This is a genomic window from Microbacterium pasadenense, from assembly GCF_047246565.1.
Taxonomy (GTDB): Bacteria; Actinomycetota; Actinomycetes; order Actinomycetales; family Microbacteriaceae; genus Microbacterium.
Genome location: NZ_JBFOKN010000002.1, coordinates 284,940 through 395,262, shown reverse-complemented (window position 1 = coordinate 395,262; position 110,323 = coordinate 284,940). Strand labels below are relative to the sequence as shown.

General features: G+C 70.7%; 115 protein-coding genes, 5 tRNA genes and 1 other RNA gene (2 of these 121 only partly in view). 38 read left to right on the top strand and 83 right to left on the bottom strand.

What is annotated here, in order from left to right:
- The 7 genes from leuD to AB3M83_RS07975 all read right to left on the bottom strand — a co-directional run.
- Positions 1-419, bottom strand: partial view of a 3-isopropylmalate dehydratase small subunit gene (leuD, locus tag AB3M83_RS08005; RefSeq protein ID WP_412946786.1) — the 5' portion only. It extends 178 nt beyond the left edge of the window; the window shows 419 of its 597 coding nt (coding positions 1-419); it begins with the start codon at positions 417-419; the stop codon falls past the left edge of the window.
- A gap of 2 nt (positions 420-421) precedes the next feature.
- Entirely contained in the window at positions 422-1,867 is a 1,446-nt protein-coding gene (gene leuC / locus AB3M83_RS08000) for a 3-isopropylmalate dehydratase large subunit (protein WP_412946784.1), read from the bottom strand.
- A gap of 154 nt (positions 1,868-2,021) precedes the next feature.
- Complete coding sequence (locus AB3M83_RS07995) at positions 2,022-2,942, bottom strand: ABC transporter substrate-binding protein (protein ID WP_412946783.1); 921 nt, start codon at positions 2,940-2,942, stop codon at positions 2,022-2,024.
- 29 nt (positions 2,943-2,971) lie between these two features.
- The gene (locus tag AB3M83_RS07990; RefSeq protein WP_412946781.1) at positions 2,972-3,694 is read right to left on the bottom strand and encodes an ABC transporter permease; all 723 of its coding nucleotides are present in this window, start codon (positions 3,692-3,694) and stop codon (positions 2,972-2,974) included.
- Positions 3,691-4,371 (bottom strand): ABC transporter permease, encoded by a 681-nt coding sequence (locus AB3M83_RS07985; RefSeq protein ID WP_412946779.1) that lies wholly within the window; start codon positions 4,369-4,371, stop codon positions 3,691-3,693. The genes AB3M83_RS07990 and AB3M83_RS07985 overlap by 4 nt, the downstream gene beginning before the upstream one ends.
- A 4-nt stretch (positions 4,372-4,375) precedes the next feature.
- Positions 4,376-5,212, bottom strand: coding sequence for an ABC transporter ATP-binding protein (locus AB3M83_RS07980; protein ID WP_412946777.1), 837 nt, complete (start codon positions 5,210-5,212; stop codon positions 4,376-4,378).
- A gap of 89 nt (positions 5,213-5,301) precedes the next feature.
- Positions 5,302-6,393 carry a TerC family protein gene (locus tag AB3M83_RS07975; protein WP_412946774.1) on the bottom strand — a complete coding sequence of 364 codons (1,092 nt, stop codon included), beginning with the start codon at positions 6,391-6,393 and terminating at the stop codon, positions 5,302-5,304.
- 203 nt (positions 6,394-6,596) lie between these two features.
- Between AB3M83_RS07975 and AB3M83_RS07970 the strand changes: the two genes are divergently transcribed.
- Both AB3M83_RS07970 and AB3M83_RS07965 read left to right on the top strand, forming a co-directional pair.
- Positions 6,597-7,157 (top strand): RNA polymerase sigma factor, encoded by a 561-nt coding sequence (locus AB3M83_RS07970; RefSeq protein WP_412946771.1) that lies wholly within the window; start codon positions 6,597-6,599, stop codon positions 7,155-7,157.
- The gene (locus tag AB3M83_RS07965) at positions 7,154-8,233 is read left to right on the top strand and encodes a DUF4349 domain-containing protein (protein WP_412946769.1); all 1,080 of its coding nucleotides are present in this window, start codon (positions 7,154-7,156) and stop codon (positions 8,231-8,233) included. The genes AB3M83_RS07970 and AB3M83_RS07965 overlap by 4 nt, the downstream gene beginning before the upstream one ends.
- 43 nt (positions 8,234-8,276) lie before the next feature.
- On the opposite strand, the gene AB3M83_RS07960 is transcribed toward AB3M83_RS07965, so the two are convergent.
- Positions 8,277-8,352 (bottom strand) — tRNA-Glu (locus tag AB3M83_RS07960).
- 119 nt (positions 8,353-8,471) lie between these two features.
- Between AB3M83_RS07960 and AB3M83_RS07955 the strand changes: the two genes are divergently transcribed.
- Positions 8,472-9,110 carry an MBL fold metallo-hydrolase gene (locus tag AB3M83_RS07955; protein WP_412946767.1) on the top strand — a complete coding sequence of 213 codons (639 nt, stop codon included), beginning with the start codon at positions 8,472-8,474 and terminating at the stop codon, positions 9,108-9,110.
- A gap of 52 nt (positions 9,111-9,162) precedes the next feature.
- On the opposite strand, the gene AB3M83_RS07950 is transcribed toward AB3M83_RS07955, so the two are convergent.
- From AB3M83_RS07950 to AB3M83_RS07935, 4 genes are read right to left on the bottom strand one after another with little or no spacing between them, the layout of a single operon-like run.
- A complete protein-coding gene (locus tag AB3M83_RS07950) occupies positions 9,163-9,432 on the bottom strand; it encodes an HPr family phosphocarrier protein (protein WP_412946765.1) in 270 nt (89 codons plus the stop codon).
- 30 nt (positions 9,433-9,462) lie between these two features.
- Entirely contained in the window at positions 9,463-11,532 is a 2,070-nt protein-coding gene (locus tag AB3M83_RS07945) for a PTS fructose transporter subunit IIABC (protein WP_412946762.1), read from the bottom strand.
- The gene (locus AB3M83_RS07940; RefSeq protein ID WP_412946760.1) at positions 11,529-12,506 is read right to left on the bottom strand and encodes a 1-phosphofructokinase family hexose kinase; all 978 of its coding nucleotides are present in this window, start codon (positions 12,504-12,506) and stop codon (positions 11,529-11,531) included. Before AB3M83_RS07940 ends, AB3M83_RS07945 begins: the two co-directional genes overlap by 4 nt.
- Positions 12,503-13,285, bottom strand: a complete 783-nt coding sequence (locus AB3M83_RS07935) for a DeoR/GlpR family DNA-binding transcription regulator (protein WP_412946757.1) — start codon at positions 13,283-13,285, stop codon at positions 12,503-12,505. The genes AB3M83_RS07940 and AB3M83_RS07935 overlap by 4 nt, the downstream gene beginning before the upstream one ends.
- A gap of 362 nt (positions 13,286-13,647) precedes the next feature.
- Here AB3M83_RS07935 and AB3M83_RS07930 point away from each other — a divergent pair, with 362 nt between their 5' ends.
- Complete coding sequence (locus AB3M83_RS07930) at positions 13,648-15,768, top strand: hypothetical protein (protein ID WP_412946755.1); 2,121 nt, start codon at positions 13,648-13,650, stop codon at positions 15,766-15,768.
- Between the two features lie 68 nt (positions 15,769-15,836).
- On the opposite strand, the gene AB3M83_RS07925 is transcribed toward AB3M83_RS07930, so the two are convergent.
- Complete coding sequence (locus AB3M83_RS07925) at positions 15,837-16,610, bottom strand: hypothetical protein (RefSeq protein ID WP_412946753.1); 774 nt, start codon at positions 16,608-16,610, stop codon at positions 15,837-15,839.
- A 147-nt stretch (positions 16,611-16,757) separates the two neighbouring features.
- On the opposite strand from AB3M83_RS07925, the gene AB3M83_RS07920 reads away from it, so the two are divergent.
- Complete coding sequence (locus AB3M83_RS07920; RefSeq protein WP_412946751.1) at positions 16,758-18,770, top strand: DUF262 domain-containing protein; 2,013 nt, start codon at positions 16,758-16,760, stop codon at positions 18,768-18,770.
- Between the two features lie 23 nt (positions 18,771-18,793).
- Here the strand turns inward: AB3M83_RS07920 and AB3M83_RS07915 are convergent, their stop codons facing one another.
- The 8 genes from AB3M83_RS07915 to AB3M83_RS07880 all read right to left on the bottom strand — a co-directional run bounded on the left by AB3M83_RS07915 (position 18,794) and on the right by AB3M83_RS07880 (position 26,566).
- Positions 18,794-19,027, bottom strand: coding sequence for a hypothetical protein (locus AB3M83_RS07915; RefSeq protein WP_412946749.1), 234 nt, complete (start codon positions 19,025-19,027; stop codon positions 18,794-18,796).
- 64 nt (positions 19,028-19,091) lie between these two features.
- Positions 19,092-19,163, bottom strand: a tRNA-Gln gene (locus AB3M83_RS07910).
- Positions 19,164-19,237: 74 nt separating this feature from the next.
- Positions 19,238-20,752 (bottom strand): glutamate--tRNA ligase, encoded by a 1,515-nt coding sequence (gene gltX / locus AB3M83_RS07905; protein WP_412946746.1) that lies wholly within the window; start codon positions 20,750-20,752, stop codon positions 19,238-19,240.
- Positions 20,753-20,785: 33 nt separating this feature from the next.
- A complete protein-coding gene (locus AB3M83_RS07900) occupies positions 20,786-22,021 on the bottom strand; it encodes an MFS transporter (protein ID WP_412946743.1) in 1,236 nt (411 codons plus the stop codon).
- Entirely contained in the window at positions 22,014-22,781 is a 768-nt protein-coding gene (locus tag AB3M83_RS07895; RefSeq protein ID WP_412946740.1) for a fumarylacetoacetate hydrolase family protein, read from the bottom strand. Before AB3M83_RS07895 ends, AB3M83_RS07900 begins: the two co-directional genes overlap by 8 nt.
- Before the next feature lie 2 nt (positions 22,782-22,783).
- Positions 22,784-23,884, bottom strand: coding sequence for a branched-chain amino acid aminotransferase (locus AB3M83_RS07890; RefSeq protein WP_412946737.1), 1,101 nt, complete (start codon positions 23,882-23,884; stop codon positions 22,784-22,786).
- 50 nt (positions 23,885-23,934) lie between these two features.
- Entirely contained in the window at positions 23,935-24,987 is a 1,053-nt protein-coding gene (locus tag AB3M83_RS07885; protein WP_412946734.1) for a 3-isopropylmalate dehydrogenase, read from the bottom strand.
- Between the two features lie 31 nt (positions 24,988-25,018).
- Complete coding sequence (locus AB3M83_RS07880) at positions 25,019-26,566, bottom strand: MFS transporter (RefSeq protein WP_412947848.1); 1,548 nt, start codon at positions 26,564-26,566, stop codon at positions 25,019-25,021.
- 62 nt (positions 26,567-26,628) lie between these two features.
- Here AB3M83_RS07880 and AB3M83_RS07875 point away from each other — a divergent pair, with 62 nt between their 5' ends.
- Complete coding sequence (locus tag AB3M83_RS07875; RefSeq protein ID WP_412946732.1) at positions 26,629-27,171, top strand: TetR/AcrR family transcriptional regulator; 543 nt, start codon at positions 26,629-26,631, stop codon at positions 27,169-27,171.
- A gap of 150 nt (positions 27,172-27,321) precedes the next feature.
- Here AB3M83_RS07875 and serA read toward each other — a convergent pair whose 3' ends face one another.
- The 9 genes from serA to AB3M83_RS07830 all read right to left on the bottom strand — a co-directional run bounded on the left by serA (position 27,322) and on the right by AB3M83_RS07830 (position 37,360).
- The gene (gene serA, locus AB3M83_RS07870; protein WP_412946729.1) at positions 27,322-28,926 is read right to left on the bottom strand and encodes a phosphoglycerate dehydrogenase; all 1,605 of its coding nucleotides are present in this window, start codon (positions 28,924-28,926) and stop codon (positions 27,322-27,324) included.
- Positions 28,927-29,048: 122 nt separating this feature from the next.
- A complete protein-coding gene (locus AB3M83_RS07865; protein WP_412946726.1) occupies positions 29,049-29,396 on the bottom strand; it encodes a hypothetical protein in 348 nt (115 codons plus the stop codon).
- Positions 29,396-29,914: a hypothetical protein gene (locus AB3M83_RS07860; RefSeq protein WP_412946724.1), complete on the bottom strand. Its 519-nt coding sequence runs from the start codon at positions 29,912-29,914 to the stop codon at positions 29,396-29,398. Before AB3M83_RS07860 ends, AB3M83_RS07865 begins: the two co-directional genes overlap by 1 nt.
- Positions 29,915-30,019: 105 nt before the next feature.
- Positions 30,020-31,045, bottom strand: a complete 1,026-nt coding sequence (gene ilvC, locus AB3M83_RS07855) for a ketol-acid reductoisomerase (RefSeq protein ID WP_412946721.1) — start codon at positions 31,043-31,045, stop codon at positions 30,020-30,022.
- A gap of 45 nt (positions 31,046-31,090) precedes the next feature.
- Positions 31,091-31,600, bottom strand: coding sequence for an acetolactate synthase small subunit (gene ilvN, locus AB3M83_RS07850; protein WP_412946718.1), 510 nt, complete (start codon positions 31,598-31,600; stop codon positions 31,091-31,093).
- Between the two features lie 2 nt (positions 31,601-31,602).
- Positions 31,603-33,405, bottom strand: coding sequence for an acetolactate synthase large subunit (locus AB3M83_RS07845; RefSeq protein ID WP_412946716.1), 1,803 nt, complete (start codon positions 33,403-33,405; stop codon positions 31,603-31,605).
- A gap of 41 nt (positions 33,406-33,446) precedes the next feature.
- Entirely contained in the window at positions 33,447-35,177 is a 1,731-nt protein-coding gene (ilvD, locus tag AB3M83_RS07840; protein WP_412946714.1) for a dihydroxy-acid dehydratase, read from the bottom strand.
- 9 nt (positions 35,178-35,186) lie between these two features.
- Complete coding sequence (gene otsB, locus AB3M83_RS07835; RefSeq protein WP_412946712.1) at positions 35,187-35,954, bottom strand: trehalose-phosphatase; 768 nt, start codon at positions 35,952-35,954, stop codon at positions 35,187-35,189.
- Positions 35,951-37,360: an alpha,alpha-trehalose-phosphate synthase (UDP-forming) gene (locus AB3M83_RS07830; RefSeq protein ID WP_412946709.1), complete on the bottom strand. Its 1,410-nt coding sequence runs from the start codon at positions 37,358-37,360 to the stop codon at positions 35,951-35,953. Before AB3M83_RS07830 ends, otsB begins: the two co-directional genes overlap by 4 nt.
- Positions 37,361-37,431: 71 nt before the next feature.
- Here AB3M83_RS07830 and AB3M83_RS07825 point away from each other — a divergent pair, with 71 nt between their 5' ends.
- Positions 37,432-37,686 carry a hypothetical protein gene (locus tag AB3M83_RS07825; RefSeq protein WP_412946707.1) on the top strand — a complete coding sequence of 85 codons (255 nt, stop codon included), beginning with the start codon at positions 37,432-37,434 and terminating at the stop codon, positions 37,684-37,686.
- Here AB3M83_RS07825 and AB3M83_RS07820 read toward each other — a convergent pair.
- The 4 genes from AB3M83_RS07820 to AB3M83_RS07805 are packed head-to-tail and all read right to left on the bottom strand — an operon-like array spanning position 37,676 to position 40,454.
- Positions 37,676-37,804: a DUF8730 family Cys-rich protein gene (locus tag AB3M83_RS07820; protein WP_412946705.1), complete on the bottom strand. Its 129-nt coding sequence runs from the start codon at positions 37,802-37,804 to the stop codon at positions 37,676-37,678. The two genes, AB3M83_RS07825 and AB3M83_RS07820, sit on opposite strands and share 11 nt — an antisense overlap.
- Before the next feature lie 43 nt (positions 37,805-37,847).
- Positions 37,848-39,032, bottom strand: a complete 1,185-nt coding sequence (locus AB3M83_RS07815) for an acetyl-CoA C-acetyltransferase (protein ID WP_412946703.1) — start codon at positions 39,030-39,032, stop codon at positions 37,848-37,850.
- Positions 39,029-39,682: a 3-oxoacid CoA-transferase subunit B gene (locus tag AB3M83_RS07810; RefSeq protein ID WP_412946701.1), complete on the bottom strand. Its 654-nt coding sequence runs from the start codon at positions 39,680-39,682 to the stop codon at positions 39,029-39,031. Before AB3M83_RS07810 ends, AB3M83_RS07815 begins: the two co-directional genes overlap by 4 nt.
- A gap of 1 nt (position 39,683) precedes the next feature.
- On the bottom strand, positions 39,684-40,454 hold the full coding sequence (locus AB3M83_RS07805) for a CoA transferase subunit A (RefSeq protein WP_412946700.1): 771 nt from the start codon (positions 40,452-40,454) through the stop codon (positions 39,684-39,686).
- Between the two features lie 103 nt (positions 40,455-40,557).
- Here AB3M83_RS07805 and AB3M83_RS07800 point away from each other — a divergent pair, with 103 nt between their 5' ends.
- Complete coding sequence (locus AB3M83_RS07800; protein ID WP_412946697.1) at positions 40,558-41,355, top strand: IclR family transcriptional regulator; 798 nt, start codon at positions 40,558-40,560, stop codon at positions 41,353-41,355.
- Positions 41,356-41,357: 2 nt separating this feature from the next.
- Here AB3M83_RS07800 and AB3M83_RS07795 read toward each other — a convergent pair whose 3' ends face one another.
- Positions 41,358-42,779: a dihydrolipoyl dehydrogenase family protein gene (locus tag AB3M83_RS07795; protein ID WP_412946694.1), complete on the bottom strand. Its 1,422-nt coding sequence runs from the start codon at positions 42,777-42,779 to the stop codon at positions 41,358-41,360.
- A 135-nt stretch (positions 42,780-42,914) separates the two neighbouring features.
- Here AB3M83_RS07795 and AB3M83_RS07790 point away from each other — a divergent pair, with 135 nt between their 5' ends.
- The 6 genes from AB3M83_RS07790 (at position 42,915) to AB3M83_RS07765 (ending at position 47,698) form a co-directional block, all read left to right on the top strand.
- Complete coding sequence (locus AB3M83_RS07790; RefSeq protein ID WP_412946692.1) at positions 42,915-43,715, top strand: glycosyltransferase family A protein; 801 nt, start codon at positions 42,915-42,917, stop codon at positions 43,713-43,715.
- Positions 43,712-44,527, top strand: a complete 816-nt coding sequence (locus AB3M83_RS07785; protein ID WP_412946690.1) for an endonuclease/exonuclease/phosphatase family protein — start codon at positions 43,712-43,714, stop codon at positions 44,525-44,527. Before AB3M83_RS07790 ends, AB3M83_RS07785 begins: the two co-directional genes overlap by 4 nt.
- Positions 44,524-45,129 carry a DUF2238 domain-containing protein gene (locus AB3M83_RS07780; protein ID WP_412946687.1) on the top strand — a complete coding sequence of 202 codons (606 nt, stop codon included), beginning with the start codon at positions 44,524-44,526 and terminating at the stop codon, positions 45,127-45,129. Before AB3M83_RS07785 ends, AB3M83_RS07780 begins: the two co-directional genes overlap by 4 nt.
- Positions 45,114-45,329 (top strand): hypervirulence associated TUDOR domain-containing protein, encoded by a 216-nt coding sequence (locus AB3M83_RS07775; RefSeq protein ID WP_412946685.1) that lies wholly within the window; start codon positions 45,114-45,116, stop codon positions 45,327-45,329. Before AB3M83_RS07780 ends, AB3M83_RS07775 begins: the two co-directional genes overlap by 16 nt.
- A gap of 85 nt (positions 45,330-45,414) precedes the next feature.
- A complete protein-coding gene (locus AB3M83_RS07770; RefSeq protein WP_412946683.1) occupies positions 45,415-46,590 on the top strand; it encodes a MalY/PatB family protein in 1,176 nt (391 codons plus the stop codon).
- A gap of 25 nt (positions 46,591-46,615) precedes the next feature.
- Positions 46,616-47,698, top strand: a complete 1,083-nt coding sequence (locus tag AB3M83_RS07765) for a DNA polymerase IV (protein WP_412946681.1) — start codon at positions 46,616-46,618, stop codon at positions 47,696-47,698.
- 10 nt (positions 47,699-47,708) lie between these two features.
- Here the strand turns inward: AB3M83_RS07765 and AB3M83_RS07760 are convergent, their stop codons facing one another.
- Together AB3M83_RS07760 and AB3M83_RS07755 are read right to left on the bottom strand one after the other, a co-directional pair.
- A complete protein-coding gene (locus AB3M83_RS07760) occupies positions 47,709-48,152 on the bottom strand; it encodes a hypothetical protein (RefSeq protein ID WP_412946679.1) in 444 nt (147 codons plus the stop codon).
- Between the two features lie 146 nt (positions 48,153-48,298).
- A tRNA-Lys gene (locus tag AB3M83_RS07755) sits at positions 48,299-48,371 on the bottom strand.
- A gap of 94 nt (positions 48,372-48,465) precedes the next feature.
- Between AB3M83_RS07755 and AB3M83_RS07750 the strand changes: the two genes are divergently transcribed.
- Positions 48,466-49,299, top strand: coding sequence for an inositol monophosphatase family protein (locus tag AB3M83_RS07750; protein ID WP_412946677.1), 834 nt, complete (start codon positions 48,466-48,468; stop codon positions 49,297-49,299).
- Positions 49,300-49,866: a hypothetical protein gene (locus AB3M83_RS07745; RefSeq protein WP_412946674.1), complete on the top strand. Its 567-nt coding sequence runs from the start codon at positions 49,300-49,302 to the stop codon at positions 49,864-49,866. It begins immediately after the preceding gene.
- Here AB3M83_RS07745 and AB3M83_RS07740 read toward each other — a convergent pair whose 3' ends face one another.
- From AB3M83_RS07740 to AB3M83_RS07705, 8 genes are all read right to left on the bottom strand, one after another.
- Positions 49,867-50,547, bottom strand: coding sequence for a hypothetical protein (locus tag AB3M83_RS07740; protein ID WP_412946671.1), 681 nt, complete (start codon positions 50,545-50,547; stop codon positions 49,867-49,869).
- Positions 50,548-50,599: 52 nt separating this feature from the next.
- Positions 50,600-51,697, bottom strand: coding sequence for a ScyD/ScyE family protein (locus tag AB3M83_RS07735; RefSeq protein ID WP_412946668.1), 1,098 nt, complete (start codon positions 51,695-51,697; stop codon positions 50,600-50,602).
- Between the two features lie 210 nt (positions 51,698-51,907).
- The gene (locus tag AB3M83_RS07730; protein WP_412947847.1) at positions 51,908-52,966 is read right to left on the bottom strand and encodes a magnesium and cobalt transport protein CorA; all 1,059 of its coding nucleotides are present in this window, start codon (positions 52,964-52,966) and stop codon (positions 51,908-51,910) included.
- Between the two features lie 267 nt (positions 52,967-53,233).
- Positions 53,234-53,606: a transfer-messenger RNA gene (gene ssrA / locus AB3M83_RS07725) on the bottom strand.
- 156 nt (positions 53,607-53,762) lie between these two features.
- Positions 53,763-54,344, bottom strand: coding sequence for a DUF3618 domain-containing protein (locus AB3M83_RS07720; protein WP_412946665.1), 582 nt, complete (start codon positions 54,342-54,344; stop codon positions 53,763-53,765).
- On the bottom strand, positions 54,341-54,754 hold the full coding sequence (locus tag AB3M83_RS07715) for a phage holin family protein (protein ID WP_412946663.1): 414 nt from the start codon (positions 54,752-54,754) through the stop codon (positions 54,341-54,343). Before AB3M83_RS07715 ends, AB3M83_RS07720 begins: the two co-directional genes overlap by 4 nt.
- Positions 54,732-55,478: a hypothetical protein gene (locus tag AB3M83_RS07710; protein ID WP_412946661.1), complete on the bottom strand. Its 747-nt coding sequence runs from the start codon at positions 55,476-55,478 to the stop codon at positions 54,732-54,734. Before AB3M83_RS07710 ends, AB3M83_RS07715 begins: the two co-directional genes overlap by 23 nt.
- Positions 55,479-55,608: 130 nt before the next feature.
- The gene (locus AB3M83_RS07705; protein ID WP_412946659.1) at positions 55,609-56,025 is read right to left on the bottom strand and encodes an NUDIX hydrolase; all 417 of its coding nucleotides are present in this window, start codon (positions 56,023-56,025) and stop codon (positions 55,609-55,611) included.
- Positions 56,026-56,072: 47 nt separating this feature from the next.
- Between AB3M83_RS07705 and AB3M83_RS07700 the strand changes: the two genes are divergently transcribed.
- The 3 genes from AB3M83_RS07700 to AB3M83_RS07690 are packed head-to-tail and all read left to right on the top strand — an operon-like array spanning position 56,073 to position 58,453.
- Positions 56,073-57,545 (top strand): SDR family NAD(P)-dependent oxidoreductase, encoded by a 1,473-nt coding sequence (locus tag AB3M83_RS07700; RefSeq protein WP_412946657.1) that lies wholly within the window; start codon positions 56,073-56,075, stop codon positions 57,543-57,545.
- A gap of 7 nt (positions 57,546-57,552) precedes the next feature.
- Complete coding sequence (locus AB3M83_RS07695) at positions 57,553-57,783, top strand: putative acetyltransferase (protein ID WP_412946655.1); 231 nt, start codon at positions 57,553-57,555, stop codon at positions 57,781-57,783.
- Between the two features lie 4 nt (positions 57,784-57,787).
- The gene (locus tag AB3M83_RS07690) at positions 57,788-58,453 is read left to right on the top strand and encodes an SIMPL domain-containing protein (protein ID WP_412946652.1); all 666 of its coding nucleotides are present in this window, start codon (positions 57,788-57,790) and stop codon (positions 58,451-58,453) included.
- Positions 58,454-58,455: 2 nt separating this feature from the next.
- Here the strand turns inward: AB3M83_RS07690 and smpB are convergent, their stop codons facing one another.
- The 8 genes from smpB to prfB all read right to left on the bottom strand — a co-directional run bounded on the left by smpB (position 58,456) and on the right by prfB (position 65,100).
- Positions 58,456-58,932, bottom strand: a complete 477-nt coding sequence (smpB, locus tag AB3M83_RS07685) for an SsrA-binding protein SmpB (protein ID WP_412946649.1) — start codon at positions 58,930-58,932, stop codon at positions 58,456-58,458.
- Positions 58,933-59,008: 76 nt separating this feature from the next.
- A complete protein-coding gene (gene ftsX, locus AB3M83_RS07680; protein ID WP_412946646.1) occupies positions 59,009-59,923 on the bottom strand; it encodes a permease-like cell division protein FtsX in 915 nt (304 codons plus the stop codon).
- Positions 59,920-60,996 carry a cell division ATP-binding protein FtsE gene (gene ftsE / locus AB3M83_RS07675; protein ID WP_412946644.1) on the bottom strand — a complete coding sequence of 359 codons (1,077 nt, stop codon included), beginning with the start codon at positions 60,994-60,996 and terminating at the stop codon, positions 59,920-59,922. Before ftsE ends, ftsX begins: the two co-directional genes overlap by 4 nt.
- A 51-nt stretch (positions 60,997-61,047) precedes the next feature.
- Positions 61,048-61,827 carry an anti-sigma factor gene (locus AB3M83_RS07670; RefSeq protein ID WP_412946641.1) on the bottom strand — a complete coding sequence of 260 codons (780 nt, stop codon included), beginning with the start codon at positions 61,825-61,827 and terminating at the stop codon, positions 61,048-61,050.
- Positions 61,814-62,401 carry an RNA polymerase sigma factor gene (locus AB3M83_RS07665; protein WP_412946638.1) on the bottom strand — a complete coding sequence of 196 codons (588 nt, stop codon included), beginning with the start codon at positions 62,399-62,401 and terminating at the stop codon, positions 61,814-61,816. Before AB3M83_RS07665 ends, AB3M83_RS07670 begins: the two co-directional genes overlap by 14 nt.
- On the bottom strand, positions 62,398-63,054 hold the full coding sequence (locus AB3M83_RS07660; RefSeq protein WP_412946635.1) for a class F sortase: 657 nt from the start codon (positions 63,052-63,054) through the stop codon (positions 62,398-62,400). Before AB3M83_RS07660 ends, AB3M83_RS07665 begins: the two co-directional genes overlap by 4 nt.
- 8 nt (positions 63,055-63,062) lie before the next feature.
- Positions 63,063-63,881 carry a DUF4397 domain-containing protein gene (locus AB3M83_RS07655; protein WP_412946633.1) on the bottom strand — a complete coding sequence of 273 codons (819 nt, stop codon included), beginning with the start codon at positions 63,879-63,881 and terminating at the stop codon, positions 63,063-63,065.
- A gap of 106 nt (positions 63,882-63,987) precedes the next feature.
- Positions 63,988-65,100 carry a peptide chain release factor 2 gene (gene prfB / locus AB3M83_RS07650; RefSeq protein ID WP_412946630.1) on the bottom strand — a complete coding sequence of 371 codons (1,113 nt, stop codon included), beginning with the start codon at positions 65,098-65,100 and terminating at the stop codon, positions 63,988-63,990.
- 20 nt (positions 65,101-65,120) lie between these two features.
- Here prfB and AB3M83_RS07645 point away from each other — a divergent pair, with 20 nt between their 5' ends.
- Complete coding sequence (locus AB3M83_RS07645) at positions 65,121-66,404, top strand: MFS transporter (protein ID WP_412946629.1); 1,284 nt, start codon at positions 65,121-65,123, stop codon at positions 66,402-66,404.
- 9 nt (positions 66,405-66,413) lie between these two features.
- On the opposite strand, the gene AB3M83_RS07640 is transcribed toward AB3M83_RS07645, so the two are convergent.
- Genes AB3M83_RS07640 through AB3M83_RS07630 form a run of 3 tightly spaced genes read right to left on the bottom strand, consistent with a single transcriptional unit; the run spans position 66,414 to position 67,663 of the window.
- Positions 66,414-66,827 carry a pilus assembly protein TadG-related protein gene (locus AB3M83_RS07640; RefSeq protein WP_412946627.1) on the bottom strand — a complete coding sequence of 138 codons (414 nt, stop codon included), beginning with the start codon at positions 66,825-66,827 and terminating at the stop codon, positions 66,414-66,416.
- Positions 66,817-67,308, bottom strand: a complete 492-nt coding sequence (locus AB3M83_RS07635) for a TadE/TadG family type IV pilus assembly protein (protein WP_412946625.1) — start codon at positions 67,306-67,308, stop codon at positions 66,817-66,819. Before AB3M83_RS07635 ends, AB3M83_RS07640 begins: the two co-directional genes overlap by 11 nt.
- Complete coding sequence (locus AB3M83_RS07630; RefSeq protein WP_412947845.1) at positions 67,283-67,663, bottom strand: TadE/TadG family type IV pilus assembly protein; 381 nt, start codon at positions 67,661-67,663, stop codon at positions 67,283-67,285. The genes AB3M83_RS07635 and AB3M83_RS07630 overlap by 26 nt, the downstream gene beginning before the upstream one ends.
- A gap of 138 nt (positions 67,664-67,801) precedes the next feature.
- Between AB3M83_RS07630 and AB3M83_RS07625 the strand changes: the two genes are divergently transcribed.
- From AB3M83_RS07625 to AB3M83_RS13350, 7 genes are all read left to right on the top strand, one after another.
- Positions 67,802-69,400, top strand: a complete 1,599-nt coding sequence (locus AB3M83_RS07625; RefSeq protein ID WP_412946623.1) for a recombinase family protein — start codon at positions 67,802-67,804, stop codon at positions 69,398-69,400.
- 479 nt (positions 69,401-69,879) lie between these two features.
- On the top strand, positions 69,880-70,518 hold the full coding sequence (locus AB3M83_RS07620) for an HNH endonuclease (protein ID WP_412946622.1): 639 nt from the start codon (positions 69,880-69,882) through the stop codon (positions 70,516-70,518).
- A gap of 653 nt (positions 70,519-71,171) precedes the next feature.
- Positions 71,172-72,290 carry a hypothetical protein gene (locus AB3M83_RS07615; RefSeq protein ID WP_412946619.1) on the top strand — a complete coding sequence of 373 codons (1,119 nt, stop codon included), beginning with the start codon at positions 71,172-71,174 and terminating at the stop codon, positions 72,288-72,290.
- Positions 72,291-72,687: 397 nt separating this feature from the next.
- Complete coding sequence (locus AB3M83_RS07610; RefSeq protein WP_412946617.1) at positions 72,688-72,975, top strand: HNH endonuclease; 288 nt, start codon at positions 72,688-72,690, stop codon at positions 72,973-72,975.
- A 513-nt stretch (positions 72,976-73,488) separates the two neighbouring features.
- Positions 73,489-73,686, top strand: a complete 198-nt coding sequence (locus AB3M83_RS07605; RefSeq protein ID WP_412946616.1) for a hypothetical protein — start codon at positions 73,489-73,491, stop codon at positions 73,684-73,686.
- A gap of 67 nt (positions 73,687-73,753) precedes the next feature.
- The gene (locus tag AB3M83_RS07600) at positions 73,754-73,978 is read left to right on the top strand and encodes a hypothetical protein (protein ID WP_412946614.1); all 225 of its coding nucleotides are present in this window, start codon (positions 73,754-73,756) and stop codon (positions 73,976-73,978) included.
- On the top strand, positions 73,975-74,277 hold the full coding sequence (locus tag AB3M83_RS13350) for a DUF7169 domain-containing protein (protein ID WP_489672218.1): 303 nt from the start codon (positions 73,975-73,977) through the stop codon (positions 74,275-74,277). Before AB3M83_RS07600 ends, AB3M83_RS13350 begins: the two co-directional genes overlap by 4 nt.
- 229 nt (positions 74,278-74,506) lie before the next feature.
- On the opposite strand, the gene AB3M83_RS07595 is transcribed toward AB3M83_RS13350, so the two are convergent.
- From AB3M83_RS07595 to AB3M83_RS07560, 8 genes are all read right to left on the bottom strand, one after another.
- A complete protein-coding gene (locus tag AB3M83_RS07595) occupies positions 74,507-74,737 on the bottom strand; it encodes a DUF2188 domain-containing protein (protein ID WP_412946611.1) in 231 nt (76 codons plus the stop codon).
- A gap of 346 nt (positions 74,738-75,083) precedes the next feature.
- Positions 75,084-75,650, bottom strand: a complete 567-nt coding sequence (locus tag AB3M83_RS07590; RefSeq protein ID WP_412946608.1) for an HNH endonuclease — start codon at positions 75,648-75,650, stop codon at positions 75,084-75,086.
- A gap of 10 nt (positions 75,651-75,660) precedes the next feature.
- Positions 75,661-76,344 (bottom strand): DNA cytosine methyltransferase, encoded by a 684-nt coding sequence (locus tag AB3M83_RS07585; protein ID WP_412946605.1) that lies wholly within the window; start codon positions 76,342-76,344, stop codon positions 75,661-75,663.
- A 158-nt stretch (positions 76,345-76,502) separates the two neighbouring features.
- On the bottom strand, positions 76,503-76,784 hold the full coding sequence (locus tag AB3M83_RS07580; protein WP_412946602.1) for a hypothetical protein: 282 nt from the start codon (positions 76,782-76,784) through the stop codon (positions 76,503-76,505).
- 491 nt (positions 76,785-77,275) lie between these two features.
- Positions 77,276-77,413, bottom strand: a complete 138-nt coding sequence (locus tag AB3M83_RS07575) for a hypothetical protein (RefSeq protein ID WP_412947884.1) — start codon at positions 77,411-77,413, stop codon at positions 77,276-77,278.
- A gap of 40 nt (positions 77,414-77,453) precedes the next feature.
- Entirely contained in the window at positions 77,454-78,365 is a 912-nt protein-coding gene (locus AB3M83_RS07570; protein WP_412946599.1) for a type II secretion system F family protein, read from the bottom strand.
- Complete coding sequence (locus AB3M83_RS07565; protein ID WP_412946596.1) at positions 78,362-79,219, bottom strand: type II secretion system F family protein; 858 nt, start codon at positions 79,217-79,219, stop codon at positions 78,362-78,364. The genes AB3M83_RS07570 and AB3M83_RS07565 overlap by 4 nt, the downstream gene beginning before the upstream one ends.
- Entirely contained in the window at positions 79,216-80,379 is a 1,164-nt protein-coding gene (locus AB3M83_RS07560; protein ID WP_412946594.1) for a TadA family conjugal transfer-associated ATPase, read from the bottom strand. Before AB3M83_RS07560 ends, AB3M83_RS07565 begins: the two co-directional genes overlap by 4 nt.
- Before the next feature lie 89 nt (positions 80,380-80,468).
- On the opposite strand from AB3M83_RS07560, the gene AB3M83_RS07555 reads away from it, so the two are divergent.
- Positions 80,469-80,550: transfer RNA gene (locus AB3M83_RS07555), tRNA-Leu, on the top strand.
- A 48-nt stretch (positions 80,551-80,598) separates the two neighbouring features.
- Positions 80,599-81,384 carry a DedA family protein gene (locus AB3M83_RS07550; RefSeq protein WP_412946591.1) on the top strand — a complete coding sequence of 262 codons (786 nt, stop codon included), beginning with the start codon at positions 80,599-80,601 and terminating at the stop codon, positions 81,382-81,384.
- A 27-nt stretch (positions 81,385-81,411) separates the two neighbouring features.
- Here the strand turns inward: AB3M83_RS07550 and ku are convergent, their stop codons facing one another.
- A complete protein-coding gene (ku, locus tag AB3M83_RS07545) occupies positions 81,412-82,314 on the bottom strand; it encodes a non-homologous end joining protein Ku (RefSeq protein ID WP_412946588.1) in 903 nt (300 codons plus the stop codon).
- 60 nt (positions 82,315-82,374) lie between these two features.
- Between ku and AB3M83_RS07540 the strand changes: the two genes are divergently transcribed.
- Positions 82,375-84,822 (top strand): ATP-dependent DNA ligase, encoded by a 2,448-nt coding sequence (locus AB3M83_RS07540; protein WP_412946585.1) that lies wholly within the window; start codon positions 82,375-82,377, stop codon positions 84,820-84,822.
- A gap of 31 nt (positions 84,823-84,853) precedes the next feature.
- On the opposite strand, the gene AB3M83_RS07535 is transcribed toward AB3M83_RS07540, so the two are convergent.
- From AB3M83_RS07535 to murI, 5 genes are all read right to left on the bottom strand, one after another.
- Entirely contained in the window at positions 84,854-86,257 is a 1,404-nt protein-coding gene (locus AB3M83_RS07535; RefSeq protein ID WP_412946583.1) for an HNH endonuclease signature motif containing protein, read from the bottom strand.
- A 155-nt stretch (positions 86,258-86,412) separates the two neighbouring features.
- Positions 86,413-87,324, bottom strand: a complete 912-nt coding sequence (locus tag AB3M83_RS07530; RefSeq protein WP_412946580.1) for a cation diffusion facilitator family transporter — start codon at positions 87,322-87,324, stop codon at positions 86,413-86,415.
- Between the two features lie 68 nt (positions 87,325-87,392).
- The gene (rdgB, locus tag AB3M83_RS07525) at positions 87,393-88,013 is read right to left on the bottom strand and encodes an RdgB/HAM1 family non-canonical purine NTP pyrophosphatase (RefSeq protein WP_412946579.1); all 621 of its coding nucleotides are present in this window, start codon (positions 88,011-88,013) and stop codon (positions 87,393-87,395) included.
- Positions 88,013-88,756, bottom strand: a complete 744-nt coding sequence (rph, locus tag AB3M83_RS07520) for a ribonuclease PH (RefSeq protein WP_412946576.1) — start codon at positions 88,754-88,756, stop codon at positions 88,013-88,015. The genes rdgB and rph overlap by 1 nt, the downstream gene beginning before the upstream one ends.
- Positions 88,753-89,580: a glutamate racemase gene (gene murI / locus AB3M83_RS07515; RefSeq protein WP_412946574.1), complete on the bottom strand. Its 828-nt coding sequence runs from the start codon at positions 89,578-89,580 to the stop codon at positions 88,753-88,755. Before murI ends, rph begins: the two co-directional genes overlap by 4 nt.
- 38 nt (positions 89,581-89,618) lie before the next feature.
- Between murI and AB3M83_RS07510 the strand changes: the two genes are divergently transcribed.
- A complete protein-coding gene (locus AB3M83_RS07510; protein WP_412946571.1) occupies positions 89,619-90,959 on the top strand; it encodes a nicotinate phosphoribosyltransferase in 1,341 nt (446 codons plus the stop codon).
- Positions 90,960-91,046: 87 nt separating this feature from the next.
- On the opposite strand, the gene AB3M83_RS07505 is transcribed toward AB3M83_RS07510, so the two are convergent.
- From AB3M83_RS07505 to AB3M83_RS07495, 3 genes are read right to left on the bottom strand one after another with little or no spacing between them, the layout of a single operon-like run.
- On the bottom strand, positions 91,047-91,313 hold the full coding sequence (locus AB3M83_RS07505) for a DUF3039 domain-containing protein (protein ID WP_184216880.1): 267 nt from the start codon (positions 91,311-91,313) through the stop codon (positions 91,047-91,049).
- A 38-nt stretch (positions 91,314-91,351) separates the two neighbouring features.
- Positions 91,352-92,905: a hypothetical protein gene (locus AB3M83_RS07500; RefSeq protein ID WP_412946567.1), complete on the bottom strand. Its 1,554-nt coding sequence runs from the start codon at positions 92,903-92,905 to the stop codon at positions 91,352-91,354.
- Complete coding sequence (locus AB3M83_RS07495) at positions 92,881-94,572, bottom strand: ABC transporter ATP-binding protein (protein ID WP_412946564.1); 1,692 nt, start codon at positions 94,570-94,572, stop codon at positions 92,881-92,883. The genes AB3M83_RS07500 and AB3M83_RS07495 overlap by 25 nt, the downstream gene beginning before the upstream one ends.
- 184 nt (positions 94,573-94,756) lie before the next feature.
- Between AB3M83_RS07495 and AB3M83_RS07490 the strand changes: the two genes are divergently transcribed.
- The 4 genes from AB3M83_RS07490 to AB3M83_RS07475 are packed head-to-tail and all read left to right on the top strand — an operon-like array spanning position 94,757 to position 97,926.
- Entirely contained in the window at positions 94,757-95,449 is a 693-nt protein-coding gene (locus AB3M83_RS07490; RefSeq protein WP_412946562.1) for a phosphocholine cytidylyltransferase family protein, read from the top strand.
- A 52-nt stretch (positions 95,450-95,501) separates the two neighbouring features.
- Positions 95,502-96,356: a hypothetical protein gene (locus AB3M83_RS07485; protein WP_412946561.1), complete on the top strand. Its 855-nt coding sequence runs from the start codon at positions 95,502-95,504 to the stop codon at positions 96,354-96,356.
- The gene (locus AB3M83_RS07480) at positions 96,353-96,574 is read left to right on the top strand and encodes an SCO4848 family membrane protein (protein ID WP_412946559.1); all 222 of its coding nucleotides are present in this window, start codon (positions 96,353-96,355) and stop codon (positions 96,572-96,574) included. The genes AB3M83_RS07485 and AB3M83_RS07480 overlap by 4 nt, the downstream gene beginning before the upstream one ends.
- A gap of 38 nt (positions 96,575-96,612) precedes the next feature.
- A complete protein-coding gene (locus tag AB3M83_RS07475; RefSeq protein WP_412946556.1) occupies positions 96,613-97,926 on the top strand; it encodes a maltokinase N-terminal cap-like domain-containing protein in 1,314 nt (437 codons plus the stop codon).
- Here the strand turns inward: AB3M83_RS07475 and AB3M83_RS07470 are convergent, their stop codons facing one another.
- Positions 97,927-99,198: a hypothetical protein gene (locus tag AB3M83_RS07470; RefSeq protein ID WP_412946554.1), complete on the bottom strand. Its 1,272-nt coding sequence runs from the start codon at positions 99,196-99,198 to the stop codon at positions 97,927-97,929. It abuts the gene before it with no gap.
- A gap of 81 nt (positions 99,199-99,279) precedes the next feature.
- Between AB3M83_RS07470 and AB3M83_RS07465 the strand changes: the two genes are divergently transcribed.
- Entirely contained in the window at positions 99,280-100,359 is a 1,080-nt protein-coding gene (locus AB3M83_RS07465; protein ID WP_412946552.1) for a glycosyltransferase family 2 protein, read from the top strand.
- A gap of 7 nt (positions 100,360-100,366) precedes the next feature.
- On the opposite strand, the gene AB3M83_RS07460 is transcribed toward AB3M83_RS07465, so the two are convergent.
- Genes AB3M83_RS07460 through AB3M83_RS07450 form a run of 3 tightly spaced genes read right to left on the bottom strand, consistent with a single transcriptional unit; the run spans position 100,367 to position 104,524 of the window.
- Entirely contained in the window at positions 100,367-101,812 is a 1,446-nt protein-coding gene (locus AB3M83_RS07460; protein WP_412946551.1) for a CDP-glycerol glycerophosphotransferase family protein, read from the bottom strand.
- Positions 101,809-103,047 (bottom strand): CDP-glycerol glycerophosphotransferase family protein, encoded by a 1,239-nt coding sequence (locus AB3M83_RS07455; RefSeq protein WP_412946549.1) that lies wholly within the window; start codon positions 103,045-103,047, stop codon positions 101,809-101,811. The genes AB3M83_RS07460 and AB3M83_RS07455 overlap by 4 nt, the downstream gene beginning before the upstream one ends.
- Positions 103,048-103,099: 52 nt before the next feature.
- Positions 103,100-104,524: a S1C family serine protease gene (locus AB3M83_RS07450; protein WP_412946547.1), complete on the bottom strand. Its 1,425-nt coding sequence runs from the start codon at positions 104,522-104,524 to the stop codon at positions 103,100-103,102.
- Positions 104,525-104,646: 122 nt separating this feature from the next.
- On the opposite strand from AB3M83_RS07450, the gene AB3M83_RS07445 reads away from it, so the two are divergent.
- Positions 104,647-105,855: an aminotransferase class I/II-fold pyridoxal phosphate-dependent enzyme gene (locus AB3M83_RS07445; protein ID WP_412946544.1), complete on the top strand. Its 1,209-nt coding sequence runs from the start codon at positions 104,647-104,649 to the stop codon at positions 105,853-105,855.
- Here AB3M83_RS07445 and AB3M83_RS07440 read toward each other — a convergent pair whose 3' ends face one another.
- Together AB3M83_RS07440 and AB3M83_RS07435 are read right to left on the bottom strand one after the other, a co-directional pair.
- Complete coding sequence (locus AB3M83_RS07440; RefSeq protein WP_412946542.1) at positions 105,856-106,665, bottom strand: carbon-nitrogen hydrolase family protein; 810 nt, start codon at positions 106,663-106,665, stop codon at positions 105,856-105,858.
- Positions 106,662-107,186 carry a DUF6328 family protein gene (locus AB3M83_RS07435; protein WP_412946539.1) on the bottom strand — a complete coding sequence of 175 codons (525 nt, stop codon included), beginning with the start codon at positions 107,184-107,186 and terminating at the stop codon, positions 106,662-106,664. The genes AB3M83_RS07440 and AB3M83_RS07435 overlap by 4 nt, the downstream gene beginning before the upstream one ends.
- 80 nt (positions 107,187-107,266) lie before the next feature.
- Between AB3M83_RS07435 and AB3M83_RS07430 the strand changes: the two genes are divergently transcribed.
- Positions 107,267-107,343: transfer RNA gene (locus AB3M83_RS07430), tRNA-Met, on the top strand.
- A 104-nt stretch (positions 107,344-107,447) separates the two neighbouring features.
- Here AB3M83_RS07430 and AB3M83_RS07425 read toward each other — a convergent pair.
- The 4 genes in view from AB3M83_RS07425 to AB3M83_RS07410 are tightly spaced (at most 19 nt apart) and all read right to left on the bottom strand, a layout consistent with a single transcriptional unit that may run on beyond the window.
- Positions 107,448-108,050 carry a hypothetical protein gene (locus tag AB3M83_RS07425; protein WP_412946537.1) on the bottom strand — a complete coding sequence of 201 codons (603 nt, stop codon included), beginning with the start codon at positions 108,048-108,050 and terminating at the stop codon, positions 107,448-107,450.
- Between the two features lie 3 nt (positions 108,051-108,053).
- Complete coding sequence (locus tag AB3M83_RS07420) at positions 108,054-108,878, bottom strand: hypothetical protein (protein WP_412946535.1); 825 nt, start codon at positions 108,876-108,878, stop codon at positions 108,054-108,056.
- Entirely contained in the window at positions 108,875-110,002 is a 1,128-nt protein-coding gene (pilM, locus tag AB3M83_RS07415; RefSeq protein ID WP_412946534.1) for a type IV pilus assembly protein PilM, read from the bottom strand. The genes AB3M83_RS07420 and pilM overlap by 4 nt, the downstream gene beginning before the upstream one ends.
- A 19-nt stretch (positions 110,003-110,021) precedes the next feature.
- On the bottom strand, positions 110,022-110,323 hold the 3' portion of the coding sequence (locus AB3M83_RS07410; protein WP_412946532.1) for a prepilin peptidase. It continues 520 nt past the right edge of the window; only the last 302 of its 822 coding nucleotides appear in the window; the start codon falls outside the window, past its right edge; it ends in the stop codon at positions 110,022-110,024.

Here is a 110,323-nt window from a genome sequence, read left to right as displayed (position 1 = left end):
TGCAGATCGACGGTGATCTCACGGCCGGGCTCGGCGTCCAGGAGCGCCCAGATCGTCTTGATCTCGGGTTCGCTGACGACACCCGTCACGAGTCCCTGCTTGCCCGCGTTGCCGCGGAAGATGTCGGCGAACTTCGGACTCAGGACGACGCGGAAGCCGTAGTCGCGGAGCGCCCAGACGGCGTGCTCGCGACTCGAGCCGGTGCCGAAGTCCGGCCCCGCGACGAGGACGGATGCCGCGCGGTACGGGTCCTGGTTGAGGAGGAAGTCCGGGTCCTGGCGCCAGTTCGCGAAGAGGGCGTCCTCGAAGCCGGTCTTGGTGACGCGCTTGAGGTAGACCGCCGGGATGATCTGGTCGGTGTCCACGGCGGACCGCTTCAAGGGCGCCCCGATGCCGGTGTGGGTGGTGAACGCATCCATGGTCAGACCTCCGATCCGACGAGCGCGTCGAGGTCGCTCGGAGTGGCGAGGTGGCCCAGCACGGCGGTCGCTGCGGCAACCAGCGGCGAGACCAGGTGCGTGCGCCCGCCCTTGCCCTGACGCCCCTCGAAGTTGCGGTTGCTGGTCGACGCGCAGCGTTCGCCCGGCGCGAGCTGGTCGGGATTCATGCCGAGGCACATCGAGCACCCTGCGAAGCGCCATTCCGCGCCGAACGCGGTGATGATCCGGTCAAGCCCTTCGGCTTCGGCTTCGAGTCGGACGCGCGCGGAGCCCGGGACGACCATGACCCGCACGCCCGGTGCTTTCGTGCGTCCCTCGATCAGCGACGCGAACTGCCTGAGGTCCTCGATGCGGCTGTTCGTGCAGGAGCCCATGAAGACGGCGTCCACCGGGACGTCCTTCAGCGCCGTGCCGGGCGCGAGGTCCATGTACTCGAGCGCACGCTCTGCCGCGGCGCGCTCGTTCGGGTCGGCGATGGCGGCCGGGTCCGGGACGGCCCCGCTGAGAGACACGCCCTGACCGGGATTGGTCCCCCACGTGACGAAGGGCTCGAGCTCGTTCGCATCGAGGAACACCTCGGCGTCGTAGACCGCTCCCTCGTCGGAGGGCAGGGTGCGCCAGTAGGCGACGGCGTCGTCCCAGTCGGCGCCCTGCGGCGCATGCGGCTTGTCCTTGACGTACGCGAATGTCGTCTCGTCGGGCGCGATCATGCCGGCACGGGCGCCGGCCTCGATGGACATGTTGCACATCGTCATGCGGCCCTCCATCGAGAGGCCCCGGATGGCGGAGCCGCGGAACTCGAGCACATAGCCCTGGCCGCCGTTCGCGCCGATCTTCGCGATGATCGCCAGGATGACGTCCTTCGCGGTCACGCCGGGCTTGAGGTCGCCCTCGACCGTGATCGCCATGGTCTTGAACGGCTTCAGCGGGAGCGTCTGCGTGGCCAGCACGTGCTCGACCTCGCTCGTGCCGATCCCGAACGCCATCGCGCCGAAGGCGCCGTGCGTCGAGGTGTGGGAGTCGCCGCAGACGACCGTGACGCCCGGCATCGTGAGGCCGAGCTGCGGGCCGACCACGTGGACGATGCCCTGCTCCTTGTCGCCCAGCGAGTGGAGCCGGACGCCGAACTCGGCGGCGTTGCGGCGCAGCGTCTCGATCTGGGTGCGGCTGGTGAGGTCGGCGATGGGCTTGTCGATCTCCAGCGTCGGGGTGTTGTGGTCCTCGGTCGCGATCGTCAGATCGAGGCGACGGACCGGGCGGCCCTCGGCGCGGAGGCCGTCGAAGGCCTGCGGGCTCGTGACCTCGTGGACGAGATGCAGGTCGATGTAGATGAGGTCGGGCTGACCGTCTTCGCCCTTCACGACGAGGTGGTCGTCCCAGACCTTCTCGGCCAGGGTGCGGGGGCGTTCGGGGAGGGAAATGCTCATGCTGTCTTGTTCTCCTGTGAGGGGATCAAGCCCACGACGGACTCCGCGGCGGAAGGGGGCTCAGAACGAGGTCCCGCCGCGGCCGCTAAGGAGAAGGCGAGCGATCCGCATGGCCTCAGAATACACCGGCCACGCGGACGCCCGCCTTCGTGTGTCAGCTGAGGCCGTTCTCCTCCAGCCACGCCGAGGCGATGTCGGCGGCCGACGTCTTGTCCTCGGTGGACATGACGTTCAGCGAGACGAGCCCTTCGGGGGTGAGCGCTGCGCTGACGGCGTTGATCGTGTCGGCGATCTCGCCGGCCACGCTCTCGTCGACGACCGGCACCACGTTCGAAGCCAGGAACAGGGACTCCGGGTCCTCGAGGACCACGAGGTCCTCGGTCTGGATGCGGGGGTCCGCCGTGAAGACGTTGGCGACATTGACGGTGCCGGCGACGAGCTCCTCGACCGTCGTCTCCCCCGTGCCGCTGAACTCCGCGTCGACCCCGTAGACGTCCTGCAGACCGCGGGGACCGTACGGCCGCTCGGCGAGCTCGGGCGGGCCGCCGAGGACCAGCGTCTCGTCGACGTCAGCCAGATCCGCGATGGTCGTGAGGTCCCACTCCTCGGCGAAGGCCCGCGTCACCGTGTACGAGTCCTGGTCGCTCGCGGTGGACTGGTCGAGCACCGTCAGACCGTCGGGGAGCGCGTCGCCCAGTGCGGCGTACACGTCCTCGGGGCTCCGCGCCGTGGTCTCCTCGTCGAAGAACTGCAGCAGGTTGCCGGTGTACTCGGGGAAGAGCGTGATGTCACCGCTCTCCAGCGACGGGATGTACGCGTCGCGCTGGCCGATGTTGAACGACCGCTCGACGGTCATGTCCGCAGCCTCGAGAGCCTGCGCGTAGATCTCCGCGATGATCTCGTTGGAGTAGTACTGCTGGGAGCCGATGACGATCGTGTCGGACGAACCGCCGGTGGGGTTCTCGGCGTCGTCCGGCGTGTTGAGCGGATCGCTGCTCGCGCAGCCGGCGAGGGCGAGCGATCCGGCCGCCAGGAGGGCGGTGGTCGCCGCGAGGCGTGTGCGGGGTGAGGACATGCTCTTTCCTTACTGTGGGGGTGCGGGGGTCAGGCGTGCGCCGCCCGCGCGCGGCGAGGACGGCGGGCGGGTGATCTGCGGTTCGCCGCGCGCACGCCCCGTGGCAGTGCGAACACCGCCAGGAGGGCGAAGATTCCATCCAGGACGAGAGCGAGCGCCGCGACGAGGAGCGCACCGCCGAGGACCATGTCGAACCGGCGCAGCGGCAGGCCCGTGATGATGTACTGGCCGAGTCCACCGAGGTTCGTGTACGCCGCGATCGTGACGGTGGCGACCACCTGAAGCGTCGCGGAACGGACGCCGCCGAGGAGGAGCGGCAGCCCGAGCGGGATCTCGACGCGCCGGAGCACCTCGCCGGGCCGCATCCCCATCGATCGACCGGCGTCGACGACGGAGCGGTCGATCGCCTCGAAGCCGGTGTACGCACCGGCGAGCAGCGACGGGATGGCCAGGAGGACGAAGGTCACGACGGCGGCTTCAGGTTTGTGGAGCACGCCCATGACGAGGACGAGCAGCAGCAGCAGTCCGAACGACGGGATCGCCCGTGCCGCACCTGAGATGGCGACCGCGACGTCGCGGCCCTTTCCGGTGTGGCCGATCGCCCAGCCGAGCGGGACGGCGATGACCCCGGCGATCAGGACCGCCACCACCGTGTAGGCGAGGTGCTGACCGAGGGCGACGGGGATCGGCGCGAGTCCCGCACCGGGGTCGCCGGACAAGATCCAGGCGAGGGCGTCGAGGATCAGGTTCATGCGGCACCGCCCGTCTGCACGACGATCCTGGTGCCTGCGCCCGCGCTCCGGCGCGCCCACGGCAGTGCGAACCGGCCGAGCACCACGAGGAGGAGGTCCACGAGGAGGGCGAGGACGACGACGGCGACGATGCCCGAGAAGATCTCCTCCACGATCCGACGCTGGTAGCCGTTCGTGAACAGGTAGCCGAGGTTGGTCCGACCGATGATCGCCCCGACGGTCGCCAGCGCGATCGTGGACACCGCCGTCACCCGCAGCCCCGCGAGGATCACCGGCCCCGCCAGCGGCAGGTCCACGAACACGAACCGGCGGGCAGAGCCGTACCCCATCGCGACGGCAGCCAGGCGGACGTCGGGATCCACCGCGTCGAGCCCCTCCGCCACCGCGCGCACGAGGAGAGCCACCCCGTAGATGATCAGCGCGACGATGAGGTTGACGTCGCTGATGAGCGGCAGCCCCAGTGCGGTCGGCAGCAGCACCAGCAGTGCGATCGAGGGGATCGTGTACAGCAGGCTCGTGAACGTGATGATGCTGTCCCGGAAGATGCGGAATCGCCACGCCAGCGTCCCCAGCGGGAGCGCCACGACGAACGCCAGCACGATCGCGATCGCGCACTGTCGCAGGTGCTCGACCGACAGCGCGAGGATGAGATCGACGTTGTCGAGCACCCACGTCATGGCGCTACTCCGCCCCTCGCTCGGGCGACGGCTGGACCAGTGCGCCCTGGGTGCGCCCCTCGGCATCGACGACGACCGTCCCCGTCGGCGTCTCCTTGAGGTGGAGCGCGCGGCGCCCGCGCTCGACGCCCACGAACTGGGCGACGAACTCGGATGCCGGGTCCTCGAGGATGTCGCTGGGCGTGCCCACCTGAGCGATGCGGGCGCCGCGCTCGAGGATGACGACCTGATCGCCGAGCAGGAAGGCCTCGTCGATGTCGTGCGTCACGAACACGACGGTCTTGTCGAGGTCGCGCTGGAGCCGGAGGATCTCCCGCTGCAGTTCGGCCCGCACGATCGGATCGACGGCGCCGAAGGGCTCGTCCATCAGCAGGATGTTGGGATCGGCGGCCAGTCCTCGCGCGACGCCGACGCGCTGCTGCTGTCCACCGGAGAGCTGGTGCGGATAGCGATCCGCGATCCCGCGGTCCAGCCCCACCACGTCGAGCAGCTCGAGCGCGCGTGTGCGCGCATCCCGGCGCGATGTGCCGCTGAGGACGGGGACGGTGGCGACGTTGTCGGCGATCGTCTGGTGGGGAAGCAGCCCGCCGTTCTGCATGATGTACCCGATGCTGCGGCGCAGGGCCACGGCATCCCGTCGCGCGATCGGCTCACCGTCGATCGTGATCTCGCCCGCGGTGGGCTCGATCATCCGGTTGATCATCCGGAGCAGGGTCGTCTTGCCGCACCCGGACGAGCCGACGAACACGGTCGTGCGGTGCGCCGGCAGGACGAGACTGAAGTCGTCGACAGCCGTCGTCCCGTCCGGGTATCGCTTGGACACGCCGCGGAATTCGATCACGCATTCACCTGCACGTGTGCCACTCAATCACACCGTCCCGACACCGGCAGACTCTGGCGCAGCCGGGCCTGCCGGTGGTAGGGGGACGATCAGCGTCCCGTGGGCGGACCGCTGTGCTCCTCGGGGTGCTCCTGCACCGTCGCGGGCGTGCCCTTCTCGTCGGCGACCACCTCGGCGGCCTGGGTCGTCGTGTGCACGGGGGTGTTCCGAGCCTCGCGACCCGCCGCGATCAGGCTCGCGCCCGTCGCGACGATCATCGAGACGATGATGACGCCGAGGGACATCCACGTGGAGATCTCGGGCGCCCACTCGATGTGCTCGCCGCCGTTGAGGAAGGGCAGCTCGTTCTCATGCATGGCGTGGAAGACGAGCTTGACGCCGATGAAGGCGAGGATGAAGGCGATGCCGAAGTGGAGGTACTTCAGTCGGTCCAGCAGACCGCCCAGCAGGAAGTACAGCTGCCGCAGCCCCATGAGGGCGAAGATGTTCGCCGTGAAGACGATGAAGGCGCTCTGGGTGATGCCGAAGATCGCGGGGATCGAGTCGAGTGCGAACAGCAGGTCCGTCATGCCGAGGGCCGCGAACACGATGATCATGGGCGTGAACATCTTCGTGCCGTCGACGACGGTGCGAACCTTCGACCCGTCGAACTCGTCGCTGATGGCGACCGTCTTGCGGAGCAGCCGGACGACGGCGCTCTCCTTCTTCTCCTCGTCGTCGTGGTCGGCGCCGGGGAAGGCCTGCTTGTAGGCGGTCCAGACCAGGAACGCTCCGAAGATGTAGAAGACCCAGCTGAACTGCTCGATGATCGCCGCCCCGAGCAGGATGAAGATCCCTCGCAGGATCAGCGCGAGGATGATGCCCACCATCAGAGCCTTCTGCTGGTACTTCCGGGGCACCGAGAACTGCCCCATGATCAGAACGAAGACGAAGAGATTGTCGATCGAGAGGCTGTACTCGGTGAGCCATCCCGCGACGAACTGGCCGGCGTACTCGCCACCCGCGAACACCCACATGAGGGCTGCGAAGACGAGCGCGAGGGCGACGTAGAACACCACCCACAGGGTGGACTCCTTGGCCGACGGGATGTGGGGCCGCTTGATGATGAGGAGCAGGTCGGCGAGGAGGATCGCGAGGAGGACGACGAGCGAGCCGACCTCGAACCAGACGGGGAGGACCATGCGGGCCTTTCGAAGATGGGGAACCGAGAGTCTCTCCCCCGCCCTGAGGCGGCGCGCGCCCGGATCTCCCGCTGAGGGAGTTCGTGATGACGGACGCGCGAGGTCGGGATACTCCCTCTCGAACACCCAGGGTACCGCCCCCGGTCGTGAGACGATCGCTTCCCGAGCGACACTCCCCGGTCAGGAGAACGATTGAGGGTGCGATGGGCGATGCGGCCGTGAGGACGGATGCGGAACTGGTCGCTGCCGCCGCGGGCGGCAGCGAGGCGGCCTTCCGCGAGCTCTATCGCGCGTACGCACGGCCGGTCTACTGGCTCGCCCACGGACTCGTCGGCAATCCGGCCGATGCGGAGGACGTCATGCAGGAGACATTCCTCGCCGCGTGGCGGAAGATCCCCGGCCTCGAGCTCGCGGGGGAATCGCTGCTCCCGTGGCTCGTGACGATCTGCCGCTTCCAGAGCGCGAACCGCGTCCGCCGGCAGCAGCGCGACCGTCGCGTGAGCGCGGGCGCGTTCGAGGACGATCTCGCGGCGCGGGTCGACGTCGAGGACCAGGTGATCGGTCTCGCGCTCGTGGAGCGGGTGATCGCCGAGCTCGGCACGCTGTCCCCGCTCGACCAGGACATCTTCCGGCTGTGCGCGGCCGAGGGATACGCGTACCAGGCGGCAGCCGAGCAGCTCGGCGTGTCGCACGCGGTCGTCCGCAATCGTCTCTCCCGCATCCGCACGCGGCTGCGCGCGGTCGTCGAACCGGAGGGCCCATGAACACCACCGACATCCCCCTTCCCGAGATCGCCCAGGAGCGCGTCGACGACATCGAGCGTCGCGTGCTCGGGCAGATCGCCGCCGAGCGGACCGCCGCGGTCCGGCGACGGCGGACCGCCCGACGTCGGGTGTGGGCGGGGATCGGCGCCGCCGCCGCGGTCATCGTCGTCGCGGCGGTCGTCGGCCCCGGGCTCTCGGGCTCGTGGACAGGATCGTCGGCCGGGGACAGCGCGATCGAGCCCGGACGTGGCTGGTCGGAGGCGGACCTCGGCGGCGGGGCGGGAGACGACGCCGGGGCCGTCACCGACAGCGCCGGAGGCAGCGCCGCCGAGGATTCCGCCGAGGAGGCCCGCGAGGTGATCGCGATCGCGACGGTGACGCTCGAGACGACGGATGCCGCAGGCGCCGCCGACGATGTCGCCGCATCCGCCGCCGACCTCGGCGGCTATGTCGACTCCATGAGCCTGCAGCGGTCCGGGACGGACGCGGCGGCTTCGTCGCCCGCAGACCCGGGCGTCCCCGGACCGGACGGTGCCTGGATCACGGTGCGGGTGCCGGCCGACCGGCTCGCCGCGGCCATCGACGGCCTCGCCGAGATCGGGGAGGTGCGCTCGTCCGAGATCCGGCGTGACGACGTGACGACCCAGGCCGTCGACCTGCGGGCGCGCGTCGCGGCGCTCGAGAAGTCGGTGACGCGTCTGCTCGATCTCATCGCCGACGCCGACTCGACCGCGGCCCTCCTCACAGCCGAGGATGCGCTGTCCGAGCGGCAGGCGGAACTCGACTCGCTCCGCGGGCAGCTCACCCTCCTCGAGGACCAGGTCTCGCTGTCGAGCCTCACCGTCTCCCTCATCGAGCCCGCCACCGTCGTGGCCGCCGACCCGACCGGATTCGGCGACGGTCTCTCCGCGGGCTGGAACACCCTCGTCGCCACCGTGAACGGCATCGTCATCGGTCTCGGATTCCTGCTCCCGTGGCTCGCCGTCCTCGGTGTCGCCGCGCTCGCCGCCTGGGCGATCGCGCGGGCGGCGCGCCGGCGACGGCTGGCCGTCGAGAACCCGGGATCGGGCGACTGAAACGACGACACCCCCGACCGCGTGGTCGGGGGTGTCGTCGTGCTGGTGACCCCAGCGGGATTCGAACCCGCGTTACCGCCGTGAGAGGGCGGCGTACTAGGCCGCTATACGATGGGGCCGTTTTCGCAACCGTTCAAGTATGCACGACGATTTTCCGGAAGCCAAATCGAGGCGGGAAGCGGGCTCGGAGGGCCGCAGAGGCTTGTTCCGGCGGGGTCGCGTCGCTTGACTGGGGGGCATGCGCGTCACGAAGCACGAACATGCCTGCCTCCGTCTCGAGAGCGAGGGCAAGACCCTCCTGATCGATCCGGGATCCTTCACACTCCCCCTCGCCGACCTCAGCGATCTCGTCGCCGTCGTGCTCACCCATGAGCACCCCGATCACTGGACTCCGAAGCACCTCGACCAGATCCTCACCGACGCACCCGGCACGCCGATCCTCGGTCCGGCGGGCGTCGCCGCCGCAGCATCCGACTACGACGTCACCGTGGTCGCCCCGGGAGAGACGGTCACCATCGGACCGTTCACGATGTCGTTCTTCGGCGGCACCCACAGCGTGATCCACGAATCCGTCCCCGTCATCGACAACGTGGGGGTCCTCGTCGGCGACGGCTTCTACTACCCGGGCGACTCGTACGCGGTCCCCGAGGGCGTCGAGGTGCGCCTGCTGGCCGCGCCGATCGGCGCGCCGTGGTTGAAGATCGGCGACGCGATGGACTTCGTGCTGGCCGTCGCACCGCGCCGGGCGTTCGGCACCCACGACATGACCCTCTCGCGCGCCGGCCTGACCATGCACCGCAGCCGGCTGGAGTGGGCTGCGGAGCAGGGCGGCGGAGAGTTCCTCGCCCTCGAGCCGGGCGAGGCCACCGACCTCTAGGACGAGCGGATGCCGCAGGCTCTCGCCCACGGCATCCGCTCGTCGTCCGCGCTCAGGCCGCGTCGTGGTCCGTCTCGAGGAACGTCACGAGGCTGTCGAGCGCCGCGTCGGCGCCCTCGCCCTCGGCCTTGAGCGTGACGACGGTGCCTTGCGTGGCACCCAGGCCCATCAGTGTCAGGATGCTGCCCGCGTTGAGATCGGGGCCGCCGTCGACGGCGATGGTGACGGGGACGCCCGTCTCCTTCACCGCCTGCACGAAGAGCTTTGCGGGGCGGGCGTGCAGACCCGAGCTGCTCGCGACGGTTGCAGTCCGTTCGGCCATGGGTTTCCTCCTTGGATCGGTGATTCGAGACTATGCCGTGACGGGGACGGCGGGCAGCGCGGCGTCATCCGCCGGCAGCGGACGCCGGCGGGCGTAGCGCTTCAGGAGCACGACCGCGACGGCGCTGATGACGGTCCCGATCGCGATCGAGACGAGCCACAGCCAGAAGTTCTCGATCGCGAAGAACACGAAGATGCCGCCGTGAGGCGCCTTCGAGGTGATCGAGAATGCCATCGAGAGCGCGCCGGTGACGGCGCCGCCGATCATCGCGGCGGGCACCACGCGCAGGACATCCGCCGCCGCGAACGGGATGGCGCCCTCCGAGATGAAGGCCGCGCCCAGCAGCCAGGCCGCCTTGCCGTTCTCGCGTTCGGGCTCGGTGAACAGCCGCCGTCCGAGCACCGTGGACGCGAGCGCCATCGCGAGCGGCGGGACCATGCCCGCGGCCATGACGGCAGCCATGATCTGCAGGTACCGCTCGTCTCCGGCGATGCCGGCCGCGAGGTTCGCGGTCGCGAAGCCGTAGGCCACCTTGTTGACCGGGCCGCCGAGGTCGAAGCACATCATGAGACCGAGGATGGCGCCGAGGATGACGACGCCGGCCCCGGTGAGACTGCCGAGCCAGTCGTTCAGCGCGGTGGTCAGCAGGGCGATCGGACCGCCGAGCACCAGGAGCATCAGCCCGGAGGCGAAGATCGAGGCGAGCAGCGGGATGATCACGACCGGCATGAGCCCCCGCAGCCACCGGGCGACGTCGAGGCGGTTCAGCCACCAGGCGGCGAGACCGGCGAGCAGACCGCCGACGATGCCGCCGAGGAAGCCGGCGTTCATGAACACGGCGACCGCGCCGGCGACGAAGCCGGGGGCGATGCCGGGACGGTCGGCGAGACCGTAGGCGATGTAGCCTGCCAGCGCGGGCACCAGGAAGCCGAAGGACAGTCCGCCGATCTGGAAGGCGACGGCTCCGAGGTAGTACAGCAGTCCCTCGGGCGGCAGGTTGCCGATCGTGTAGTTCTGCAGCGCGAACACGGCATTGTTGACGCCGTCGTCCCCGTGCGGCAGCGCGATCCCGTACCCGGCCATGAGGAAGCCGAGAGCGATGAGCAGCCCGCCGCCGGCGACGAATGGGATCATGTAGCTGACGCCGGTCATCAGGGCGCGCTTGACGCTGCCGCCCACCGACGTCGGGGCGGCCGACTCGGTCGCCGAGGTCGCGCCCGCCGAGCTCACGCGTGCAGCGGACGGGCTCTTCGCCGCCGCCACCGCCTCCGCGATGAGCTGCGCGGGCTGCTCGATCCCGCGCTTGACGCCGGATCGGATCACCGGCTTGCCGGCGAACCGGTGCTGCTCGCGGACATCCACGTCGACGGCGAAGATGACGGCATCCGCCTCGTCGATGACCCGCTGGTCGATCGCCTTGTAGCCGCTCGATCCCTGGGGCTCCACGACCAGGTCGACGCCCTCCTGCCGACCCGTCGCGGTGAGCGCGTCGGCGGCCATGAAGGTGTGCGCGATGCCCGTCGCACAGGCCGTGACCGCGACGATGCGGGCCGGTCGACCGTCGACGGTCAGTGCCTCGTCGACGGCCGCCGGATCAGCAGCCGCAGGTGCCGGATCCGGAGTCGTCGCGGCCGGTGCGGGCGTCGGCGTTTCCGAGATCGCCGCACGCACGATTGCGAGGATCTCGTCGGTCGACGCCGCTCCGCGCAGGCCCGCCGTGAAGTCCTCCCGCATGAGGCTGCGAGCGAGCTTCGACAGCACCGCGAGGTGCTCCTCGGCCGCGGTGTCGGGGGCGGCGATGAGGAAGACCAGATCCGCCGGACCGTCCGGCGCGCCGAAGTCGACCCCCGGATCCAGGCGGGCGAAGGCGAGGGTCGCCTCGGTCACCGCGGCGCTCTTCGCGTGCGGGATGGCGATGCCGCCCGGCAGGCCCGTCTCGTCCTGCTCCTCGCGGGCCCAGGCATCGGCGGCCAGGCGCGCGGCATCCGATGCGCGTCCCTCTGCGGACACCCGCTGGGCGAGCGCCTCGATGACAGCGCGCTTGTCCGCGCCGAGCGGTTCGTCGATGCTGACGAGCTCCGCGGTGATGATCTCCGTCACGGTGACCTCCAGTGGTCGGTGGATGAGTGGTCGAGCTTCCGCACCGGCACGTCGCCGGTCGGGAGGTCCTGCGGGGTGGGGGCTTGGGTTCCGGGCAGCGCCGCGGCGGCGGAGCCGTAACGGATGCCGGAGCGCACCCGCTCGGCGGGGGCGGCGTCCGCCACCTGGGCGAGCAGGTAGCCGGCCAGCGAGCTGTCGCCGGCGCCGACGGTGCTGCGCACGCGGGTCGGCGGCGGCGACCCGTGCCAGGCGCCGTCGGGGGTCACCAGGACCGCGCCGTCCGCACCGAGGGTGACCAGGGCGGACCCGACCCGGCTGGGCACGAGGGCGCGCGCCGCGGCGTCCACCGCCTCGGCGAGCGGCACGCCGGCGGCGAGCGGGACGCCGGTCAGCTCGACGAGCTCCTCGTCGTTCGGCTTGATGAGATCGGGGCGACCGGCGGCGACGACGGCTGCCAGAGCCGGCCCGGAGGTGTCCACGGCGATGGCCGGGGCCGCGTTCCCCCAGCGGGAGCGCACGGCGTCGATGAGGTGCACGTAGAAGTCATCGGGCAGGCCCGGGGCGAGCGACCCCGCGAGCACCAGCCACGCGGCGCCGTTCGCGGCCTCGACCACGGCGGACGTCAGCGCCTCGGCATCCGCATCGGTGCGGGTCACGCCGGGGAGGTTGAGCTTGGTGGTGACGCCGTCGGCGTCGGCGATGGTCAGGTTGGCCCGCGTCGTCCCGTGCACCGGGACCGTCCGGGTCGGAACACCCGTCCGCGCCAGTGCCGACGCGAACGGGTCCTCGTCATCGAGGGGGAGCACCGCGAGGACGGGATGGCCGGCCGCGGCGACCACGCGCGCGACGTTGATCCCCTTTCCGCCGGCATCCTCACGGGATCCCAGCGCGGGCTGGACGTCGCCGACCCGCAGCGGGGCGCGGAGGGCGATGGTCCGGTCGAGCGAGGGGTTCACGGTGACGGTGACGATCATGCGATCTGCACCTCCACGTCGGCGTCGGCGAGAGCGCGCGCGAGGTCGCCGGTGGGCGCCGCGTCGGTGATCAGGACGTCGATGGCGCCGAGCGGCGCGAACGAGACGAGGAGCTCGGCGTCGAACTTCTCGGCGTCGGCGACGACGATCACCCGCCGGGCCGCGGCGACGATCGCCCTCTTGACGGCGGCTTCGTCGGGATCGGGGGTGCTCAGCCCGAACTCGGCGGAGAGGCCGTTCGTGCCGACGAAGGCGATGTCCGGACGCAGCCGCCCGATGGTCTCGACCGCCTGTGCACCGACGGCCGCGGCGGTGAGGCCGCGGACGCGCCCGCCGACCGCGGTGAGGCCGAGAGACGCCACGCCGGCGAGCGTCTGCGCGACCGCCATGGAGTGGGTCACCACTTCCACGGCACCGCCCGCGCGGGGGGTGCGGGCGAGCAACCGGGCGATCGCCGCGGTCGTGGTGCCCGCATCCAGGTACACCGCGCCGTCCCGTTCGGCGCCGAGCAGGTCGACGGCGGCGTGCGCGATCGATTCCTTCACCGCGCTGCGCTGGACCGTGCGTTCGGCGAGCGAGGGCTCCGCCGTGCTCGCCCGGGAGCGAGCCACCGCTCCCCCGTGCACGCGGCGGACGATGCCGGACCGTTCCAGCTGCGCGAGGTCGCGCCGGACGGTCTCCGTGGTCACGCCGAAACGCTCCGCGAGCTCGAGGACGGCGACGCGCCCATCGCTCACGACGAGCTGCTCGATGAGCTCCTGGCGCTCCGTTGCGTACATGTGGGCCTCCTTGGCTCGCCCACACGATACAACACAATACCACACGAAACAAGAGGTCCCGCCTTCCCGAGCACGACGAAGCCGTCCGGACGTTCCGCGATCACCACCACGGAAGTTGTCGATGTCCCACAAGGAACTCAAGCCCACGGATCTGGGACTTGGTTTCACACGCCAGAGTCTTGACCGCCTCCCCGGGCGCGCCCGCCGCTGCTGTTAGCGTCGACCCGCTCACGCCACGCACCCGCGCGATCGATGCCGATCAGACAGGGAATGTGACACCCGGGCACCGAGCCGGCGAGACCCCGCCTGATCGTCACCACCGTCCGCGACGATGCGGGCGCGTACCTCTCTTGGAGACCTCAATGACGAGATCACAGACCCACGAGCACGGCCTCGGGATGAAGATCACCGTCGCCGTCCTCGCGGTGCTCCTCATCGCCATGACCGCGTTCTACTTCCTGACGGCGGCGAAGCTCGACGACGGCGCGGGGCGCCTCGACGACGGCGCCGTACAGGCCGCCAGCGGGTCATCCGACGTGGCCGACGGCGCACGCACGCTGTCGGACGGTGCCGCGCAGGTCTCCGACGGCGCAGCGGCGTTGAACGACGGCGCCGCGTCAGCGGCGACGGGGGCCGGCGAGCTCGCCGACGGCGCCGAGACGGCCGCCACCGGCGCCGACACGCTGGCCGACGGGGCGACGACGCTCGCCACCGGTGCGCAGACCCTTGCCGATGGCACGGCGGCGAACCGCGATGGAGCGGTCACGCTCCGCACCGGTGCCGGGGACGCCGCTGCCGGTTCCGCACTCATCGCCGACGGCGCGGGCGACGTGTCCGAGGGCATCGGCACCGCGAAGGACGGCATCCGCCGTCTCGACTCGGGTGCCCGGACGCTCGCCGACGGCGCGAAGGCAGCCGACGACGGTGCGGGTCAGCTGTCCGCCGGCCTCGGCGTGGCCGCGGACGGCGCCGGCCAGCTCGCTGACGGGATCGGAACGGCGTCCGACGGAGCCGGGCAGGTGTCCGCCGGCGCGAAGGCGGCGGCAGACGGTGCCGGCGCCCTCGACGCGGGTGTCAGCAAGGCGTCCAAGGGAGCCTCAGACCTCAACGCGGGCATCGGTTCCGCGTCTGCCGGTGCCGGACAGCTGTCCGACGGCATCAAGACGGCATCCGCCGGCGCCGGCGCCGTGGCGACGGGAGCGGCTGACGCCGCCGCTGGAGCCGCTGACCTCGCCGACGGCTCGAGCGAACTCGCGGACGGCGCGGCGGTCCTTTCCGAGGGTGCCACCGGTCTCACGAAGAGTGCCGCGGACGCGGTCGATGCGCTGAAGAACGTGCCGGGCGGCGCGACCGCCGTCGCGGCTGGCGCGGGAGACCTGCAGAAGGGCATCGCCGCGCTCGCGGCCGATGTCTCCGAGCCGACTCTGAAGGCGCAGCTTGAAGGGCTCGCCGCGGCGGCGCGCGGCCTGGCGGACAACTCTGCTGTCGTCAGCGGCGGCGTGACCAAGATGTACAGCGCTCTCAGCGCGGTGTCCGAGGGCGCGGCCGCCGTCGCCGACGGCGCCGCCAAGGCGTCTGCGGGGGCAGGGTCCGTGAAGATCGGCGCCGCGGAGCTGTCCACGGGTTTGAAGACGCTGGAAGTCGGTACCGCGAACCTCGCCGCGGGCCTCGGCACCGCCGCGACGAAGTCCGGTGAGCTCGCTGCCGGCCTCGGACAGATCAAGACCGGCTCGGGCGACCTGGTCGCGGGCCTCGGCCAGGTCAAGGGCGGCTCCACGTCTCTCGTCTCCGGCCTGGGCGATCTCGAGACGGGCTCGAGCGATCTCGCCGCCGGCCTCGACACGGCCGCAGCCAAGTCCGGCGAACTCGCCGCAGGCGTCTCGACAGCGGCATCCAAGTCCGGTGAACTCGCCGCGGGCGTGGGCAAGGTCGCCGACGGCGCCGGCGACGTCTCCACGGGCGTGACGACCCTCGACACGAGGACGGACGAGCTCGTGGCCGGAGGGCGGCGACTCGCCACGAAGGCGGGCGACCTTCGCGACGGGCTGTGGACGATCCACGCCGGGACGCAGCGACTCGCCGACGGTTCGCTGCGGCTGTTCACCGGCGCGCAGAACCTCTCCGCCGGTGCCGGGACGCTCTCGACGGGCGCAGGCTCCCTGGCCGACGGCACGCAGAAGCTGTGGCGGGGTGCGGGCGACCTGTCGACCGGCCTCGGCACGCTCTCGGCGGGCGCGGGCGACCTCGCGACCGGCTCGACCACGCTCTCCGACGGCGCGACGACCCTCGCGGACGGCACCGGCCGCCTGGAGGCGGGCAATTCCGAGATCGCGGACGGAACGAGCGAGCTCGCCGCCGGCACGTCGAGCCTCACGCCGATGCTCCTGCCGTGGATCTTCGGCGTCGCCATCGCCGGCCTGATCGCGATCGTGCTGTGGCTCGCCCACCGCATCGCGCATCGTCGCCGCGTGACGGAGGTGTAGCCGCACGGAGCACGAGAAGCGCCCCCGACGCGATCGTCGGGGGCGCTTCTGCGTGCGGGTCGTGAGGCTCAGGCCTCGCTCATCGCGATGACTTCCTTCTGACCGCGGGCGGCCAGTGCTGCGGCACGGGCCGCGATGCGGCGGGCCTGCTCGGCCTGCGCGGCGTCGATCGTCTCCTGGTCGAGCGGGACGCTCTCCACCTTGTTCACGGCGTTGTACTTCGCGAGGTAGGCGTCGAGCTCGGGGCCGGACTCCCACGACGTGATGAGGCAGTAGCGCGGCTCGTCGCCGAAGTGCGCGGCTGCATGCCAGAGGCGCTGCGTGTCGATGACCAGCTGCGCACCGGCGGGCAGCGCGATGCGGGTCTCCTCGCTCGGGTCGGTCCGGTTCTCACGCAGGACGAAGAAGCTGTCCTTGTCGTCGGTGAGGTTGAAGAAGCTGCGGACCACCCAGCCCGTGCCGTCCGGGTTCAGGCGGTTGTTGTCGTCCTGGTGCAGGTTGTACAGCGCGTCGGCGTACGTGTTCGGCTGCAGCTCGATGATGCGGCAGCGACCGACGTTGGCGCCGGGCTCGAGGGCGCGCTCGGTGAGGGTGGGCGCCTTCTCGGTCTGCGACGGGATCCAGACGCCGTCCTTGTCGGTGCGCGGCGGCTGGTGGTTCCAGAAGCCGTTGCACTCGATCTCGCCCTTCGCGGATGCGAGCGGCGCGAAGCGCGTGTCTCCGGAGGACTTCCAATCGACGTACTCGATGTCGAGCCATTCCTTGGGATCGATTTCCTTGCCATAGCTGTCGAGGACGACGTAGCCGGTCTCCTCGAGTGCAGCGCTCTTGATGTAACCCATGCGGATCAACCTTTCTGCCGGGCGAGCGAAGTTTTTACAGGCCCGACTTAGGCAAGCCTACGCAGGAGCCCGCCAGGAGTCCTGGAACCCGGCCGGGAAAAACGCGGGCGATAGGATCGAAGGGCCGCGAGGAGCGATTCGGAGAACATGAGCACTGCCACGAATGTCGAAGCGACCGCTGTCAACACGATCGGCTGGCTGTCGGCATCCGACACCACGATCGTCGTCCCGGTCTACCAGCGGCAGTACCGCTGGGACATCGGCGGCTGCGAACAGCTGCTGGGCGACATCCGGGCCGTGGCTGCGACGGATGCCGCTGACACCCACTTCATCGGATCGATCCTGTCGGCCGCGAGCACCTCGGCCGACGACGATGCGCACCTCGTCCTCATCGACGGGCAGCAGCGCATCACCACGCTCATGCTCCTGATCGCCGCCCTCCACCACACCCTCCGCGAGGACGACCCCGATCTCGCCGCGGATCTCGAGCGCGTGCTGGTCAGGCACGATGCCCCGGGCCGCACCAAGCTGCGTCCGCACCGAGCGTGGGCCGACGTCTTCGAGAGCGTCGTCCTCGACCAGCGCGCGCCGCAGGACGCCCAGCGGGAGTCCCGGTTCGACGACAACTACGCGTTCTTCCGCAGCCAGATCCGTCCCGATGAGGCGGCCGACATCTGGCGAGGCCTGCAGAAGCTCGAGCACGTCTCGATCACCCTGGGGGCCGATGCCAACGCTCAGCAGATCTTCGAGAGCCTCAACTCGACCGGCGAGCCGCTGCGCGACCACGAGCTCATCCACAACTACGTGCTCATGGGACTCTCGCACACCGAGCAGACCGAGATCGAGAACGAGTACTGGCTTCCGATCGAGGAGAACACCGGCGAGCAGATCGGGGCGTTCTGGCGCCACTATCTCGTGATGCTCACCGGACGCGAAGTGCTCGTCGAGGGCGAACGCGGTGTGTATGACGCCTTCCGGCACGAGTTCCCGCGCCTGGACGTCGCGACGCTGCGGGAGCGCGCCGCGCAGTGGCGCGAGCTGTCCGAGATCTACCGGCTGCTGCTTCACCCCGACGAGACTCCGGATGCCGAGATCGGCGGGCATTTCGCCGCCCTCAACATCCTCGGCCGCGGCATGTACCCCCTCGCGCTGCGGCTGTACCGCGACCACCGGCACGGCGAGCTCGCGGCATCCGATCTCATCGCCTCGCTCGAGGACGTCGAATCGCTCCTGCTCCGGCGCACGGTCGTGGGCCTGCCGAACGAGCGACTGGTCGCCCGGTTCTGCCGCGCAGCCGATCAGGGTCGCGACGCCCTCCTGCTCGCGATCGCCCGGATCACGCCCTCGGACGAACGCACCCGGGTGGGCCTCCGCTACGGCGAGCTCCCGCACGCGGGGTACGTCCTCGCGCGACTCGCGGGCGTCTCCCCCGACGACCTCCTCGACCTCGAGCACGTGCTGCCGGTCGCGCCCTCGGACGACTGGACCGGCGACGGGACGCGCCGCTGGGGCGACTACACCGACGACGAGCAGAACGCCCACCGCGCGCTGAGCCAGACGCTCGGCAACCTGACCCTGCTCGAGCCGGAGCTCGCCGAGCGCGTCTTCGACGCGTCGTATCCCCTCAAGCGGGACGCCTACGCGCGGAGCGCGGTCGCGTTCACGCGCGCCGTGACGGATGCCGCGACGTGGGGCACCCCGCAGATCGCGGCGCGCACCGAGGAGCTCACCGCCCGCTTCATGCGGACGTGGCGGCGCCCGGCCGTCGTCGGGATCGACGACGACAACCTCACGCCCGTGCTCGACGCGAAAAAGCGCCGCGGCTGGCCGCGCGGCTGGCAGCGCGAGTTCGACTACGTCGAGTACCGCGGTGAGCACTGGGAGGTCAAGGACGTCCGATACCTCTTCAACCGCGTCTTCAAGCGGCTGTGGGCGGACTCGCCGGAGAGCGTCGTCGATTTCAGCGCGCGACGCGGTGGTCCGGTCTACCCCGCGAAGGCGTGGAACGGCCAGTGGGACGAACTCGCCGAGGGCCGGTACCTCTACATGGGCTGGGACTCGAAGTACATGCTGAGCGCCGTGCAGGGGGTGCTCGACGAGGCCGGCTGGGCATCGGAGGTCTTCGTCAAGTACTCCTACGTCGGCGACGCGATGCGCTGACCCCGGCCGCCTCGCACGTGCGCCTAGTCCCCGTCGCCGTCTGCGGACCCCGGATCGCCCGTGCCGTCCGCGAGGAAGTCGCCGACCGGGATCTCGATGGAGGTGACGTCGGCCGGCCGCGTGGCGAGCAGATCCGGCTGCCACGGCGCCGCTTCCTCACCGCGGAGCAGTTCCGCCTCGGTCCGCGGCGGCAGCGGCTCCGACGGCAGTCCGGCCCATTCCGACGGCTCTTCCGGGCGTGACGAGAAAAGTCCCATGGTTCATTGTCGCGCTGCGCCCGGGAACGGCAAAACCCCCGCCGTAGCGGGGGTTTTCACCTTGCTGGGGTACCTGGACTCGAACCAAGAACAACGGAACCAGAAACCGCCGTGTTGCCAATTACACCATACCCCAAGGGGGTCCAGCCGAAGCCGTTCCGAAGGTCAAGCTTAGCCCACGGTTCGACTTCGGCCAAACTGAGCGGCGCGTCAGCCGCGGGACGCGCGCAGCTGTGCGAGGCGACTCAGCGTCTCCGTCTTGCCCAGCAGTTCCATCGATTCGAACAGCGGTGGGGACACCCGCCGTCCACTGAGAGCCACCCGGGCGGGGCCGTAGGCGACGCGCGGCTTCAGGCCGAGGCCGTCGATCAGCGCGGCGGCGAGGGCCGCCTGGATGTCGGCCGCCACGAAGGCGTCCTCCGGCACGTCTGCCAGGGCCGCTTCCGAGGCGGCGAGGACCTCGACGGCGTTGGCCGGGAGGGCCTTGAGCGCGTCCTCGTCGTACGCGTCGACGTCGCGGAACAGGAACCCGAGCAGGCCGGGTGCCTCGCCGAGCATCTGCATGCGCTCCTGGACGAGCGGCGCCGCCCGGTGCAGCATCTCCCGCTGCGCATCGGTCGGAGGAACGCTCAGCACGCCGGCGCCGACCAGGTACGGCGTGAGCCGAGACGCGAAGTCCTCGGGCGCCAGCATCCGGATGTGGTCGCCGTTGATCGACTCCGCTTTCTTCTGGTCGAAGCGGGCGGGGTTGGGGTTGACGTCGACGATGTCGAACGCCTCGATCAGCTCCTGCCGGGAGAACACGTCGCGGTCGGGCGCGATAGACCAGCCGAGCAGGGAGAGATAGTTGAGCAGGCCCTCGTGGATGAATCCCTTCTCGCGCTGCAGGAAGAGGTCCGCCTTGGGGTCGCGCTTGGAGAGCTTCTTGGTGCCCTCCTCGCCCAGGACGAGCGGCATGTGTGCGAAGCGGGGCACGAAGGTCGTGACGCCCGCGTCGATGAGCGCAGCGTAGAGGGCGAGCTGGCGCGCCGTGGACGGCATGAGATCCTCGCCGCGGAGGACGTGGGTGATGCCCATCAGGGCGTCGTCCACCGGATTGGTGAACGTGTAGAGCGGCACTCCCCCGGCCCGCACGACGACGAAGTCGGGGAAGGAACCGGCGGGGAACGTCACCTCGCCGCGGATGAGATCGACGTAGGTCAGGTCCTCGTCGGGGACGCGCAGGCGCCAGGCGGGCTCCCGACCCTCCGCACGGAAGGCGGCCTTCTGCTCGTCGGTGAGGGTGCGGTCGTGGTTGTCGTACCCGAGCTGCGTGGCGCGGCCGGCAGCCGAGTTCCGAGCGTCGATCTCCTCGGCGGTCGAGTACGACTCGTACACCGCGCCTGAGGCGATGAGCTTCTCCAGGACGCCGCGGTAGACGTCGTGGCGCTGCGACTGCCGGTACGGCTCGTGCGGACCGCCCTTCTCGACACCCTCGTCCCAGTCGATCTCGAGCCAGGTCAGAGCGTCGACGAGCTGGCGATAGCTCTCCTCGCTGTCACGGGCGGCATCCGTGTCCTCGACGCGGAAGACCATCTTGCCGCCGGTGTGGCGGGCGTAGGCCCAGTTGAACAGCGCCGTGCGGACCATGCCGACGTGCGGCAGGCCGGTCGGCGACGGGCAGAAGCGGACGCGGACGTCCGTTCCGGAGGCGGTCGTGGTCAGGGGGTGCGGTGCGGCAGACATCGCGACCAGTCTAGTTCGGCGGCTCGTGCGGGATCAGCGGCGCGCGTACGGCGACAGCACCGTCACCGCGATCACGACGACGAGCGCGACGAGCGCGAGTCCGCCGTACCCGATCGCGCCGAGAACGCCGCCTGCGAGCACGGCTCCGACGGCGGCGGAGAGCGTCATCGCCGTGTCGCTGCGTCCTTGCCGTGTCGGACGGAGGGCGGTGGGCGTCGACTCCGTCAGCAGGGCCGCGCCGCCGACGGTGGCGGCGCTCCAGCCGAGACCCAGCAGCAGGAGGGCGACGAGCACCGCGGCGGGCGACTGCGGGCCGATCGCCGCCGTGACCAGGGAGGCGGCGAGGATCCCCTGCCCCAGGAGGATCGTGCGCAGGCGCCCCCACCGGTCGGCGAGGATGCCGAACACCGGCGACAGCCCGTACATGCCGAACACGTGCAGGGCGATCGTGACCCCGACGATCGTCGTGACGTTGCGGGGGTCCAGGTGGGACAGGTGGACGGGCGTCATCGCCATGACCGACGCCATCACGACGTGGGATCCGGCGACGGCGAAGACGGCGTACCGAGCGACGATCGGCCGGTCGACCTCGACGATGTGCTCGCGTCGCGCCTCACCCGAGCGCGCGAGCTGCTGGGCCACACGAAGCGGATCGGGGCGGAGCGCCACCGCGTAGAGGACGAGGGCGAGGGTCTGCGCGACGATCGAGAACGCGTACGCGCCCGTGAGCGGGGGCATGCCGAGCAGGGACCCGACCGTCTCACCGGGGGTCAGCATGAGGGGCCCGAGGACACCGCCGACGGTCGTCGCCCAGACGACGGTGCCGAGGTCGCGTCCGCGACGCGACGTGTCGGAGAGGTCCGTCGCCGCGAAGCGCGACTGCAGGTTGCCGGCATTGCCCGCGCCGATCAGGATGACGCCGAGCAGCAGCAACGGGAACACGCGCAGGGCCGCGGCGGTGAGCACGACGGCGATGCCGACGAGCGCGAGCGCGTTCCCCAGGGTCAGCGCTCGCCGGCGTCCCTGCGACGCGGCGAGCCGGGCGAGCGGGATCGCGCAGAGCGCGGCGCCCAGTGTCACCGATGCGGTGGCGAGCCCCGACAGCGACTCGAGCCCCGAGATGTCGGCGGCCAGCAGCGCGCCCAGCGAGACGGTCGACCCGAAGGCGACGCCGCCGAGCACCTGCCCCGCGGCGAGCACGCCGACGGTGCGGCGCTGGATGAGGGCGATGTCGCCCGGCGGTGCGGAGAGCTCCCGCTCGTCAGGCATTCCGTGCCGGATTGCGCAGGATGCCGAGCCCCGAGATCTCCACTTCGATGACGTCGCCGGCGTCGAACGCGCCGATGCCCGCGGGAGTCCCCGTCAGGATCACGTCGCCGGGGAGCAGCGTGAACGCGGCCGACGCGTAGGCGATGATCTCGGGGACCGAGTGCACCATGTCCGAGATCGGACCGTCCTGGCGCACCTCGCCGTTCACCCGCGTGACGACGCGTGCGCCGCCGGTCAGATCGAATTCCGTCTCGATCGCCGGGCCGAGCGGGCAGAACGTGTCGAACCCCTTCGCCCGCGCCCACTGCCCGTCCGAGCGCTGCAGGTCCCGCGCCGTGACGTCGTTGCCGATCGTGTACCCGAAGACGTAGTCGAGCGCGCTCTCCGCGGGCACGTTCTTGGCGACCCGGCCGATCACGACGGCGAGTTCGCCCTCGAAGTCGGTGCGCTCCGACTGCGGCGGCCGCACGATGGCGTCGTTCGGGCCGATGACCGCGGTGTTGGGCTTCAGGAACAGCAGCGGCTCGGTGGGCGCCTCGCCGCCCATCTCCGCGGCATGGTCGCGGTAGTTCTTGCCGATGCAGACGATCTTGGATCGCGGGATCGACGGGGCGAGCAGGGTGATCTCGCCGACCGGGATCCGCTTGCCCGTGGTGTCGAACCCGGCGAACAGCGGGTCGCCGGCGAGCTCGACGACCTCCTTCTCGTCGATGATGCCGTAGCGGATGGTCTCGTCGTGGCTGTAGCGGACGATGCGCACGGTCAGCCGTCCAGACGGGTCAGCCAGCCGTGGATGTCCTCGGCGCGACCGTATTGGATGTCGGTGAGATGCTGCCGCAGCTCGAGGGCGAGTGTGCCGATCGGCTGGGCGTCCTCGAAGCCGTCGGCCACCAGCGTGCCGATCGGGGTGACGACCGCGGCGGTTCCGCAGGCGAAGACCTCGACGATGTCGCCCGAGGCCACGCCCTCGCGCCACTCGGCGAGCGAGACGGCCCGACGCTCGACGCGGTGGCCCCGGTCCTCGGCGAGCTGCAGCAGCGAGTCCCTGGTGATGCCCTTCAGGATCGACTCCGACTCGGGTGTCACCAGCGTCCCGTCCTTGCGGACGAAGACGACGTTCATGCCGCCCAGCTCCTCGACGTTGCCGTCGGCGTCGAGGAAGACGACCTGGTCGCATCCCTTCTCGTACGCCTGCGCCTGCGGCAGCAGGCTCGCGGCGTAGTTGCCGCCGGTCTTGGCGGCGCCCGTGCCGCCCTTGCCGGCGCGGGCGAAGTCCTCGCTCAGCCAGATCTTGACGGGCGTGACACCGCCTTTGAAGTAGGCGCCGGCGGGGCTCGCGATCAGGTAGTAGGCGACCTTCTCCGCCGGGCGCACGCCGAGGAACGCCTCCTTGGCGAACATGAACGGACGGAGGTACAGGCTCTGGTCCTCGCCCGAGGGCACCCAGTCGGCATCCACGGCGATGAGCTCGCGCAGTGACTGCAGGAAGTACTCGACGGGGAGCTCGGGCAGCGCGACACGGCGCGCGGAGCGCTGCAAGCGCCGCGCGCTCTCCTCAGGACGGAAGGTGTGGATCGAGCCGTCCGCATGCCGATACGCCTTGATCCCCTCGAAGACCTCCTGGCCGTAATGCAGCACGGCGGCCGCGGGCGACAGCGAGATCGGGCCGTAGGGCTGCACGCGCGGGCGGTGCCAGCCGCCCTTGGCCGACCAGCAGATGTCGACCATGTGGTCCGTGAAGTTGACGCCGAAGCCGGGGTTGGCCAGGATCTCGGCCCGAGCCGCGGGGGATGCCGCGGCGAGGTTCTTGGTGACGGCGAACGGCAGCGAGGCCGGTGCGGTGGTGGGGTCGGTGAGGGTCATTGTCTGTCCTGTTCCTCGCGCGGCGTCTCCGGGTCGCGCATCTGTTCAGATTACGCCTGGAGTCGCGCGGTGATGGCGTCGCCGACCTGGGCGGTCGAGCGGGCGGAGCCGTCCCGAGCGGCGATGTCCTCGCGGGCGGCGCGGGTGACGCGCGCGGCCTCGTCGTCCAGCCCGAGGTGCTCGAGCAGCAGGGCGACGGAGAGGATCGCGGCGGTGGGATCGGCGATCTGCTGTCCTGCGATGTCGGGCGCGGAGCCGTGCACGGGCTCGAACATCGAGGGGAAGGCGCCGTCGGGGTTGATGTTCCCCGATGCGGCGAGACCGATGCCACCGGTGACGGCGCCGGCCAGGTCCGTGAGGATGTCGCCGAAGAGGTTGTCGGTGACGATCACGTCGAAGCGGCCCGGGTTCGTGACCAGGAAGATCGTCGCCGCGTCGACGTGGAGGTAGTCTACGGCGACCTCGGGGAACTCGGATGCCACCTCGTCGACGATCCGCTTCCACATGCCACCGGCGTGGACGAGCACGTTGGTCTTGTGGACCAGCGTGAGCTTCCGGCGGCGCCGGTGCGCCTGGGCGAACGCGAACCGGACGACGCGCTCGACGCCGTACGCGGTGTTGACGGAGGTCTCGTTCGCGACCTCGTGGGGCGTGCCGGTGCGGATCGAGCCGCCGTTGCCGACGTAGGGGCCTTCGGTGCCCTCCCGCACGACGACGAAGTCGATCTCGCCCGGCTCGGCGAGCGGACCGGCGGCACCGGCGTAAAGGACCGAGGGCCGGAGATTCACGTAGTGGTCGAGCGCGAAGCGCAGCTTCAGCAGCAGGCCGCGCTCGATGTTGGCATCCTTCAGCCGCGGATCGCCGGGAACGCCTCCGACGGCGCCGAGCAGGATCGCGTCGTGAGCCGAGATCGCGGCGAGATCGTCGTCGGTCAGCGTGTCGCCCGTGTCGAGGAAGCGGCCGGCCCCGAGGGAGAACCGGGTCTTCTCGAGCGTGACGTCGGATGCCGCGGTGACGGCGTCGAGCACCTTCTCCGCCTCGGCGACGACCTCGGGTCCGATCCCATCGCCGGGAATGACGGCCAGTTTCACGACGCGCGACATCGCTCTCCTCGTGCTCGGGGGACGCAGCACCTCAGTGATCGACGGACTGCGTGCGGGATCCCTTCAGCGTAGCGGCCGCCACGACGCCCGCGCAGACGACCAGACCCGCCCCGATCAGGGCGGTGACGCCCACACCGGCGTCGAAGGCGGCCGCGGCCGCGGCCAGCAGGTCGTCGCCGGGGCGCGCGGGCAGGGCCTCCGCCGTGGTGACGGCACCGGCGAGCGTCTCCCGCGCCGCGGCTGCCGCGTCCGCCGGCACGCCGTCGGGGATCTGGATGCCGCCCCGGTACAGCGCGGTGAGGATGCCGCCCAGCACGGCGGTTCCGAGCACCGCGCCGAGCTCGTACGCCGTCTCGGACACGGCGCTCGCTGCGCCCGCCTTCGCCGGCGGTGCGCTGGCGAGGATGAGCTCGTTGGACACGGTCTCGGCGGCGCCGATGCCGATCCCCAGCAGGCCGAAGGCGGCGATGAGGGAGCCGAGCGCGGCGGCATCCGTCGACAGCGAGATGAGCAGGTAGCCGGCCGCCGACAGTACGAGCGCGGCCGGGACGACGATGCGCGGCGAGACGCGTCGCGAGATCGGCACGACGCCGAGTCCCGCGATGATCATGAGGACGAGACCGGGCACGAGCGCGAGCCCCGACTCCAGCGGCGACATCCCCAGCACGAGCTGGAGGTGCTGCGTCACGAAGTACAGGAAGCCGACGAGCGCGACGACGCTCAGGAGGTTGACCAGCAGCGCACCGGTGAAGGTGCCGCGGCCGAACAGCCGCATGTCGAGCATCGGCGTGGCCGAGCGCAGCTGGCGCCGGACGAACAGCCAGCCGAAGAGGAGTCCCGCGACGACCAGGACGAGCGGCAGGGCGCTCGGCCCCGCGACCGCGAACTCCTTGATCGCGTAGACGATCGGCACCATCGTGGCCATCGAGAGCGCGATGCTGAGCGGATCGATGCGTCCCGGACGCGGGTCGCGGCTCTCCGGAACGAGGATCGGGGCGAGCACCAGCAGCGGGACGAGCACCGGCACGGCCAGGAGGAACACGGACCCCCACGAGAAGTGCTCGAGCAGGATGCCGCCGACGATCGGCCCCAGGGCCGAGCCCGCCGAGAACATCGCGGCCCACACCGCGATCGCGAGCCGTCGCTGGTCGCGGTCCGTAAAGATGCTGCGCAGCAGCGAGAGCGTCGACGGCATGAGCATCGCGCCGAACACCCCCATGGCGGCGCGCGCGACGATCAGGAGCTCGGGACTCGGCGCGAACGCGGCGACGGCGGAGACCGCGGCGAACCCGGTGGCGCCGATCATCAGCAGACGCCGGCGACCGAACCTGTCGCCCAGGGATCCCATCGTCACGAGCAGGCCGGCGAGGACCAGCGGGTACGCGTCGATGATCCACAGCTGCTGCGCGCTGCTGGGCGCGAGGTCGCGCCCGATCTCGGGGAGCGCGAAGCTCAGCACCGTGTTGTCGACCGATACGAGCAGCACCGGGAGCATGAGCACCACGAGTGCCGCCCAGCCGCGCCAGCCCTGTCGCCGTCCCGCCGCGTCGGCGATCCGGAGTTCTTCCGTCAAAGTCATCATTTCTACACCGTCCAGCCGGTATAGTATCAGGTACCGCTGGTTCTCGGGAGGGCACGACAATGGGCAGACCGCCGCGGGCACGCGAGAGCGTGCTGGACGCGTTCGAGGCGCTTCTGATCTCCGACGGCGCCCGCGGGGCCACGATGGAAGCCGTCGCCGCCGCCGCCGGCGTCTCGAAGGGCGGGCTGCTCTATCACTACGCCAGCAAGGACGCGCTCGAGACGGCGCTCTTCGAGCGCATGCACCGCCTCGTCGAGCTCGACATCGACGAGATGCTCGCCGCACCGGAGGGCATCATCGCCGCGTTCGTGCGGACGTCCCAGGAGACCGACACTCCCCTCGATCGCTCGATCGTCGCGGCATCCCGCCTCGCACAGGGCGGCCATCCCGCCGCATCCGCGTCGCTCCGGCGCGTCCGCGAGCGGTGGGAGGCCACTCTCCGGCCCCACACGCGCGACGAGACCGCACTGCAGCTCGTCCTCCTGGTGAGCGACGGCCTCTACTTCAACAACGTGCTGGCGCCGGGCGCTCTCCCGGGCCCGCTCCCCCGCGGCGAGGATCTGGACGCGCTCGTGGCGCTCGTGGAGCGCGCCGCCCGCTGACCCCCGCTCCCCCCTCCGCCGCCGTCCCGCTCCCCTCTCCGCCGCCGTCCCGCTCCCGCCGAGCGCGCCGGAAAACGCCGAACGCGCCGGATGCTGCCCGGCACCAGACGGCGCGGTGGGCAGCATCCGGCGCGCTCGGCGCCCGGCGGATCAGGCCTCGGTGATTTCGATCTGACGGAAGAGATCGGCGGCCACGGCCTGCCGCGTCTGCTCGAGCATGTCCTCGGGGATCGGCGAGTCGACCGTGAGGACCGACAGGGCGCGCCCGCTCGCATCGGGACGAGCGACCTGGAGCCCGGCGATGTTGATGCCCGCCTCCCCCAGCTTCTGCCCGTAGATGGCGACGATGCCGGGACGGTCTGCGTACCGCATGACGACGTGGTACCGGTCGATCGGCACCTCGACCTCGTAGCCGTTGATCCCGACCAGCTTGGGCACCATCCGCGTGCCGGCGAGCGTGCCGGCGACGCTGAGCACCGTGCCGTCCGACAGAGTGCCGCGCAGGACCGTGATGTTCCGGTACAGCGGGCTCTCCGACTCGACGATGAGACGCGTCTCGATGCCGCGCTGCTCGGCGAACAGCGGTGCGTTCACGTACGACACGTTCTCGCTGACGATGTTGGTGAAGATCCCCTTGAGCGCCGCGAGCCGGTAGACGCTGACGTCGTAGTCGGCCAGCTCGCCGCGGACCTCGATGTCGAGGCTCGTCAGCGCACTGGGAGCGAGACCGGTGAAGATCTGGCCGAGCTGCTCGACGAGCGCGATGCCGGGACGTACGAACGGGTCGATGACACCGCCGGCGACGTTGACGGCGTCGGGAACGAGGTCGCCCTCGAGCGCGAGCTTGACCGACTTCGCCACCGAGACGCCCGCCTTCTCCTGCGCCTCGTCGGTGGAGGCGCCCAGGTGCGGCGTGACGACGACGTTGGGCAGCGCCAGCAGCGGGAACGCCGTGCCGTCCTCCTTCGGCGGCTCGCTCGTGAAGACGTCGAGGCCGGCGCCGGCGATCGCACCGGTCGTGAGGGCGGTGTACAGCGCCTCCTCGTCGATGAGGCCGCCGCGTGCGACGTTGACGATGTAGGCGGAGTCCTTCATGATCGCGAACTGCGCGGCGCCGATCATGCCCGTGGTCTCGGGGGTCTTCGGCATGTGGATCGTGACGAAATCGCTCTTCGCGAGCAGGTCGTCGAAGCTCAGCAGCTCCACGCCGAGCTGCTGCGCGCGCGTCGGCGTGACGTAGGGGTCGTATGCGACCACCGAAACCCCGAACGCCTGCAGTCGGGCGGCGATGAGCGCGCCGATCCGGCCGAGGCCGATGATGCCCACGGTCTTCTCGAACAGCTCGGTGCCGGTGAACGACGAGCGCTTCCACGCCCCGTCGGCGAGGGACGCGTGCGCGGCCGGGATGTGCCGCGCGAGGCTGAGGATGTGGCCGACCGTGAGTTCGGCGGCCGAGATGATGTTGGAGGTCGGCGCGTTCACGACCATGACCCCGGCGGCCGTCGCCGACTTGATGTCGACGTTGTCGAGACCGACGCCGGCGCGGGCGATCACCTTCAGCGACGGTGCCGCGCCGATGGCCTCGGCATCCATCTTCGTCGCCGACCGGATGAGCACGGCGTGCGCGTCGGCGAGGGCCGGAAGCAGTGCCGCACGGTCGGAACCGTCGACGGTGCGGACCTCGAAGTCGGGGCCGAGGGCCTCGATCGTGGCGGGAGAGAGTTCTTCGGCGATGAGGACGACAGGCTTTGACACGACTGACCTTCGGGTGCGCGGAGGGTGGGATGCCACGATGCCGGACATCACGGCCCGACCTCGGTACGCGGCTCGATCAGCCTACCGGCCTCGCCGGCCCGGACCCGACCGTGTGACGACGCTCAGCCGCCGACGAGGCTCTCGCCGCCCACGAAGGCGTAGGCGAGGACGTCGATCCAGAAGACGGCCGCGAGACCGAGACCTGCGACCCACAGCAGCGCCGCCTGCCACACCGGTCGGCGGCGACCGATGATCGCGCCGGCGACGAAGACGACGATCGGGAACGCCACCGCGGACAGCAGGATGGCCCAGCCCGCACCGTTGAGGCCGACCGCGCTCGACGCCTGCGCGACGAGGAAGCCGACGGCGTGCCAGACCAGGAAGGCGTACAGCAGGCCGAACGCGCCGGCGACCGCCGCGAAGAGCCAGGACGGGGTGCGGGCGGTTCGGGTGGACGGGGTCGTGGTCATCAGCTCACGGCTCCCACCATCACGAACGGCCACGGCACGAGCAGGAGCGCGCCGGCGATCAGGCCCGTGAAGCGCAGCCAGACCGCCCGGTGGCGCGTGAGCAGCAGCGTGACGGCGAACCAGAGGGCCGGCGCCGCCACGGCGACGACCACCGCCGGGGCGACGGCCGTCGGGGCGACGAGGAAGACGGCGGCGTCCAGCATCCGCCCTCCCCCGACGATCCAGCCGATCGTGTACAGCAGATAGATCCCGCCGAGCAGCCCGAGGGTGACGAGGGCGACGTTCCCGAGGGGCGCGGGCTCCGACGCGCCGGTGCCGTCGGCGTTCTCCGCCGATGCGACGTCGACGGCTGCGGCGTCCGCGGGGGCTCTCGTCCGGCCGGTGTCGGCACTGCCCTTGCCGACAGCGCGCCATCCCGCGGGCAGAGAGCTCGCCGACGGCGGTGCGGCCGGCGGCGCCCCGTCATCGTCGCCGTCCCAGCGGAACGCGTCCTCGTCGTCGTGGGATCCGGATGCCATGCCCCGAAGTCTACCGACGCCGAAGGCCCGGCCCCTTGTAAGGGCCGGGCCTCCGTGGCTCATTCAAGCCTGCTCGGCGGATCCGCCGAGGGTTCGTGCCGGAAGTCAGCGAGCGGCCGAGCCTTCGGTGTAGTCGCTGTCCTGCTGCTTCCAGGCGAAGAGGGCGCGCAGATCGCGGCCGACCGCTTCGATCGGGTGCTGGGCGGCCTTCTCACGGAGCGCGGAGAACTCGACGGCGCCGTTGTCCTGGTCGTCGATGAAGCGCTTCGCGAACGCGCCGGACTGGATGTCGGCCAGCACGCCCTGCATGTTCTCCTTGACGCGCTCGTCGATGACGCGCGGGCCCGACACGTAGTCGCCGTACTCGGCGGTGTCCGAGACGCTCCAGCGCTGCTTGGCGATCCCGCCCTCCCACATGAGGTCGACGATGAGCTTCAGCTCGTGCAGCACCTCGAAGTAGGCGATCTCGGGCTGGTAGCCCGCTTCGCTCAGCGTCTCGAAGCCGTACTGGACGAGCTGCGAGACACCGCCGCAGAGGACGGCCTGCTCGCCGAACAGGTCGGTCTCGGTCTCCTCGGTGAAGGTGGTCTTGATGACGCCGGCACGGGTGCCGCCGATGGCCTTCGCGTAGGACAGTGCGACGTCCCATGCCTGGCCGGAGGCGTCCTTCTCCACGGCGATGATGTCGGGGATGCCGCGGCCGGCGACGAACTCGCGGCGGACCGTGTGCCCCGGAGCCTTCGGCGCGACCAGGATGACGTCGACGTCGTCGGGGACCTCGATGTAGCCGAAGCGCACGTTGAACCCGTGCGCGAACGCGAGGGTCTTGCCGGCAACGAGGTGGGGCTTGATCTCGTCGTTGAAGATGCCGCGCTGGTGCTGGTCGGGCGCCAGGATCATGATGAGATCCGCCCACTGGGCCGCCTCGGCGACCGTCTTGACCTCGAAGCCGTCGTCCTCGGCCTTGGGAGCCGACTTCGAGCCGTCCTTCAAGGCGATGACGACCTGGACGCCCGAGTCGCGCAGGTTCTGCGCGTGGGCGTGGCCCTGCGAGCCGTAGCCGACGATCGCGACCTTCTTGCCCTGGACGAGCGAGAGGTCGGCGTCGGCGTCGTAGAAGATCTCAGCCATGTTCGTGTGTGTCTCCTTGTAGATATCGGTCGGGGGCTTCGCGGGTCAGCCGCGGAGCACGCGTTCGGTGATGCTCTTGCCGCCACGGCCGATGGCGACCATGCCGGACTGGGCGAGTTCCTTGATGCCGAACGGCTCGAGGGCGCGCAGGAACGCGTCCACCTTGCCGCGGTCGCCGGTCACCTCGACCACGAGCGCGTCGGTGGCGTAGTCGACCACCGAGGCCCGGAAGAGGTTGACGACCTCGATGACGTTCGAGCGGGTCTGGTTGTCGGCGCGCACCTTCACCAGCATGTGCTCGCGCTGGACGGATGCCGCGTAGTCGAGCTCGACGATCTTGATGACGTTGACCAGCTTGTTCAGCTGCTTCGTCACCTGCTCGAGCGGGAGCTCCTCGACGTCGACGACCACGGTGATGCGGGACAGACCCGGCACCTCCGTGACGCCCACGGCGAGCGAGTCGATGTTGAAGCCACGGCGGGCGAACAGACCCGCGACGCGGGTCAGCAGGCCGGGCTTGTCCTCCACGAGGAGGCTCAGGACGTGCTTGCTCATCGTCAGTCCTCCTCGTCGAATGCCGGCGCGTGCTGACGCGCGTACTGGATGTAGCTGTTGCTGACGCCCTGCGGCACCATGGGCCACACCATCGCGTCGGCGCTCACCACGAAGTCGATGACGACCGGGCGATCGTCGATCTCGAGGGCCCTCTGGATGGCGGCATCCACGTCCTCTTCCTTGTCGACGCGGATGCCGACGCAGCCGTACGCCTCGGCGAGCTTCACGAAGTCGGGAACGCGGATGCTGTCGTGCCCGGTGTTCAGGTCGGTGTTCGAGTAGCGGCCGTTGTAGAACAGCGTCTGCCACTGCCGCACCATACCGAGCGACGAGTTGTTGATGATCGCGACCTTGATCGGGATGTTGTTGATGACGCAGGTCGCGAGCTCCTGGTTCGTCATCTGGAAGCAGCCGTCGCCGTCGATCGCCCAGACGACCCGGTCCGGCTGGGCCACCTTGGCACCCATGGCCGCGGGGACCGAGTAGCCCATCGTGCCGGCGCCGCCGGAGTTGAGCCAGGCGTTCGGGCGCTCGTACTTGATGAACTGCGCGGCCCACATCTGGTGCTGGCCGACGCCCGCGGCGTAGACACCCTCGGGACCGGTCAGCTCGCCGATGCGCTGGATCACGTACTGCGGCGCCAGCAGACCGTCCGAGGTCGGCGCGTAGCCGAGCTGGAACTCCTCGCGCAGGCCGTCGAGGTACGACCACCATTCCGAGATGTCGGGCTTCGCGCTCGTCGCGGCGCCGGTGAAGGCGGCGTCCAGATCGACGAGGACGTCCTTCAGGTCTCCCACGATCGGCACGTCGGCGGTGCGGATCTTGGAGATCTCGGCCGGGTCGATGTCGACGTGCACGACCTTCGCGTGCGGCGCGAACAGCGCCGCCTTCCCGGTCACGCGATCGTCGAATCGCGCACCGAGCGCGATGAGCAGGTCGGACTCCTGCAGCGCGAGCACGGCGGGGACGGTGCCGTGCATGCCGGGCATGCCGAGCTGCTGCGGGTGCGAGTCGGGGAACGCGCCGCGCGCCATCAGCGTGGTGACGACGGGCGCGCCCGTCGACTCGGCGAGCCGGCGCAGTTCGGCGGACGCCCCGGCGCGGACGACGCCGCCGCCAACGTAGAGGACCGGCTTCTTCGCCTCGGCGATGAGCTGGGCGGCGGCCTGGATCTGCTTGCCGTGGGCCTTCGTGACGGGACGGTAGCCGGGCAGCTCGACCTTGGGCGGCCAGACGAACGGCGCCTCCGCCTGCTGCGCGTCCTTCGTGATGTCCACGAGAACCGGACCGGGTCGGCCGGTCGACGCGATCTCGAAGGCCGCAGCGATCGCCGCGGGGATCTCGGCCGGATCCTTCACGAGGAACGAGTGCTTCGTGATCGGCATCGTGATGCCCACGATGTCGGCCTCCTGGAAGGCGTCCGTGCCCATGAGCGTGGAGAACACCTGGCCCGTGATCGCGACGAGCGGCATGGAGTCCATGTACGCATCGGCGATCGCGGTCACGAGGTTCGTCGCCCCCGGGCCGGACGTCGCGATCGCGACGCCGACACGACCGGATGCGGCGGCGAAGCCCTCCGCGGCGTGGCCGGCGCCCTGCTCGTGGCGGACGAGGATGTGCCGGATCTCCGAGGTGTCCATGAGCGGGTCGTAGACGGGGAGGATGGCGCCGCCGGGCAGGCCGAACACGTCGGTGACACCGAGCAGTTCGAGCGAGCGGACGACGGCCTGCGCTCCGGTGAGCACGGGTGAGGATGAGCCTCCGGCCGGGGGTCGGGGCACAGCGGCGACGGTCTCAGATGACATGAGTTGACCTCTGTGATGGTGGGTGATGTGAGGGTGGGGGCTCAGCCTGTGGTCGCGCCCTCCGCAGCGGAGCGCACGAGCTTCGAGTACTTTGCCAGCACGCCACGGGTATAGCGCGGGGGAAGCGGCTCCCAGCCGGAACGGCGGGAGGCGAGCTCTGCGTCGTCGACGAGTAGGTCGAGAGTGCGAGCTGCGATATCGACCCGTATCAGATCACCATCGCGCACGAAGGCGATGGGACCAGCGTCCACCGCTTCGGGTGCTATGTGGCCGATGCACAGGCCGGTTGTGCCGCCTGAGAATCGTCCGTCCGTCAACAGTAGTACATCTTTTCCGAGCCCCGCGCCCTTGATGGCGGCCGTGACGGCGAGCATCTCGCGCATCCCGGGCCCGCCCTTGGGACCCTCGTAGCGGATGACGACGACGTCGCCCGCGGAGATGCGTCCCTCTTCGAGCGCGTCCATGGCGGCGCGCTCGCGTTCGAACACGCGGGCGGGGCCTTCGAAGACGGCGGCGTCGAAGCCGGCGGTCTTGACGACCGCACCCTCGGGCGCCAGCGACCCGTGCAGGATCGTGATGCCGCCGGTCGCGTGGATCGGGTCGTCGAACGTGTGGATGACGGTGCCGTCGACCGGGTCGGGATCGAGGTCGGCGAGGTTCTCCGCGAGCGTCTTGCCCGTCACGGTGAGGGCGTCGCCGTGCAGCAGCCCCTCGTCGAGCATCGCCTTCATGATCACCGGGATGCCGCCGTGCCGGTCGACGTCGTTCATGACGAAGGCGCCGAACGGCTTCATGTCCGCGACATGCGGGACCTTGTCGCCGATCCGGTTGAAGTCGTGCAGGCTCAGCTCGACCTCCGCCTCGCGGGCGATGGCGAGCAGGTGCAGGACGACGTTCGTCGAGCCGCCGAGCGCCATCGCGAGCGCGATCGCGTTCTCGAAGGCCTCCTTGGTGAGGATGTCGCGGGTCGTGATGCCCTGTCGCAGCAGGTTGACGACGGCCTCGCCGGAGCGGTGCGCGTAGTAGTCACGGCGTCGGTCGGCGGAGGGCGGGGCGGCGGAGCCCGGCAGGCTCAGCCCGAGCGCCTCGGCCACCGACGCCATGGTGTTGGCGGTGTACATCCCGCCGCAGGCGCCTTCGCCCGGAGCGATGGCGCATTCGATGCGCTTGAGGTCGGCTTCGCTCATCTTGCCGGCCAGGCATGCACCGACCGCCTCGAACGAGTCGATGATGGTGACGTCCTTCTCGGTGCCGTCGCTGAGCTTGACCCAGCCCGGCGCGATCGATCCGGCGTAGAGGAAGACGCTCGAGAGGTCGAGACGGGCAGACGCCATGAGCATGCCGGGGATCGACTTGTCGCACCCGGCGAGCAGGACGGAGCCGTCGAGGCGCTCCGCCATCATCACGGTCTCGACGGAGTCGGCGATGACCTCGCGGCTCACAAGTGAGAAGTGCATGCCCTCGTGGCCCATCGAGATGCCGTCGGACACCGAGATCGTGCCGAACTGCAGCGGATAGCCGCCGCCGGCGTGGACGCCCTCTTTCGCACCCTGCGCCAGGCGGTCGAGGCTCAGGTTGCAGGGGGTGATCTCGTTCCAGCTGGATGCGATCCCGATCTGGGGCTTGTCCCAGTCCTCGTCGCCCATCCCGACGGCGCGGAGCATGCCGCGCGACGTCGTGGCTTCGATGCCGTCGGTCACAGCTCGGCTGCGCGGCTTGATGTCGACGGTGGCTTCGGGGGCGGAACCGGAGGAAGGCTCGAGTGAAGGCATTCTCGAAGTCTATTCCCGAGCGGCGGCCCGCCTGTGCGCGATGTCTCCAAGCAGAGCGGCCAGTTCTGTGGTGTCTGCGACACGCATGCGGGCGGCGGTCTCTCCCCCGCCGACGCGGATGCCGAGGTCGTGCTCGCCGAGCGAGCGCAGCGCGTCCTCGTCGGTCACATCGTCGCCCGCGAACACGACGGCGGTGGCGCCGGTGAGCTCGCGCAGGTGCGCGACGGCGGCATCCTTCCCCTCCGTCCGGAACGCGTACTCGGTGAGATCGTGGCCGTCACGGCGGCGCCACGACGGCGCGGCCTCGGCGACCCGCTCATCGACGGCGGCCCGCAGCCGGGCAGCCCTCGCGCGGTCCTCCGCCGTCCGCGTGTGCACGGCGAATCCAAAGGTCTTCGGCTCGATCCACGCGCCCGGCACATCCTCCGCGAGCCGCTCGGCCTCGCCGCGCAGCCGGTCGCGCAACGCGACGGCATCCGGGTCGACGTCGCCTCCCGCGGCGCCGTCCGGCGTCCAGTACTCGGCGCCGTGCGATCCGGCGAGCAGCACCGGCGAATCGTCGGCGTGCTCGCCGATGACCCTGAGGTCGGGCAGCGAGCGCCCCGAGACGAACGCGACCGTCGTGCCCGGCGCTTGAGTCAGCGCGTCGATGGCCGCCCGCGCCTCGGGCGTCATCCGGGCGGTCATCGGATCGTCGACGAGAGGCGAGAGGGTTCCGTCGAAGTCGAGGGCGACGAGCAGATGCGCGGTCCGGGCGACGTCGTCGACGCCGCTCACGCGCGCGCCCTGCGGATCGCGTCGAGGTCGGTGAGGAATCGCTGCGACCACCGCGCCACGTCGTTCTCGCGGACACGTCGACGCAGCGCCCGCATCCGGCGGTTGCCCTCCTTCTCGGGCATCTCGATGGCCTGCATGATGGCGTCCTTGAGCCCGGCGATGTCGTGCGGGTTGACCTTGATGGCCTGCGTCAGCTCGTCGGCGGCCCCGGTGAACTCGCTCAGCACGAGCGCGCCTCCCCCGTCGACACGGCTCGCGACGTACTCCTTCGCGACGAGGTTCATCCCATCGCGCAGTGCCGTGACGAGCATGACGTCGGCCGCGAGGTAGAGGGCGACCATCTCCTCCCGCGGATACGAGTGGTGAAGGTACTGGATCGCGCTGAACCCGAGCTCGTCGGAGTCGCCGTTGATGCGTCCGACCGCGAGTTCGATCTCGTCGCGCAGCTCCATGTACGTCTGCACGCGCTCGCGACTCGGGCTCGCGACCTGCACCAGGATGACGTCGTGGACGGAGAGGCGACCGTCGTTCAGCAGCTCGCCGTAGGCCTTGAGGCGGTGGCCGATGCCCTTGGTGTAATCCAGGCGGTCGACACCGAGGAGGATCGCCTTCGGATTGCCGAGGCTCTCGCGGATCTCGGCGGCGCGAGCCCGGATCTCGGGGCGACGTGCCAGGTCGTCGTACACCGACGCGTCGATGGAGATGGGGTACGCCCTCGCGATCGCGGTGCGGACGCCGTCCTCGGTCGGGACCGCGATGGACCCCGCTTTGGTGTCGTAGCCCAGCTGCCGTCGCACGGCCCGCGCGAAGTTCCCGGCGTCCGCGACCCGCTGGAAGCCGATGACGTCCGCGCCGAGGAGTCCTTCGAGCACCTGCTTGCGCCACGGCAGCTGCGCGTAGATGCCGTAAGCGGGGAACGGGATGTGGTGGAAGTAGCCGATCGTCAGGTCGGGGCGCAGCTCCCGGAGCATCTTCGGAACGAGCTGCAGCTGGTAGTCGTGCACCCAGACCGTGGCGCCCTCGGCAGCGTGCTCGGATGCCGCCGCCGCGAACCGCTCGTTGACCTTCACATACGCGTCCCACCAGGTGCGGTGATAGGTCGGCGTCGCGATGACGTCGTGGTAGAGCGGCCAGATGGTGTCGTTGGAGAAGCCCTCGTAGTACAGCTGGACATCGTCCGAGCTCAGTTCGACGGGGACCAGGCGGAGTCCGTCGAACTCGAAGGGCTCGAGCGCCACGTCCGGCTGGCCGGGCCAGCCGACCCACGCGCCGGAGTTGGAGCGCATCACCGGGTCGAGCGCGGCGACCAGACCACCCGGTGACCGGCGCCAGGGCTCGTTCTCGTCGTCGGTGCGATCGACCGGAAGGCGGTTGGACACGACGACGAAGTCCGACAAGACGGTCACGGTGCTCCTCTCGAGAGGCTCCCAGGCTAACAAGCCACCGCGGTGCTCTCGACGCCCGCTACCGTGGACGCATGCGCAAATACCTGTTCGGGACCGGACTGCTGTCGTCGATCACGAGCGGTCTCACGCTGCTGCGGTCGGCACGCAGCGATGAGTCGTTCACCTGGCGCACCGCTCTGGCGTGGCTCAGCTGGGGCATCACGCTGGCACTCGCGATCGGCACCGTGGTCGACACCCGCCGCGCGTCGCGCGCCAAGCTGATACCGCTGGACTCGCCCGTCGAGGGCGATCAGAAGCGACTGCTGCGGGATCGCCTCACGCGCTGACGCGCCGGCAGCTGCAGCGCTGATCCGCGGCGACACCGGCGAGGGCCTGGTCGATGTGCTCACCGCACCCCGCCCAGGTGGTCTTGCCGCAGGTGGCGCAGGTGACGGGTGAGCACATGGGGACTCCTCGGGGACGATGACGGGGTGGCCGCGGCGTGCGGTCAGCGACTAAGGATAAGCGCCTCGCCCTGACCGCCGCCTCCACACAGCCCGACCGCCGCCGTGCCGCGGCCGCGGCGGGCCAGCTCGTGGACGGCGTGGACGACCAGACGGCATCCCGACGCGCCGATCGGGTGGCCGAGCGCGATCCCCCCGCCGTGGAGGTTGACGACGTCCGAGCTGAGCCCCAACTCCTTCTGCGACTGCGCCACGACCGCGCCGAAGGCCTCGTTGATCTCGACGAAGTCCAGGTCGGACACCGTGATGCCCTGACGGCCGAGGGCCTGCTCGATGGCGCGGGCCGGCTGCGCGTGCAGCGAGTTGTCGGGTCCCGCCACCTGGCCCGCCGAGCCCACGGCGGCCATGACGTCCCACCCGTTCGCCTCCGCGTTCGAGCGGGTGGTCAGGACGACTGCGCTGGCGCCGTCGGAGATCTGCGACGCGTTCCCGGCGGTGATCGTGCCGTCGGCGCGGAACGCGGGGCGCAGGCCCGCGAGCGTCTCGACCGTGGTGCCGGGGCGGATGCCTTCGTCCGCCGTGACGACGAGAGGGGCACCCTTCCGCTGCGGGACGCTCACCGGGACGATCTCGGCATCGAAGAGCCCGGACTCGGCCGCGGCGGCGGCTCGCTGGTGGGACAGGGCGGCGACCTGATCCTGCTCGTCGCGGCCGAGCCCCAGCGACGGGTTCAGGTCCTCGGTCGACGTGCCCATCGGGACCCGGTCGTACGCGTCGGTGAGGCCGTCGAAGGCCATGTGGTCGAGGACCTCGACGGTGCCGTACGTCCACCCGTCGCGCGAGCCCGTCAGCAGGTGCGGCGCGCGTGTCATCGACTCCATGCCGCCGGCCACGACGACGAGGGCATCCCCCGAGGCGATCATCCGCTTCGCATCGATGACGGCGGTCAGCCCCGACAGGCACACCTTGTTGACGGAGCCCGCCGGGACGTCCCACCCGATGCCCGCCGCGATCGCCGCCTGGCGGGCGGGGTTCTGTCCCGATCCGGCGGGCAGCACCTGACCCATGATCACGGCGTCGACGACGTCGGCCGGGATGCCGCCCTTCTCGAGCGCACCGGCGATGGCGAGACCGCCCAGCTCCGGGGCCGAGAAGGAGGCCAGCGCCCCCTTCAAGCGGCCCTGCGGGGTGCGGGCAGCGGCAACGATGACGACGTCGTCGGAGTTCATGAGACCACCTTAAGAGCGGGTGAGAGGGTGAGTTCGGGCTCGGTCGCGGCGATGACCTCCGCCACCCCGACGCCGGGTGCGGTCTCGACCAGGACCAGGCCCGCGGCCGTGACGTCGATGACCGCCAGGTCGGTGATGATCCGGTCGACGACGCCGCGCCCGGTGAGCGGAAGGCTGCACGCGTCGACGATCTTCGGCGATCCGTCCTTCGCGACGTGCTCCATGAGGACGATCACGCGGCCCGCCCCGTGCACGAGATCCATCGCGCCGCCGGGGCCCTTCACCATCTTCCCCGGGATCATCCAGTTCGCCAGGTCCCCCGCCGCGGAGACCTGCATGGCCCCGAGGATCGCCGCGTCGATCTTGCCGCCCCGGATCATCCCGAAGCTCAGTGCCGAGTCGAAGAACGCAGCGCCCGGAAGGGCGGTCACCGTCTCCTTGCCCGCATTGATGAGGTCGGGGTCGACGGCGTCCTCCGTCGGATACGGTCCGACCCCCAGGATGCCGTTCTCCGACTGCAGCACCACCCGCACGCCCGGCGGGACGTGATTGGGCACGAGTGTCGGCAGACCGATGCCGAGGTTCACGTACGAGCCGTCCTGAAGCTCCGCCGCCGCACGGGCGGCCATCTCGACGCGGGTGAGTGCCATCTCAGGCTCCTTCCGTCACGGTGCGCCGCTCGATGCGCTTCTCGATCGCTCCGCCGACCTCGACGACGCGATGCACGAACACGCCGGGCAGGTGCACGCGGTCCGGGTCGATCTCGCCCGGCGCGACGAGCTGCTCCACCTGCGCGATGCAGACCCGCCCCGCCATGGCGGCGAGCGGGTTGAAGTTGCGGGCGGCCTTGCTGAACACGAGGTTGCCGTGCGTGTCGCCGGCGAGGGCGTGCACGAGGGCGAAGTCCGTCGTGACCGCCTCCTCGAGGACGTATTCGCGGGGCTGCCCCGACACGTCGAACGTCCGCACGTCCTTGGCCGGCGAGGCCAGCGCGACGCCGCCCTGCCCGTCGTACCGCCGCGGCAGGCCGCCCTCGGCCACCTGCGTGCCCACACCCGCCTGCGTGTAGAAGGCGGCGATGCCCGATCCCCCGGCGCGCAGCTTCTCGGCGAGCGTGCCCTGCGGCGTGAGCTCGAGTTCCAGCTCGCCCGAGAGGAACTGGCGCTCGAACTCCTTGTTCTCGCCGACGTAGGACGACGTCATCTTCCGGATGCGCTTCGCATTCAGCAGGATGCCGAGACCCCAATCGTCGGTGCCGCAGTTGTTCGACACGATCGACAGGTCGCGTGTGCCCTGCGCCAGCAGGGCCTCGATGAGGGACATCGGGTTCCCCGAGAGTCCGAATCCGCCGACGGCGAGCGACGCGCCGTCCGGGATGTCGGCGACCGCGTCGGCGGCGGACGCGCGGGTCTTGTCGATCACACTGCACTCCTTCGTGGTGTCCTCCTCCCAGCGTCCGCATCCGCCCACACGGCGGCAAGGCGCTGCTTGCGATGCGGTCGACCGGCCGCCTAGTGTCCACGATATGGACACCTCCCGCACGGTCCCCGGCGCGCAGGCCATCGCCCGCGCGGCCGCGCTGCTCCGCCTCGTGAGCGCGGGCGGCGACGAGGGTCGCGGCGTGCAGGAGCTGGCGCAGAGCGCCGGCCTCACTCGATCGACCGCCCACCGGCTGCTGAGCGCACTGCGGCTCGAGGGGCTCGTCGACCAGGACGAGCACACCGCACGCTGGCTGCCGGGTCCGGAGCTGTTCCTCATGGGAGCAGCGGCAGCTCCCCGCTACGACGTCAGCCACCTCGCGCGCGATGTCGTCCGGTCCCTGGCCGTGAAGACCGAGGAGAGTGCGTTCTTCTCGGTGCGTCGCGGCGACGAGACGGTGTGCCTCCTGCGCGAAGAGGGCTCGTTCCCGATCCGCTCCTTCGTCCTGAGCGAGGGGACGCGGTTCCCGCTGGGCGTCGCCTCGGCCGGGCTCGCGATCCTCGCCTTCCTCGCCGATCAGGACGCCGAGGCGTACCTCTCGCGCCACCCCGACCTCGGCAGGAGGTTCGGGGCCCACCACGATGCGGACCCGCTCCGGTCGCGCCTGGCCCACACGCGCGACCGTGGCTACGCCGTCAACCCGGGTCTCATCGTGACGGGGAGCTGGGGCCTCGGGGCCGCCGTCTTCGACCACCGCGGTCGGCCGGAGTGGGCCCTGAGCCTGACCGGCGTGGAGTTCCGATTCGGTCCCGACCGCCTGCCGAGCCTCGGCCGCACCCTCCTCGCCCACGCGCACCAGCTCACCACGCGCATCGCGTCCGCGCGCCTCGGCACCCGCCGCTGAGGTCAGGGGGCGTCGTAGGCCTCGAGCCATCGCAGCCAGACCTCGCTGATCGTCGGATACGCCGGGACGGCGTGCCACAGGCGTGACATCGGAACCTCCCCGACGATGGCGATCGTGGCGGCGTGCAGGAGCTCGGCAACGTCCTGACCGACGAAGGTCGCCCCGACGAGGACGCCGCGGTCCTCGTCGACGATCGCGCGCGCCGTGCCCGAGTAGGCATCCGAATGCGTGCTCGATCCCGCCACCCACGACAGGTCGTAGTCGAGCACACGGATCCGGAGGCCCCCGTCGCGGGCGGATGCCTCGGTGAGTCCGACGGCGGCGACCTCCGGGTCGGTGAACACGACCTGCGGCACGGCCGCATGATCGGCGGTCGCGGCGTGCGGCCCCCACGGCCGCGTGTCCACGTCCTGACCGGCGGCGCGCCGCGCGATCACGTCGCCGGCGATGCGCGCCTGGTACTTCCCCTGGTGGGTCAGCAGGGCGCGGTGGTTGACGTCGCCGACGGCGTACAGCCACTCGCTTCCGCGTACGCGGAGGGTGTCGTCCACGTCGGGCCACGACCCCGGCGCCAGCCCCACGGTCTCCAGCCCCACGTCGTCGGTGCGCGGCACGCGCCCCGTCGCGACGAGGATCTCCGCCGCCTGCACCTCCGAGCCGTCATCGAGCGCGACGACGACCGAGCCGTCCACCTGGCGGGTCACACCGGCGACGCCCGCCCCCGTGCGCACCGTCGCACCGGCATCCCGCAGCGCGGCCGCGACCGCCTCGCCCGCGAACGGCTCCATGCCGCCGAGGAGCCCCGATCGCGCAACGACGGTCACCTCGGCGCCGAAGGCGGCGAACGCGGTGGCCATCTCGCAGCCGACGACCCCACCGCCGAGGACGACGAGCGAGTCAGGTACGTCACGGACGCCGGTCGCCTCCCGACTGGTCCACGGCCGCGCCGCCACGAGCCCGTCGATGTCGGGGATGAGAGCGGCCGAACCCGTGCAGACGGCGACCGCGTGCCGTGCCCGCAGCGCCGTGGTCGTCCCATCGGGCGCGGTCACCGTCACCTCCCGCTCGCCGGTCAGCCTGCCGTGGCCGCGCACGAGATCGATGCCCGCACCCTCGAGCCAGGTGACCTGCGAGGTGTCCTGCCAGTCGTGCACGATGTCGTCGCGACGGGCGAGCACCGCCGCGACGTCGAGGGAACCCGTCACGGCCTGGGCCGCTCCCGCGACCTCACGTGCGGCACGCAGCGCGGCCGGCGCGCGCAGCAGCGCCTTGGACGGCATGCACGCCCAGTACGAGCATTCGCCGCCGACGAGCTCACTCTCGACGATGACGGCGGTCAGGCCGCCCTGAACGGCACGATCGGCGACGTTCTCCCCCACGGGGCCGGCGCCGATGACGATGAGGTCGTATTCCGAGGAGGTCATGGCATCACCGTATGCAACACCCGCGCCGCTGTCGCGCGATCCGCCGGATGAGGCAGGGCTGTCACACGATCCGGCGCCGGTCAAGCCCCACCGCAGAAGTGGGACCCGACCGGCCGCGGATGTGAGGATCGGACCATGGCTCACGATGCGGACGTCCGCGTCGCCGAGACCGTCTCCGTCGTCATCCCGGTGAAGGATGACGCAGCGGCCCTCCGGCGATGCCTTCGTGCGCTGGCGCTGCAGAGTCGCCGTCCGGACGAGATCGTCGTCGTCGACAACGACTCCACGGACGAGTCGGCCGCGGTGGCCGCAGCCGCCGGGGCCCGCGTGGTCGAGTGCGCGACACCCGGCATCCCCGCCGCCGCGGCGACCGGCTACGACGCGGCCGCCGGCTCGCTCGTGCTCCGCCTCGACGCCGACTGCGTCCCCGCGCGCAGCTGGGTGGAGGCGATGACCGCCGCCGCCTCGCAGCGGCCCGACGCCTCGGTGTTCGCGGGCGCCGCCCGGTTCGCGGACGGACCGCGCCGGCTGCGACGACCGCTGGCCGCCGTGTACCTGGGCGCCTACGCCGCCGTGCTCATCCCGACCCTCGGCCACCTGCCCGTCTTCGGGTCGAACATGGGGTTCCGCCGCGCCGCATGGGAGGCGATCCGGGCCGAGGCCCACACCCGCGACGCCGAACTGCACGACGATCTCGACCTCGCGTATCACTTCGGCGAGCGGCACCGGATCGTGTTCGTCCCGCACGCGGCCATGGGGATCTCGATGCGCCCGTTCGGCGATCGCCGAGCGTTCCGCCGGCGCGTCCGCCGGGGCGCCCACACCGTCATCTCGCACTGGCCCGCCGATTTCCCGCCGGTCCGGTGGATGCGGCTGAGGATGCGGCGCGTCCTGCACGCCCGCGGCGTGCCGACTCGACGCCGGGCGGCGTCATGACGCCACCGGAGCGGGACGACGTGCGTCACCTCTCGGTGATGTCCTTCAACGTGCGGCGCCCGATGCCCGTCCTTCTCTCGCGCCCCGCCGACCGGTGGAGCAGGCGCCGGCCGCTCCTCGTCGAGTTCCTCCGGCGTGAGCGCCCGGTGCTGCTCGGTGCGCAGGAGGTGTTCCCGGATCCGGCGACAGCGATCCGTGACGCGCTCGGCCCGCCGTATCGCATGGTCGGCGTCGGGCGACGCGAAGGAGGCCGGGGCGAGGGATGCCCGGTGTTCTACGACAGCGACCGCCTGGACCTGCTCGAGAGCACCCAGCTCGCCCTGTCGGACACCCCCGGCGTGGCCGGATCCCGGTCCTGGGGCAATCCGATGCCGCGGGCAGTGGTCGTCGCGACGTTCTGCGACCGGGTCACCGGGGTGCGCTTCACGCACCTCAACACGCACCTCGATCCGTTCTCGGCGGCCTCCCGGGTGCGGTCCGTCGTCGCCCTGCGGGAGCGTGTCGCCGACCTCGAGCATGCCGCGATCGTGACGGGCGATCTGAACGCCGCGGAAGGGTCGCCGGCGCTGCGTGAACTGCTCCGCGACCGCCGCCTCGTCGACGCGTGGGATGCCGCGGCGGACCGCTCGACGCCGGCGTGGGGCACGTACGGCGGCTACCGCTCCCCCGTCGCGGGCGGGCCGCGCATCGACTGGATCGCGGTGACGCCGTCGGTGCGGGTTCATCGCGCGGCGATCGATCCTCGTCCGATCCGCGGCCGCTGGCCCTCCGATCACCTGCCCGTCACCGCCAGCGTCGAGATGCCGCGATGATCGACGACTTCCTGCGTCGTCCGCACACGATCACCGAGTGGGCAGCCGACGGCATCCGCATCCTCGGCATCCTGAGCGTGCTCGTTGCCTTCGTCTGGCTGACGCCGACGGATGCCGGGATCCTCGCCCTGGCGCTGCCCGCGCTCATGGTGCCGCGGTTCGCGGGGGCACGCGCCGGCTTCGACCTCGGCTACGGCGCCGCCGTGGTGATCGCGACCTGGAGCAACGTGCTGGACCTGTACCGCACCGTCGCCGGGTGGGATCTCGTGATGCACTTCGTGACCACGGGGATGATCGCCGCGATGGCGTACCTGGTGCTGCGGCGCACCCGTGTGGTCCCGGGGCCCGACGCGCCCGCGCGCGTGCCGATCGTCCTCGTGACGACGATCGGCCTCGCCGTCTGCGTCGTGTGGGAAGTGATCGAGTGGGCGGGGAAGACGTTCGTCACGGACGAGATCTTCGTCACCTACCAGGACACGATCGGGGACATGATCGTCGGCGGCGCGGGCGGACTCGTCGCGGCCGTCGCGGTATCCCTGGTCCGCATCGAGCGGATGGCGAGCACACCGGAGAGAGAGGACGCACGATGGCTGCGGATCTGAGCACAGGCGACCGAGTCAGCTGGAACACCCCGCAGGGGCGGACGAGGGGGTCGGTGGTCGAGCGCCGGACCGACGACTTCGAGTTCGCCGGCCAGCACTTCACCGCGTCGACGGACGACCCGGCGTTCATCGTCGAGTCCGAGTCGACCGGCGCACGCGCCGCGCATCAGCGTTCCGCGCTGCGCAAGCTCCCGTCCTGACCCGGGCCGCCGCGGCGCCGCGCGCGTCTCGGAGGTCTCGGCCCGGGAGCACGCCTGACCCGGCTCACGCTGGCAGAATCACGGCATGACCCCTGCCTTCGACGCGTTCACCGAGACCGACCTCCGAGCCAACGGCAGCCTGAAGTGGACGATGTTCCCCGATGTCATCGGGGCGTTCGTCGCCGAGATGGACTTCGGCGTCGCACCCGCGATCCGCGACGCGCTCGCGGAGGCGCTGGATGCCGGCCTCACCGGGTATCTGCCGGGTCACCTCGAGCAGCTGCTCGCCGGTGCGACGGCGGACCGGTACCGCCGGTCGTACGGCTGGGACGTCGACGCGGACCGCGTCCACCACGTCCCCGACGTCATCGCCGCCCTCGAGACCACGATCGACCGGTTCACGGCTCCGGGCTCCGCGGTGATCGTCCCGACGCCGGCGTACATGCCGTTCCTGACGGTTCCCGAGCTGCACGGACGCGCGGTGATCCAGGTGCCGAGCGTCCCTGTCGGCGGTCGCATGACGATGGACCTGGATGCGATCGGCCGCGCCTTCGACGACGGCGCGGGCCTCCTGGTGCTCTGCAATCCGCACAACCCGCTGGGAACGGTGTTCACGCGGGACGAGCTGGTCGCGGTCGCCGAGCTGGTCGCCGCGAAGGGCGGACGCGTCTTCGCCGACGAGATCCACGCGCCGATCGTGTACGCACCGGCCCGCCACATCCCGTACGCGTCGATATCGGCGGAGGCGTCCGCGCACACGATCACCGCGGCATCCGCCTCGAAGGCGTGGAACCTCGCCGGTCTCAAGTGCGCCCAGGTGATCCTCTCCAACGACGCCGACGCCGCCGCCTGGCAGGAGTTCGGCTTCTGGGCAGGGCATGGCACGTCGACGCTGGGGGCCGTCGCGAACGCCGCCGCCTACACCGGCGGCGACGACTGGCTCGACGACGTCGTGGACTACCTCGACGGGAACCGCCGGCTGCTCGCGGACCTGGTCGCCGAGCTGCTGCCGCACGCGCGGATGACGCTGCCCGAGGGAACCTACATCGCGCTGATCGATCTGCGGGCCTACGACATCCCCGGTGATCCGGCGGAGTGGTTCCGGACCGCCGCCCGCGTCGCCCTGACCGACGGCGCCGCATGCGGGCAAGCCGGCATCGGGCACATGCGCCTCGTCTTCGCGCTGCCGCGCCCGCTCCTGCGGGAGGCCGTCGAACGGATGGCCGCCGCCCTCGCCCCACGCGGGCCGGTGTCGAGCTGAGCCGTCCTGCGGCACACTGGTCCCCATGAGCGGTGCTGCCGAGCGACCCTGGGTGCTGCACGTCGACCTCGACCAGTTCATCGCAGCGGTCGAGGTGCTGCGGCGCCCGGAGCTCGCGGGGCGCCCGATCATCGTGGGCGGCCGCGGCGACCCGACCGAGCGTGCCGTCGTCTCGACGGCCTCGTACGAGGCGCGGGCGTTCGGCGTGGGGTCGGGGATGCCGCTGCGCATCGCGGCGCGCAAGGTCCCGGATGCCGTGCTGCTGCCCGTGGACGCACCCACCTACGTCGCCGCATCCGACGAGGTCATGTCGACGCTGCGCGGGCACGCAGGTGCGGTCGTGCAGGTGCTCGGCTGGGACGAGGCGTTCGTGGGTGTCACCACGGCCGACCCGGAGGGCTACGCGCGGTCGCTGCAGGCCGCCGTGCTCGATCGGACGCGCCTGCACTGCAGTGTCGGCATCGGCGACACCCTCGTCCGCGCGAAGGTCGCGACGGGGTTCGCGAAGCCGCAGGGCGTGTACCGGCTGACGGCGGAGACCTGGCTGGACGTCATGGGCGACCGGCCGACGATAGAGCTGTGGGGCGTCGGACCGAAGATCTCCCGCCGGCTGGCGACCCTGGGCATCCGCACCGTCGCCGATCTGGCGAACGCGGACTTCGGTCCGCTCGAGGCGGAGTTCGGCCCGAGGATGGGCCCGTGGTACCGGCAGCTCGGCCGGGGCGAGGGGTCGAGCACCGTCGACGACACCCCGTGGGTGGCGCGGGGACACGGACGGGAGACGACGTTCCAGCTCGACGTCGTCGATCCCGCCGACATCGACGCGGCGGCCCGGACCCTCGCCGCTCAGGTGCTCGACGACGTCGCCGCCGAGGGTCGGCCGGTGGTGGGGGTCGGACTCAAGGTCCGGTATGCGCCGTTCACGACGAAGACGTTCACCCGGAAGGTCCCGGAGACCGAGGACCGGGATGCCGTCGTCGAGGCGATCATGGCCCTCGTGGCACGGATCGAGCCGGACCGTCCGCTGCGGCTGCTCGGCGTGCGCGCCGAGATGCGCATGCCCGACGACGCGCGGGAAGGGCACACGCCGACGCGCGGCGGCTGGTGAACCGACGGCTCTACCGCGTCCCGGCCGGGGCGATGCGGGTGAGGCCGTCGTCGTGCAGTGCGAACTGCGCCCGCAACCGCACGCCACCTCCCGGCCAGGCCGCAGCCACGGCATCCGCCCAGGCGATGTCGGCGTCGGCGGGTGCCGAGCTGCCGCAGCGCTCCCAGACCAGCACGATCTGCGCGGCGCCGACCAGGGCCGCGAACATCGGGAATCGGCGGGTGAGGACCGTGGCGACCGGCTGCGTCCCGAGGTCGTCCGCCTCGACCGGGTGCGCCGGGTCGAGCGGCAGGTCCGCGGTCGGCATGAGCGGCCCCACGACCCGGTCGCCGCCGTCGAGGAACACCAGCCAGAGCTGCGTCCGGACCGCGTGCCCGAGGAGCGCGTCCAGCCATCGGTGAAGCGCGCTCTCGCTCGTGAGCGGCGGGCGGTCCGGGAGCGTCGGGGAAGCCATGTCCTCAGGATGTCGCGCGTCCGGGAGAGGGCCGGCGGCGCTCGACCTCCTGTGCAGAGCGGACCGGCCAGACCCCGCGGTGGAGAAGGCGGCGGAAAGCAGAACGGCCCCGTCACCACTGGCGAGAGTGTGACGGGGCCGATCCGTGCACCCCCTCGGACTTGAACCGAGAACCCACTGATTAAGAGTCAGTTGCTCTGCCGATTGAGCTAGAGGTGCGTGATTCGGAAGGACCGAACCGAGGGACAACACTAGCATCACGATCCGTGTCACCGCCAATCGAGGCGACCGCGCCACGACGTATCCTGGTCGGGTGACTGAACGCACCTCGTCGATGCCCGGGAACGCGCCCTTCGAGGGTGACCTGTCCGACGATCTCGCGCTCGCCCTGCGACTGGCCGACGAGGCCGACCGCGTCTCGATGGAGCGGTTCGACGCCCCCGACCTCGACGTCTCCGTCAAGCAGGACGCCACGTTCGTGACCGAGGCCGACCTCGCCACCGAGCGCGCCATCCGCCGCGCGCTCGAGACCCACCGTCCCGGGGACGGCATCTTCGGCGAAGAGTACGGTGCTTCGGGAGATGCGGCCCGGCAGTGGGTCATCGACCCGATCGACGGGACCGCGAACTACCTCAAGGGCATCCCGATGTGGGCGACGCTGATCGCCCTCGTCGTCGACGGCGTCCCCCGTGTCGGCGTCGTCAGCCAGCCGTCGATCGGCCGCCGCTGGTGGGGTGCGACCGGCCTCGGCGCCTGGACGGCGACGCCCGGCGGCGCGCCGCGTCGGCTCGCCGTATCGCAGGTGGCAGCGCTCGACGAGGCCAGTGTGAGCTTCCAGAGCATCGGACAGTGGGATGCCGTCGGCCGCGTCGACGCACTGCTGGCGCTGACCCGTGCGGTCTGGCGCGACCGAGGCTACGGCGACGCCTGGCCGTACATGCTGCTCGCGGAGGGCCGACTGGAGTTCGTCGCCGAGTTCGACGTGAAGGAGTACGACATCGCGGCGCACGTGCCGATCGTGCAGGAGGCCGGCGGCCGCTTCACGGACATCGACGGCGGCGACGCGATCGACACCCGCTCGTCGCTCGCCACGAACGGCATCCTGCACGACTCCTTCCTCGACCTCCTCCGCGATCGACGCGCCTGAATGGTCACGCTGTCCTTCCGTCGCCGCGTCGCGTCGATCGCTCTGATCTTGAGCGCATCGCTCGCGTTCTCGGCGTGCACGGCCGAGACTCCCGCCGCGCCCGGTGTCTCGGCCACGGTCGCCCCATCCACGTCTGCGGCACCGGATCCCGTCGACACCATCGACCCTGCCGATGTGACGTGCGAGAACATGCTCGGCGAGGCGACCGTCGACGAGTTCGAGACGAGTGACTGGTCGGTGCGCGAGGATCCGTTCGTCATCCTCGACCTGGAGCTGCCCGACGGCATCGCCTGCACGTGGGGCGACTTCTCGTCCCCGACGAGCGACGATCTGGTCCTCTTCGGCTGGTCCCCCATCAGCGCGGACGACGCGTCCGGCATCCAGGATGCGCTCATCGCCGAATCCTGGATCCGCGAGAAGGACGGCGACGGCGTCCTCATCACGGAGGCTCCGGCGCTCGCACTGCGGCTCGATGCCGAGGGCTACGGGATGACGTATCGCTTCGGCGACGGGTGGGTGATGGTCTCCGACACCAAGCAGGGCCTCGACCTGATCGACCTCGGCTGATCAGTCCCGCAGCCACGGCGGCGCGTCGCCCGTGGTCCGTCGCGGCTCGTATCGCTTCCACGCCTGCCGGAACGTCATCCCGGCGCGAGCCGCGGACGCGACGCCCACCGCGATTCCGACGAGCGCGCCCACGGTGACGGACCACCCCGGCGCTCCGCCCGCTGCCGCGATCACCGCCGCAACGGCGAGCCCGATCACGCACGTGTTGACGACGACGATCAGCATCATCGAGCTCCCGGTCAGGATGCTCAGGCTGGAGCGCCGGCGGAGGAACGAGTAGGTCCTCTCCATCGCGGCGCGGTCATCAGCCACGGCGGAGAGGAAGATGTCGGCCACTCCGGGATCCAGATCCGCATAGGCACCGCGCAGACGGTTCATCGCGACGACGTACATCATGTCCTCCTCGGCGACGTTGAGGACGCGTGTCTGCGTCATCACGCCCACGAGCGCCAGGAAGGCCAGGATCGCGACCGCTGCGCCGCCGAACCAGCCGGCGAAGTCCGTCGCCTGGCCGAGCAGGCCGATCGTGACGAGTCCGGCGGAGACGAGGGTCAGGAAGATCGTTATCCGGGTGAGAACCTCGCTCTGCGCCGTCCCGCGCGCCGCGAGAAGGCCCCAGTGCTCCGTCGCGAGGATCTGTGCGCGGCGGGCGAGGGCGGCATCCGACTCCGGCTCGCTCATAGGGCACATCATGCTCCTGCGGATGCCGGGACGGAATGCCGCCCTCGCTCGGTCAGCGGCGCGTCACCTGGACGATCGTCCCCGGGACCTGCGGCGCCGACGGATCGAGGGCGATGGTGGTCCCCGCCCAGAGCGAACCGTCCTGGCCCGTCTCGACGGCGACCACGTTCGCCAGGTCGAGGTAGTGCGACTTCTTCCCCATCTTCACGACGGAGATGGCACCCGCGAAGTACTCGGCCACGTAGATCTCGCCCTTCTTGCCGAGCGCGAGGTTGGTCGCGCCGAGGAACCCCGATGCGATCTGCTTCGCCTTTCCGCTGTACGGGTTGACCTTCCACAGCGCGCCGCGTGCGCCGAACACCGGCGACTCCGGACCGCCCGGCAGCGTGGTGACGTACAGCATGCCGTCGCGTCCCACCTCGACATCGGTCGGGACCGCTTCGAAGCGGTACGTGACGCCCACCACGCAGTCCGGCAGGCCGACCGCGGCCGCCATCTCCGCGGTGATGCGGGTCGGCTGCGCCGGCAGCACCGCGAGGGTGCTGATGCGCCCGCGCCGATCCACCGTGAACAGCGCGTTGGCACCGGCGTCCGCGACGACCCAGCTCCGCCCCAGCTGGGCGACGGAGTACGCGTGCGAGTCGACGATGCCGGTGTAGGTGGCGTCCAAGCCCGCGTCGGCCAGCGCCTCCTGGACGCAGGCACTGGGATTGGCGACCCCGTACGCGACGTTCCGGTCGGGGTTCCGCCGCGTCTCGTAAGCGAGGGTGTCGGCGTACACCTTCGATCCCCGTGAGCCCCAGAGGTTCAGGCCGCTTTCGGTGATCGCGGCCTCGCCGCCCTCTGTGGTGGTGAACGCGATTGTCCTGCCGTCACGCGAGCGCTCGACGCCGGACGCGCCCGGCGCATCGGCGACGACGGGCCGGATCGATCCGTCACGGGCGAGCCGGCCGACGGTGTTCGCGAACCCGTCCGCCACGTACACCCTCTTTCCGACGACGTCCAGGTTGAACGGTGCGACCACCTGCGTCGATCGGACGACCGGGTCGGGCGCCGGCGTGTGGCGCCCACCGGCTGACGCCATCGCTGGCGTGGCGAGAACGAGCCCGAGGGCGGCGATGCCGGCCAGGAGCGCGCGGGAATTGTGCATGAGACCTCCGAGATTCAGCTCGGCGACGCCGAGCACGCGAATCCGGACGGCAGCCGCCCCCCGTGCCCCATCCGGCACTGCGCGCCGTCATCCGCGACGGCACGGCGCTCATCATCGTCCCTACTGTTCGTCAGGTCAAGAGCGGGCGCAGCACCCCGTGCCGCGGGGTTCGCGGGTCCCGGGCTGACGGATCGGACGGATGCGACCGGCTCACAGCCATCGCCTGGCCCTGAACACCGCATAGAGCGCGGCACCGCCGGCCACCATTCCGAGAACGGCCAACGGATATCCCCACGGGGAATCGAGTTCCGGCATATGCGTGAAGTTCATCCCGTACACGGTGCCGATGAGGGTGGGCGCGAACAGGATCGCCGCCCACGCGGAGATCTTCTTCACCTGCTCGTTCTGCGCCAGCCCCGTCTCGGACAGGCGCCTCGTCTCTTCGTTCTGGGCGAGACTCGCTTCGGACAGTCGTCGCATCTCATCGTTCTGCTGCTGCGTGACGAGAGTGGAGTGGACGGTCAGAGCGTTCTCGAGAAGCGACCGGAAGCCGTCCGCCTTCTCCGTGATCCGCATCACGTGGTCTACGACATCCCGCAGGGAGCGCTGCAACTCGAGGTCGACGCTGTATTTCTCCGCCCCGCGCTGCAGACTCTCCAGCATCTCTCGAAGAGGGCCGGTGGCGCGCTGGAAGGAGATCACCTCGCCGAGCAGCTGATAGATGCGCCGCGACACGGCGGGATCTCCCCCGAAGAGCTGGTCTTCGATCTCATCGATATCGTTCTCCAGGCCCGCCACGACCGGCGCGTACCCGTCCACCACCTCATCGGACACGGCGTAGAGCACGGCCTCAGGTCCCCGGGCGAGCAGCTCAGGGCTGGCTTCGAGCCGGCGGCGGACGGGCGCCAGGTCCGGCTTGTCAGCGTGCCGGACGGTCACCACGAACTGTGGGCCGATGAAGAGGTGGACCTCGCCGAACTCCACCACTTCCCGGCTGTCGATGTACCACGCGGGTCGTAGGACGACGAAGAGCGTGTCGCTGAACCGTTCCAGCTTGGCCCGCTGGTGTCCCTTGAGCGCGTCCTCGACAGCGAGCGGATGGAGACTGAATTCGCGGGCGACGGCGTGAAGCTCCTCGGCGTCCGGCCGATACAGCCCGATCCACGCCATCCCGCGCCCCTCCTGAACGAGTTCGAACGTCTCGTCGAGAGTCGAGGGACTCCCCGTGCGACGCCCTGCCTCGTAGATGCCGTTGTCGATGACTGCCATGTGCTCTCCAGGGTCGATGACCGGCGCGCCCCGCCTAGGCGGTGCCAAGAACCTCCGGCCCCGGCCTGAAGCCGGGACACGCTCCGCCCAAGTATGCGCCCGCCGCCAGCGCTTCCCCGCCGCGACGGCGCCTGAGCGCTCACCTCGTCCGAGGGAGCCCACCCGCGTCAGCGCCCTGGCACGAGCGGATCGGGCTCACGGGAAAGAAAAAGGCCCCGAGGTCCGCGGGATCCCGCGGCACTCAGGGCCTTGTTCTGCGACAACGGTTCGTGGAGATGGGGGGAATCGAACCCCCGTCCATCGCTGGAATACGGCGTCTTCTCCGGGCGCAGTCTGTAAGAGGCGTTCTGCTCGGCTCCGACCTTCAGTACAGACACATAAGTCGACGAGCCCAGCCTGAAAAAAGTCCCGCGTGACGCTCAGGCAGCGTCGCGCAGCAAGATCCCTAAGATGACGCCAGTGACCGTGACGGGATCAGTCACGGGCTGACGGACTCGGGCTCGCTACTTACGCAGCGAGGGCGAAGTCAGACTGCTTCTTTTCGGCAGTTATTGGTTCGCAGAGATCGTTTACGAGATAACCCTGCATCCTCGGCCCGCTTCCCGCAGAGTCCCAGGCAATGTCGAAACCGATCATCCCCGAGAACACCTGACGGTGCATGGACCGTTGTCGCACTGTGGAGTTAACAGATCCGGATGCCGCAGCATCCGAGCGTCCCAGACTACAACGGATCCGCCCCCGAAGCCATTCCCGACCTCGGCGGCCGACGCGGTGTCCCGCGCCGGCCGCACGTCGGTCAGGACTGATCGGTGACGTTCGTGCGCGCCTGCTGGGCGCGGTCGGCCACGGTCTGCGCCGAATCGGTCGCATCGCCCTTCACGTTCTCGACGGACTCCTGCGCCGTCTCCTTCACGGCCGTGGCCGCTTGCTGTGCAGGCTCCTTGAGGTGCTCGCCCGCCTCCTTCGCCACGGACTGAGCCTCTTCGACGAGCGGCTGCGCCTTCTCCTTCACCTGCTCGGCGAGCTCGCGCTCCTTGGCCGACGCGGGGATGAGGGACGCGGCGAGGAGCCCCGCCCCGAACGCGATGAGACCGACGGCCAGGGGGTTGCCCTCTGCCTTCGCCACGACCGTGTGCCCGGCATCCGACACCCGGGCTGCGGCGTGGGAGCCGGCATCCGACAGTGAGCCGCCGGTGTCGTCGGCGGCACCCATGACCCGCTCGCGGGCCGAGCGGAACGCTCCGGTGACCTTCGACGTCTGACGGTGCACCGCCTTGCCGGGGTTCACCTTGTCGGCCAACGCGTCGACGTCCTGACCCAGCTCGCTGCGCGTCCGTTCGATGTCGGCGCGGATGGACTCGGGGGTTTCGCTGCTCATCGGTTCTCCTCGTTTCTCTTCACCGCATCCGGGATGCGCTTGAGGGAGTCCACCGTCTGCGGAGCGCCCTCGACGTGCTTCAGCTGCGTGCGTCCGCGCAGGAAGAGGATCAGCGCGATCACTCCCCACAGCACGGCCACGATGACGGCCGACCAGCCCAGGCCGACCAGTTGTCCGAGCGCCCACCAGAGGGCGACGGAGAGGAAGAAGACGGCCATCAGCGCGGCGTACGCCGCCCCGCCGACCATGCCGGCCCCCTTGCCCGCCCGGGTCGCCGATTCCTTGATCTCGGCTCGAGCGAGGGCGAGCTCCTGGCGCATCAGCGTCGAGAGGTCGCTCGTGACCTCGCTCAGCAGATCGCCCAGGGACGTCGTCGCCGCCTTCTCCTCAGACGGTGTGGGGTCGGTCATCGCCGCTCCTCCCTGCGAACGGGTCGCCACCACCGGTCGTGGTCTGGTCGTACACCGGCGTGCCACCGCCCACGGGCGGGACGGCAGGCGGCGGGACGGCGCCCGTGATGGATGCGTCCGGGCGAGTGGTGGCCGCGGGCTGCGGCGGGGCCGACGCGGGCTCGGCCGTCGACGCCGAGGACGACGACGCCGCCCCACTCTCGCCCGAATCCGGCGCCCCCTGCGCAAGGGCCCGGGTGAGGCGGCCTGCGGCGAGCCCCGCCAGCGCGGCGACGCCGATGAACACACCCGGCTTCCGGCGCGCGAAGGACTTCACCTCGGTGAGCAGCGAACCCGGGTCGCGGTCGCCGAGCCAGGACCCGATCTCGTCCGCCTTCGCGGACACCTGCCGCACCAGGTCGGACCCGACGCCCTGCTGGTCCGAGCCGTCGGCCATCGAGCCGAGTTCGTCGGCCAGCGCCCGCAGGCCCGAGGCGACGCGCTGCTGCTGCTGGCCCGCCTGCTCCCGCAGCTCGCGCTGGGACTGGTGGTAGAGGTCGCGGGCCTGGCTCTTGGCCTCTTGCGCGACGTTCTTCGCTTCGCTCTTCGCGGTGTCGACGACGCGTCCGGCTTCGTCCCCCGCGGTGGAGGCGATGCCCGAGGCCTCGCCCTTCGCGGTCTCGACGGTGCCCCCGGATCCGGTTCCCTGCGGGGAGGTCGCGCTCCCTGGAGTGATCTCCGACATGTTGCTCCTCTCGACAGCCGACCGGTGCAGTCGGCGGGTACCCAGGTTTAATCGCGCGCGAGCGACCCGATGAGGGGCTTGACGAGTCGATGCGGCTGTGAGATCGAACCCGGGGCTGCGGGAACGCCGGTCAGGCGGGGAGGAAATGCTCGCGGGCGAGCGGCGCGATCTCGAGTCGGGATGCGTCGGCGTGCGTCGCCCACGTGAGCTCGACGATCTCCGCCGCAGGACGAGGCTCCTGGTCTCCGATGTCGGCCGCGAACACGTCGGCGACGACGACGAACCCCGGCTCGTTGGCGGCGGCCGCCTCGAAGACGCCGAGCGGACGGAGCGTCGCGGCGTCGATCCGGACGCCCAGCTCCTCGGCGAGCTCCCTGCTGAGCGTCTCGTCGGGGCGCTCGCCCCGTTCGGGCTTCCCGCCCGGCTGCATGAACGCCGTCGTGCCCGCCTTCCGGACCAGCAGCAGACGGCCCAGTTCGTCCAGGATCACGGCAGCCGAGACGCGGATCACACGGATGCCGGGGGTCGCGGCATCCGTCGTGGTCACGGGACCACGCTAACAGCGCACCCAGGTCGCTCGACGTAGAATCTGATGTGCTTCCCGATCCCCTCACCGCGCCCGACCGCGGCATCGCTCCCGCTGACCTCGCGACGACGCTCCGGGTGCTGGCGGAGCTCCACGAGCTCGATCAGACCCACCCCGACTTCATCCGCGTGCGGCGTGCGACCGCGGCGATGTTCAAGGCGGCGAAGAAGGTCCGCCGGCGTGAGATCCGCGACGCGGTCGCCGAGGCGGACCGTGCGGTCGTGCATGCGACCGCGACCGGCGCTCCGGACCGTATCGACGATGAGACGCGCGGCATCCCGATCAGCACCCGCACGACCGCGCCGACCGCCGGCACCCTGCAGAAGGCGCGCGGCTGCTACATCTGCAAGCAGCCCTACACCCTCGTGGACGCCTTCTACCACCAGCTCTGCCCGGCGTGCGCGGCGCTCAGCCACGCCAAGCGCGAGGCACGCACCGACCTCACCGGGAAGCGAGCGCTCCTGACGGGCGGCCGCGCGAAGATCGGCATGTACATCGCGCTGCGACTGCTCCGCGACGGTGCGCACACGACCATCACGACGCGATTCCCGCGGGATGCCGTGCGCCGTTTCAGCAGCCTGCCCGACTCTGCCGAATGGATCGATCGGCTCAAGATCGTCGGCATCGACCTGCGTGACCCCGCCCAGGTGATCGGGCTCGCCGACGACGTCGCCGCGGCGGGGACCCTCGACATCCTGATCAACAACGCCACCCAGACCGTGCGCCGCTCGCCGGGGGCGTACCAGCCGCTCGTCGATGCCGAGCTCGCTCCGCTGCCGGATGGACCGCTGCCCGAGCTCGTGACGTTCGGCCACACGAACGACCAGCACCCGCAGGCGCTGGAGCGCTCGGTTTCCGCACACCCGATCCTGGCGGCGGCGGCCTCCCGGGCCGACGAGCTCACCGAGCAGGCGATGGCGGCGGGATCGAGCTCGCTGGAACGGCTCGCCGCCGGAACCGCGATCGACGCAGGCGGATTGATCCCGGACCTCGACCACAGCAACTCGTGGGTCCAGCGCGTCCAAGAGGTCGACCCGCTCGAGATGCTCGAGGTGCAGCTGGCGAACACGACGGCGCCGTTCCTGCTCATCTCGCGCCTTCGCGAGTCGCTGCGATCGAGCACTGCCCGGCGCACCTACGTCGTCAACGTGAGCGCCATGGAGGGCGTGTTCAACCGGGGGTACAAGGGTCCGGGGCATCCGCATACGAACATGGCGAAAGCCGCCGTCAACATGCTGACCCGCACGAGTGCGCGGGAGATGTTCGAGACCGACGGCATCCTCATGACGAGCGTGGACACGGGGTGGATCACCGACGAGCGCCCTCACCCGACGAAAGTGCGCCTCGCCGAGGAGGGCTTCCACGCGCCGCTCGACCTCGTCGATGGGGCGGCACGCGTGTACGACCCGATCGTCCGCGGCGAGGCCGGCGACGATCTGTTCGGCGTCTTCCTGAAGGACTACGCCCCGGGCCAGTGGTGATGCCGAGGTGACGCTGCCCGAGCCCGGCACGCGCGTCGTGGTGCGCTACCTCCTTCCGACCGGCCAGGCCACCGATGCGCTCGGCGAGCTGCTGAGCGCCGGCCCCGACGAGATCGTCGTGGCCGGCAAGCGCGGTCCCGAGCGGATCCGCCGGATCGACATCATCGCCGCCAAGGCGGTGCCGCCGCCCCCCGCCCCGCGGAGCCGACGCAATCCGACCGATCGGCCCTACGGTTGAGCTCATGACCGAGCTCATCATCACCGTGCGCGGCGAGAGCGAGGCGCGCGTCGCCGCAGAGACCGCCGTCGCCACCCTCGTCGTCGCAATGGACGGCCACGACCGCGCTGCCGTCGTCGAGCAGGCCGCCGCCCTCGTCGACCCGATCCGTTCCGAGCTCGCGGCGCGAGCGGAGGCACGCGCCATCGAGGAGTGGTCGGCTCAGCAGATCTCGGTCTGGTCGGACCGCCCCTGGAACGAGCGCGGCACGCAGCTGCCGCTCGTCCACCACGCATCCGTCGCGCTCACCGCGACGTTCACGGACTTCGCGGCGCTGTCGGAGTGGCTCTCGACCCTCGCCGAGCGGAGCGGCGTGCAGGTCGGCGGCGTGGAGTGGCAGCTCACCCCCGCCACACGGCTGCAGACCGAGCGGGACGTCGCGACGGATGCCGTCGCCGTCGCCGTGCACCGCGCGACCGCCTACGCCGAGGCGATCGGCAAGAGCACGGTCGAGGCGCTCGAGATCGCCGACGTCGGGCTGCTCGTCGGCGGAGACGCCGGCCCGCAGCGCGAGAGCCGGATGGCGAGGGCCGCGATGACGATGGATGCCGGCGGTGGCACCCTCGCCGACTTCCGGCCAGAGGCGATCGTGGTGTCGGCGGCAGTCGAGGCCCGCTTCCGCGCGAGCTGAGGTCAGTCGCCGAGGCGGTTGCGGCCGCGCATCGCGCGCTCCGCTTCGCGCTTGTCCTCGCGCTCGCGGATGGTCTGCCGCTTCTCGTACTCGCGCATGCCCTTCGCGACCGCGATCTCGACCTTCGCGCGGCCGTCCGAGAAGTAGAGCCGCAGCGGGATGAGCGTATAGCCGCCGGCTGCGACGGCGTGCGAGAGCTTCACGATCTCGTCCTTGTGCAGCAGCAGCTTCCGCGTGCGCTTGGCGGCGTGGTTCGTCCAGTGCCCCTGGGAGTACTCCGGGATGTGGACCGCGTCGAGGTAGGCCTGTCCCCCGTCGATGAAGGCGTAGCCGTCGGTGAGGTTGGCTCGCCCCTGGCGGAGCGACTTCACCTCCGTGCCGGTGAGCACGAGTCCCGCCTCGTAGGTCTTCTCGATGGCGTAGTCGTGGCGCGCGCGACGATTGGTCGCGATGACCTGTTCGCCGCGTTCCCTGGGCATGATGACTCCTCCGTGGGGCCGCGCACGTCGCGCGACCGGCCTGCCAGTCTACCGGGTGGGCGCAGGCAGGGACATCTCAGGTGCGAAGCCAGCGCCGGATCGCGAAGCTCGCGGACACACCCGCCAGCACGAGGCCGAGCGCGACGATGACCGGGACCACCACCGCGGCATCCGACATGTCGACCCACGTCGTCACGAAATCCACCTCGCGGCGGAGGTAGCCGTTGACCCCGAACTCCACGCCGAGGAAGATCGCCGCGCTCGCGAGCGCCGAGCCGAGCAGCGCCGCGAAGACCCCCTCGAGGATGAACGGTGTCTGGATGAACCGGTTCGAGGCTCCCACCAGTCGCATGATCCCGATCTCCTTCCGGCGCGCGAACGCGGAGAGACGGATCGTGGTCGCGATGAGCAGCACGGCGGCGATCAGCATCAGGCCGGCGATCGCGACCGCGATGTAGGTCGCGACGGTGAGGGCGGAGAACAGCGGATCGAGGTACTGCATCTGGTCGGTGACCTCTTCGACACCCGCCATGCCGCTGAACGCCTCCGTGATGACGTCGGTCTGCGTCGGGTCGACGAGGTTGACCCAGTAGGTCTCGTTCAGCTGCGCGGCGGTGATGAAGTCGACGTACTCCTCGCCCCACTGCTCGATGATGTTCTGGTACGCCTCATCGCGCGTCTCGAACCGCACGTCCCGCACGATCTCCGCGAGCGCCGGACTCTCCAGCTTGTCCGCCACGGCGGCGAGCTGCTCCTCGTCCGCCTGCCCGTCGGCGCAGGTGGTCTGCGTCGAATCGTCACGACACATGAACACGGCGACCTGGGCGCGATCGACCCAGTAGTCGCGCATCTGGCCGATCTGCAGCTGGATGAGCATGGCGGCGCCGACGAAGGTCAGCGAGACGAACGTGACGAGGACGACCGAGATCACCATCGACGCGTTGCGACGAAGTCCGGTGAGCGCCTCGCTGAGGACGAGTCCGAGCCTCATGCCGTCGGCCCCACTTCGTCCTCGTCGTCGCGGCGGCCGAGGCCCAGGCGGTCGGCGACGCCGAGTCCGTCGATGGCGCCGAGGTCAATCTCCGGCGCCACGATCGGAACCGATCGGGTGCCGGTGTCGGGCTCGCGCGCGGCGGCGGCGGCGGCCGGCGGAGCCTCGGAGGTCCGAGTGGCATCGTGCGCCGGAACGGGGTCCGGCACGACCGGGACGGCGGGGAGCACGGTCTCGGGCTCGGGCGGCGGCGGACTCACGGCCTCGGGCCCGGCCGATGCCGGGTCGGACTGCGAGGCGATCTGCTTCTGCAGCTCGAGGACCGCCGTCAGGGCGGCCGTCGCGGCCGCTCCCTTGACCGTCTCGGGAGCGAGCGTCGGCAGCTGCGATGTGTCGCCGTACCCGCCGTGACGTTCATCGCGGACGATGACTCCCCCGCTGAGCTCGATCACCCGGCGCTGCATCTGGTCGACGAAGCCGGCCTCGTGGGTGGCCATGACGACGGTCGTGCCGCCCGCGTTGATGCGGGCGAGGAGCTGCATGATGTCGATGGAGGTCGCCGGGTCGAGGTTGCCGGTGGGTTCATCCGCGAGGAGGATCTGCGGCCGGTTCACGATCGCGCGCGCGATCGCGACGCGCTGCTGCTCGCCGCCGGACAGCTCGTGGGGGAAGCGCTTCTGCTTGCCTTCGAGACCGACGAGCGCGAGCGCCTCGGGCACCGACTGCTGGATGAAGGCGCGGCTGGAGCCGATCACCTGGAGCGTGAAGGCGACGTTCTGGAACACGGTCTTGTTCGGGAGCAGGCGGAAGTCCTGGAAGACCGAACCGATGTGGCGCCGGAAGTAGGGCACCTTGCGCGTGCCGAGTCCGCGCACGTCGCGGCCGAGGACGACGACGCGTCCGTCGGAGGGAGTGTCCTCCCGCAGGATGAGGCGCAGGCAGGAGGACTTGCCGGAGCCCGACGCGCCCACGAGGAAGACGAACTCGCCGCGCTGGACGTCGAACTCCACCTCGCTGAGCGCCGGCTTGCTCGTCCCGCGGTAGCGCTTGGTGACGTTCTCGAACCGGATCATGACTCGACGAGCCTAAGCGTCGGTCCCCCGGCATCCCTCAGCGACACCCGCTCAGGTGGAACCGAGGGCGCCGCGGACGATCGAGTCGCCGGAGTGAGCCGGGTCGCCGTCGGACTCCTCCTGCGAGATGTCCACGATCGTGAACTGCTCGAGGTCGAGGTCGTCCGGGACGGGGAACACCCCCTCGGTCCCCTCGAGGATGCCGAGGCTCACGAGATCGGAGGCATCCGATTTCAGCAGCCACACCTCGCGGTAGCCGTCGTCGGGCACGCTCGCGTCGAGGGAGACGACGACGCGGCTGTGCCCGTCCACCCGCTCCAGCGCAGCCTCGCCCCGGGCGCTTCCCCATTCGGGGAAGCCGTCCAGGGCCGCCTCGGCGACCACCGCCGCTCGCGGCACGATTCCGCCGGACACCCAGACCCCGGTGACGACGACGGCGGCCACGACGGCGGTGCCCAGCGCCAGCAGGAGCGGCCGACGACGCAGCCGGCGGCCGGTCCGGCGAGCGACGTGATGCGCGGGCACGGCTGCGGCCGGCGCGGCATCGGCCGGGGCGGCGTCGGCCGGCGCGGCATCGGCCGGCGGGTTATCCACCGGCTCGCCCGATACGGCCGGAAGGGACAGTTCCGCCGCGATCGCGTTCCACACCCGGTCGGGCGGGGTGAGCAGGCCACCCTCGGACGACGCGGCGCGGCCGGCGGTCACGGCGCGACTGTACGCGGCGACCTCGGCACGGCACTCGGGGCAGGACTCGAGGTGAACGAGGTCGGCGCCGGGGACGTCGTCTCCCATGGCGAGGAGAGCCGCTACGTCGGGATCAAGATGCGACATGAGTGGCCTCCAATCGGGTTCGCAGGCGGGACAGACTTCGGCGGATGTGACTCTTCACGGTACCGAGTGGCATGTGCAGCCGCTCGGCGATCTGCCCGTGAGTCAGGTCCTCGTAGAAGGCGAGGGTGACGACGGCGCGGGCGTCGGGCTCGAGGTGCGCGATCTCATCGGCGACCATGATGGCGTCCGACACGTCCGGGGCGTCGACCACCGCGTTGGGCGCCACCGCCATCATGGCCTGCTCGATCCGGGCCACCCGCGCGCGGGCCTCGTGCGCGTCGGCGATGCGGCGTCGCGCGATCGCGATGAGCCACGCGCCCAGCGGCGCGCCGTCCGGGCGGTACGACCCTCGCGAGGTCCACGCCGAGACGAAGGTGCGCTGGGTCACGTCCTCTGCCTCGGCGAGGTCGCCCAGCGACCGCGCCGCCAGTGTGTATACCACCCTGGACCAGCGGTCGTAGAGGATCTTGAGTGCTCGCTCGTCACCCGAGACGAATCGCTGCGCGAGCTCGGTGTCTTCGTCGACGACGTGCTCCTTCGTTACGCGACGCCCGGGGGCCGCCGCGATCGTCATGATGCGGCCCGGGCGACCAGCACCACGTTATCGCTATAGCTGCGGGTCCGCTCGTCGAATGAGCCGCCGCAGGTGATCACCACGAGGGTGCGCGGCCCCTCCCGTGTGAACAGGTCCGCCACGGGGAGCTTCGCCCGGGGGATGTAGGTGACCGTCGTGACGGTGTACCGGGTGTCGACGCCGTCGGCATCCGTGACCGTGACGCTGCTGCCGGGCTGGGTGTCCCGGAGCCGGGCGAGCGGACCGACCCCGTACTCCCGGTCGTCCACGTGCGCGGCCAGGACGGTGGCTCCCTCGTCGTCCGTCGGGGTCCGCCCGAAGCGGTACCACCCGGCGATCGTGGGGCGCTCGGGGATCTCCATCCCGCCGTCCCCCTTCACGCCGACGGGGACGACCGGCATCTCGACGTCCAGCGAGGGGATGACGAGCTCCACCGGCGCGACCCTCAGGGCCACCGGAGCGGCAGTCGCGGGGGCGACCGGCACCGACACGACCGGAGTCGGTGCCGGTGCCGGCGACGCGGGTCGCTCGGTGCTCCGCGTGGCCGCCCCGGAGGCCGGCGTGGGGGCGCCGACCTCCGAGGCGGGTGTGCATGCCGCCAGCAGCCCCATCGTCAGCCCGAGGATGACGGCGGCGAAGGTGCGAGGCGACATGGTGGCTGTCAGCGTCGTGCGGTGGCGGTGCGGACGACCACGGCGCCGCCGACGACGGCGGCGATCAGGCCGGCTCCTCCGGCGAGGAGCCAGATGCTGCCGCCGTTCTCGGCGACGAGGCCGGCGGAGCCGGTGTTGACGCCGTCCGGGTTGGAGTGCAGACCCTCGACCGTCTGGACGGCGAGGTCGAGATTGCCGTCCTCGGCGTTGCCCCACGCGAAGACCATCGTGAGCACGCCTTCCTGGACCTCCACGTCGGCGGGGCCGATCACCGGATCGGTGGTGCCTTCGAGGGCCACCGCGGCGCTGATCGTGCCGGCGGCCAGGTCGAGGGAGGCCTCATCGGGGTTCTCGAGCCCTGTCACGACGGCCTCGCCGCCGGCGAGGATGTCCACCGCGGGGGCGGCCGCGACGTGACGGACGGTCAGCCGGCCTTCGCCGGCGGCCGTCTCGGAGGTGTCGTTCGTGAACAGGGCGGCGGTCGGCTCGCCGGCGGCGTCGAGGTGCGCGACGGCGGTGTAGTTCATACCGCCCTCGAGGGTCAGGTCGATCGGGCCCAGCACCGGCTCGGAGTCGTCCTCCGCGTCGGCGGCCGTCAGCGCGACGGCGTACGTGCCGGCGGGCAGCTCGAGCGGCCCGCCGAGATCGCCGGGCTCGAAGTCGTCGATCGTCAGCTCGCCGTCGACGTAGACGTCGACGGGTGTGTCGGGGATGCCGTGCAGCACCGCCAGGTCAGCCGTGTCGCTCGTCGCGGCGGTTGCCGGAGCGAATGCCGTGACCGCGATCGCCGCACCGAGTCCGATGCCGGCGGAGAGTGTCTTGCGCATGAGGAACTCCTTGCTGATTCGGCGCGACCTGTTCGCGCTGTCACAGAGGTATTCCGACGCAGTCCTCCACCTGGATGCACCTGAATGGAGAAAGTTCAGACGGGCGTCAGTCGTCGTCGTCCTTGCGCTTGCGCCAGCGGATGCCGGCGGCGATGAAGCCGTCGAGGTCGCCGTCGAACACGGTCGCCGGGTTGCCGACCTCATGGCCGGTGCGGAGGTCCTTCACCAGCTGCTGGCCGTAGAGGAAGTACGAGCGCATCTGGTCGCCCCAGCTCGCCGTGATGGTGCCGGCGAGTTCCTTCTTCTTCGCGGCCTCCTCCTCCTTCTGCAGCAGCATGAGTCGCGTCTGGAGGACGCGCATGGCGGCAGCGCGGTTCTGGATCTGGCTCTTCTCGTTCTGCATCGAGACGACGATGCCGGTCGGAAGGTGGGTGAGGCGCACCGCCGAGTCGGTGGTGTTGACGGACTGACCGCCGGGGCCGGACGACCGGAAGACATCCACGCGGATGTCCCCTTCGGGGATCTCCACCTCTTGCGCTTCTTCCATCACGGGGATGACCTCGACGGCGGCGAAGCTCGTCTGGCGCTTGTCGGCGGACCCGAACGGGCTGATGCGGGCGAGGCGGTGCGTGCCCGCCTCCACGGAGAGCGTGCCGTACGCGTAGGGCGCGTCGACCTCGAACGTGGCCGACTTGATGCCCGCGCCCTCGGCGAACGAGGTGTCCATCACCTTGACGGAATACTTGTGCCGCTCGGCCCAGCGCAGGTACATGCGCAGCAGCATCTCGGCGAAGTCGGTGGCGTCATCGCCGCCCGCACCGGAGCGGATCGTCACCACGGCGCCGCGCGCGTCGTACTCGCCGTCGAGCAGCGTCTGCACCTCGAGCTGGCCGATGACCTTCTGGAGGTCGAGGATCTCGCGACGCGCCTCTTCCGCGGCGTCCTCGTCGTCCATCTCGTGCGCGAGCTCGACCATCACCTCGACGTCGTCCAGTCGGCGTTCGACGTCGGACACCCGCTTCAGCTCGGACTGGCGATGGCTGAGCGCGCTCGTGACCCGCTGCGCCTTCTCGACGTCGTCCCAGAGGTCGGGAGCGCCGGCCTCGCCGGAGAGACGCTCGATCTCCCCCTTGAGGGCGTCGACGTCGACGACGGCCCGGATCTCGTCGAAGGTGGATCGGAGGGCCTGGATCTCGGCAGAAGGATCGAATTCAAGCATGGCACTCCAGAGTAACGTGGATGCCCGTGTCCGACCGCCCCGACTCCCCCAGCGCACGTGAGGTGCTGTGGCGGTTCGGACCGATGGTCTATGCCCCGACGGTGCTGTTCGCTGTCGGTGAGGGCGCGGTGCTCCCCCTGATCCCGACCCTCGCAGGACAGCTCGGCGCCGACGTGGCCCTGGCCGCGCTCATCTCGTCGCTCCTCGTCGTCGGGCAGCTCGTCGGCAACATCCCGGCCGGATGGGCTGTCGCCCGCGTCGGGGAGCGCATCACCATGATCGTGGCCGGGACGCTGGCGCTCGTCGTCGTGATCGCAGGCGCGCTGGTGCCGCTGCTCCCCGTGTTCGCCCTCGCCGTCTTCGTCCTCGGGTTCTGCGCCGCGGCCTTCGGATTGGCACGCCATTCGTTCATGACGACGCGCGTGCCGCTCGCCTTCCGTGCACGTGCGCTGTCGCTCCTGGGCGGGACGTTCCGCCTCGGCATGTTCACGGGGCCGTTCATCGCGGCGGGGCTGCTCGCCCTGTTCGCCCAACCGCGCGTCACGATCTGGTTCCTCGCCGTCTGCCTCGTGGCGCTGATCGCCCTCGTCGCCTTCGGGCCCGATCCCGAGAAGCAGTTCGTCGCGCCCGTCCCGGTCCGGGGTCGTTTCGTCGAGGACTCCGGTGAGCCGGTGACGGGGTCGATCCCGGTCACCGAGCGGGCCGGCGTGTTCCGGACGATGTGGCGGCACCGGCATGTGCTGTCGCGCGTCGGTCTCGCGGCCGCATCCCTGTCGGCGGTTCGCTCCGCCCGCCAGGTCGTCCTGCCGCTGTGGGGCGTCTCGATCGGGCTGGACGCGCAGTCCATCGCCCTCGTCGTGGGCATCTCGGGCGCTCTCGATTTCGCCCTGTTCTACGCGAGCGGGCAGGTCATGGACCGGTTCGGCCGGCTCTGGGCGGCACTTCCGGCGATGATCCTGATGGGGAGCGGCTTCCTCGCTCTGTCGGTCACGCACGACGTCGCGAGTTCCGAGATGTGGTTCGCGATGTTCGCCGCCGTCCTCGGTGTCGGCAACGGCCTCTCCAGCGGCATCCTGCTGACGATCGGCGCCGACCTGGCGCCGACGGACGACCCGGCCCCCTTCCTCGGGTCGTGGCGCACGCTGACGGATGCCGGCGGCGCCACCACTCCCCTGATCGTCACCGGGATCACGGCGGCCTCGTCGCTGTCGTTCGCCGCCGGCGCGGTGGGGGTCATCGGACTGCTCGGTGCGATCGCGTTCATCCGCTGGCTGCCCCGGTTCGTGCCCCACGTCGGCCGCTGACGACGCCGGTCAGCGCAGCGCCGTCCGGCTCGTCGCCGTCGCCTCCAGCCGCAGGCCGTCGGGGACGAACAGGGCGGCGACCGGTGGTCGCCACCGCGTCGTCACGCTCACGCGCGCGGACAGCCCGTCGGGCGTCCCGGCATCCACGACGGCGGCGTCGCCGTAGGCCCGGACCAGCGCCGCCGCCTGCTCCGCCACCCCGTCGTCGGTGAGCTCGGCCCGCACCGCGCCGCCCTCGACGGTCACGATGAACCCGTCGGCTCCGGCGAGGGCCGCGGCATCCGCCACCGCCTGCGTGCGCTTCTGCGCCAGGTACAGGCTCGTCGCGTCGACGCATACGAGCACCAGCACGAGCGCGAGCAGCGCGTATCCGATGGTGAGCAGCAGGATGCTGCCGCTCTCGGCGTCGTCATCAGCCGGCATCGCCGTTCCCCCAGTAGCGCGAGACCTTCTGCACGGACGTCGCCTCGACGCCGACCTGCGCCATCCGGTCGAGGCCCAGCACCGGCGGCACGAGCGGGAGCGTCACCCGGGAGGTGACCGTGACCCGGATCGTCTGCCCCGCCGCGGGACAGCTCACCGGTTCCGCACCGACGCAGGCGACATCCACGTCGACGGCCCCGGGCTCGATGTCGTACTCCGCGACGATCGCGGCCAGCACCCGGGCGGCCCGCGCATCGGCGTCGGCGGCGCCCTCGGCCGTCGCCACGCTTCGGGCGACATGCCGGGCGGCGGAATCGACCCCGAGAGACTCGGCCTGGATCATGCCGAGGGCGACGATGAGGTAGACGATCGGCACGAGGAGGACGACCCCGCCGACGATGAACTCGAGGGCGGCCGAGCCGCGCTCGCCCCGCGCGGGCGCGTCCGGCGCGGGATCATTCGAACGATTCCGCGGGAGCACGTGCCGTCACCTCCCAGCCACCCGGGACGCCCAGCAGCCCGACCAGCGGGAGCCGCGTGACGACGGTCACATCGACGGTGGGGTGTCCGAGCGCACTCGACTCCCGCGCGGTGACGGCCTCGACGAAGCCGTCACCCACCGCCTGCTCGACGATCTGTCGTGCAAGGGAAGCGCCGGCATCCGTCGTGACGTCGGCGAGGGCGCCATGGTAGGCGCCCTCGACGGCGGCATCGTGGACGACGTTGCGCACGTAGACCGCGAGCCCGAGCTGCAGGACGCCGAGCGTCAGCACGGTCAGGAGCACGCCGACGAGCACGAACTCCACCGGGGTCGAACCGCGGTCGTCGGACACCATCGCTCGCACGGCGTCGCGTCCGTTCAGAAGCCGGAGACCTGGTCGATCGCCTGCTGGAACAGCTGGGAGAGCGCCGGTCCGGCAAGCGCCCAGATCACGACCACCAACCCTCCCGACTTCACGCAGTAATCTAAGTTCATGAAACGAGCGATTCTCTACCTGCGGCTGTCAGTCACCGACGCCAATGAGGGCGTCTCTGACAGTATCCAGCGCCAGCAGGCAGACCTCGAGGCCTTCGCAGATGCCGAGGGTATGACAGTCACTCAGATACTCACCGACGACGGCCTCTCGGGCCGCAAGACCAGGGCGAACGCAGATGAGGCACTCCGCGCCCTCGACTCTGGCGAGGCAGACGCTCTCCTGGTGTGGAAGCTCGACCGCTGGACCCGTCAGGGCCTTGGGGCGATCGGCCGCCTGGTCGAAGTCCTCGACCGGAACCCCAAGGCTGAGTTCATCGCCCTGCGCGACGGCATCCGGTCAAGCCAACCGTCCTGGCGCCTGACCGCCGCCGTCCTCTCCGAAGTCGCCCGCACCGAAGCCGACAACACAGCCCTTCGAGTCAGCGCCGCGATCCGCGCCAATCAGCAAGCGGGGCGATTCAAGGGCGGCACGGTGCCTTACGGCTACCGGCCAGCCCCTCACCCCAGCGGGCGAGGCCGCACGCTCATCCTTGACCCTGCCGAAGTGGCGACGATCAAGCGCATGGGTGCCTGGGTCCTGGATGACCGCCCTATCAACGCACTCGCCGACGTTCTCACTCGCGAGCAGGTTCCAACGACTCGATCACCAAAGCGCCTCGCGCGCATCCGCGGCGAGGAGTCGGAGGACCTGCCAGCCGGTGTCTGGTCCTGGCCCGCCGTGGCGGCCATCCTCACAGGCGACGCCGTGCTCGGGCGGGTCAGCGTTTCGCGCGTCGTGGACGGCAAGAAGGTCTGGTCCCTTGTCCTCGATGACGAAGGCCTCCCCCTACAGCCGTTCCCCGCAGCCCTGGACGTTGACACCTCCGCCAGGCTCCGCGCGCGCATCAAGAGCGGCAAGGTCCCTAGCGGCAAGCCGCGCCGAGTCCCCCGCAAAGCTCGCCTTCTCTCAGGCCTCCTCTGGTGCGGCGTCTGTGGCAAGAAGCTCTGGGTCACCGTGCGATCAGGTCGCCCAACGTACACGTGCAGTCGGAAAGCCGGAGGCACCTGCCCCGGCCCGAACATGTCGGCTGAGCTCGCTGAGCAGGCGATCACAGACGCCTTCCTGGCTGAGCGCGGCCACTGGCCGGAAGCCACGCTCGAAGAGTCAGTGGCGCAGCCTGAGCATGCAGACGAGCTATCCCGCGTCCAGACCGCGATCGATCAGACGCTCGCCGATATGGCCCACGACGACGCAGATGTGGTCCGCCTTGCCACCACCCTCCAGACGCTCAAAGGGCGGCGTACGGAGCTCCAGGCATACCCGGCGGTCATCGAACGGCGGTGGGTGCCGACCGGCCGGACGATCGCAGATGCCTGGGCAGCCGGTGATGACCACTCACGCCGCGACCTCCTTGAGAGGTTCGGACTCGACCGCATCGAGCTCATGCCGACAGCCTCCAGGGGCAGCAACGTGTTCCAGCCCGAGCGCCTCGTCCCGCACTGGATCGACATCGACGATCCAGACGCCCCCGCCAAGCTGGGGCATGGCCTCCTGGTCCCCAAGCTGAACGCCCCCAAAGACCACGCCTTCTACCTCGATGGCGACGCTTCGGACTGACGTACGCGCCTGCCCTGACATCCAACCAGGGCACCGGCCCCTGCCCTAGAACGGGGTCAGGGCAGCGATCTAGGGCGACTGCCAGCCCCCTGCACCTGCTCGAAGCTAGCCCCTGCAACCACCCTTCCACCTGCCCTGACACCGTTCCAGGGCGCGCTCAAGTGCCCTCACAGAGTCTCAGGGCACGCCCAGACAGTACCCAAAATGCCCCCGATCCCAGTGTTTCCTAAGCAAGGGGCGCTTCGGGGCAGTTAGGGCAAGTAGGGGCGATGCTTTCTATTTAGTTGTTAGGTGGGACTCCCTTAAGGGGTTAATGGAACGCGGTGCCCTACTTGCCCTAACTGCCCCAACTCGCCCCGGGCTCCATATCGCCCCTTCCCCGGGGATGCTCGGGAATCCCGGAACCCCCGGCGCCTTCGCGCCAGTATGTCTACGTGGCCCGCTTCACCTGGGGCCTCGCCGATTCGAGAGGATCACCCATGACCCGCAGCTTGACCGACTCCCTCGCCTTCCTCGCTCTTGCCGAGACGCGCTGGGGTCCGCGCCGCCACTGGGCCTGTGTCTACTGTGGCCGCCGTGCCGGCTCGACCGCCGACCACTTCTGGCCCTTGAACGACGGCGGCACCGCTGACGCCCAGAACGCGGTCCCCTGCTGTGACGAGTGCAACAAGAAAAAGTCCGACCGCGCGCCGATCGCCTGGATGGTGGCTGTCGGCGTCCCCGAGCGCCGGATCGCTCGCATCGTCTCGATCGTCATGAACCCCGGCTGGTCGACCGACCGCATGCCCACGATCACTCCGACCACCCTCGACTACGCCGCTGGCCGCCAGGTGCCTCGTGTCGCCGATCGCCCGGCTCCCGCGCTCACTGCCCCTGACGTGACCGGCTTGCCCGAGTCCTTCGTGCTCGACCCGGACTCCTGGCTCCCCCGAGCCGCCCTGTGGGACCTGGCTCAATCGGCTGACCCTGCCGCCTGGCCCACCCCTCAGGCTCTCTACGCCGACCTCCGCGCTCGCGGCTTCCGCGAGATGAAGCGCATGGGCGCGCGGGGCTTCTGGGGCCTCCGGGTCGAACCGGACGAGCACGACGTCCCCGCGGCGAACGCGCTCACCGACTGACTCGCGCCTCTCGGGCATCCGGCTGACCCGGCGGGGTGCCGGGGCAAATCCTGCGGTTCGGCGTCTCCGACCCGCACACCCGGCAGCGGTGGTCCCCCTCCACAACGGGCACCCCTTCGCACGTGCGTACGCATGAAGCCGCCCACTTCCCATGAGTTAGACGGGGATTTCCGAGCCCCAAAACCGCTCCCTTGCGGCAATCGCTAGATCAGGAGCCGTTTCCGCCACGAGGAGCACCCGGGCCGCCTCACCCGCATAGCCCGTATGCCCGCCCCCAATGTGGTCTTTTCATATGGGGGGAGAAAAAGGCGAGTCCCGGGCTGCCAAGCCCGCACGACCCGTCTACCCGCCCCCCAGGCCCTATTTGTTATGTGGGGGGAGAAACAGGGCGAGTCCCGGAATCTCGACCCTGGCTGGTCAGTCCTCGACGGGCGATCAGCCGCCCTCTCCACACTCTCCGCCGACGCGGACCGACCTCAGGCTCAGGAGAGCACCGGGCGGCCACCGCACCCGGCCAAACCGGCGTGAACGATGACGCTGCCCCGAGGACCAGGAGGTCAACGGGCGGCTGAGCTCACGCGCAGGTTCCGCTAGGGCAGGCACTTTCCGCGACCAGTCGGTCGCACAAGTGACTACCCAAAGGAGTCAACCTGATGGATCCCATCACTGAGCTCAAGTCGATCCGCGACCAGCTCGCCAACTTCACCAAGTCCGTCCAGCCGGGCGACAGCGTCCCCGCCGAGAAGGCCGTCCAGATCGACGCCCTAATCGCGCGGTCCGCTGAGCTCACCGCGATCATCCAGAACCAGAAGGCCGCTGGCGATCGTCTCAAGGAGGCCGCCGGCGAATCGACCTGGGACAGCGACGGCATCACCCCGCCTGCAAACAACGCCAAGGGGTTCCTGACCCCGGAAGCGCTGAAGCAGTCGATCCACGCCTCGCTCCCCGGCGTCAAGTCCTCGCTGGTGTCCGCGGGCTCGTCCGCGATCCAGACAACCCTGTCGCCGGCCCCGATCCAGGACGGCAGCACCTCGATCGGCCTCGGTCTCCTGAGCCTGCTCCCGACGACCGTGCGCCGGTCTCCGAAGTACACCTTCCTGGTCCAGGACGCGACCAACCAGGACAACAACGCCGCGAAGGTCCCCACGGGCGGCACCAAGCCCGTCTCGGTGTTCGGCGCCAAGAGCGTGGACAACCAGCTCGACGTCTTCGCGCACCTCACCGAGCCGATCGACAAGTACCTCCTGGAGGACAACGACCAGCTTGAGCTCTTCCTGAGCGCGCAGATGGCGAACGGCCTGCTTCAGGTGGTGACGGCGAGCCTGCTCGCTGACATCACCGCTGCCGCGACCGGCACGCAGGCCTACGTCTCGACGCCGGCCGACACCATCTACGAGGCCATCAAGACGGTCGCCGTCGGCGGCATGGGCACCGCGAGCCTGATCGTCCTCCACCCGGACGACTACTCCGCGATCCGCCTCTCCAAGGAGACCGGCACCGGCGCTTACCTGGGCGGCGGCCCCTTCGAGGGCTCCGGCAACACCGGCCTCTGGGGCATCCGGACCTTCGTGACCCCCGGCCAGACCAAGGGCTCGGCCCTGGTGCTGGACACCTCGGCGGTCGGAATCTCCACGGACGGCAAGGGCATCCGCGTCGACTGGGACAAGTCGGCCGGCTTCGCCACCAACGAGGTGGTCGGGCGTTTTGAGGGCCGCTGGGCCGCAGACGTGTTCCTGCCCGGTCGCGTCGTGAAGGCCGACCTCACGGCGTAAGCCACAACCTCTGGTGAGCAGGTAGCTCACTCGGCCCTCGAGGTGTCATAGCCTCGGGGGTCACTCGCGCCGGACCACTTCTTCATGGGAGAGGGGTGGTCCGGCGCCTTCGCTTCCACCGCGGGCTTATGCCTTTCGACGCGGTGGTTGCTGGGATCACACGCGGCTGGTTACCGCGTCCCAGTGCCAGCAGCGTGTCCTCATCACACACGCGTGGCTGGCCCCTCTTTTTCGGGTGGCCTTGCGGTCGTTCCCGACTAAACCCCGGACGGGTTGTCAGATTAGGCCCTGGGTGGCCCGTCCGGACCTTCTCCCTGGGGTGGACTCAGCACCCACGGCGTGAATGCGCCACGCTCACCGCTGAGTCCGCCCTGGGTCGAGCCGCTGATCGGAGCTGATGACAATGACGTCTCACGGCCGGTCCACTCGCCGATTCCGCCAGCTGAAGGCCCAGCTCCGCGGCCAGCGCCGCCCATGCTCCATATGCGGCCAGCCCATTGACTACGCGCTCAAGTGGCCGCACCCCAACTCGTTCAGCGCCGACCACCGCTTGCCGCTCAGCACACACCCCGAGCTCGCCGAGGACTTCGGGAACCTCCAGCCAGCTCATCTTCGATGCAACCAAGGCAAGAGCGACAACGCTCAGTTCGCCGCCAACCTGGGCCTTTTGTCAGAGGAGTTCTGAATGACCAAACGTTGCGCCCGCTGCGGGCACACCAAGCCGGCCTCCGAGTTCACCCCGCGCAAGGACCGCCCCAGCGGTTTGAGCTCTCACTGCCGAGTCTGTCTCCGCGACATGGCGAGGGCTCACCGGTCCACCAAGGCTGGCCGAGCCGCCGCCAATCGCTCATCCCGTGACTACGGCCGCCGGATGCGCGCTCGAAACACTGAACACCCGGAGTCGTCCAGGAACTAGACCCCAACGTGCCGTGCCGCGGCACATTTCGATGGCGCCCATTGATGAGCCCATTGACCTGCCCCCATCGCTTGAGTCTGCAACCTCGTCGGCGATAGGGACCTTGAGACCAGAGACCCTCGTCTGAGGGAGCCGAGTTGCAGCGGCTCCCTTGGCGGGGGTCTCTTTTTCGTAGTGGAGCCTGCAACCCATGACCACACCCACCCTCCGCGCGGCTCGCGCGTACTCCCCCGCCCTGGTCGCCACCCTGGTCGTTCTGCTATCTGCTCTCGGAGCACTCGCATGATCGTCGACAACCACACGCACGGCCTCTCCGGCACCGTCTACCGTGCCGGCTGCCCTGAGTGCCAGGCCCTCAACCGAGCCCGCATGCGGCGCTACCTCTCGGCATCCGCCGACCACGCCGAAGCTCACCGCATCTCGTCCCGCGACTCCCACCGTCGCCTGCGTGCCCGCTTCGTCGAGGAGGGCGCAGCGTGACCTCAGACGCTACTCACCCCGACCGCCTGGCCGTCTTCCAGGCCCTCTTCCCCGAAGGAGACCCCGCATGACTTCCACCAACGCCCGCCTGATCCTCTCCGCGATCGACGCCTACCAGTCGGGAGATTCGGCCCGCATGGCCGCCCAGCTCGACGCGGCTCAGGTCACCGACCGCGCACTCCTGACACTGCTGATCGGCGGCCTCGCCGCGTTGTTCAACAGCGCAGGCCGGGACGCATCGCAAGCGACTGAGCTGCTCTCAGCAATAGCCGAGGAAGAGGTGGACCAGTGACTGACACAGCCCACACCCTCGAAGCATTCGGAGCCTCGTTCGTCAGGTTGCACGCGCTGGTGCACGGTGATGCTGTGGCGGAGATGTCGGCCAAGCCTGGCTTCACAGTGAGGCCACGCGACAACTCTGGTCGGCGCGCTTCGGGTTCACACTCGGACCCGACCGTGTCCACGCTGCTAGACGATCGCCGCATGGAGGTAGCCGCCCGGGCGGCTGAAGGCGAGAAAGCACTGAAGGACGCGCTGCTCACTCTCCGCCGCGCTGAAGCCACAATCCGCCTCGCTGCTGCCCGGGGGTAGGGGTCTCCCATCCTGTAGGAACTGGCCCCCGACCCACTCCCCGGTAAATCGATCATGTGTGTGCGGAGGAGGGCGCCCATCCCGCGCGTGCGCACGCGTAGAAGAACACCTCGAGGGCCAACCCGAGAGGCGCCAGGCCGGTCCCCCGCGAGGGGTTCCAGCCTGACGCCTCCTTGCTAGGCTGACGGTGAAATCCTTCCCCGGAAATCACAAGTCAGCACTGAGGGTGTCAGCCCTTGATGTTGCGAGGATCGTTCCCGTTCGGGATCGTGTCCTTCGCGCGGATAGCGCCCTGACGGTTGTGAATGTTCAGTTCACCGCCGCCCTGGTTACGCAGGTGTCCGCGTGCAGCGTTGATCGCTGCGGCCTGGGTGTCATGCACTGAGGCCGCACGGTCAGCGCCTGCGCGCTGTGCTGCCCACCCGTCGTTGCGGGGGGTCACGTGGTAGCTGTTGCCCACTCTCATCACCTCCTTCCGGTGTCTCGTTGGCTGCACTTTACGAGCGCATGCCAAGTAACGGCGTTTGCGACACGCCGGAGACAGCCGATTGGAGGGACCGGTAACGGGTCGAGGCCACCAGCCCCGACCAGTCATTTCTATCGGCGCCGTTGGTCCGGCGCCGGGATTGACTGCGCGTGTCGGGCGGCGTGTCGCACGGGCTCCGCAGGGCTCGCAGAATCTGGGGGCCCTTGCTCGGGTACTAGAGCTAGGGCGAAACCTCCCCAGAACTGAACGTCGCTGACCGAGGTGTGTATTTGCTGCCTAGCCCACCTCTCACCCACGCCTCCCCGTACCGCGAGGCGCTCTACTCGCCGTACTTCTGCTTGAGCCAGGAGTACACGGCCCGCTGGTCATCGAGTCCCGCGCGGCGTACCTGTGCAAGCAACCAGACAACCGACGGCTTTTCAGTGGTGACATTCTTCGCGCCCTGATTGCAGGTGGAGCAGAGGGCGCGGAGGTTCGATAGCTCGTCCTTGCCGCCGTAGATCTTGTCGACAATGTGGCCAAGGTGCAGGCGCACCTTACGCCCTGTGTCAGGATCAATGTCTCCCGCAGCTTTCCCGCACATCTGACAGGTCGAGCCGTCGCGGTCAAGCACCTCAGCCCGGAGCTTCTGCGAGATGCCTCGCTTGAAGGCCTTGTCTGGCTGCTCGGGCGGGTCGGCCACGAGCATGTACTCCCCAGGCTTGAGGTCCTGAGTGTCGTTGTTGGTGTGGATGAGCCAGCCCTCTTGCTCGCGCAGCTCTCGCACGCGCCGAGCCCACTCGCCAACGGGCTTCACCAGCTCCTGCAGGTCCTTGCCTTTTACGACCTGTCCCTGGTGCTCACGGAAATATGCTCGGAGCTTGTTCTTCGCGCTGTCACGGGCCACGCGCCCGAGTCTAGGCGGCGCGCTGCGCTTGCTGCGTTACCGCGTCCATGAGGAACTTGCCAAGGTACTCGGTGTACGCGGGCGGAATCGACTCGTTGAGCTCTCGCTTGTTCATCCAGTCGATGCCAAGTGCAGCCTTCGCGTTGGCGATGGAACTGTTGCCACCACCCGTCACCTGAACGAACGACGTGTTCTGGTCGAGCTTGCCATAGTGCGCCTTCCGCTTGTCGTGGGTGAACACGAGCGGGTGCTTCCCATGTGCGGGCGCGGCTAGGTCGATGTTCGACTCGAACAGACGGTGCCGGATCACACGTAGGCCTGGGAACATCGTCCCGCACAGCACAGTGGGGTTGAGCAGAGGTGCGCCTTCGACGTTCTCGATGATGTAAGGCACACCGAGGTCATTCAACATCTCACGGACCGGTTCGATCAGGCGGGGCCAGGCGTCCGCGTTACCGTTCCTCTTGGCGAGGTCCGAGTACGACTGGCACGGCGGCGATGCGTGGATCGCGTCAAACGATGCCAGAAACTCGGGGTCCAGCGTCAGTGCGTCATGCTGAATGAACTCGAACGGATAGCGCGGCTGCGGGTCGATATCGACGCCGACGACCTCGAAGCCCGCGCGGTGATAACCCATCCCGGCTCCACCGGCGCAGCTGAATAGGTCTAGGAGGCGAGGCTTCTGGGAGGGCATGCCGTCACATTACCGAAGGGTTCAGACGTCGCCGGACAGAACGCGCCGACCTCGGGCGGAACCCTAGGAACTTTGTTCTCCTCACCCGGTCTCCCCCCGCAGAATGCACGGAAAGTGAGACCCCTGGGACGGTCTCCCAGGGGTCTAGGCCCGATTGCTCAAGCGCTTGGTGCGGCGGCCTCAGCCTCCTGGGCCTCCAAGAGCGCAAGTGCCCGGGCCACGCGCTCCTTCTTGGCGGCGCGGGACTTCTGGCTCGCCATGACAGCGACCTGCTTGGCGTACTGCTTCTTGACCTGCCGAGCGAGCTCGACGATCCGGTCGCAGTCGGCGACGTAAGCAGCGAGCTCGGCGGTGTCCTCAAACGTGCGAGGTCCGGCCTCAAGCTCCTTGCTCAGGGCGTCGGTGGCGGCGACGAGGGGTGCGGTCTTGGTGGTAGCCATGGGGTCCTCCTTGGTGGCGGCTGATGTCATCAACGTGCCGCGCCACCGGACGCGACGGAGCCCCCGGACGCTCGTTCCAGCGGCTCCCGCGTCTCGCTCCCGCTCAGCCCGTGAACGGTGATGCGAACTGGAACGTTGCTTCGGGGTTCTGCTTCCTGAGCCGGCGAGCCAGACGAAGGGGCACTCGCGGCGTCGGCGCCGTAAGTGCGCGTGCGGGCGGCGTCGCTGCTCGTGCCGTCACATAGACCCAGGTCTCAGTCGTCACTGTCTCGGCCCAGTGCTCCCCGGTCTCGTCAAGCGCGGGCACCCACACGCGCGGACGATGGTCCAGATACTCACGCTTGGTCTCGCGCCTCGCTCGTTCCTTCTCGGTCTGTGTCGCCCTTCTCATGCTGTCTCCTGTCCTGCACCAGCCCTGTGCTGGCGCGGGAGAAGCATCGCACCACTTACCGTTTTGACTGCTGGCATTCAGAGTTCTCACAGCAACCAGATCACTGTCTAAGGTCGGCACCGGCCGTCATCAGCGTGATCAGGACCCAGCCGGGGACGTCGCCGCGCTCATCGCGGGCGGCGTCGGCGAGGATCGCGCCCCACGCGGTGCGCAATCGCCGAGATCTGATGCGGAGCATGGTCCGCTCCTTTCGTTGGTTCTCGAGTGATGGTCATCGGTCAGCCGACCCCGAGGCGAAGCATGACGATGCCGGGGAAGACCGCGAACAGGACGCTCATGGGAAGGAGGAAGAAGACGATCGGGAAGAGCATGGCGATCTCCTTCCGGCCCGCCTGCTCGATGAGCGACCGCTTGGCGTCCTCCCGCGCGTCGCCGGCCTGGGCCTGCAAGACGGCGGCGAGCGGAGCGCCGCGGTCGATCGCCGCGACGAGGTGCTCGACCGCCCGCGACAGAGCGGGGACGTCCAGGCGGCGCCCGAGGTCGACGAGCGCGTCCGACAGATTCGATCCCGTGCCGCTGTCGAGCACCGCACGACGGATCTCGGCCGTCAGCTCGCCGGAACCGATCTCGCCCACCCGGCGGAGCGCATCCCGAAGCCCCTCGCCCGCTGCCAGACACAGCGACACGAATTCCAGCACCGTGGGCAGCTCCTCATCGACCCGAGCGCGTCGGCGGCGCGCCGCGGCGGTGAGCCGGATGTCGAACACCATCGCGGCCCCGAGCCCGGCGACCGGCGGCAGGAGCGCCGCGGCGGCGGTGCCGCGGTCCGTGAGCACCAGGATCACCACGAGGAGACCCCCGACGAGACCCCCGACCAGCGCCCACGCGAGCTGACGACCTCGGAACGCCCCGGCGTCGCCGCCTCTGCCTGCTTGCCGAAGGCGTCGCTCGATGCCGGCGGCGCCACCGAGCCCGTCGATGAACCGGTCCCTCGAGGCGCGCCATGACGGGGCCGGCGGCCCCAGCGGCGTCAGACCGCGGGGGTCGGTGACGTCGCGGACGTACGGCGCGATCCGACGCGACAGCGTCGGGGCCGATAGCCGCGGAACGCGCGACGCGATGAGGACGACACCGGCCGCGAAGACGCCGCCGAGGACGATGGCGAGGGCGAGCTCGGTGACGCCGCTCACGCGAACCACCTCCGCGGCTCGGGCAGGCGACCGATGCCGAGCATGAGTCGGAAGGCGACGACCGATACGCCGGCGCCGATCAAGATGACCGCCACGCCTTCGGGGCTGGAGTAGGCGCTCGCTCCTTCGGGCCGCAGCGCGAGGAGCCCCAGGATGACCCAGGGTGCGATCACTCCGAGGACGGCAGCGCCGCGGATCCACGACTGCCGCGCCTCGATCTCGGCACGGAGGGCCGCCTCGGCTCGGACCGAGGCCGACAGAGCGCGCAGGACGGTGGTCAGCTCGGTGCCGCCGACCTGACGCGCCATCCGGAGCGCCTCGATGATCCGGTCGGCGACGGGATCGGCGAGCCGTGCCTTCAGACGCAGTGCGCCGGAATCGAAGTGCCCGGATGCCGCGACGTCGGACGCGAAGACCCCGAACGCCGGGCGCAGCGGATGCGGCCCTGCCTCGGCGAGGGCGGCGACGGCATCCGGGAGCGACATCCCCGAGCGCACCGAGGCGACCAGGAGGTCGCAGACGTCCGGCCACAGCGCACGCCGCGACTTCTGGAGCCGCCGAGCCCGGCCGCGGAGCCAGACCGCCGGCCCGGCGGAGGCGGCCGCCGCGGCCACCGCCGCGAAGGCGGGGAGAGCCGTGATGAGCCAGACGACGGCACCGGCCAGCGCCGCGCAGGCCAACGAGATCACGACGAGATGCCCGGGCGCCGCGTGCGAGAACCCCGCCGCCTGCAGCATCCGCACCACGCGGCCGTCCTGTCCGCGCGGTTCCGCCGGCGCGCCCGCGGGCCAGAGCCACGGCGCGAGCCCCAGCAGGATGCCCGCCGCGAGCACCAGCCCGAGGACCGTGATCACGGTCGTCCCACCGAGTACACGACGCGGGTGTCGACGGCGCCGTCGGCGACCCGCCCGGTCGGGGCGAGGATCTCGACGATGCGCCGCTGCCCGGTCGGTTCCCGCCGGCAGTGGATGACGAGGCCGACGGAGGCGGCGATCGCGGGCAGCAGGAAGTCGCGGTCGATGTTCCGGCCCGCGAGGAGCGGCAGCGACGCCAGCTTCCGGAGTGCGTCGGTCGCCGAGTTCGCGTGGATCGTCGCGGCGCCGGGCACACCGGTGTTCAGCGCGAGCACGAGATCGAGCGCCTCGGCATCCCGTACCTCCCCGACCACGAGGCGGTCGGGTCTCATGCGGAGCGCCTCCTTCACGAGTCGGCGCAGGCTCACCTCGCCGGTCCCCTCCAGGCTCGGCTGCCGTCCCTGCAGCGCGACGATGTCGGCCGCTCGGACGGCGAGCTCGAAGGTCTCCTCGACCGTCACGATGCGGTGCTCGGCAGGACTGGCCGCGATCAGGGCGCCGAGCAGCGTCGTCTTGCCCGCGTGCGTGGCGCCGGAGACGAGGATGCTGCGGCCGTCGCGCATCGCCTCGCGCAGGATCTCGGCCGCCGCGGGCGCGATGGATCCGGCGGCCGTCAGGTCCTCCAGCGTCCGGTACGTCGTGAGGAACTTCCTGATGTTGACGGCCCAGTGGCGACGCGTGATGTCCGGGATGACGACGTGCAGCCGCGACCCGTCCGGAAGGGACGTATCGACGAACGGCTGGCTCAGATCGACGCGGCGGCCGGTCGAATGCAGCATCCGCTCGACGAGGTCCCGCACCGCGGAGTCGGTGAGCACCAGCGGCGCACGCTCGCTGCGCCCGCGGCGCGCGACGTAGACCCGGTCGGGCGAGTTGATCCAGATCTCCTCGACCTCGGGATCGTCGAGCAGCGCCTGAACGGGTCCGTAGCCCGCGACCGTCGAGAGGATGTCGCGGACGGATGCCGTCTCGTCCTCGATCACGTCGATGCCGCGGGCGAGCGCGAAGTCGTTGTGCCGACGCACCTCCGTGCGGGCGATGGCGGTCGCGCGCTCCGGGTCGCGGCCGGGATCGACCTGCTCGGAGCGGAGTCGCTCGCGCACCCGCTCCGCCACCGCGGCGAGGCCGCCGGATGCCGTCATCGGTGGAGCGAGGCTCATGGTCGGAGATCCTCGCAACCGGTGCGCTCTCCGCGTCGAAGTTATCCACACGGGGAGGGCGACCTCGGCGGCCTAGACTGAACCCACCCGCGGGAGTGGTGAAATCGGCAGACACGCAGGATTTAGGTTCCTGTGCCTTCGGGCGTGGGGGTTCAAGTCCCCCCTTCCGCACGAGATCGACCCGACCCCGTCAGCCCACCCGTCGTACCGAGGTAGCCCGTGCATCCCACCGCTCTGATCCCCTGGCTCGATCCCGAGACGATCATCAACGCCGCCGGCCCGTGGGCCCTCGTCGTGGTCTGCTTCATCATCTTCGCCGAGACCGGCCTGCTCGTCGGTTTCCTGCTCCCCGGCGACACGCTGCTCATCATGGCGGGCCTGCTCTCGAACCCGGTCACCCATGCGCCCCACGGCGTCTTCGGCGTCAACGTGTGGGTCGTCGGCCTCCTCATCGGGCTGTCCGCCTTCCTCGGCGGGGAGGTCGGGTACGTCATCGGCCGCAAGGGCGGCCCGGCTGTCTTCGAGCGCAAGGAGTCCGGCCTCTTCAGTCGCCGCAACGTCGAGCGCACGAACGCGTTCTTCGAGCGGTTCGGCGGGGTGACCGTGATCCTCGCTCGCTTCATCCCCATCGTGCGGACGTTCGCGCCGGTCGCGGCCGGCGTCGGCAAGATGCCCTGGCACCGCTACACGCTCTACAACTTCATCGGGGCGGTGCTCTGGGGCTTCGGTCTCACCGTCTTCGGCTACCTCGTGAGCCTGATCCCGGGCGTAGGCGAGTTCGTCGCCGAGTACATCGACGTCATCCTGCTCATCGCCGTCGCCGGCACCCTCGTCTTCATCGTCTGGCACTACTTTGCCGAGAAGCGCAAGGTCCGCCAGGAGATGGCAGCGGGTCCCGACGGCGTGACGGATGCCGCAGAGGCGCAGGAGCTGGTCCTCGACCCCGACGACCTCGCCGACGGCCCCGAGCGGGGTACCGCCGGCAGCGAGCCGCCGACCCGCTGATCGCGGCCGCCGGCGCGGGAGCCTGCCTCAGGACGCCTTCTTCTTGCGCGCCGGCTTCTTCGCCGGCGCGGACTTCCCGTCCTCGTCCTTCGCGGCCTTCGCGGCCTTCGCGGCCTTCGTCGACGACGTGGCGCCGCCCGAGCGCGCCGCGCGGCTCTTCTCGACACTCGCCCGCAGGGCGTCCATGAGGTCGATGACCTCGCCGCCACCGGCATCCGTCTTCTCGCCGAACGTCTCGGTCGTGTCGAGCGCGTCGCCCTGCTCGAGCTTCGCCTCGATGAGGGTGCGCAGCTCCTCCTGGTACTCGTCCGCGAACTCGGCCGGATCGAAGTCGCTCGAGAAGCTGTCGACGAGGGATGCCGACAGCTCGAGCTCCTTCTTGGAGATCTTCACCGGCTCGTCGAGGACGGGGAACGCCGCCTGGCGGACCTCGTCCGACCACAGCAGCGTCTGCAGCACCAGCACGTCACCGCGCACGCGCAGGGCGGCCAGGCGGGTCTTCTGGCGGAGCGAGAAGCGCACGATGGCGGTGCGATCGGTCTGCTCGAGGGTCTGCCGCAGCAGGACGTACGCCTTCGGCGACTTCGAGTCCGGCTCCAGGTAGTACGCCCGGTCGAGCGTCAGGAGGTCGATCTGCTCCGTGGGGACGAACTCCACGACCTCGATCTCGCGACTGCGCTCCGACGGGAGAGCCGCCAGATCGTCCGACGTCAGCACGACCGTGCGCTCACCGTCGTCGTACGCCTTGTCGATGTCGGCGTAGGGCACGACCTCGCCGTCGATCTCGCAGATCCGCTGATACCGGATGCGCCCGCCGTCCGTCGCGTGCACCTGGTGCAGCGACACGTCATGATCCTCCGTCGCCGAGTAGACCTTCACCGGCACGTTGACGAGGCCGAAGGTCAGGGCGCCTTTCCAGATCGCTCTCATCACATCAGTACACACCCGTCACTGCCCGGGCGGCCAGGGGTTGCGCACTAGCCTGGGCGCATGGCATCGGCAGCACAGGACGTCGTCGTCGACGGTCGGCGCCTGCGGCTGAGCAATCTCGACAAGGTGATGTACCCCGAGACCGGGACCACCAAGGGCGAGGTCATCGACTATCTGACGCGCATCGCGCCCGTCATGCTGCCCCACCTGCACGGGCGCCCGGTGACCCGCATCCGCTGGCCCGACGGCACCGCCGAGGGGTCGTTCTTCGCGAAGGACCTCGAGCGCGGCGCGCCCGCGTGGGTGACGCGCCGGCCCATCGATCATTCCTCCGGAGCCAAGGACTATCCGCTCGTCGACCGCTTGCCGACGCTCGTCTACCTCGCGCAGGTGGCGTCGATCGAACTCCACGTGCCGCAGTGGCGCTTCGACGCCGATGGGCGGCGTCGGAACCCGGACCGGCTGGTGCTCGACCTCGATCCGGGCCCGGGAGCAGGCCTCCACGAGTGCGCCGAGGTCGCGCGGTGGGCGCGGACGATCCTCGCCGGCATGGGCATGGAGCCGCTTCCCGTGACGAGCGGGAGCAAGGGCATCCATCTGTACGCACCCCTCGACGGCAGCCGGACGAGCGACGAGATCTCGGCGTTCGCCAAGGAGATGGCGCGGCTGCTCGAGGCCGACCACCCTGATCTCGTCGTCAGCTCGATGTCGAAGGCCGCGCGGCCCGGCAAGGTGTTCCTCGACTGGAGCCAGAACAACGGGTCGAAGACCACGATCGCACCGTACTCGCTGCGCGGCCGCGACCGGCCCACCGTCGCCGCGCCCCGCACCTGGGAGGAGCTCGACGACCCGGCGCTTCGCCACCTGCTGTTCGGGGAGGTCCTCGAGCGGGCGGCGACGGCCGGCGATCTGTTCGCGCCGCTCGCCCCGCGGGACTCCGGTCCGCTGGCGTCGTACATCGCGAAGCGCGATGCCGAGAAGACGCCGGAACCCGTTCCGCGCTCGCCGGCGGTCGGCGGGTCCGACGAGACGGCGCGCTTCGTGATCCAGGAGCACCACGCCCGCCGGCTGCACTTCGACCTGCGGCTCGAGCGTGACGGGGTCCTGGTCAGCTGGGCCGTGCCGCGCGGCATCCCGGAGTCATCGGACAAGAACCACCTCGCCGTCATGACCGAGCCCCACCCGATGGAGTACCTGGAGTTCGCGGGCGAGATCCCGGCCGGCGAGTACGGAGCGGGGACCATGACGATCTGGGACACCGGCACGTTCACGCTCGAGAAGTGGCGCGATGACGAGGTGATCTTCACGGCGACGGGCCGCGTCGACGGCCCGCTCGGGAGCGTGCGGCTCGCCCTCATCCGCACGAGCGGCGACGGCGAGAAGTCGCAGTGGCTGCTGCACCGCATGAAGACGGATGCCGCCCCGCCGAAAGCCGCCTCGCCGAAAGCCGCCTTGGCGAAGATCGCCGCGCCGGGAAGCGGGGAGGCCGCTCCGTCTGAGCCACCCGCCGCGCCGGTTGCGTCGAGGTCGCTCCTGACGTCCTCCGATCCGATGCTCGCGACGAACTCGAACGTCGCCTTGGCGCGGCAGGCGGCCGATCGCTGGGGGCCCTGGGTGGAGTTCAAATGGGACGGCATCCGCGCCGTCGGCGTCTGGGACGGCCGCCGGCTGCAGCTGCGCGCGCGGAGCGGCACCGACATCACGGCGCGGTATCCGGAGCTCACCGACGTCGACCCGGGTCTCACGGCGCCGCCGTGCGTCGTGGACGGCGAGATCGTCGCGCTCGATGCGCGCGGTCGACCGAGCTTCTCGCGGCTGCAGCACCGGATGCACCTGACGAAGCCGCGAGAGATCGCGCGGGAGGCGGAGCGCATCCCGGTCACGTTCATGCTGTTCGACGTGATCGAGGTCGATGGGAAGGACGCCGCTCCCCTGCCGCTCTCGCAGCGGCGCGAGCTGCTCGACGCGATCGCCGCCGACACGATCCCGGCGATCGTCGTCCCCCCGGTCGCCGGCGACGTGGACGACGCCCTCGCCACGGCCCGGCAGCTGGGACTGGAGGGCGTCGTCGTGAAGGATCCGTCGTCGGCCTACCGCCGCGGCGTCCGGAGCGAGCAGTGGCTCAAGGTGAAGCTCACGCTGATGCAGGACGTCGTGATCGGCGGCATCCGTCCCGGTAAGGGCGGCCGGAACGGCGAGATCGGTTCGCTGCTGATGGGCGTCCCGACGGAGGACGGGCTGCACTACATCGGACGGGTGGGCTCGGGGTTCAGCGGCGCGACTCTGTCGCGGCTGGCGGCCGCGCTGGAGCCGCTGCGCACCGACGAGAACCCGTTCGTCGACATCGGACGTGTCGAGGCGTCGGACGCCCGGTGGGTGCGGCCGGAGCTGGTCGGCGAGGTGGAGTTCGCGGAGGTGACGTCGGGCGGCACGTTGCGCCACGCCCGGTGGCGCGGTCTCCGCTCCGACATGAGTCCGGGCGACGTGGTCTGGGACGAACCGGTCTGACGACGACGAGACGGCGGCGGCTGAGACGGCGTCAGAACGGCGGCGGCTCCGACTCGATGTCGGGCACGAACCGGACGACGGCCGGTGGCCTGTCGAGGTAGCGCCGCCCCGTCGGACCGGCCCACTCCAGCACGCCGTGCCCGAGCTGACGCACGCGCCAGGCGGTGTGGTGCTTGCCGGTGTGGTGACGGCGGCAGAAGTGCGCGAGGTTCTCGCCCTGCGTCGGGCCCCCGTCGGCGGCGGGTCGGTTGTGGTCGATGTCCGATCGGTGCGCGGGACGCGTGCAGCCCGGCGTCCGGCAGCGCTCGTCGCGTGCGGCGAGGAAGCGCCGGAGCTGCGCCGAGGGACGGTAGCGATCGGTCGCCAGCGGCTCCCCCGTGTACGGATCCGTGAAGACGCGGTCCCATCCCGGTGCGGCCCCGGCGAATCGGCGAGCGAAGCCGGGATCGACCGGTCCGTAGCCCGCGAGGATCGCGGGCGCACCCGGCATCCCGGCCAGGGTCGATGCCGGGACGGTGACCTGGATCCGGCCGGTGATCGTCCGCGTCACCGCCGGATCGCCGTGCGCCGTCGGGACGCCGGTCAGCAGGAGGTCGGCGAAGACGTCCGCACGGACCTGATCTGCGGTGCGGCGAGGGGACTGCGGCGCGGCGATCGCCGACCCGCGCCGCGTTCCGCACGTCGAGAGAGTCGCGTGGTCGGCAGGATCCTCCCGCTCGCACGTCTCAAATGCCGGGACCCCGGAACGGTCGGAGTCGTCGTCGCGGACGGCTTCCTCGCCCAGCCGCATCAGTCGTTCCCGGATGGCGTACGCCAACGGTGCCGGCAGATCGGCGATCAGCCGAGCCATACCGTCGTCGAGGTCGTAGAGCTTCACTGCCCGCTCCGCACCCGTCTGCGCCAGTCGCTCGCTGAAGGCGTCGGGGTCGACCGCCGCCGCGATCGCGCGTGCGACGGATGCCATCCTCCCCGGCGACTCCGTCTCGGCGGCCGCCAGCGCGAGCACCTCGTACCGGCCCCGCGACGATTCCTCCGTGATCAGCGTTCCGGCCCGGACGATCGCCCACGCGTGCCCGGCGTCGATGGTCCCGGACTCCCACGCCGCCAGGGTCTGCGAGAAGAGCTCGACCAGGATCGTGGCGTCCCCCAGCCGCCCTTGAACGGTCCTGTCCGACACACGCATCGCCGCGCCGAGTTCCAGCGACACCTCCCGCAGCGGAAGGTCGCTGCCGAACGTGCCGGTCCGTTCGCGATACGCCACCGCTCGCTCACCGACCAGTCCGACCGCACCGGCCAGCAGTCGCGCCTCCGCCGCCTGGAGTCGGGCGATCTCACGTCGGGTCGTCACGACGTGTCCGACGAGCGCGTCCAGCTCCCGCCAGCCCAGCTCGTGTCCGTCGTCGGCCGATGGATCGCCGACAGTCTCGTGCCCCATGCGTCCTCCACATGGCCGGAACGGCCGTCATCGAGTTCCGGATCCCCCGAAGTAGGTAGGCACGAGGATCTTCGATCCATTATCACACAAAGATACGGGGGAAGCAACGCCGCGGCCGCTGCAGTTTCGTGCATCTCTGCGAAAGGGATCCGGCCTCAGGCGTGCGCGTCGTGCTCCAGGTGGCCGGCGGGCTCCAGTTGGAACGTCGAGTGCGCGACGTCGAAGTGCTCCGACAGGCACGACTGCAGCTCCGACAGCAGCGCGGCCGCCCGGTCGCGCGCGAACACATCGGCATCGACGACCACATGGGCGGTGAAGACGGGCGCACCCCGCGTGAGCTGCCACACGTGCACGTCGTGGACGTCGACGACCCCGTGTGCGCCGAGGATGTGCGCGCGGATGTCCGGCACCCGCGTTCCACGCGGCGCCCGCTCCCCCAGCACGTCGATCACCTCGCGGAGCAGGCTCACCGCCCGGGGCACGATCAGCACGGCGATCGCCAGCGACGCGATCGCGTCGGCCGGCATCCACCCCGTCAGCCAGATGACCAGGGCCGCCACCAGGACGACGCCCGAGCCCACGAGGTCGCCGAGCACCTCGAGGTACGCTCCCCGCACATTGATGCTCGTCCGCTGGGCGGCGCTGAGCAGGTACAGCGACACGGCGTTCGCCACGAGGCCGATCGCCGCGACGACCAGCATGGGAAGGCCCTGCACCTCGACCCAGCCGGGTTCCACCAGTCGCCGGACCGCCTCCACCGCGATCACCGCGCACAGCGCGATCAGGATGACGGCGTTCACCAGGGCGCCGAAGACCTCGGCCCGCTGGTAGCCGTACGTCTGCCGGTCGTCGGCCGGCCGCGCCGCGACGGATGCCGCGATCAGCGCCACCACGAGCGCGGAACTGTCGGTGAACATGTGACCCGCGTCGGCCAGCAGCGCGAGCGACCCGGTGAGGACGGCGCCGATGACCTGCACGACCAGGACCGTCGCCGTGAGGGCGAGTGAGATCGCCAGCAGCCGGCGGGGTCCACCCGCACGGATGCCGCGGGGCGCATGATCGTGCATATCCCGAGGCTAAGCCCGGGGTCGCCCGCCGGAGCACTGTCCGGCGATGTCGGGAATGAGTCCGATTCTCAGGCTCGGAGCCCGGCCAGCAGCGGCCCGAGCGCCACGAAGGCGCGGGCGCGGTGCGACTGCGCGTTCTTCTCCTCGGGACTGAGCTCGGCTGCCGTCCGAGCCGGCTCGCCCTGCTCGTCGGGGATGAACACGGGGTCGTAGCCGAACCCGTTGTCTCCGACGGGGGCGGTCGCGACGCGACCGGGCCAGATGCCCTCGACGACGTGCTCCTCCGCCGGCCGGCCGTCCTCCGCCGGGATCACCAGGGCGATCGTCGAGACGAACTGCGCCGTCCGGTGGGGGTCGGCGATGTCGGCGAGCTGGTCGAGCAGCAGCTCGTAGTTCGCGACCCCGTCCTTTTTGTGGCCGGCCCAGTACGCCGAGAACACGCCGGGAGAACCGCCCAGGACGTCCACACGGATGCCGGAGTCGTCCGCCATCGCCGGGAGTCCCGTGTGTGCCGCGGCGGCCCGCGCCTTGATGAGCGCGTTCTCGGCGAAGGTGACGCCGTCCTCGACCGGCTCGGGACCGTCGTATCCGACGACCTCCAGGTCGGGCCGGGTCGCGCCCACGATGGCGCCGAACTCCTCGACCTTGTGCGCGTTGTGCGTCGCGAGGACCACCCGACCGGACGGCATCAGTCGGACTCCCCGGCGAGGGCCGCGGTCTGCTGGTCGCGCAGGGATGCGCAGCCCGCGACGCCGAGGTCGAGCAGCGCGTCGAGCTCGCGCTTGTCGAACGGCGCGCCCTCGGCGGTGCCCTGCACTTCGACGAAGAGTCCGCGCCCGGTGACGACGACGTTCATGTCGGTCTCGGCGCGCACGTCCTCGACGTAGGCGAGGTCGAGCATCGGCTCGCCGTCGATGATGCCGACCGACACGGCTGCGACCGAGTCGATCAGCGCCTTCGCGTTCTTGCCGACGAAGCCCTTGGCACGGCCCCACTCGATGGCGTCGGCGAGGGCGACGTAGGCCCCGGTGATGGCCGCCGTCCGCGTGCCGCCGTCCGCCTGGAGGACGTCGCAGTCGATGACGATGGTGTTCTCACCCAGTGCCTTCGTGTCGACGACCGCGCGGAGGGCACGACCGATCAGGCGCGAGATCTCGTGCGTGCGCCCGCCGACCTTCCCCTTGATCGACTCGCGGTCGTTGCGCGAGTTCGTCGCCCGCGGCAGCATCGCGTACTCGGCGGTCACCCAGCCCTTGCCCTTGCCGGTGAGCCAGCGCGGCACGCCGTTGGTGAAGGACGCGGTGCACAGCACCTTCGTGCCGCCGAAGGAGATGAGCGCCGACCCCTCGGCGTGGGCGCTCCAGCCGCGCTCGATCGTCACGGGACGCAGCTGGTCGACGGCGCGACCGTCCTTGCGGGTGATGTCGGTCATGGGGTTACCTCCGATAGGTCGATGGCGCCGGTCTGCACGAGCCGCACGGAGCTGACGCCCCGGCCCATGAGTCGGTCGGCGAGGAGCAGGAAGTCATCGGCGGATGCGCCGGTGGCCTCGTAGTCGTGCGTGGGCACGGCGTCGGACCCGGCGAGCAGGTCCCGTGAGACGAGCTGCCGGTAGACGTCCTTGGCCGTCTCGGTGTCGCTCGAGACGAGCGACACCTCGGGGCCCATCACATAGCTGATGGCGCCCTCGAGGAACGGGTAGTGCGTGCAGCCGAGCACGAGGGTGTCGACGCCGGCGTGTCGCAGCGGGGCGAGGTACTCCTCGGCCACGCGCAGCACATCGGGCGAGTCCGTGACGCCGGCCTCCACGAACTCGACGAACCGGGGGCATGCCTGCGCGAAGACGGTGAGGTCGGGTGTCACGCCGAGCATGTCCTGGTAGACCCCGGAGCTGATCGTCCCCTCGGTGCCGATCACGCCGATCCGGCGGTTGCGCGTCGTCGCGATGGCGGTGCGCACCGCCGGGTTGATCACCTCGACGACCGGCACGTCGTACCGCTCGCGGGCATCGCGCAGGAGTGCCGCGGACGCCGTGTTGCACGCGATGACAAGCATCTTCACGCCCTGGTCGACGAGCGTGTCGAGCACCTCGAGGCCGTAGCGCCGCACGTCGGCGATGGGCTTGGGCCCGTAGGGCGAGTGGGCGGTGTCGCCGATGTACACGATCGACTCCCGCGGCAGCAGCTGAGAGACCGCCCGGGCGACGGTGAGACCGCCGACCCCTGAATCGAAGATCCCGATCGGTGCATCCGTCACGGTCATCCAGCCTACTCGCGCCTGGATAGAGTGACGGGATGAGCACCCCTACGGCGTTGCTGACCGACCAGTACGAGCTCACCATGCTCGACGCAGCTCTGCAGGACGGAACGGCGGACCGCCCGTGCGTGTTCGAACTGTTCGGCCGGCGCCTGCCCGGCGCGCGTCGATTCGGCGTGGTGGCCGGGACCGGTCGCCTGCTCTCGCTGCTGCGTGACTTCCGCTTCGACGAGGCTGAGCTGGCGTTCCTGCGCGATCACCGGATCGTGAGCCCCGAGACGGTCCGCTTCCTCGAGGGCTACCGGTTCACCGGGACGATCACGGGGTACCGCGAGGGCGAGCTGTACTTCCCGGGCTCGCCGATCCTGACGGTCGAGGGATCCTTCGCCGAAGCGGTCATCCTCGAGACCCTGGCCCTCAGCGTGCTCAACCACGATTCGGCCGTCGCGACCGCCGCGGCGCGCATGAGCATCGCGGCCGGCGAGCGGCCGCTGGCGGAGATGGGCTCGCGCCGCGCTGCGGAGCAGTCCGCCGTGGCCGCCGCGCGCGCCGCCTACATCGCAGGGTTCTCGGCCACGAGCAACCTCGAGGCGGGCCGGACCTGGGGCGTTCCCACCATGGGCACGGCAGCGCATTCCTGGACGCTCCTGCACGACACCGAGGAGGATGCGTTCCGCAGCCAGATCGCCGCCCTCGGCGTCGGCACCACCCTCCTGGTGGACACTTACGACATCCGGCAGGGTGTGGCCACCGCGATCGCGGTGGCGGGCGCCGGGCTCGGCGGCGTGCGGCTCGACTCCGGCGACCTGCCGACCGTCGCGGCATCCGTTCGGGAGCAGCTCGACGGCCTCGGCGCGACGGGGACGAGGATCACCGTGACGAGCGATCTCGACGAGTTCGCGATCGCCGCCCTCGCCGCGTCGCCCGTCGACGCGTACGGTGTCGGGACGTCGGTCGTGACGGGGTCCGGCTCGCCGACGGCCGGCATGGTCTACAAGCTGGTCGCCCGGCAGGGTCCCGACGGCTCGTGGGTCTCGGTCGCGAAGGCGTCGACCGACAAGGCCTCGGTCGGCGGCCGGAAGAGCGCCTTCCGCACCCGGACCGCCGACGGTGTCGCCACCGGCGAGCTGATCGCCGTCGCCGACGGCTTCGAGCCGATGGCTGCCATGGCCGACCGGCCCGACGCGCGCGCCCTCCAGGTCACCCTGGTGGAACGAGGCGAGACCGATGCCGCATACGAAGGACCGGACGGCGTCGCCGCCGCCCGCGCACACCACCTGCGCGTGCGCGAGGAGCTGCCCGTGACGGGGCTGGCCCTGAGCCGGGCGGACCCGGCCCTGCCGACCGTGTACGAAGACGTCGACGCACCCGGATCCTGACGATCGCGTGACATGGATGCTCCCCGGCCTCATCGAGGACCGCGACGGCACCACCCCATCCGCCCGACCGACGTCTTCACCCGCGGTCTACGAGGTCATCGACGCGTAGATCTCCTTGCAGGTCGGGCACACCGGGAACTTCTCCGGATCGCGACCCGGCGTCCACTTCTTGCCGCACAGGGCGCGTACGGGCTTGCCGGTGATCGCCGACTCGAGGATCTTGTCCTTCTTCACGTAGTGCGAGAAACGCTCGTGGTCGCCCGGTTCGATGGTCTCCTCGCGGATGAGCTCTTCGAGTTCACGGTCGAGGGTGGCGAGTCCGCCCTGGTCGGGGCTGTCGATCGGCGTGCTCATGACCCTGAGTGTATCGGGAGACGGGTCGGACGGGCCCGTCACATCGTCTCGGCGAACTCCATGATCCGACTCGAGCGACGCTCGAACGCGACCCCGCCGACGACGACTCCGGCGATCAGCACCGCCAGGCCGATGGCGACCCCGCCCCACAGCGCGGTCCACGCGTACTGCGCGTCGCGGGTCAGCGTGAGCCACGCCCACCACAGCGTCGGCGCGCTCAGCAGGACCGCGCCGAGCAGGACGAGCGACTGGGCCATCCCGCCGCCGGTGCGCTGCGGCTGCTCGAACGGGCCATCCCCCGGGCGCGACACCGGGTACGGCGCGACCGCCGACGAGATCGAGCTCAGGCCGAGTCCGCTCGCGAACAGGCTCGCGCACACGCCGATCATCGCCGGGAGGACGTCCCAGCGATCGTGCGCCCACACCGACAGCGTGACGGCGACGGCCAGCAGCGGCACGGCGATCAGCACGACCGGCGCGAGCCGCCCCATCCGGTCGGCGAACCCGCGCACCCCTGCGGCCAAATGCAGCCAGATACCCGTGGAGTCGTACGCGAGGTCGTTGTGCGCGAGCCACCCGAAGAACAGCGCCATGAGCGGGGCCGGGATGAGGGCGACGGTCTCGACCGGCACGCCCACGACGAGCAGCGGCACGATCACCAGGACGGACGCGATCGGGACGATGATGATGTTGGCGAGGTGGCGTGCGTCCGAGAACCAGTACACGATGCCGCGGGCGGCGATCGCACCGCCCGGGGTGCCGGGCATGACCGCGAACCAGCCGAGGCCGCGACGCTCGCGGACCGGAACGGGACGCGACGTCGTCGTCAGCATGCGGCGGGTCAGCCAGGCCCACAGGACGGCCAGCGCGAGCAGCGTCGCCACCGCGACGGCGAGCGGACCGACGAGGTCGCCGCCGCGCCGCAGCCCGATGGCCCACGCCGCGCCGAGCGGAGTGAGAGCGAGCCCCCGCGCCGCCTCGACCAGCTGCGGCGGCAGCCCGGCGCCCCACTCGAGCGATGCGAGGAAGACGGCCGCGGGGACGACGAGGATGAGCGCCGCCGTCACCATCAGCCCCGTGAGCTGCGGCGTCCGACGGTCGCGCAGCGCGAGGGCGCCGATCGCCATCGCACACCGGGCGGACAGGAGGCAGGTCGCGACGCCGAGGAACGCGGCGATGACGGCGAGGAATCCGGCCGCCCCGTGGCCGGTCCACGCCACCGCCATCGCCGCCGCGACCGCGATGACGGCGAGGATGGGGAGGCTGATGACGGATGCCGCGGCCACCGTGCCGGCGACCCAGCCCGGCGACCTGCCGAGCACCGCGAATCGCCGCGGATCGAGCGGGTCCTCCGCGCCGAGGAACAGCGGCAGGAGCGCGAAGCCGAGGACGAGCGCGGATCCCAGCACGAGCGTCAGGGTGTCGGCGGCGACTCTCGGAGCATCGGCCAGCCGCGCCACCGCGATGCAGACGGCGCCCAGGACGATCACCAGCGCGAGCGCGGCGAGCAGACGCCGGGCGAGGACCGCCCCCCGCGTGCGCAACGAGCCGAGCAGCAGCGCGAGTCTCAGTCGGAGTACGTGTGCAACCACTCCAGGCCTTCCACATCGCTGCGGCTCCCGGCGAGCTGGACGAAGCGCTCCGCGAGTGTGTGATCCCCGCGGACCTCGTCGACGGTGCCCCGCGCCAGCACCTGCCCGCCCACGATCACCGCGACGCCGTCGCACACGCGCTCGACGAGGTCCATGCCGTGGCTGGAGAGGATGACGGTGCCCCCGTGCGCGACGTAGGTCGAGAGGATGTCGAGGATCGCCGCGCTCGAGACGGGGTCGACCGCCTCGAACGGCTCATCGAGCACGAGCAGACGGGGCGAATGGATCATCGCGCCGGCGAGCATGATCTTCTTCGTCATGCCGGCCGAGTAGTCCGACACGGGCCTGCCGAGGGCGGCGGTCAGATCGAACGCGCGGGCGAGGTCTGCGCTGCGCTCGGCGACGACGGCGTAGCGCAACCCGCGGAGGACACCGTAGTAGTGCAGCAGCTGGCGACCGGTGAGACGGTCGAACGTGCGCAGCCGGTCCGGCAGCACCCCCATCTGAGCCTTCGCCGCGTCCGGATCACGCTCCATGTCGAGGCCGGCGATCTCGATCCGTCCGGCATCCGGGCGGAGCAGGCCGGCGATCATCGACAGGGTCGTCGTCTTCCCTGCGCCGTTGGGGCCGACCAGGCCGTAGAAGGTCCCGGTGGGGATCTCGAGGTGGAGGTCGTCGACGGCGCGCGTCTGGCCGAAGCTCTTGCCGACTCCGGTCAGGCGCAGGGCGGGCGCCTCGCCGCCGGGCTCGACAGCCGTCGGTTCGGCGGAGGCCGGCACCGGAAGGTCCGACTCGGCGTCGATGTCCTCGGTGTCGCGCGGAGGAGCGATCCTCTCGGTCACGATGACCTGGATCGGGTTGACGTGCGTGTCCTCATCGATCTCGTCGTCGAAGAGGTCGACGAGCGCCGACGTCTCCCCGGATTCGGGGGCGACCTGAGTCCCGGTCTCGGCGACCGGCTCGGACAAGGTGACCGGCTCCGGCTTCAGCGCCGGCTCCGGCTTCAGCTCCGGCTCGACGGGCGGCTCGGGCTCGACCTCTGTCTCGACCTCCGAAGCAGCGATCGGCTCGGCCTCCGGCTCCGGCTCGCGCTCGACGACCGGCTCCGGCGCCGGCGCGGGCTCGGGCTTCACGACGGGCTCGGATTCCGTCTCGACGACGGGCTCGGCCTCGGCCTCGGCCTCGGTCTCGGGCTCGGTCTCGGGGATGGTCTCCGGCTCCGCCTCGATGGCCGGACCGGAATCCTCGTCGGCGTCGGCTTCCGCCGGGGCGGCCGAACGTTCCTGCTCGAGGCGTGCGGCCAGGACGGCGGCCGAGACGTCAGGCTTGGGGGGTGCCGACGCACGGGACTTCCGCCTCGCGCCACGCTTCTTCTTCGACGGGCCCTTCGGTGCGGTCGCCGCTGCTTCGGGTCGCGCGACGGTCGCGTCGACGGTCTCGGCGGCGTCGGCATCCGGCTTCGACGTCACGGCGGAGGGCAGCGGCGGAACGGGAGGGATCCGGGGCGGGGTCGCCTCCGCGACGAGGAACGGCTCGAAGCCGGCGGCCTCGGCCCGTGCGGCGGCCGCTTCGGCCGCCGACACCGCGGGAGGCGGAGGAGGAACGGCGGCAACGACGCCCGGATCGACGTCCGGGTCGGGCTGCGGCCGGGGCGGCACGGCAGTCATCCGACAAACCTAGCAACCGCACCTGGACGCGCCGTCCGTCCGCGTCATCGGAGGTCGTTTGTCACGAATGCACAACGGCGACCGGGTGCTCGGGCCCTTTTCAGGTGCCCCCGCTACGATTGGGGGCGGCACGAAGGGGTGTCCATCCGTCAGACGGAAAGAACACATCGTCAGGAGAATACCTGTGACCACCCAGATCGTCATCCTTGCCGCGGGCATGGGCTCGCGCCTCGGGCGCAGTCTCCCCAAGCCCCTGACAGCACTCAGCGACGGCCGCTCGATCATGGGCCAGCAGCACGACAACATCCGTGCCGCGTTCGGCACCTCCGCCAAGATCACGACGGTCGTCGGCTACCGCGCCGAGACGATCGTCGACGCGTTCCCGGACGTCAACTACGTCTACAACGACCGCTACGACCAGACGAACACGTCGAAGAGCCTCCTGCGCGCCCTCGCGGCGACCGGCAAGGGCGGCGTGCTCTGGATGAACGGCGACGTCGTCTTCGACCCCCGCGTCCTCGGTCGCGCACTGTCGCTCATCGAGAACGAGCAGTCCTTCGTCACCGTCAACACGTCGAAGGTCAGCGACGAAGAGGTCAAGTACACGGTCGACGCGTCGGGTCACATCGCGCTGCTGTCGAAGACGGTCGAGGGCGGCCTCGGCGAAGCGGTCGGCATCAACTACATCTCGCGCGCCGACAAGCCGGCCCTGATCGCGCAGCTCGGTCGCGTCGATGACCAGGACTACTTCGAGCGGGGCCTCGAGCTCGCGATCGCCGAGAGCGGCGTCCGCATCCAGCCGCTGGACATCTCCGACCTGTACGCCGTCGAGGTGGACTTCGCCGAAGACCTCGAGCGCGCGAACCTCTACGTCTGAGGAAGTCAACCCACCGGGCATGTCGAGCGCTGGTTCCTAGGATCGGTCTGCCATGACCGACGTTCCCCGCATCCACTCGCTCCCCGCTGACGCACCCTGGGCGGGCGGCCTGCCGCCCGAAGGGTCCGACGAGCACCCGCGGATGATCCGCATGCTCGACCGTGTGCTCGCGGTGCAGCGCCCCGCGGTCATCGCGCACCTCCGGAGCATCCGGCTGCGGCACCCGGATGCGAGCACCCTCGACATCGCCCGCTACCTCGAACGCCGCTACCTCGCCGCCGTGACCAGCGGCGGTGCGGCGGTCGGCGCCACCGCGGTGGTCCCCGGGATCGGGACCGGCGTGACGCTCGCGCTCAGCGGCGTCGAGACCGTCGGCTTCCTCGAGGCCACCGCGCTCTACGCCCAGTCCCTCGCCGAGCTCCATGGCCTGCGCGTCGACAACCCCGACCGTGCCCGCGCGCTCGTGCTCACCCTCATGGTGGGCAAAGAGGGCGTCGACCTCGTCTCGCAGTTCGCGAAGCAGGTCACCGGCAACGGCCCCGGCCGCGACAAGTACTGGGGTGAGCTGATCACCAAGTCGCTCCCCCGGGCGGCGATGGGGCCCCTCGTCGATCGGCTCAAGTCGGCGTTCGTCCGCCGCTTCGCCGCGACGGGCGGCGCGTCGCTGGTCGGCAAGGCGCTGCCGTTCGGCGTCGGGGCGGTCGTCGGCGGCGCCGGCAACCACATCCTCGGGCGTCGCGTCGTCACCAACGCGCACCGCGCGTTCGGTCCGCCGCCCGTGGCGTACCCCGAGGCACTCGAGCCCAAGCCCGGCGCCGCTCCCCTGGAGCGCAGCGCGGGACGCGCCGTGCGAAGCGTGTTCGGTCGACGCGGACGGCGTGACTCGGCCCGTACCATCGAGAAGTGACCCCGCTCCTCGTCGCCCTGCTCCTCGTCAACGCCGCCTTCAACGCGCTGGTGTGGCCGAGCTTCTACCGCCGCGTGTCCCGCGACCCGCGAGCGCGGGATGACGCCGGCAAGCCCACGCGGTTCCTGACGGTCCACGCCGTGCTCGTCGCCGCCGCACTCGTGATCGCACTGGCATCCGCGATCGCCGCTATCACAGTTTTGGCGATCGGTCTCTGACCTCGACAGGCGCCGGGAGCGCCCCATAGCCTCCAGGCATGGAACGCGTACTCGAGAGTCTCACCACGTGGATGCCGCGCCAGCGCTGGTACGCGAACAAGGCGCACACCCCGCAGCTGGCCCTCGATGCCCGCTGGGAGCTTCCGTCGGCTGACCCCGACGCGACCATCGCCGTTCTGCTGGTGAGGGACGTCGCGGGGGGCGAGACCGTCCGCTACCAGGTGCCGGTGGTCGAGCGCCCCACCGCGCTCACCCCCGCCACCGTGATCGCCCGGACGGATGCCGGCGTCCTCGTCGACGGCCCGCACGACCCCGCCTACGCGCGCGCACTGCTCGCCGCCATCGCGGGCGACGCTGGCGACGGCATCCGCGGCACCGCCGTGGCGCCCATCGACCCCGACGCGTACCGCGCGAAGGTCCTCAGCGGCGAGCAGTCGAACACGTCCATCGTCTACCGCAGCGACTCCGGCGCCCTGCCGCTCATCTGCAAGGTGTTCCGGCAGGTGAGCGCCGGCATCCACCCCGACGTCGAGCTGCAGGTCGCCCTCGCGCAGCACGGATGCCGCCACGTCGCGGCCGCCGCCGGCTGGATCGACGGCGAGTGGGCGGCGCCGGGCGAGGCCGCGCAGACCGCGGCCCTCGCGTTCGCGCAGGAGTTCCTGACGGGCGTCGAGGACGCCTGGCGGGTGGCGCTGCGCGCCGCACGATCGGGCGAGCCCTTCGCCGATGAGGCGGCGAGCATGGGCCGCGCGGTCGCCGACGTGCACGCCCACCTCGCCGACGCGTTCCCGGGAGCGACCGCGTCGGAGGCCGCACGCGACGGGATCCTCGCGGTCTGGGAGCGACGCCTGGCGATGGCGGTCGCCGAAGTCCCGCAGCTGGCTGCCCATGCCGACGGCATCCGCGCTGTGTACCGCCGCGCGGCGGACACCGACTGGCCGCCGCTGCAGCGCGTCCACGGCGATCTGCACCTGGGTCAGGTGATCCACACGCCCGACCGCGGCTGGCTGCTGCTCGACTTCGAGGGCGAGCCGCTGCGTCCCATGCCGGAGCGCCGCGAGGTCGATCTGTCCCTTCGCGACGTGGCCGGGATCCTGCGGTCCTTCGACTACGCCGCCGGCACCGTCCAGCTCGAGGACCCCGGTCTGGCCGACCGCGCGGCGGAGTGGTCGCGGACCGCCCGCGACGCGTTCCTCGCCGGGTACGCCGAAGCGGTGCCCGGCCCACTCGATGAGCCGCTGCTGGCCGCTCTCGTCCTCGACAAGGCCGTGTACGAGACCGTCTACGAGGCGCGGAACCGGCCGACCTGGATCGAGATCCCGCTCCGCGCGGTCGCCGACCTCAGCGCCTGATCAGTCCTCGACGAGCTCGTCCTCGTCGGCCTCGTCGTCCGGGGCGTCGGCCGTCACGGCGTGCCAGCGGTCCCACTCGAGCATGAGCCGCGCGATGGCGTCGTGGAAGCGTGCCGACGCCGCACCGGGCGTCGTGTCGCCGAAGTAGTGCCGCACCCAGTGCTCCAGCCGCGACACCGACTCGGGGTCGGTGCGGACGCGCTCCACGGCGTCGAGCAGCTGCGCCGGGGGGCCGGCCGTGAGCCACTCCGCTTCGGAGAGATAGCCGCCCGCATCGATCGTGGCATCCGGCGAGACCGGACGCGTCACCAGCAGCGGTCGTCCGGCCGCCAGCCGGTCGTAGACCATCGCCGAGATGTCCACGACGGCGACGTCCGCCGCCGAGAGCTGCCAGCCGAGCTCCGGACCGTCGTCGAAGACGTGCTGCGCCGTGCGGTCGGCCGCGTTGGCGGCGGCGATCGCCGCGACGATGCGCTTGTGGGCTGCTCCGTAGGTGGCGTCGACGACACCCGATCGCGGGTGCGGCCGATACACGAGCCGGTGGCCGGGAGAGTCCAGGACCGCCGTGACGAGCGCCTCGCCGTGCGTGGCGATCGACCCGTACGACGCCGACGGACGGTCGCCCTCCCACGTCGGCGCATAGAGCACGACGACCCGCTCGTCGGGCGTGTAGGGCAGGTCGCCCGAGAAGTGATCCGCCTGCGGGCGGCCGATCGAGATCGTGCGGGCGTCGAGGTCGTAGTCCCACAGCACGCGCGACAGCCGGGCGCGGGCGGCATCCCCCGCGATCAGGGCGTAGTCGTACGCCTTGAACTGGTTCGTGGTCATGTACATCTTGTCGGACTCGCCGTGGTTGATGAACACGTGCCAGCGATGCCCGTACCGGAACATCTGGAAGTTACGGGTGTTCTGGTTGACGTAGAGCACGACGCGGATGTCCTGCTCCGCGATGTACGCCTCGAGGTCGCGCACCATCGGCACGAAGGCGACCGGCAGGGCGCCGTCCTCGAGGATGGCACGCGTGCCGGTGGGGTTGCGGCTGAGGACGACGACGGGCCACGATTCCGCAAGCTGCTGCAGCGGCTTGTACCACTGCCGGATCTGGTACATGTTGACGTCGCCGTCGGCGAAGTAGACGGCGACCTGATACCGATCGCCGCTCTGCCGCGGAACGGATGCCAGTCGGCGCTGCACGTCCCGGACGGCCAGCCGGTTGGCGGCGGCCTTGCGGACCAGGCCCAGGGCCGTGCCGAGGTCGTCGAACACACTCATCCCTCCAGCTTACCGAGGCGCCTGTCGTCGCCGGGGCGGCTCCTCCCGCTGCCGCCGGGGCCGCCATGACATGATCGACGGGTGCATGAGGACTCCCCCGCGACCCGGGACGCCCCCGTCCCGTCGCCCGGGGTCAGCTTCGTGATGCCGGTCCTCAACGAGCGGGCGTATCTCGAGCGGGCGGTCGCGACGGTCCTGGCGCAGCGGCTCGACGAGCCGATCGAGCTGATCCTCGCACTCGGCCCGTCCTCCGACGGCACGACGGAGCTGGCGGAGCGGATCGCCGCGACCGACGACCGCGTGCGCGTCGTGCCCAACCCGGCGGCCGACATCCCGGTCGGCCTCAACCTCGCCATCCGGGCGTCCCGCTACCCGACCGTCGTCCGTGTCGATGCGCACTCCGAGCTCGAGCCGGAGTACACCCGGCAGGCGCTCGCGACGCTCGCCCGCGTCGGCGCGGCGAACGTCGGCGGCGTCATGCGCGCCGACGGCCGGACGCCCTTCCAGCGCGCGGTCGCCCGGGCCTACAACTCGCGGATCGGCCTCGGCGGCGGGGCGTATCACGGCGGGACCGAAGAGGGACCCGCCGAATCCGCGTACCTCGGCGTCATGCGGCGCGCCGTCCTCCACGAGGTCGGCCTGTTCGACGACTCGATCCGGCGTGGCGAGGACTGGGAACTGAACCTCCGCATCCGCGCGGCGGGCTACCGCGTCTGGTTCGACCCGGCACTGTCGGTCACCTACTGGCCGCGCGAGAGCTGGCTGCAGCTGTGCCGCCAGTTCGTCGCGACCGGCACCTGGCGGGGCGAGCTCGTCCGACGGTACGGGCGCAGCAATTCCCTGCGGTTCTTCGCCCCGCCGCTGCTCGTGCTGCTGACCCTGCTCGCCGTCCTGGTCGGGGTGCTGCAGGCCGTCGGCGTGCTGGCGGGCGCGGCATCCGTCCTCGCGTCAGCCGTCTACCTGCCGCTCGCGCTGTACGTGCTGGTCGTCGTCGGGGTCGCCGCCACGTCGGGCGGACCGCTGCCGGACCGGCTCTGGCTCGCCGCCGTCCTGCCGACGATGCACCTGGCGTGGGGCGCCGGGTTCATCGGCGGTCTCCTGCGCGGAGCGAAGGACACCGTCGACACGTCACGACTCGATCGTCCGACGCCGCTGCCGTAGGGCAGGCTCACTCCCGGTCGAGCAGCCGCTGGTCGAAGATGCGCGCGACGACGCGTTCGGCGGCGCGACCGTCGTCCCGGGCGTTGAAGCGGGCACGCCAGTCGTCGTACCGGGCCCGGTAGGTCGCCGGCACGGCGGCATCCGTCAGCGCGTCCGTGAGCTCCTGCTGCGACGACGCGATCGGACCGGGTGCGCGGGCCGCCAGGTCGAAGTAGAAGCCGCGGAGCTCACCGCGGTAGTGGTCGAGGTCCGGCGCGAAGAAGTAGATCGGCTTGCCGGTCGCGCTGAAGTCGAACATGACCGATGAGTAATCGGTGATGAGCGCGTCGGCGACGAGCAGGAGCTCGGCGATGTCGGGGTACGTCGTCACGTCGACGACGCGGGCGCCCGAGGTGTCCCGCCCCGGGATGAGCGTCCGCGAGTGGCCGCGGACGAGCACGACGCCGCCGGTGTCCTCGGCGAGCTTCTCGAGGTCGAGGAAGTCCACCATCTGGTCCCGGTCGTCGCGCCAGGTCGGCGCGTAGAGCAGCACGCGTTCGTCGGCGCCGATGCCGAGGGCCTCGCGGATCGGGGCCGGGTCGCCGGTCACGAGCAGATCGTTGCGGGGGTAGCCCTCGACCCACAGCGGCCGGCGGCGGAACGCGTACGCCGTCGAGAGGATCCGCGCACCGTAGGGGTTCTGCGCCAGCAGCACGTCCCAGCGGCGGCTCTCACGGACGACGGCCAGGGCGCGACGCGGCGCGAATCCCGGACGGTGCAGCGCGAGGCGCTTGAGCGGCGTGCCGTGCCAGGTCTGCAGGACGTGCTGGCCCGGGCGGCGCGCGAAGCGGCGGCGCAGCCAGTCGTTGACGACGAGGAGACGCGAGACCCCGCGGGCGCGCCACCAGTCCGTCGAGCCCTCGACGACGGCGACCGCGCCCTCGGGGACGGCGACCGAGCGGTCGACGACGCTCCAGTAGCGGACGACGCCCGGTGCCACGCGTGCGATCTCCGCGTCGATGGCCCGCGGGTTGCAGCTCGCGTTCCGCCCGTAGAAGCTCTCGAAGAACACGGCGTTCTCGAGCGGTTCCGCACCGGTCGCATACCGACGTACGAGCTCGCCCTGCGCCGCCGGACCGACGTCGCCGGGATCGAGGGGCGGCGCGACGACGAGGGTGCTCGCCACGACGGATGCCGTCAGGTCAGGCAGCCGCGTGGGCGCGACGCTCGAGACGGTGCCGACGGGTTCGCCGTCGACGAGCAGGGCGTAGTCGCCGCTCGGGAGCGCCAGCACCGGACCGCCCCACCGGGACGCGCGCAGCGGGATCCGCGCCTCCCACCCGGTGCCCGTGGCCGACACCGTCCCCGTCGGGGAGGCACGCCGGCCCGACGCCGCCACCTCGTCGGGAGCGGTGCCCTCGCCGGTCAGGACGAGGACCGCGTCGGGGTCGGCACGGAACTCGGCATGGATCACGGCCGGCCTCCCGTCGCTCCAGCGAGGATCGCGCGATAGACGCGCTCCGCGTTGCGGCCGTCGCGGTAGGCGTGCACGCGGGAACTGAGCGCGACGGCGCGCTCGATGCGGCGCGACCGCTCCGCGGGTTCCGTCAGCAGCCGGCGGAGCTGATCCGCCGTGGCCGTCCAGTCGCCGGCCACGTCGTCGCCGGCCACGTCGCGATAGCGCCCGTAGAAACCGCGCGACGCGGCGTAGTCGTCCTCATCCGGTGCGAGGTACACCACCGGCAGCGGGACCAGCGCGGAGTCGAAGGCGAGGGACGAGTAGTCCGTGACGAGCGCGTCGAATCCCGGCAGCAGCGGAGTGATCTCGGCCACCAGATCGCTGCCGATGAGACGCACGCGCTCAGCCGCGACGGGCGGGGCGTACTCCCCCGCCCCCAGCGGGTGCGAGCGGATGAGCAGCACCGCGTCGGTCCGTTCGAGCACGTCGACGATCCGGGCCCACTCATCGGCGTTCGGGACGCCGGGGTCGTCGGCGCCGTCACGCCATGTGGGTGCGTAAAGGATGACCGCGCGGTCGCCCACCGGGCCGACCGCCGCGTCGATGCCCGCCCGGGCGCGCTTCCGCCGCTCCGCCGGTGTTCCCGCCGACAGCACGTCGACCCGCGGCTCGCCGGTGACGGGAACCCGCGTGTCGTCGAGTCCGAAGGACGACTCGAGGCGGCCTCGGACGAGGTGGGATGCCGCCGGGATCAGCCGGATGCGCTGCTGCGTCCGCGCGTAGGCGAGCCGCAGCAGTCGCTCGAAGCCCGGGATCGGCAGCGGACTGCGCGTCGTGGCCGGGGAGTCGAGGCCGAGGCGCTTCAGCGGGATCCCGTGCCACAGCTGGACGAGGAACGCGCCGCCGGTGGCGTACCGGTTGACGTCGCCCGCACCGTGGGTGACGACGACGACGCGGGCGCGCGCCGTGAGCCAGAAGCCGGGCAGACCCGCCTTCGGGGCAGTCGGGATGCCGAGGCGCGCCGCGGCGGCCGCCTCGTCGTCGGAGGCCACGAGCCACACCCGTCGTTCGCGGGCGGCGTCCGTCTGCTGCCAGAGCGCGAGGGCGCCCTCGCCGATGCCGGTCGCGCAGCCGAAGACCCAGCGGTCGCGGGATCGCGGGATCAGGCGCGTCGCGAGGGCACCCGCGAGGTGAAGCGGCAGTCGCAGCACCTGGGCGGCATTGCCCGACCGGAACGAGAACGACCCCACTCCGCGAGCCTATCGCGGGGTGGGGTCGTCTCGAGGAGCGACCGGGCGGGCGTCAGTCGGTCAGCTCGCCGAGTGTCACGTCGGCGGTGCGGGTCTGCCCGTCGCGGCTGTAGACGACCGTGGCGTCCGAGCCGGCCGCGAGGGCGCGCACCTGGGCGGTGAGATCGGTGGCATCCCGGATCGGCACGCCGTCGAACTCGGTCACGATGTCGCCCGCGGCGAGGCCCGCCTCGGCGGCGGCTCCGCCCGGGGTGACCTCGCTGATCAGGGCGCCGGCCATCGTGCTGTCTTCCGCGTCCGCCGCGTTGCCGACCATCGCGCCGAGCAGGCCGTGGGTCGCCTCGCCGTTGTCGATCAGCTCGCCGGCGACGCGCTCGACGACGTTCGAGGGGATCGAGAAGCCCACGCCGATCGAGCCCGCCTCACCCGACGACGTGCCGCCGGCCGTCGCGATCGCGACGTTGACGCCGATCAGCTTGCCGGTGTCGTCGACGAGGGCGCCGCCGGAGTTCCCGGGGTTGATGGCGGCGTCGGTCTGGATGACGGCGATGGAGATGGTGCCGGTCGACCGGCCCTGCTCACGGCCCTGACCGAAGTCGAACTGGAACGGCGAGTCCTGACCGCTGTCCTGGTCCTGCTCCCCGGTGTCGGGGACGGCCGCCGAGGCGATCTGGATCGACCGGTTCAGCGCGCTGACGATACCGGTGGTGACGGTGTTCGAGAGCCCGAGCGGTGCACCGACGGCGACCGTGCTGTCCCCCACGTTCAGGGCGCCGGAGTCTGCGAACTCGATGGGGCTGAGGCCTTCGGCATCCGTCAGCTTGATCACGGCCAGGTCGTACATCGGGTCGGTGCCGACGATCTCGGCGTCGTACACGCGGCCGTCGGACGTGGTGACCCGGAGCGCAGGCTCGCTCGTAGCGCCGTCGAGCGTCACGACGTGCGTGTTGGTGACGACGTAGCCGTCCTCCGACAGGATGACGCCGGATCCGGTGCCGCCGCCGTCGGACGACGTCGCCGAGATCGTGACGACGCTCGGGAGCGTCTTGGCGGCGATGCCGGTCGTCTGGTTGACGCTCTCGGGGTCGTTGACGGTGACCTGCGTCGGCGTGCTCTGCACGACCGTCGCGGCGGGGCCGTCGGTCATCGACGAGCCGATGAACGCACCGCCGATGCCGGAGACGGAGCCGACGATCGCCGCCGCCACGAGAACGGCGACGATCTTGCCGGTGCCCACCTTCGCTTCGTCGGTGCGGGCCTCGACGGGCTCGGGCGCGGGTTCGGCGATCGGGGTCGTGGCGTGGGTGGGCGCGCCGCCGGCCCAGCCGAAGCCGTATGGCTGCGTGGACCCGGGATGCGGGGCGGGGGGCGACGAGGGCGCGGGGGTCGCCGACGGCAGCGGCGGACGCGGCGGGACGTTCGCCGGGGACCCGTTCGCGTCGGACGCGTTCGTGTCGGGGTTGTGCGGATCGCTCATGGGATGCTCCTTCGTCGAGACATATCCAGGGTGCAACTGCACTCTGTGGATCAGCTATGCCGCCCCTCCGATCAGCCTATGTCGATCTGATCCCCCTCGGCGTGCGGATGTAGCCTGAGGCCGTGCTGCACATCCCCGGCGCCTGGCAGCGAACCGCTCGTGGGGCAGGCCTCCTCTCCTCCGACGGCACGGTGCTGCCGACGATCTTCGCCGAGATGAGCGCCCTCGCGGGGCAGACCGGCGCGATCAATCTCGGCCAGGGCTTCCCCGACGAGGACGGCCCCGCCGAGATCCTCGAGGCCGCCCGGCGCGCGATCGCCGACGGCCTGAACCAGTACTCCCCGGGTCGTGGGCACGCCGATCTGCTCGCGGCTGTCGCGGAGCACCAGCAGCGGTTCTACGGGATCGAGCTCGACCCCGCTCGTGAGGTGCTGGTCACCGCCGGCGCGACCGAGGCCCTCGCCGCCACGCTGCTGGCGCTGGTCGACGGACCGCAGGACGAGGTCGTCGTCTTCGAGCCCTTCTACGACTCCTACGCGGCGTGCGTCGCCCTCGCGGGCGCGACGCACGTCCCGGTGCCGCTGCGCTGGCCGGATCTCACGCCCGACCTCGACGAGCTGCGGGCGGCGGTCACCGGCCGCACCCGCATCATCCTCGTCAACGACCCGCACAACCCGACCGGCACCGTCTTCGACGCCGAGGTCAAGGCCGAGATCGTCCGCCTCGCCCACGAGCACGACGCGACGATCGTGACGGACGAGGTGTACGAGCACCTGGTGATCGACGGGCCCCACGTCCCGATCGCCACGCTGCCGGGAGCGGCGGAGCGCACGCTGACCATCTCGTCGGGCGGCAAGACGTTCCGCACGACGGGGTGGAAGGTCGGCTGGATCAGCGGGCCGGCCGACCTCATCGACGCCGTGATCGCCGTGAAGCAGTTCCTCACCTATGTGAACGGCGCGCCGTTCCAGCCCGCCATCGCGGTCGGGCTCCGCCTGTCCGACGCCTACTTCGACGGCATCGCCGCCACCCAGGGCGTGCGGCGCGACCTGCTGGGCGAGGGCCTCCGTGCCGCCGGGTTCGGCGTCTCGGTGCCGGGCGGCTCGTACTTCACGGTCGCCGATGCCGGCGCACTGATCGAGCCGGGGTCGGATGCGGCGGACTTCTGCCGCGCACTGCCGGCGAGGGTCGGTGTCGCGGCCATCCCGGTCACCGCCTTCGTGACTCCCGCGCACCGCGCCGAGTTCTCGACGCTCGTGCGCTTCGCGGCGTGCAAGCAGACCGGCGTGATCGACGAGGCATCCCGCCGCCTCGCGGCATCCGGAGCCTGATCAGGTCCGCGGCACGACGGTGAACCTCCGCAGCTTCAGCGCGGGGTTCACGCGGCGGACGCGGTCGACCGCCGCCGCATCGACGAAGCCCACCGCGACGTCGGTGGCGGTGCCCACTCCGGCGATCTGCACGCCCTGCGGATCGATGACGAGCGAGGTGCCGACGCCGAGCGGCGGCGGGTGGTCGGCTCCGGCGACGAAGACGGTGTTCTCGATGGCGCGCGCGTGCAGGAGCGTCCGCCAGTGGTGCTCTTTGAGCGGACCTCGGACCCACTCCGCCGCGACCAGCAGCGCGTGCGCTCCGGTGTCGGCGAGCAGCCGGGCGACCTCCGGGAAGCGCAGGTCGTAACAGGTCATCAGGGCGAAGCGGATGCCGTCGACCTCGAAGGTCTGCGGGTCCTCGATCTCCCCCGGCTCGACCCAGTCCGACTCGCGCTGCCCGAAGGCGTCGTAGAGGTGGAGCTTGCGGTAGCGGGCGAGGAGACCGCCCGGCCCGACCGCGACGACGGTGTTCCGGACGCGGTCGCCGGCGCTGGCACGCTCGAGGAGCCCCGCCACGATGTGGACGCCGTGCTCGGATGCCAGATCGGTCAGGGCGCGGACGAACGGTCCGTCGACCTCCTGCGCATGCTGCGCGAGCGACCCGTCGAACGGGTCGATGAAGTAGCTCGAGTACTCCGGGAACACGACCACGCGGGCACCGCGGTCGACGGCGCGGCCCACCAGGGCGGTGATCGCGTCGAGGTTCGCCGCCTCGTCGGCGGCGGGCGCGAACTGCGCGACGGCGACGCCCAGGGCGGGTGCGGTCATCGGTTCCTCCTGGTCTGTGCGCGGACGGCGAGCGGCACCGCGACCCACAGGATCACGATGAGAAGCGCGAGCGCGCCGCCCGCGACCAAGAATGCCGTACCGCCGACGACCACGTCGAACACGAAGGCCACCACACCGATCAGCAGCAGCGACACGGATGCCAGGGCGACGAGCATGCTGACGTGGCCGAACGCGACGACCGTCGGCTTGGCACGCCGCGCGAAGAGGATCCGGTGGAGGGCGACCGGCGACAGGGCGACGATGGCGCTGAGCGCCGACAGCACCACGAGGACGAGATAGAACGTGCTCTGACCGTCGCTGAGATCGGCGAACGCCGGCTGGAACGCCAGCGCCAGGAGGAAGCCGGTGAGGATCTGCGTTCCCGTCTGCAGGACGCGCAGTTCCTGGAGCACCTCGTTCCAGTTGCGGTCGGCGCGTTCGTTGGGCGTCTCGTCCCGGCCGTCGCGACGATCGTCGTCGCGGTCGGCCAGGCGCTCGGCATCGAGATGGTGCGAACTCATGGCATCCATCCTGGTGCGACGCGCCCGGGCCGGCACCGGTTCGACCTCCTCCTGAGGCCGTGTTAGGCTATATCTCGTGCCGCGGGGTGGAGCAGCTCGGTAGCTCGCTGGGCTCATAACCCAGAGGTCGCAGGTTCAAATCCTGTCCCCGCAACCAACGTGCGCAGCACCCAGAAGCCGCTTTCGGAGAGATCCGGAAGCGGCTTCTGTCGTTGATGCAGGTGAGGGGGATGCCGGCCGCCCGGCATCCCCACCCGTCTCCTAGTCGCCGTCGGCCGCCTCGCCTTCGGGAAGCTCGGCGTTCGCCGGGAGCAGGACCCACGTGGTCGCCGAGATCGCGAGTGCGGGCTCGTCCGGACCGGTGTAGCTGGTGCCGGTGAAGGTCATGATGCGGGTCGCCTTCTGCAGGCTCTCCGCGAAGTCCTCGAGCTCGCTGCGCTCCCCCGTCGCGCTGAGCTGCATGTCGATCGCGACGAGTGTCGCCGTCGACGGCAGCCGGACCGACAGCATCGGCGGCACGCCGTACGACACGGGATCATCGAAGTTCAGGGAGGTCACGGTCACGCCGGCATCCGTCGCGGCTTTGTCGATCTGGACGACGAGATCCTGTTGGGAGCGCGCCTCGGGGATGCGGGAGCGCGCCGTCGCGAGCTCCTTCCGGAACGACCCGAGATTGTCGTTGTCGGCGGCGAGGGCGTCGACGGTCACCTGCTGCACGTTGTTGACCTGCATGATGGTCGCCGTCTGAACGAGGGCACGGCTGGTGCGGTCGATCTGCGGCTGGATGCCGAGGAACCACCCACCGGCGAGGATGCCGACGGCCAGGACGCTGATCGCGATGAGGCTGAGCCTGTACTTGTCCATGTCCTACTCCCCCTCGACGGCGTCGGTCAGGTCGTCCGCGGCGCCCTCGGCCTCGGCCTGCGCGGCCGCGGCTCCCGTGACGAGATCCTCGAGCGTCTGGTGCAGCAGCTCGAGGGCCTCGGGATCGAGCGCCTCGACGCGCGGCGTGCCGCCCAGCGCCTCGGTTCCCAGCTGGACGATGCCGCTGATCGTGTACCCGTCCTCGTCCGACTCCGAGACGCTGTCGACGGTGGCGCTCTGGTACCCGGTCAGCTCGCTCAGGGCGTTGAGGAGCGGCGTCGGCGTGACGAACTCCGCCGCTGTCGCCGTGAAGGCGATCTCGATGACCCCGGGTGCGTCGAGACCGGTCGTCTCGGCCGCAGGGGCGTCTTCCGAGATCCCCTTGAGCGAGATGGTCTCCGTGGTGAGCGTGATGGCTTCCGGCAGCACGTCGTCGAGCTCGGTCATGAGCCGCGACCAGTCCGCCTCGGCGAAGAGCGCGGCGAGCTCGGCGTCGGAGTGGTCCAGCAGCTGCACCTTGACCGCGGAGACGTCGCTGTACTTCGACTCCTCCAGCGCGAGCAGGCGGGTACGGGTCTGCTCGGCCGCGAGCGCGTCCTCGGCGGCGTTCGCGACGAGCGCCACGAGGAAGCCGGCAGTGGCCACGATCAGCAGCAGGACGACGAGTCCGAGCGACAGCAGCCGGACGATGAGGCCCTGACGGCGCCGGACCTCGACGACCGGCGGGAGCAGGTCGACCCGCGCCACGGAGAGCGCCGGCGTCCCCAGGGTCGCCGACGTCGGCTCCGTCTGGCGCCGCTGCCGTCGCTCCGTCACATCGACCGTCATTTCCGGCCCGCCTTGTCTTTGGTCTTCGGTGCGGCTTTCGCCCTGGCGGGCTTCGGCGCTTTGCCCTTCGCGACGTGGCGGTCCGAGATCTTGGGTCCGACCGTCACGCCGAGGGGCGCGGCGAGCTCCAGCGCCCAGTGCTCGATACCCGCGTGACGCAGCTTGTCGCTGACGGCGAAGCCGGCGAGCGGGTCGCCGTACGACGTCGGCACGCCCAGCGCGCGGCCGAGCACGGCGGCCAGGCCGCTGAGCTTGCTGCCCCCGCCGGTGAGCACGACGCTCGACACGGGCGCGTCCGGGTGGGCGTTCGCCCAGTACGCCAGCGTGTTGCGGATGTTGTCGATCAGGCCGGCGACGTTCTCGCGCAGCACCGTCTCGGCCTCGACGTCGCGCGGCTCGACGGCGCCGCCCTGCAGGCCGCGGAGGATCTTGTCCTGTTCGGCCTCACCGAAGCTGACCCCGATCGCGCGCTCGATGCTGCGCGTGACGTCGTCGCCGCCGCTCGGCACGATGCGGACGAAGTGCGGGATCGCGTTCGCCGAGATCACGACCGTCGTCGTCGAGGCGCCGACGTTCACGATGGCCTGCGTGCCGCGCTGCGGACCCGGCAGCAGCCGCAGAAGCGAGAACCCGGAGAAGTCGATGGCATCGACGAAGCGCCCGGAGCGCTCGATGGCGTTGACGGTGGACTCGAGGCCGCTGCGGACGGTGGCGACGAGCAGACCCTCCTGGTGCACCTCGCCGTGCTCGGCGATGTCGCGGAGCGGGAGGAAGTCCAGGATCGCGTCGTCGAGGTCGATGGGCACCTGCCCCTCGACGGCGAAGCGGAGACCCGCCTTGCGACGCGGACCCGACAGCACCGGGAGCGTCACCTCGCGGACGACGACCTTGCGGTTGCTGACACCGAACGCGACCTTCTTGGTCGTGAACCCGCCGGCGCGCCACAGCTGCTTGATGGCGGCCATGCCGCGGCGCTGGTCGATGATCTCGCCGTCGAAGATCGTCCCCTCGGGGACCTCGACGGCGGCGAACCTGGTGATCTTGGGGTGCGCCGAGTACGGCGACTCGACCTGCACCCCGCGTATCCCGCCTCTGCTGAGATCGAGCGCGACTACTCCGGCCATGTGTGCCCTCCGTGGTGTGTCATGCGAGGCCCGTCAGGGCGAGGTAGGAGTCGGCGATCGCCGGGCCGGCGAAGACGCCGATCCAGGCGCCGATGAGCATGAACGGCCCGAATGGGATGCGGGTCTTCCGGCCGGCCTTCTGGGCGATCATGAGGATCACACCGACCACGCCGCCGACGAGGAAGGCGCTGAACCCGCCGACCGCCAGCTGGGCCCAGCCGAGCCAGCCCAGCAGCATCCCGAGGGAGCCCGAGAGCTTGACGTCGCCGAACCCCATCCCGCCCCGGTAGCCGAACGCGAGGACGAGGTAGAAGCCGCCGA

Coding starts and splice junctions, on each gene's coding strand:
- leuC (WP_412946784.1), bottom strand. CDS start 1,867: ATGAGCATTTCCCTCCCCGAACGCCCCCGCACCCTGGCCGAGAAGGTC.
- AB3M83_RS07995 (WP_412946783.1), bottom strand. CDS start 2,942: ATGTCCTCACCCCGCACACGCCTCGCGGCGACCACCGCCCTCCTGGCG.
- AB3M83_RS07990 (WP_412946781.1), bottom strand. CDS start 3,694: ATGAACCTGATCCTCGACGCCCTCGCCTGGATCTTGTCCGGCGACCCC.
- AB3M83_RS07985 (WP_412946779.1), bottom strand. CDS start 4,371: ATGACGTGGGTGCTCGACAACGTCGATCTCATCCTCGCGCTGTCGGTC.
- AB3M83_RS07975 (WP_412946774.1), bottom strand. CDS start 6,393: ATGGTCCTCCCCGTCTGGTTCGAGGTCGGCTCGCTCGTCGTCCTCCTC.
- AB3M83_RS07970 (WP_412946771.1), top strand. CDS start 6,597: ATGGGCGATGCGGCCGTGAGGACGGATGCGGAACTGGTCGCTGCCGCC.
- AB3M83_RS07965 (WP_412946769.1), top strand. CDS start 7,154: ATGAACACCACCGACATCCCCCTTCCCGAGATCGCCCAGGAGCGCGTC.
- AB3M83_RS07955 (WP_412946767.1), top strand. CDS start 8,472: ATGCGCGTCACGAAGCACGAACATGCCTGCCTCCGTCTCGAGAGCGAG.
- AB3M83_RS07950 (WP_412946765.1), bottom strand. CDS start 9,432: ATGGCCGAACGGACTGCAACCGTCGCGAGCAGCTCGGGTCTGCACGCC.
- AB3M83_RS07940 (WP_412946760.1), bottom strand. CDS start 12,506: ATGATCGTCACCGTCACCGTGAACCCCTCGCTCGACCGGACCATCGCC.
- AB3M83_RS07935 (WP_412946757.1), bottom strand. CDS start 13,285: ATGTACGCAACGGAGCGCCAGGAGCTCATCGAGCAGCTCGTCGTGAGC.
- AB3M83_RS07930 (WP_412946755.1), top strand. CDS start 13,648: ATGACGAGATCACAGACCCACGAGCACGGCCTCGGGATGAAGATCACC.
- AB3M83_RS07925 (WP_412946753.1), bottom strand. CDS start 16,610: ATGGGTTACATCAAGAGCGCTGCACTCGAGGAGACCGGCTACGTCGTC.
- AB3M83_RS07920 (WP_412946751.1), top strand. CDS start 16,758: ATGAGCACTGCCACGAATGTCGAAGCGACCGCTGTCAACACGATCGGC.
- AB3M83_RS07915 (WP_412946749.1), bottom strand. CDS start 19,027: ATGGGACTTTTCTCGTCACGCCCGGAAGAGCCGTCGGAATGGGCCGGA.
- gltX (WP_412946746.1), bottom strand. CDS start 20,752: ATGTCTGCCGCACCGCACCCCCTGACCACGACCGCCTCCGGAACGGAC.
- AB3M83_RS07900 (WP_412946743.1), bottom strand. CDS start 22,021: ATGCCTGACGAGCGGGAGCTCTCCGCACCGCCGGGCGACATCGCCCTC.
- AB3M83_RS07890 (WP_412946737.1), bottom strand. CDS start 23,884: ATGACCCTCACCGACCCCACCACCGCACCGGCCTCGCTGCCGTTCGCC.
- AB3M83_RS07885 (WP_412946734.1), bottom strand. CDS start 24,987: ATGTCGCGCGTCGTGAAACTGGCCGTCATTCCCGGCGATGGGATCGGA.
- AB3M83_RS07880 (WP_412947848.1), bottom strand. CDS start 26,566: ATGACTTTGACGGAAGAACTCCGGATCGCCGACGCGGCGGGACGGCGA.
- AB3M83_RS07875 (WP_412946732.1), top strand. CDS start 26,629: ATGGGCAGACCGCCGCGGGCACGCGAGAGCGTGCTGGACGCGTTCGAG.
- AB3M83_RS07865 (WP_412946726.1), bottom strand. CDS start 29,396: ATGACCACGACCCCGTCCACCCGAACCGCCCGCACCCCGTCCTGGCTC.
- AB3M83_RS07860 (WP_412946724.1), bottom strand. CDS start 29,914: ATGGCATCCGGATCCCACGACGACGAGGACGCGTTCCGCTGGGACGGC.
- ilvC (WP_412946721.1), bottom strand. CDS start 31,045: ATGGCTGAGATCTTCTACGACGCCGACGCCGACCTCTCGCTCGTCCAG.
- ilvN (WP_412946718.1), bottom strand. CDS start 31,600: ATGAGCAAGCACGTCCTGAGCCTCCTCGTGGAGGACAAGCCCGGCCTG.
- AB3M83_RS07845 (WP_412946716.1), bottom strand. CDS start 33,405: ATGTCATCTGAGACCGTCGCCGCTGTGCCCCGACCCCCGGCCGGAGGC.
- ilvD (WP_412946714.1), bottom strand. CDS start 35,177: ATGCCTTCACTCGAGCCTTCCTCCGGTTCCGCCCCCGAAGCCACCGTC.
- AB3M83_RS07825 (WP_412946707.1), top strand. CDS start 37,432: ATGCGCAAATACCTGTTCGGGACCGGACTGCTGTCGTCGATCACGAGC.
- AB3M83_RS07820 (WP_412946705.1), bottom strand. CDS start 37,804: ATGTGCTCACCCGTCACCTGCGCCACCTGCGGCAAGACCACCTGGGCG.
- AB3M83_RS07815 (WP_412946703.1), bottom strand. CDS start 39,032: ATGAACTCCGACGACGTCGTCATCGTTGCCGCTGCCCGCACCCCGCAG.
- AB3M83_RS07810 (WP_412946701.1), bottom strand. CDS start 39,682: ATGGCACTCACCCGCGTCGAGATGGCCGCCCGTGCGGCGGCGGAGCTT.
- AB3M83_RS07800 (WP_412946697.1), top strand. CDS start 40,558: ATGGACACCTCCCGCACGGTCCCCGGCGCGCAGGCCATCGCCCGCGCG.
- AB3M83_RS07795 (WP_412946694.1), bottom strand. CDS start 42,779: ATGACCTCCTCGGAATACGACCTCATCGTCATCGGCGCCGGCCCCGTG.
- AB3M83_RS07790 (WP_412946692.1), top strand. CDS start 42,915: ATGGCTCACGATGCGGACGTCCGCGTCGCCGAGACCGTCTCCGTCGTC.
- AB3M83_RS07785 (WP_412946690.1), top strand. CDS start 43,712: ATGACGCCACCGGAGCGGGACGACGTGCGTCACCTCTCGGTGATGTCC.
- AB3M83_RS07780 (WP_412946687.1), top strand. CDS start 44,524: ATGATCGACGACTTCCTGCGTCGTCCGCACACGATCACCGAGTGGGCA.
- AB3M83_RS07775 (WP_412946685.1), top strand. CDS start 45,114: ATGGCTGCGGATCTGAGCACAGGCGACCGAGTCAGCTGGAACACCCCG.
- AB3M83_RS07770 (WP_412946683.1), top strand. CDS start 45,415: ATGACCCCTGCCTTCGACGCGTTCACCGAGACCGACCTCCGAGCCAAC.
- AB3M83_RS07765 (WP_412946681.1), top strand. CDS start 46,616: ATGAGCGGTGCTGCCGAGCGACCCTGGGTGCTGCACGTCGACCTCGAC.
- AB3M83_RS07760 (WP_412946679.1), bottom strand. CDS start 48,152: ATGGCTTCCCCGACGCTCCCGGACCGCCCGCCGCTCACGAGCGAGAGC.
- AB3M83_RS07745 (WP_412946674.1), top strand. CDS start 49,300: ATGGTCACGCTGTCCTTCCGTCGCCGCGTCGCGTCGATCGCTCTGATC.
- AB3M83_RS07740 (WP_412946671.1), bottom strand. CDS start 50,547: ATGAGCGAGCCGGAGTCGGATGCCGCCCTCGCCCGCCGCGCACAGATC.
- AB3M83_RS07735 (WP_412946668.1), bottom strand. CDS start 51,697: ATGCACAATTCCCGCGCGCTCCTGGCCGGCATCGCCGCCCTCGGGCTC.
- AB3M83_RS07730 (WP_412947847.1), bottom strand. CDS start 52,966: ATGGCAGTCATCGACAACGGCATCTACGAGGCAGGGCGTCGCACGGGG.
- AB3M83_RS07720 (WP_412946665.1), bottom strand. CDS start 54,344: ATGAGCAGCGAAACCCCCGAGTCCATCCGCGCCGACATCGAACGGACG.
- AB3M83_RS07715 (WP_412946663.1), bottom strand. CDS start 54,754: ATGACCGACCCCACACCGTCTGAGGAGAAGGCGGCGACGACGTCCCTG.
- AB3M83_RS07710 (WP_412946661.1), bottom strand. CDS start 55,478: ATGTCGGAGATCACTCCAGGGAGCGCGACCTCCCCGCAGGGAACCGGA.
- AB3M83_RS07690 (WP_412946652.1), top strand. CDS start 57,788: ATGACCGAGCTCATCATCACCGTGCGCGGCGAGAGCGAGGCGCGCGTC.
- smpB (WP_412946649.1), bottom strand. CDS start 58,932: ATGCCCAGGGAACGCGGCGAACAGGTCATCGCGACCAATCGTCGCGCG.
- ftsX (WP_412946646.1), bottom strand. CDS start 59,923: ATGAGGCTCGGACTCGTCCTCAGCGAGGCGCTCACCGGACTTCGTCGC.
- ftsE (WP_412946644.1), bottom strand. CDS start 60,996: ATGATCCGGTTCGAGAACGTCACCAAGCGCTACCGCGGGACGAGCAAG.
- AB3M83_RS07670 (WP_412946641.1), bottom strand. CDS start 61,827: ATGTCGCATCTTGATCCCGACGTAGCGGCTCTCCTCGCCATGGGAGAC.
- AB3M83_RS07665 (WP_412946638.1), bottom strand. CDS start 62,401: ATGACGATCGCGGCGGCCCCCGGGCGTCGCGTAACGAAGGAGCACGTC.
- AB3M83_RS07660 (WP_412946635.1), bottom strand. CDS start 63,054: ATGTCGCCTCGCACCTTCGCCGCCGTCATCCTCGGGCTGACGATGGGG.
- AB3M83_RS07655 (WP_412946633.1), bottom strand. CDS start 63,881: ATGCGCAAGACACTCTCCGCCGGCATCGGACTCGGTGCGGCGATCGCG.
- prfB (WP_412946630.1), bottom strand. CDS start 65,100: ATGCTTGAATTCGATCCTTCTGCCGAGATCCAGGCCCTCCGATCCACC.
- AB3M83_RS07645 (WP_412946629.1), top strand. CDS start 65,121: ATGCCCGTGTCCGACCGCCCCGACTCCCCCAGCGCACGTGAGGTGCTG.
- AB3M83_RS07640 (WP_412946627.1), bottom strand. CDS start 66,827: ATGCCGGCTGATGACGACGCCGAGAGCGGCAGCATCCTGCTGCTCACC.
- AB3M83_RS07630 (WP_412947845.1), bottom strand. CDS start 67,663: ATGGTGTCCGACGACCGCGGTTCGACCCCGGTGGAGTTCGTGCTCGTC.
- AB3M83_RS07625 (WP_412946623.1), top strand. CDS start 67,802: ATGAAACGAGCGATTCTCTACCTGCGGCTGTCAGTCACCGACGCCAAT.
- AB3M83_RS07620 (WP_412946622.1), top strand. CDS start 69,880: ATGACCCGCAGCTTGACCGACTCCCTCGCCTTCCTCGCTCTTGCCGAG.
- AB3M83_RS07615 (WP_412946619.1), top strand. CDS start 71,172: ATGGATCCCATCACTGAGCTCAAGTCGATCCGCGACCAGCTCGCCAAC.
- AB3M83_RS07610 (WP_412946617.1), top strand. CDS start 72,688: ATGACAATGACGTCTCACGGCCGGTCCACTCGCCGATTCCGCCAGCTG.
- AB3M83_RS07605 (WP_412946616.1), top strand. CDS start 73,489: ATGATCGTCGACAACCACACGCACGGCCTCTCCGGCACCGTCTACCGT.
- AB3M83_RS07600 (WP_412946614.1), top strand. CDS start 73,754: ATGACTTCCACCAACGCCCGCCTGATCCTCTCCGCGATCGACGCCTAC.
- AB3M83_RS07585 (WP_412946605.1), bottom strand. CDS start 76,344: ATGCCCTCCCAGAAGCCTCGCCTCCTAGACCTATTCAGCTGCGCCGGT.
- AB3M83_RS07580 (WP_412946602.1), bottom strand. CDS start 76,784: ATGGCTACCACCAAGACCGCACCCCTCGTCGCCGCCACCGACGCCCTG.
- AB3M83_RS07575 (WP_412947884.1), bottom strand. CDS start 77,413: ATGCTCCGCATCAGATCTCGGCGATTGCGCACCGCGTGGGGCGCGATC.
- AB3M83_RS07560 (WP_412946594.1), bottom strand. CDS start 80,379: ATGAGCCTCGCTCCACCGATGACGGCATCCGGCGGCCTCGCCGCGGTG.
- ku (WP_412946588.1), bottom strand. CDS start 82,314: ATGAGAGCGATCTGGAAAGGCGCCCTGACCTTCGGCCTCGTCAACGTG.
- AB3M83_RS07540 (WP_412946585.1), top strand. CDS start 82,375: ATGGCATCGGCAGCACAGGACGTCGTCGTCGACGGTCGGCGCCTGCGG.
- AB3M83_RS07535 (WP_412946583.1), bottom strand. CDS start 86,257: ATGGGGCACGAGACTGTCGGCGATCCATCGGCCGACGACGGACACGAG.
- AB3M83_RS07530 (WP_412946580.1), bottom strand. CDS start 87,324: ATGCACGATCATGCGCCCCGCGGCATCCGTGCGGGTGGACCCCGCCGG.
- rdgB (WP_412946579.1), bottom strand. CDS start 88,013: ATGCCGTCCGGTCGGGTGGTCCTCGCGACGCACAACGCGCACAAGGTC.
- rph (WP_412946576.1), bottom strand. CDS start 88,756: ATGACCGACATCACCCGCAAGGACGGTCGCGCCGTCGACCAGCTGCGT.
- AB3M83_RS07510 (WP_412946571.1), top strand. CDS start 89,619: ATGAGCACCCCTACGGCGTTGCTGACCGACCAGTACGAGCTCACCATG.
- AB3M83_RS07505 (WP_184216880.1), bottom strand. CDS start 91,313: ATGAGCACGCCGATCGACAGCCCCGACCAGGGCGGACTCGCCACCCTC.
- AB3M83_RS07495 (WP_412946564.1), bottom strand. CDS start 94,572: ATGACTGCCGTGCCGCCCCGGCCGCAGCCCGACCCGGACGTCGATCCG.
- AB3M83_RS07485 (WP_412946561.1), top strand. CDS start 95,502: ATGACCGACGTTCCCCGCATCCACTCGCTCCCCGCTGACGCACCCTGG.
- AB3M83_RS07475 (WP_412946556.1), top strand. CDS start 96,613: ATGGAACGCGTACTCGAGAGTCTCACCACGTGGATGCCGCGCCAGCGC.
- AB3M83_RS07470 (WP_412946554.1), bottom strand. CDS start 99,198: ATGAGTGTGTTCGACGACCTCGGCACGGCCCTGGGCCTGGTCCGCAAG.
- AB3M83_RS07450 (WP_412946547.1), bottom strand. CDS start 104,524: ATGAGCGATCCGCACAACCCCGACACGAACGCGTCCGACGCGAACGGG.
- AB3M83_RS07440 (WP_412946542.1), bottom strand. CDS start 106,665: ATGACCGCACCCGCCCTGGGCGTCGCCGTCGCGCAGTTCGCGCCCGCC.
- AB3M83_RS07435 (WP_412946539.1), bottom strand. CDS start 107,186: ATGAGTTCGCACCATCTCGATGCCGAGCGCCTGGCCGACCGCGACGAC.
- AB3M83_RS07425 (WP_412946537.1), bottom strand. CDS start 108,050: ATGGACAAGTACAGGCTCAGCCTCATCGCGATCAGCGTCCTGGCCGTC.
- AB3M83_RS07420 (WP_412946535.1), bottom strand. CDS start 108,878: ATGACGGTCGATGTGACGGAGCGACGGCAGCGGCGCCAGACGGAGCCG.
- pilM (WP_412946534.1), bottom strand. CDS start 110,002: ATGGCCGGAGTAGTCGCGCTCGATCTCAGCAGAGGCGGGATACGCGGG.